Origin of the sequence: Sporolactobacillus sp. THM19-2, assembly GCF_004153195.1 — a bacterium.
Taxonomy (GTDB): Bacteria; Bacillota; Bacilli; order Bacillales; family Sporolactobacillaceae; genus Sporolactobacillus.
Genome location: NZ_SEMC01000003.1, coordinates 115344 through 230686, shown reverse-complemented (window position 1 = coordinate 230686; position 115343 = coordinate 115344). Strand labels below are relative to the sequence as shown.

The window sequence follows — 115343 nt, the reverse complement described above, 5'->3', positions numbered from 1 at the left end:
AGCCTTTAGAATAGATTGATGCTTTTTATCGTACTTTAATCTGAACGAAGTGGGATATAAATCTTATCGATTAAAAACTGGTTCTTGTGCTCCGGGTCTCTTTAATCTGAACGAAGTGGGATATAAATTTAAAAAAGAGCCTGCATAAAAGGCGTGATGCTATCCTTTAATCTGAACGAAGTGGGATATAAATAGACGTGGGACGCCTTGCCTCGTGTTATTGCTTACCTTTAATCTGAACGAAGTGGGATATAAATGTATATAAACTCCTCAACCTGCCCTCGCAAATCCATTCTTTAATCTGAACGAAGTGGGATATAAATTAGTATAGTACACTATGGCACACTCTGGATACGTTCTTTAATCTGAACGAAGTGGGATATAAATTTCGTACAGCGTCGATTTATGGATCCCGCAGGCGGCCTTTAATCTGAACGAAGTGGGATATAAATGGCAAAGTAGGGACCCGATACTCGTATACTATCAGCTTTAATCTGAACGAAGTGGGATATAAATATCATATCGAAACATGGTCAAGGTTCGGGCTAACACTTTAATCTGAACGAAGTGGGATATAAATTCAATAATCTTTTTTATAAACAGTTCGGCGCTTTCACGCTTTAATCTGAACGAAGTGGGATATAAATCGTGTTACGACCATTTTATTTGATGAATTTTTAACAAACTTTAATCTGAACGAAGTGGGATATAAATATGTCGAGATGGAACTTGCGGCCGGAAACAATGGTTTCTTTAATCTGAACGAAGTGGGATATAAATACATAATTCTGAAGTTCTCCGGCCGTCTGGTCGCCGCTTTAATCTGAACGAAGTGGGATATAAATTGTGAATCACGTAAAGGTACTTCTTGCAAGTTAGGCCTTTAATCTGAACGAAGTGGGATATAAATTTTGTCAATATAAAGAAATAAAGTAAAATGAAAGAGACTTTAATCTGAACGAAGTGGGATATAAATTAAAAAGAGCGATTAATCAATTCGTTGATCACATCCTTTAATCTGAACGAAGTGGGATATAAATGGTAAAGCAAAAATTAGAAATGATGTGCAATAACTCTTTAATCTGAACGAAGTGGGATATAAATAATTGAAGATCTGCAAAGGGACTGTCTGGCAAAATCTTTAATCTGAACGAAGTGGGATATAAATTAGAAAATACGAAGAAGCCCACCGGGATGATCTGCCTTTAATCTGAACGAAGTGGGATATAAATGTAATAAATAATGGTCGTGTATTTTCCGCTGATATGCCTTTAATCTGAACGAAGTGGGATATAAATCTGCAATTTGTTTTCCAGTCCCTGTTGCCTGTGGATGCCTTTAATCTGAACGAAGTGGGATATAAATGTGCATGGCGGGTTCTCGATACTCGCCCGTCTGCTCCTTTAATCTGAACGAAGTGGGATATAAATTTTACTTTGCTGTTGATTTCAATGCAAGCGGAGGTACCCTTTAATCTGAACGAAGTGGGATATAAATGTAGTCGCCCCGTCCCATCTTTTACCGATAAAACGCCCCTTTAATCTGAACGAAGTGGGATATAAATGAGATAGAGAAAAGATTGGACGACTGCCACTTCATACTTTAATCTGAACGAAGCGGGATATAAATAGTGCAAAGTTAGCGAGCAGGTCGCGCCCTGTCTCCTTTAATCTGAACGAAGTGGGATATAAATATGATGATGTATTGGCCCATCTTCTGGAATGCTCTTCTTTAATCTGAACGAAGTGGGATATAAATAAATGATTCAAATGCTGAATGCAATGAGCAAACGCTCTTTAATCTGAACGAAGTGGGATATAAATGCGACTACCGCAGCCGGTACAGCCGCTTCATTCACCCCATTAATCTGAACGAAGTGGGATATAAAGATGGATAATGTGAATGCGATGTTGTCTTTTGCTTACTTTAATCTGAACGAAGTGGGATATAAAGTTGCGTGCTTGACCCGGTAGTTGATGAGGATATAATCTTTAAATCGAATTCTCGATAAAGTAATAAGCCGGAATCGGAAGAAAGCGCGCCGCCTGAGAAACTGGCCTTAATCTTTTTATTGAAGTGGAACGTTGATTCCTTTACACTGGACATATGAGGAGCCCCCTGTATGTTTGGTTTCGCTTAACTTAAGCATACAAGGAATGAGCTCCTTTTTCATTTCCTTTTTTCACTTTTCAGGTGAAAAGTGAAAATCGCTGTAAACCTTGGTGGCTCAACGACAAGTAAAGTTCATACCGCGGGCCATGAATATTCTAGGGTCTATAATAAAAGGGAAAGTTTTTACACCAAAGGAATGATGGCTTCCATGAAAAAATGGGAGAAGCGCTTACGGATGTCTCGTCTGTTTTTGAATATATATCGCAGCAACCGCAGGCAGGAGTCGGTTGTTCATGCTCTGCAGGAGACCTGCCGCAATTGCAGAATTCTCTGGGCGGACTGGCATAACAGAAATTGAAGCGTTCGATTACGCGGACATTTGAAACACCGCCGGGTTCGATCAGGAAACGGATCCGGCGGTATTTTTTTATGAGAATCAATTTTTGCGGAAAAAGATTCAGAAAAACGAAACCTCTGATGTCGACTGTGACTTGTCGGTCGACCCTTTTTTCATTAAATTTTACAAATATGATATAAATACTGTGAATTGGATTGACGTCTGGAAAAGTGCGGCTTATCATAAAATTAATAACAATGAAGAATACATAGAAAATTTGAAGCTGAGGGGGAAGAAAGATGGCAGACGATAACAGTCAGGGATTTCTGACACGCTGCGTGCATGTGGGAAACGGAATTGATAAAGAGACGGGGGCGATCCGGCGTCCGATTACGATGGCAAACAGTTACAGACTGCCGGATGATGCCTCAACGATCAACTGGAGTGATCCGAATAATCTGATATATACACGGACGACATCGGCGAATCAAATTTATCTGCAGGAGCGTCTGGCTTCGATCGAAGGCGGGGAAGATTGCGTCGTCCTGGCCAGCGGTGTAGCGGCACTGGCCGGTGTGTTCTTCACTTTTCTTGATAAAAACTCGCATGTCATCTGCACAGATGTTTCCTATATTGCTGTATACCGGCTTTTAAATGAATACTACCCGGATAAGTATGGGGTGGAGGTGTCGCTTGTCGATACGTCCGATCTGGATCAGATCCGTGCTGCGGTCCGGCCAAATACGAAACTGATCCATCTGGAGACCCCGGGTAATCCGACGACGCGGATCAGTGACATTGCAGCGATTGCGAAAATCGCGAAAAAAGCGGGCGCCCTTCTTTCCGTGGACAGTACGTTTGCTTCGCCGTATCTGCAGCATCCGCTTGATCTGGGTGCTGATCTGGTCATTCACAGTCTGACGAAATACATTAACGGGCACGGTGACGCGATGGGCGGCGCCGTGATCGGGCGGAAAGAACTGATCGACCAGATTAAGGCCCAGGCAATGGTCAATCTCGGTGGGGCGATCAGCCCGTTCAACGCCTGGCTGATTATGCGTGGTGTGGTCACGCTTCCGCTTCGGATGAAGCAGCACAGTGAGACGGCGCAAAAGGTGGCTGAATTTCTCGAATCGTATCCGGCGGTGACTTTTGTCCGTTATCCCGGGTTGAAGAGCCATCCGCAGCATGAACTGGCGAAGCGGCAGATGAGCCTGTACTCCGGTATGATGTCGTTCGGACTAGATGCAGATGTTGAGACCAATAATAAATTTGTCAATTCACTGAAACTGATCATTTCTGCCGTGTCACTCGGTCATGATGAGAGCCTGATTGTTTACATCGGACCGGATGATGAACGGAAAGATTATTACCCTGAGATTTTCAGAGAACATGGATTTCTCAGATTCAGTGTCGGCCTGGAAAATGCAGAGGATTTGATCGCCGATCTGAAACAGGCGTTTAAACAGGCCGGATTGTGATACGACGCCCTGAGGAGGCTGGCCGATGGCGGAGAAAATAGCCGGAAAAAGTCTGGCGCAGTGGCTGAGGGAACTCCCGGATCTTCAGCCCGTAATAGATAAAAAGGAGATCTTATGGCTCAATCCGCGGTATGGCGAAACCGGAAGAGGTGTTGTGACGGCGTCCGATGTAACGGAAGCGGAAGCACGGCTGCGCCGGTTCGCGCCGTATCTGGAAACCGCTTTTCCGGAGACGCGGGCCGCGCACGGACTGATTGAATCGCCTGTTTACCCTGTGCCGAAGATGCGAGACTGGCTGGAGGCGTCATCAGGTACCCCAATACCCGGGCGCCTGATGATGAAGGCGGACAGTGAACTGCCGGTGTCGGGATCGATTAAGGCGCGTGGCGGGATTTATGAAGTCTTAAAGACGGCTGAACAGCTGGCGGTCCACGCCGGTCTTTTGTCCGAGACAGATGATTATGCGAAGCTGGCACATCCGGATTTTCGCCGCTTTTTTTCGAAGTATGCGCTTGCTGTCGGCTCAACAGGCAATCTGGGCCTCAGCATCGGTATCGTCGGGTCAAAGCTCGGATTTCGGACCACGGTTCATATGTCACATGACGCCCGGCAGTGGAAGAAGGATCTGCTGCGGGAGAAGGGCGCGATGGTCCGGGAATATCCGGACGATTACAGTGTTGCAATCCGCGAAGGCAGGAAAAAGGCGCTGTCTGATCCGTACGGCCATTTTATCGATGACGAGAACTCAAAGGATCTCTTTGCCGGTTATGCGACGGCCGGCATGCGCCTGAAAAAGCAGTTTGATGCCGCCGGGATAAAGGTGGATGCGCATCACCCGCTTTTTGTTTATCTGCCCTGCGGTGTCGGCGGCGGACCGGGAGGCGTCACCTTCGGACTAAAGCAGGCGTTCGGCACGTATGTCCACGCCTTCTTCGTCGAGCCGACGCACGCGCCGTGCTTTTTACTTGGGCTGATGACGGGGCTTGATGATCAGGTGAATGTAAAAGATTTCGGTCTGGATAACCAGACCGCGGCGGACGGACTGGCGGTACCGAAACCGTCGGCACTCGTCGGTAAAGCGGCCGGACACCTGATATCCGGGTGCATGACTATTGACGACCGGCGTCTGTTTCAATACCTGAAGAGCCTTTGGGATACAGAAGGGCACCGGATTGAGCCTTCAGCTGCGGCCGGTCTGATCGGTCCGGAGCTGCTGTTTGGAACGAAAGCCGGACAAAAGTATCTGTCGGATCATCGCCTGACGGGGAAAACAGATCAGGCCATGCATTTATTCTGGGCGACCGGAGGCGGCATGGTGCCGCCGGAAGAATGGAAGACTTATTATCAACAGGTTTAACGCTTGCGGGGACCCTTTCAGTCTGAGAGGGTCCCCTTTCCTTTAGCCTTACAACCGCTGCTCCGTGTTCCTGGTCCGGTCTGAACCTGCAGGATCGGGGAAAAAAGTTTCAGAGAAAGTTCACGAAGACGTACCGATGAAAAAAAACTACAAATCTCTCTTCTTTTTGCGCTATAATTGAGAAATAAAGTGAGACTTCAATCAGTGGGGGTTCTCTTCATCCCCCACTGATTGTTCGTTGACCCCATCGGGCAGCCCCGCCTGGGTATGTTCGTTTCCCCTCATAACTTTGAGGTGGAGATCTTACCGCCCGTTCATGCGGGATAAATCCATTTGCAGGGCCGGACTCTTTCAGGGCACTGCAGACCTTCAGAGGAGGGTGTCATTGATGTTAAAAAACAGAAGAGCTTTCCTGTTCTGGTTGATTCTCTCCGCTCTAATCATCGCAAGTATTTACAGAGGCTCGTCTATGCCTTACTCAGAACAGAATTTACAGCCTTTTTTAAAGGCACATTTTGAATGGACGGCGGAGACCTTCCCGCATATTGACTTTATGTATGACGGGGTGCTGGTCACGACAAATAATCCCTATGCCTTTTTTGAATTCGCCGTACGTAAGGCGAGCCATGTCGCAGAATATGCCCTGCTTACATTTATGCTGATTAATATGCTGATGACGACGGTTATGCCGCGTCTGCTCTCTTACCTGTGCGGCCCGGCCGTAGCCCTGTGCTATGCCATGTTTGATGAATGGCACCAGACCTTTATCCCGGGAAGAACCGGCCATTTCGTTGATGCGTTTACTTTTGATCTGGCGGGGATGGTGCTGGCTATGATTGCCGTTTTTTTGCTGGATATCTATTTCAGACTGCTGTATACCGGGAGCGGATATCAGAGGAATCCGCATCTCGGAAACCATTAGCCTGATTAAAATAAAGATTTTCAAAAAAGATGCCGATAACGAGATTGAGAGGGTTGATGAGTCGGCCTGAATGGGAAAGGGTGATCGGAAATATGTCTTCTGAAAAGCCGAATCATGCAGTGAACACCCGGTCAGAGAAAAAGCATGTCAGGCAGGTGATCCTCCTGATCCTGCTTCTGGCTGCGTTTACGGGGCTTGCCCTGATATTTTTTTTGCTTGGGAGGTATGACAAAGTACCTGAGGCTGCTGTACTGCTTGTTCTGACGCTGGTTGCAAGCGTTCTGGTGCTCCGTCTGGTTTTCCGCTTTTATAATCAAAGGATTCATCAGCTGAAACAGACAGTGGAAGCTGCGGAAGCAGGCGATCTGCGCGTCCGTGCTTCGCTGAAGGGCAGCGATGAACTGGAGGAGCTGGGCGATCTCGTCAACAGGATGCTCACCGGTCATCAGAAGATGCTTGCCCATATTCACCAGGTCGCGGAAAAAGTCGGTGATGCTTCGCAGACGCTCGTCTCGAACAGCGAAGAGCATACGGCATCGGCCGGTGAAATCGGATCTGCGATGTCTGAAATTGCATCCGGCGCGTCCAACCAGGCGGAACTGATGAGCAAAACAGGCCAGGCAGCTGAAGAACTGGAACGTTATACCGGGGACATCGGGCAGCATACCGATCAATTGAAAAAGGGCGCTGCAGTCCTGCTTGAAGCATCGGATCATAACAAAAAGTCTGTTGCGGCGCTGCGCAAGCATTCCGAGCGAACCATCGGCGCAACAGCAGATATAATTTCAGCGATCCGTTCGCTTGAAGGGCGTTCGAAAAATGTCGGTTCGATCATCGAGACGATCTCAGATATCGCCGGACAGACGAATCTCCTGGCACTGAATGCCGCAATTGAAGCCGCACGTGCCGGCGAGCAGGGGAAGGGTTTCGCTGTCGTTGCCGATGAAGTGCGCAAGCTTTCTGAGCAGACTGACCGTGCCCTTAAAGAGGTGTCGGAATTAATGACCGGGATTCAGAAAGATACGGCGGATACGGTCGCTTTTGCCGGAAATACCAGTAAAGTGCTTGAAGAACAGTTTGGTGTAGTTGCCGATTTTGAAAAAGAGGCCGGGCAGACGGCAAAAGCCGTATCGGAAAACAATGCGCGGATTGAAGAAATCGTTGGCGCCATCCATGAAATGATTCAGCGGATCCGGCAAATGAAACAGAACATAGACGGCGTCTCAGAGATCAGTGAGCAGACGGCTTCCGGCACCGAGGAAGTGACGGCTTCAATCGAAGAACAGACGGCCGGAATGGAACAGCTGTCGACGCTGGCTACGGATCTGGAAAAGAACGCTGAAGATTTGCGCCAGGCTGTATCCCGTTATACTTACTCATGAGGGATCCGGAACAACCGGCAGAAGAATACATATGAAACAGGTGAAACAGAGTATGGGAAAGGACAGAAAAGATGCCGCCCGGGAAGGGGACAGTAAGCCGGCGGCCGGAGCACATCCATCTTCTGATAAGCGCTCAGGTCGTTTTGCCATGATCAAAAACAGAATGACACGGGGTCTGAAGAAAAGGTTGCCGCTGCGCAGCCTTCAGTCCCGGTCCATACGGGGTCAGCTGCTGGTCCCGATGATCACGCTGGTTGTGATCATCGGCCTTGCCGGCGGCATCGTCAGTTATTTTATCGGGGCGAGAATGACCACTCAGGCACTGATCCGTTCCACGGCGGCTCAGCTGCAGTCGACAAATACCAATTTTGAGACGTATTTCGCGGATGCACAATCCGTTGTCCGTCAGTTCGCGATTAACAAGATGCTGAACGATGTGTCACAAAATGAGGAACAGATTCATGATGCATTCCAGAATGTCCTGAGTTCGAATGATAAATATCAGGCACTGACTTTCGGATCGGCAAATAAAGAAGTGATTCGCTCACCACTCTATTTTTTCCCCGAAGGCTATGACCCGACAAAGGAAGCATGGTATCAGTCGGGCATCCGCGGTGAGGGTAAATCGGTCTGGACTAATCCTTATGAAGATACCGTGACGAAGCAGAATGTGGTCAGTGTCAGCCAGGCGGTGATGAACCATGGAGAAGTCAGAGGTGTGGTGAAACTGGATCTGTTCATCCTCTCAATTGTCAATCAGGTGAAGCATGCCCGTTTTGGACAGACGGGTTATGCTGTGCTTCTCGACCGTTCGGGGAAGTACATTGCATCACCCGGTAAAGAGCGGACAGGGTCCGGCAGGCTGGATCAGTCCGCGTTTGATCAAATGAAAAAAATGGGAACAAGCGGCCAGTTTTACACAAAAATCGGTGGACAGCAGAAACTGCTCTGCTTTCAGACAAACAAAACAACCGGATGGACATTAGTGGGTGTCATCGATAAAAGTGAGATCTCCAATCAGGCGAATGTCATCGCTCTGCCGTCAGCGATAACGGTCATTCTGATTATCCTGGCCGTCGTCCTGATATCCAGTGTACTGGTCAGACGGGTCACCGGTCGCCTGGGTCATCTGCAGGAGGCGGCAAAACAGATCGAGGAAGGGGATCTGACCGTCTCGCTCCCTGTAAAGGGATCGGATGAGATTGAGAAATTGACCGGGAGCATTAATAAGATGGCTGCCGTTAACAGGGGAGCGTTCAGAAAGCTCTCTGATGTGGCCCGGGACGTGGCCGGGGCGGCGCAGACGCTTGTGGCGAGCGTGGAAGAAAATACGGCTTCCTCGAATGAAATCAGTGCGACCGTCAACCAGATTGCGACCGGGGCCACGAGTCAGGCATCGGCGCTTGATCACAGTCAGTCTTCACTGGATTCGCTGGTTAAGCAGGTCAAACGCATGGATCAGGAGAGCCGGGATGTGCTCCACGGGGCAAATGAGATGGATGCCACGTCAAAAGGCGGAAGCAGGCAGATGAAGCACCTGTCCAGGCAGTCTGAAGCGTCCACCAGGACGACCGGGCAGATTATTGCGGCGGTTACGGATTTGCAGAAACATGCAAAAGAAATCAGTAAGATTATCGATGTGCTGGACAGTATTGCCAGACGGACTAATCTGCTGTCTCTGAATGCGAGTATTGAGGCGGCACATGCCGGTGAACATGGCAGAGGTTTTGCTGTTGTGGCCAGTGAAATCCGCAAGCTTGCCGGACAGACCGGTCAGTCGCTGAAGGAAGTGACGGCAACCGTCCGGATGATGACGGAAGGCATGGCGCAGGCCGTCAGTCTGTGTGAAGAGACAAGCGGGCTGATTCGGGATCAGGGGACTGCTGTAAGCGATACGAGCCATGCCTTTGACCAGATTGAAGCCACAGTGGCGAAGAATGTTTCCGGCATCAGGCGGATAGCGGATGCCATCCGCAAGACGCAGGACAATATTGAAGAGATCAGTCAGGGAACGCAGACGATTGCATCGACCAGTGAGGAGACGGCGGCGAGTACGGAAGAAGTCAGCGCCTCAGTTGAGCAGCAGACGGCTTCGATGGAAGAGCTGAGCAAACTCGCTACCGATCTTGGTCAGCAGGCACAGCGGATGGAAGACGCGATCAGACACTTTAAAATATAATCCCAAAGAGGAGAAAACGCCGGGGAGAACGTATCCCCGGCGTTTTTAACTCTATGCATGCTTCGTGTGGATTGGAGCGAAAAAGACGAGACTCCCGCGGCTTAAATCGCCCAGTTCCCTTTTCGAAACAGAGGCACCCGTTTTCCGTTCTGCGCTTCTCCGTCAATATCCAGTTTGGCTGATCCCACCATAAAATCAACATGAGTCAGGCTGAAGTTGGCGCCTTTTGCCGCAAGCTCTTCCTCACTCATCTCCTGCCCGCCACGGTAATTGAAGGGCAGACAGGTGCCGATGGCCAGATGGCAGGAAGCATTTTCATCAAACAGGGTGTTGTAGAAAATCAGATTCGTCTCCGAGATCGGCGAACGGTGCGGGACAAGCGACACTTCGCCCAGGTAGTGTGACCCTTCGTCGGTATCGATGATTTTTTTCAGTGTCTCGTAGCCCTGTTCTGCCTGAAAGTCGATAATCCGCCCCTCTTTAAATGTGATTGAAAACCGGTCAATCAGATGACCGCCGAAATTCAGTGGTTTGGTGCTGGAGACTGTTCCGTTGACCCCTGTTTTCAGTGGCATGGTGTAGATCTCTTCGGTCGGCATGTTTGGCTGGAAACGGATCCCTTTCGTGGTCGTCATGCCGCCGCCGACCCAGAGGTGCCCTTCCGGCAGTTCAATTTCCAGATCGGTGCCCGGGGCTTTATAATACAGTTTTTTAAACCGTTTCTCGTTAAAATAATCCAGCTTTTCCGTCAGTGCATGGATGTGGTCCTGCCAGGCGGCTACAGGATCTTCCCGGTCCGCGCGTGTGATGGTGAAGATCTGTTTCCACAGGGCTTCAATCCGTTCCGCTTCTCCGAGTTCCGGAAAGATTTTTGCCGACCAGCCGGCGGTCGGAACAGAAACGATGGTCCAGCTGACCCGGGCGTTGAGCCGGTCATCGGAAAACTTTTTATTGGCTGTGACCGATGCTTTCTGAGATCGGGTGATTCTGCCGGGATCAATCCCCTTCAGCAGTTCAGGATTCGGTGCATAGACATAGAGGAATGCCGCATCGCGGTCTGCCAGTTCCTTAAAGGAACGGGCACGCCAGGATGGGAAAGTGTCGAACGTCCGATCAGGCGCTTCTTCAAAACGGATCCGCGTGATCTGATCATCTGTCCAGTCGACGTACACATTTTCTGCTCCCGCCTCATAAGCCTTCCGGACGGTCTTGCGGACAAAGCCGGGCGATTCAATCGGAGCGAAAATAACGACGTCCTGACCTTTCTGAACGTTCAGGCCGATACGGACGGTAATATCTGCATACCGATCAAGCAGATTATCAAAATTTTTCATGAAAAAGCCTCCTGTTCACTCTATTGATTTCCATTTTATCACGCCGGTTTGCGAAGCGCGTTTCTGCCGGGCAATTTCTTTGAAAATAAGGACCGAATCAGGCGCCCTGCATAGAATGATACGGAATACATGACGGAGGTGACGGCGGACATGGGTGCTGTTGAAGGATATGGTAAAAATTCGGGGTTCGCACTGCTGGTGGTCCTCTTTATTCTATTGATCATCATCGGAGCCACCTGGGTTTACTGATCAGGCTGGAAAAGCATGTGAATCATGATGAAAAGAGAGGGACGCCATAGCCGCGTTCCTCTCTTTCCTTTCAATGATGGTTTTGTTTTCTCATCGTCTTGCTTAGCTTCTTCCAGCGTGCCTTTTCCTGAAGCATTGCCTGTCTGTCCGTCTTCCGTCTCACGTGGGCAAGCTCCCGCTGCAGCTTGAGGTAACTGGTGTATCGCGCCTGATCCAGCCGTCCATCGTCAAGGGCACGACGAACAGCGCAGCCCGGCTCATGGGTGTGGGTGCAGTCGCGGAACCGGCAGCGGGAGGCGAGTTCTTCAATATCCGCAAAGCTGTGACCGACCGATTCGTCCGAGGCGTTCCAGAGCTGCAGTTCACGCATCCCGGGTGTATCGATCACCACCCCTCCGGAAGGCAGGAGGATCAGTTCACGGCTGGTCGTCGTGTGACGCCCGCGGTCGTCATCCGCACGTACCTCCTGAACGCTTTGCCTTACTTCTCCGCAGAGCCAGTTGACCAGGGTCGATTTTCCGGCACCTGACGAGCCGAGAAAAACAACGGTCTGTCCCTTGCCCAGATACGGATCAAGCTGCTCTCTTCCCTGGTTTTGCAGGGCACTGACCGAAAAGATCGGTACCCCGATGGCGACCTCTTCCACTTCGGAAATTTTCTGCGCGACGTCCGGACAGAGATCGGCTTTGCTTAAGAGGATTACCGGGTTTGCCCCGCTTTCCCAGGCCATCGTCAGATAGCGCTCCAGCCGGCGGAGATTAAAGTCGTGGTTGAGCGCCATGACGAGGAAAACCGTATTCATGTTTGCGGCGACGATCTGCTCTTCGGTCGTCTCTCCGGCGATATTTCTGGAAAATTTACTCATGCGGGGCAGGATGCGGTGAATCGTTGCCCGGTCGTCTGATGGGCGCACATCTGCTGTGATCCAGTCGCCGACGGCAGGAAAGTCGCCGCGCCCCGCAGCCAGATGGCGCATTCGGCCGGTAATTTCCGCCGGGAAAAATCCGTTTTCTGTGACAATCCTGTATTGTCCTTTATATTCAGAAACCACACGTGCGGCAGATAATCCAGATGCAAGATCTCCTGCCGCCCGGGTCCTGAGCGTCTGATTCCATCCATAATCAGCTAATGTCATGTGTTCGTCCTCCATCGTTTTTGATTTTCGGGCATAAAAAAAGGCTGTTACACACAGCCTGATTCGTCACTTTATCCGACAGCAGCCCTGTATACTTATCCGGCCGCCCCCGTCAGTCAAAAACAACATGAAGACATGACATGACAGAAGGGGACAGGCCGGTCAACGCAATAAGCCTGTCTGAGGTCTTTCTTCTGATAACGGCCATAATACATGTCCCCTTTCTCCTGCTGATTCTTTCAAAATAAGTATAGCGGACAGCGTTTGCCGTGTAAAGAGAGAATCATGAGTGGGACGCTGCACGCATAAGATGAAAAGGTCAGCAGGACAGGCCGGGAGGAGACAGAGGATGAAAAGGGTGACAGGCACGCTGCAGATCGCCGCAACTTATATAGGAACGATTGTCGGGGCGGGTTTTGCCTCCGGACGGGAAATCATTCAGTTTTTTTCTCAGTATGGCCCGGCCGGGACGGCGGGAGTGATCGTCAGCGGGATTCTGATGACTTGGATCGGAACGAAGATGATGCTTTATGCAAGGAGGATTGAAGCCTGGTCGTTCAATGAGCTGATCACGCATCTTTTGGGCATGCGGTTTGGTACATTGATTGAGACGCTGCTTTTTTTCATCATATTTGGAATGACCGGAGTGATGCTCGCGGGAGCGGGGGCTGTTTTTCAGGAACAGCTGGGCTGGAGCCGCCACGTCGGGGTTGCACTCACGATTCTGACGGGTCTTTTCTTCTTACTGAAAGGGGTACGCGGCCTGCTCTGGATGAATACGCTCGTTGTTCCGGTGATGGCCGGCTTTATGTTGCTTGTCTTTTTCATCGGCAGTCCGGGTGCCGGCAGCGGGCAGCTGACCCCGCAGGCCGACTGGGTGCTTTCCGGTGTCGGTTATGCCGCTTTTAATATGCTGACGGCGCTGGTTGTGCTGGTCCCGCTGGCTCAGGAAATCCGGGATGAGAAGGTGCTCGGCGCCGGCTGTCTGCTCGGCGGGGCGGGACTGACGGGTCTGATTTTACTTGAACACTTTCTGATTCTCGGGAACACGGGCGTTACCCTGTTTGACATGCCGGTAGCTGAGCTGATCCGCCCATTTGGTCCGGCGCTGCATCTTGTTTTTGTTGCCGTCATTTTTGGCGAAATTCTGACGACATTCACGGGTAATCTTTTTGGTCTTGCCCGCCAGCTAGAGAGCCTCTTTCCGGCCGTATTCACTCCGGGGAGGGCCCTCCTGAGTCTGACTGCGGGTGCACTTCTGATCGGGCAGGCCGGCTACAGTTCGCTGATCGCAACCCTTTATCCTCTTTATGCCGCCCTCTGCGCCGCTGTTTTTCTTTACTTCGGCCTCATTCGTCTGCCGGAGAAAACTCCCTGATTTTCTGATCGTCCAAAAAGATACAGGAAAAAATGACACATAAATTTATCATGAAAAATCTTTTCTTTGTCTTGCATTTTGAAGCTAAATGTCGTATGTTGAATTTAGGACATGAGTTTCCTTTGGGAAACAAATATTCGCTAAGTGAATAGGGGGATGGTTAAATGTCCGATCGACAGGATGATCGAACATCCCGGCAGATAGCTGCAGGAGATGTTTTTGCCGCCGGGGCGGTTCCCCAAAAGGGTCGCAGAAGAAAAAGTGAGGCGCCTGCTCAGTCCTTCAAAGGGGCTGTCGGGAGCAAGAAAGGCTGGCGGCAGCTGCTGCCGTTTATCGGGCCGGCATTCATTGCCGCGGTTGCCTATATCGACCCGGGGAATTATGCGACCAATATTCAGGCCGGGTCGCAGTTCGGTTATATGTTACTGTGGGTTGTCGTTATTTCCAATCTGATGGCGATTCTGATTCAGATGCTGTCAGCCAAGCTGGGTATAGCGACTTCACACAACCTGCCGGAAACGATACGGAATGAGTGGCCGAAAGGGGTCTCCATTTTTTACTGGATACAGGGCGAAATCATGGTCATGGCGACTGACCTTGCAGAATTTATCGGCGCCGCACTCGGGTTTCATCTTGTATTTGGTCTGCCGATGATTCCGGCGGCCATTCTGACGGCAATTTGTGCTCTTGCTATTCTCGCTTTTCAGGTCAAAGGGTACCGGCCGCTGGAAATGGTGATTGCCTCGATGGTCTTTATTGTCGTGATCGCGTTCAGCTGTGAAATCATATTCTCATTGCCGGCATTTGAGCCGCTGATGCATGGTTTTATCCCGCAGTTTCAGGGAACGGACAGTGTTTTGCTTGCTGCCGGAATCCTGGGGGCGACGGTTATGCCCCACGCCATTTATATGCACTCAGGTCTGACATGCAGACGGGTTATTGGCCGGACACCGGGAGAAAGGAAAAAGATTTTCCGTTTTGAACTTGTTGATATTCTCATTGCGATGATTATTGCGGGAATCATTAATGCGATTATGCTGACCGTATCCGCATCGACATTTTTTGGAAAAGAAGTCATCTCTGATCTGACCGTTGCTTTCCATGGTTTTGATCAATATATCGGCCCCACAGCAGCGTTTCTGTTCGGCATCGGGCTGCTTTCAGCAGGGCTCTCCAGCTCTTCAGTCGGAACGCTGGCCGGGGACATCATGATGCAGGGCTTTATTCGAAAACGGATTCCCGTGTTTATCAGACGAATTTTTTCGATGCTGCCGCCGCTGATCCTGATTATTTCAGGTGCCAATGCGACACAGGCCCTGGTAATGAGTCAGGTCGTTTTATCTTTCGGTATCGCGCTGGCCATTATCCCTCTGGTCCTTTTTACAAGTAAAAAAAGAATTATGGGTTCGCTTGTCAATCGACGGCTGACGACGATTACCGCCTGGGGAATTACTGCAGTGGTTGTTTGTCTGAACATGTTTTTACTGTTCCGGACGGTTACCGGACAATAATCAGGGGAAAAATGGTGAAAACGGCAGAACAAAACCCTCCATTCCGAATCAGGGAAGGAGGGCTTTGCACGTATGATCGTTATCGCTGAGGGGTCAGGTTTCCTGCGATCTGCTGAGCTGTTTTTCCCATTTGCTGCATCGGCTTGTTGACCATATCGGGTAAACTGTTCTGCCGGCTTCTCAGCCACATAAATGCAGCAGCGCCTGCACCACATGCGGCGAGAACAGGAATAATGTTGCCGTTCATCTGTGCCATATTTTTCACCTCCTCTGAAAAATTCTTCTATATTTTCAGCTTCTGTGAGGCAATCTATGTGATGAAAAAACAGGAAAGCCGGTAATTGTTCACAGGATTATTGAATTTGTCAAATTGACTTTATGAAGGATAATGACGTAAAATGAAAATTGTGAGAGAACGCGGCCGGCGTTACAGTCATACCGGCTGATTGAATAAGATGGGAATTTTTGCGCCCAAATTTTAGCTGTGGAGGAATTAAATAATGGTTAAACTGCAAAAAGGTAAGTTCCAGTTCCTTGAAAAGCTGTCCAACAACGATGGCATTATTGCTGCCCTCGCTATTGATCAGCGTGGTTCTCTGAAAAGAATGATCGGCGCTGCTCAGGGCAAAGACGCAACAGATCAGGAACTTTCAGATTTTAAATCACTGGTATCAGAAGAACTGACAAAATATACCAGCGCGATTCTGCTTGATCCGGAATATGGTCTTCCTGCCGGCAAGAAGCGCGACGCAAATTGCGGCCTCTTGACTTCTTATGAAAAGACCGGATATGACGCTACGGAACCCGGACGTATCCCTGACCTGCTTCCGAACTGGTCGGTTAAACGGATCAAGGAAAACGGCGGAGACGCGGTTAAGCTGCTTGTATACTACGATCCGGATGAACCGGATACCATTAACGATGTGAAGAAGGCATTCGTAGAACGTGTCGGCTCTGAATGCAAGGCGGAAGACATTCCGCTGTTCTTCGAAATCGTCACATATGATGAAAAAATTTCGGACAAGGCTGAATATGCCAAGGTTAAACCTCATAAGGTGCTTGAATCGATCAAGACCTTTACTCAGCCCCGTTACGGCATTGACGTTCTGAAGCTCGAAGTTCCTGTTGATATGAGCCGCGTTGAAGGTGTCGGCGACAACGAACCGGTTTATTCTAAGGATGAAGCCGGGAAGTATTTCCGTGAAGTGGATAAGGAAACAACGCTTCCTTACATCTGGCTGAGTGCCGGTGTTTCTACGGAACTGTTCCAGAAGACTCTGGTATTCGCTCATGATGCCGGATCGAAATATAATGGTGTACTCTGCGGCCGTGCAACATGGCGTGAAGGTGTTGCAGCTTATGGCAAAAACGGAGAAAAGGGTGCCAATGACTGGCTGAAGACTCAAGGCAAAAAGAACGTTGAAGAACTCAACGCCATTCTCGCTAAGAGTGCAACGCCATGGTATGAAAAATACGGCGGCAAAGACAAGATCGAAGTTGTCGACTGATTATCATTCCGTTGAGGGAAAAGTGATCCGAGGGGGGAACTCTGTCGGGTCATTTTTTTTGCTCTGATTACCCCCTGTTTTGTCAAATGCCGGCGAATATTATTTTTCAGTCAACAGGGACAGTTTATCCCGAATGATTTTGTTACCCGATCCGTTCGTGCTGTAACAGCACGATTAAATAACCATACTGAAGAAAAGGGTAGAACATATGAAAAAGAAAATATTTCTGACGATTGGATGTATTATCGTCGTCCTGTTTGCGGCAGGTGCGGGTTACGTCTGGCATGTGCTGAACTCGGTTAAGAGCGCGGCAGGCGACATGTATGAAACAGAAGGCGGTAATGGAAATCATGCCGCGGTAACCGATAAAAAACCGATCAATCTGCTGCTTCTCGGAGTGGACGAGCGTAAGGGAGATCGCGGCCGTTCCGATACCATTATCGGGATGACACTGAATCCAAATACGAAGACGATGCAGATGATTTCGATCCCGCGTGATACGCGGACTGAGATGGTCGGCAGAGGGACAATGGATAAAATCAACGCCGCCTATGCTTATGGTGGCGTCAAAATGGCCCAGGATTCGGTCCAGAATTTCACAGGAGATATTCCCTTTGATTTTTATATTAAAATCAACATGGAAGGCATGAGTGATCTGGTCGATGCTGTTGGCGGCGTCACGGTCAACAACAAACTGGACTGGCATGACGAAGGCTATTATCAAAAAGGGTATCATTATGCGCGGGGTAATATCACGCTGGATACCGGTGCCAAGGCAATGGGCTATGTCAGGATGCGCCACCTGGATCCGCAGGGTGACTTCGGGCGTAATCAGCGTCAGCGTGATGTGATTATGGCGATTGTCAATAAAATGGCCAGCGTGTCCTCCATTTCCCGGTTTACAAATATTCTTGACGCACTGGGAAGTAATGTCAAAACCAATCTGACCTATGATGATATGAAAAATATTGCCCTGAATTACAGAGATGCCAGAGAGCACACGATTGATTATGAAGTTAAAGGGCAGAGTCAGAAGATTAACGGGATCTATTACCTGGTAGTCGGCAGCGCTGAGAAGCAGCGTGTACATGATATGATCAGTGAACAGCTGGGAAACTGAAATATTAAAAAAACGTGAGTGAGCGGATGATCCGCATCATTCACGTTTTAATTTTATTTTAATGAACATTTTCGGCCGAAATCTCGTGCCCTCAGGCAGGGGATGAAGGCCCTCCATTTAGCCCGAGAAGGCTTTTTCATGTATTGCTCGACCACCTCACCAGCCGCACGAATCAGATGAATGACAGGGGCATTATTTTCTGCTTAATAAGCGGAAAATTTCCGCTTAAATGCAGAATCGAACGGGTTTCAGAGTATCATAAGCGGAGAATTTCCGATTAGCCAATGAAAAATCCCCCATTTTCATTTTTGGGGGGCAATAAGCGGAATTCCTCCGTCTATTGAGGCTTGCCTTCATCCTTTTTACTAAGTTAGGCGGAATTCCTCCGTCTATTGAAGCCCGCCTTTATTCTTTTCACTAAATGAAGCGGAACTTCTTTTAAAAAGCCACCGGGCAGCGATAAGGTTCAGAAAAACGAGGTCTCCGGCGTGCCGGCGACTTACCAGACGGTAGTTTTTTCTTTATTTTACCGCGGTGACTGCCTGGCAGTCCGCGCTTCGGGGAAGCAGCTTCTCATGTTCGTGATGAACTCCGCGAGATCCCTGCTCCGCAGAATGGATCCCCGGGGCAGGTCCGCCTTAACCGTCCTTTTTCCGTGAATGAAAAGGATCAGGTTCGGGTAATCCCGTCGGAGGCGGTTCAGGATCCGCTTCAGCATGTATTCCTGAGTTTGTTCAGTCAGGCCCAGGGCAAGGTATCGGGCCTTCTTGCGTTCAATGAGATCAAAAATGATGGATGCATCGGCGTTCCCGGCCAGAAGATACGTTTTCCATCCGTTGATCGCCAGCAGGTTATCAACCATTTTCATCTGTCCCCATATCTCACTGGATCCAAGATTTGCGACAATCACTTTTCCCATATGTGTTTTTAAGTCTCCGGCGATTTTCCGCATGTTCCAGTCAAGCAGAGTCTGCGTTGTCGCGGATGCAACAAGGGCGTCTGACGGCCGGAGGCGTTTCCTGGCTACACCGGAGCGAATTTCCTTTTCACCGCGTTCCAGCAATCTGGTAAATATATCTTCAATCCGCATGCCGTCCGACAGAGACTCGAAACATTCTGCGGCTTTAAGCGGATCGCCCTCGATAAGATTCTTTAAATAGTTCTCCCAGTTCTGTCTGAGCAGGGAGTCGGTGACACTGCTGTCCCAGCCAATCACTTTTTTCACGGTTATGGAGAGATCTCTTGGAAGCTGAATCACTTTCTGGTTCCGATCCAGTTTAATTTTCGGCAGAATATCGGAGCCGTTCGGGTTGGGCAGCACGGTGCCTGCTTCTCCGTTCGTCAGCCGAACCTGAGTTGCCGGAGGGAAGATATGGAGAAAATTAATCAAACGGTAACAATCCTGGAGATCGAACAGCCGGCGGTTGACACTGTCTGACAGAATGATCTGAAGCGCCATGATGGCACTCATCGGTTTCCGGTAAGAACGTTTCATGGTCAGAGCCGAGTAGACATCGGTCATCGCAATGAGATTCAAATCTTTATCCCGTGCTGTCAGGTCCAGATGATCCGGATAGCCTGATCCGGTCAGCCGTTCGTGATGTGAACGGACAATTCTCAGCGTCTCCCGCGGAAATCCAAGCCGCTTCAGAAGCTGATATCCTTTGACGGTGTGTTCTTTGACCTTTGCATATTCGCGCTCCGTCAGCTTCCCCTTTTTCAGAAGAATCGATTTCGGCGTATAAAGCTTGCCTATATCATGCAAAAGGCTGCCCAGAATGAAGTCCTTCGATGGTAGGCCGGAACAGTGCCTGCTGTACAGACTGCAAAGCACGAATACATCGATGGAGTGAATGTATGTGGCGGGATCCCATTGTTTGAGGCTGTCCATCAGAAGACGAACGGCAGGCTCGGCAAATTCATGGACATACATCGTCAGAAGCCACTGGTAGGAGGATTCTGAATGGAGGATACGTCCATAACGTAATTCATTGGCGATCTGTGCCATGTCATTCTGAAACCGGTCCGTCAGCGCCCGTTTCTGATGAGCTGACAGCTGCTGATGGCTGCGTCCTCCGTAAACAGGGACCGGCTGATCCATGACTGATATTTCATGAATCTGTTTGCGCTCAAGGTCCGCGGCTACTTCTGATGTGATGCAGGTCCCGGCACGGTAAAGGACAACTGAATTTATGTATATATCTTTTGCAAGCAGGCATTCTCCGGTCAGTTGGTCAAGTGTGACTGCTTTCGGCAAGGTTTGTTCACTCCCGGCTGAATTTCAGCAATTAAAATCATTCCGGCCCTGCCGGAGGTAAGGAGTTGGTTCCTGTCTTTGTTTTGACTTTAACACAGGATTTAACTTTTGCGGGAAATGGGCTCAGAAAAACGAAGCCTCCGGCGGCGCCTGCGACTTGCCACCCGGCAGGCGTTCCTTCCGCTCTCACAACATATTATGCCAAATGAGAACAAATTACACGGTTCATTTTATCAGGAGACCGGATAAAAGGGAAGTATATAAAAATAATATTCTGTCCCTTTATCGCGCGGGAGCATGAAAAAGGGGATCAGGAACGGTGAGAAAGGAAGCCTTTTGCTTAAAAACAGGAAAAAAGACCTGCTTCGATCGGAAAAGACAGGCCAAAAGGTCCATATCAGGGCCTTCCTTCAACTTTTGTCGAGACCGGTCGATAATAAAGGTACAGGGTTAAAACGGAAGGATGAAGATTATGGCTGCTGCAACGGTAATTGGCCTGCTTACAGGAATACTGTCGTTACTGCTTGGATTCATGCTGGAAGGCGGCACACTGGGGGCGCTTTTCCAGGTCACCGCGCTTCTGATTGTTTTTGGCGGGACGATTGGTGCGGTGATTGTCAGTTTTCCCGGAGCAACACTTGCCAAATTACCTTTTATTCTCAAGTATGCCTTTGCCCGGCCGAAAGAAAAACCGGGTGAAGTGATTGCCCGGCTGATGGAGCTGGCGAATATATCCCGGCGGGAAGGGCTGCTTGCTCTGGAAAGTGAGCAGGAGAAATATAGGGATGACCCCTTTATGTCCGGTGGCATCCAGATGGTTGTAGACGGGGTGGATTCGGATGTTATTGACGATATCCTGAACCGTGATATTGAACTGTACGAGCAGAAGATTCTGTCAATCGGGAGAATCTTTGAAGAAGCAGGAGGATTTTCACCGACCATGGGGATTATCGGGACAGTCATGGGCCTGGTTCATGTACTGGGCAACCTGACCAGCCCGACAGATCTTGGACCCTCTATCGCGGTTGCCTTTATTGCGACACTTTACGGCGTTGCCGGAGCCAATGTGATTTTCCTGCCGATTTTCAATAAAATCAAGGCAAATCTCGCCCAGGATGTTCTGATCCGTCAGATTAAAGCTGAGGGAATTTTATCCATTCAGTATGGTGAGAATACGATGATTCTTCGTCAGAAACTGTTTGCCTTTCTAAGTATCGATGAGCGTGCCGCGGCCGAAGAAGTGATCAGCGGGTCGGAAGCAGCCGGTCAGGCAAACTATCAAGGGGCAGGAAGTCATGAGTAATAAACGGAAACGCCGCCGAATAAAAAAAGTTGATACACCTGATAAATCGGGCAGATGGCTGATTACTTATTCGGATCTCATTACGCTGCTGCTTGTCTTTTTTATTGTCATGTTTTCCATGAGTACGATCGAAAATCAGCGATTCAATGCACTTGTGAGTTCGCTGAGATCGTCGTTTCAGGGGGATTCCATTCTTGAGGGCATGGGCTATCCAGGTACCGACAAAAGTCAGAAGACGCCGGATATCCCGATCGTAAAAGAGAAGAAGCCGCCTACCGAAGATGAAAAAAAGCAGGATGCCAGGCAGCTGGATGCACTGTATGTACAACTGAGTAAATATATCAATGAAAGTCATCTTAATTCTGATGTCTCCCTGGTGGAGACGCCGCGCGGTGTGCAAATGACCTTCCGCGAACAGATTCTTTTTGATCTGAGCAGTGCCGATCTTAAGCCCAATGCTGCGCCTGTACTGAAAAAAATCGGTGGCATTCTCAGTGAGGTACCCAATGAAATCAGTATTGAGGGGCATACAGATAACACACCTTACAGAGGCAGCCGGTCATACATCCATTCCAACTGGGAACTTTCAGGTGTCCGTGCTCAGCGCGTGATGAATTTCTTGATCAAAAATGACAAACTGAATCCGGCCAGGTTTCATTTTGTCGGCTACGGGGAGTATCGGCCTGTCGTTAAGAATGACACACCGGAACATAAAGCAATGAACCGGCGCGTAAATATCGTTGTAATCAGGGAAGAAAAGACAAATTGAAACAAAATTTGCTAATAAAAATGGCGGAATTTGCCGTAAACATATTGCTTTTTTCAGTCACTGTCGATAAGCTGATTATAAGATGATTTCTTTAATTTTGGACTGAACTACTGATGAGGGTGTGACATGTGAAGAAAATCTGGGTGATCCTTGTTCTTATTTTATGCATTATTACCATACTGGCCGGCAGAGCATACTGGAATCATCAAATCGACCAGGTTTCCGGCCCGGGAAGTGCTCATGCTGCGGCGGCTGAACCGGAAAATGATGCTGATCCGGCCAATGCATCGGGAAAAGATCTGAAAGCGAAAATAAAAGCCCTGCCCGGAGCGCTTGAAAAAGCAGCAAACCGGGCACAGAAAGAAGAGAGTCAGGTCCGCATTGCTATGGTTGGGGCGGACAGTACCCGGGCACTTGCTCCGCTTCTTCAGCAGCGTCTGGACCAGACTTTTGGCGAGCTGTTTTTTAAGGTGACGCCTGTTGATCTGGGCACGTCAACCTCTCTTGCACTCAATGAGAAGAAACTTAACAACCTGTTTAAAGGCCTGAACGGTAAACCGGATGCGGTTATTTTTACACCGTTACTTTATAATGACGATCATCAGGTCAGTACAAGTGATACGGAAACAGTCACCGGACTGTTTGAAGAAAAAGTCCGTATCAGTTACCCTGACGTCGCCTTCTATGTCTCTCTGCCTAATTATTCAGCGAATGCTGATTACATGAATGATCGAATCGATGGACTGAAATCGTATATCGAAGATCAGAAAATCCCTGAGCTGGATTACCTGTCAAAATGGGCGAAGGGGGACGACCGGGAGAAACTGGTCGCCTCAGATGGCCATACGATGAACAGTCAGGGGCGGCAGATCTGGCTGGATTACATAAGTGATGCATGGGGTTTAGAAAAAAATAAAGATCAGAAATAAAGTGAAACTTCAGCCCGTGGGGGTATACTTCATCCCCCCACGAGCTGTTCGTTGAACCCATCGGGCGGCTGCGGGCAGTGATCCCCACCCGGACATGTTCGTTTCCCCTCATGACTTTAAGGTGGGGATCTTACTGCCCGTTAATGCGGGATAAAGTGAAACTTCAATCAGTGGGGTCTTTATCCCACTGATTGTTAGTTGAACCCATCGGGCTTTTATGGGCAGTGATCCCCACCCGTACAAGTTCATTTCCCCTCATGACTTTAAGGTGGGGATCTTACTGCCCGTTAATGCGGGATAAAAACAGCCGGGGTCATCCTTTATCAGGAGGACGGCCTCAGCTGTTTTTTATTGGAAAACAGATTCAGTATGACTCAGCTTCCGGAGTCGTCTCGATGCTGCCGGTCGTTTAGTTTTTCTTCATCCCGCCCGCAAGCTGAATGAGTCTGGCGATATTCTCACTCGTGCGTTCGAGGTTTGCCCCGGCTTCTGCCAGTGCCTGTTTCAGGGGCACAGCTCCTGGAACAATAGAAAAGAGGGCATCGATACCGGCTGCGTATACGGCTTCGTATCCCGCGGACAGGGCTCCTGCCACACCAATCACCGGGATATGGTGTCTTTTTGCCGCACGGGCAACGCCAACCGGTGTTTTACCATAAATGGTCTGCCCGTCAATTTTTCCTTCCCCCGTAAGGACCAGATCGGCATCCTTCAGCTTCTTCTCAAGGCCTGTCTCACGTATGACAAGGTCAATCCCGGGACGGATCTGTCCTTTGAGAAAAGCGAGGCAGCCGGCGCCAAGGCCCCCGGCTGCACCAGCACCTGGCACCTGATCTACGGCTATGTTCAGGTCATGTGCGACCACTTCCGCAAAACGAGCCAGTGCCTGGTCAAGCCGGGTAACAGCTGATGCATCGGCGCCTTTCTGAGGACCGAAGACGGCTGATGCCCCGTTCCTGCCCGTGAGCGGGTTGGTGACATCGGTGGCGATCTCAAAGCGGGTACTGTGGACCCTGGGATCCACCGATGACAGATCAATCCTGCTCAGGCGTGAGAGTGCGGCGCCGCCCGGCGGGATCTGCCTGCCTGCCGCATCCAGCAGCCGGGCACCGAGTGCCTGGGCCATGCCGCATCCTCCGTCATTTGTTGCGCTGCCGCCAAGCCCCATAATAATATGCCGCGCGCCATGATCCATGGCAGCCCGAATCAGCTCACCAACTCCATAGGTGGTCGCACGTAGCGGATCACGCGATGATGGAGGGAGAAATTCGAGCCCTCCGGCCGCAGCCATCTCGATTACGGCAGTCTGTCCGTCCCCCAGAAGGCCAAAAAATCCAGGGACAGGCGCGCCAAGCGGCCCGGTGACTGTGAGGTTCAGTCGCTTTCCTCCCGTCGCGTCGACCAGCGACTGGACCGTTCCTTCACCCCCGTCTGCCATGGGAACGAGGACGTAATCTGCATCGGGAAATATACGTTTCATACCGCGCTGAATGGAACGGGCGGCATCAAGTGCAGTCAGGGATTCTTTAAATGAATCAGGTGCAATAACCATTTTCATAACAGATATGCTCTCGCCCTTCTTATAGTCTATATCTATTCTATCAGGTTCTATGATTACCCGGGAAATAATCTGTCGACTTGTCCCGGATTTGAGAAAGTCGTGCAGGAAAAAGCCTGACCCGCTTAAATGACAGCGGGTCAGGCTTTGCCCATTTGTCTGTTAATCAGTCAGGATCCCTTCAATTTTTTTCAGAACGTCCGGTTCAAGTGTGAGATCAGCTGCTGCAGCGTTGTCTTCGATTTGTTCCGGACGGCTGGCACCGACCACTACGCTTGCGACATTATCCTGTCTGAGAATCCAGGCGAGAGCAAGCTGGGCCATGGTGATCCCCAGTTCTGCGGCAATTTTCTTCAGTTCCGCTACTTTTTTCAGATTCGCCTCTGTCAGGAATCTGTTTATGTTGCCTTTATGTGCACTGGCCCGGCTGCCGGCTGGAATATGGTTCACAGATGTGTATTTACCTGTCAGAACGCCCTGGGCAAGAGGGGACCAGCAGACCTGACTGACGCCGTGGGCTTTGCTGGCAGGAATCACTTCCTTTTCAATATCCCGGTGCAACATGCTGTACTGAGACTGATTGACTACAAAGTGGTTCAGCAGTTTATCATCGGCAAGATGCGCTGCTTCGGCAATCTGTTCCGCTGTCCATTCACTGACCCCGATATAATTCACCTTGCCTTGATGAATCAGATCATCGAAAGCGCGCAGTGTTTCTTCAATAGGCGTTTCCGGATCAAATCGGTGACAGTAGTAAAGATCAATGTAATCTACATCGAGGCGTTTCAGGCTGGCATGCGCCTGTTCCATGATGTGTTTACGTGACAGGCCGCGGTCGTTCGGGCCATCGCCCATCGGGAAGAACACCTTGGTGGACAGGACAATCGATTCACGCGGGAACGATTTAATCACCTTTCCGACCACTTTCTCCGCTTCACCGCGCATATAAACGTTGGCTGTGTCAAAAAAGTTGATGCCGAGATCATAAGCTCTGTGCATCGTATCCACGGCTGCCCGGTTTTCCACATAACCACCGTAAGTCAGCCAGCTTCCGAGACTTACCGCACTCACTTTGAGGCCGCTGCGGCCCAGATGACGATAGTTCATTAAAAAAACCTCCCCTGATCAATTTTTCGGCTTTCGTACGCCTGTCACTCAGAAGGCGGTGATCCGCCTTTTTGAGTCTGTTACTTCATGTTTGTGTTGTGCTCAGCCATATAAGTTTCAATTTCATCAGTCGTTCGCGGAAGACCTTCCGTAAGGACTTCGTAACCGTCTTCGGTGCAGAGAATATCGTCTTCAATCCGGATGCCGATACTTTCTTCAGGGATATAGAGCCCCGGCTCATTGGTGATGACTTCGCCCGGAGCGAGTTTTGTTTCCCGATAGTTGCCGACATCATGCGTATCGAGGCCAAGGGAGTGGCTGACGCCGTGAAAATAATATTTACGCACATCTTCCGGTTTTTTAATCAGACCAATTTTCAGCAGTTCTTCAGTGAAAAAGCGTATCGTAAACTGATTCAGTTCTTTGAACGGCAGCCCGGGCCTGACCTTTTTCGTAATTGCCCGGTTGCAGCGCAGAACGATGTCGTATATCTGTTTCTGGCGGGGGGTGAACCTGCCGTTGACCGGGAAGGTGTAACTGATATCGCCATTGTAATAATTGTACTGCGCCCCGAGATCAAGCAGCACCAGACTGCCATCTGTCGCCGTGCCCGTATTCGCCGAGTAGTGAAGGATGGTGCCATTATAACCGCTCGCCAGGATGGTCGGGAAGGCAAACTCCGTCACACCGCGGCTTTTCAGGATAAAATTGAAGTAAGCTTCCAGCTCAAATTCCCGCATGCCCGGACGGGCGTTGGCCAGTACGTGCCGGATGCCGTCTGCGGTAATCTGACCTGCTTTTCGAATCTGTTCAATTTCCTCCGGAGACTTGATGACCCGGAAGTTACTGAGTACCGGGTAGAGGTTGTGGATCGTCAGGTACGGGTAGTGGACCGCCGCTTCAGCTGCGAATTTATTCGACGGTTTTGACGGGAATTCCCATGATTTGGCTTCAAGATCCGCATAGAGGTGCCTGTAAACGCGGCCATCGAATTCACCCCGGATAAAGCTGTCGAGCTTGTCCAGCAGTTCGATATTTTCGATGCCGGAAGCTTCCCGTGCTTCGTCAGCCGTGATTGTTTCACCGTACCAGCGGGCCATCCAGGGATCAGCCCGCTGGATAAACAGCGTTTCATGAACCTGCCCGCCATATTTTGTCGCGACGAAGACAATTTTCGGTTCTGTAATGCCTGTCAGATAGTAAAAATTTCGGTTCGGATAAAAGGGATAGCTTTCATCAGCCGACTGGTGCGCCGCTTCCCCGGCGAAGAGGATGGTGAGGGACTGATCTTCAAGCGTTTCATACAGCTTCTTCCGATTACGGGTAAAAAATTGTTTATCCATCGTTCAGCCTTCCTTCGTGTTGTGTTACGTCCTCTTTTATTTTATCATGTCACAAGCCGATTGATCATGACGATCTGTTTCATCCGGTAAACCGCTTTTTTCAAATAAAGAACAGGTTACCTGCCACTCAATCAGAGTCAGGCATCGCGACCTGCTTTTAATTTAAGCCGGATTACGTGGAAAAAAAACTGCGCATGGCCAATCACATTACGCCGCCACATCCTCCTCGGCTCGAGGCACATCCGGTACAGCCATTCAAGATTGAGCTTTCGCATCCATTTCGGTGCGCGTGGCTTTATCCCCGAGGCAAAATCGATGAAACCGCCGGCAGCGATGCGGGTTAACGGCCTGAGTGATGCGTGATTACGGGCAATAAATTTTTCCTGCAGAGGCATGCCCATCCCCACGAGCAGAATATCTGCTCCGGACTGATTAATAGCCGGGACTACTTCGTCATCTGACTGGAAATAGCCATGATGGCAGCCGGCAATTTTCAGTCCGCCGATCGATTGACTCAGGTGTTCAGCAGCAAGGCGTACATTTTGCTCTGTAGACCCCAGCAGGTACACGGACAGATTTTCCGCTGCTGCATGTGTTAATAAGAGCGGGATCAGATCAGTCCCATTCAGATTTTCCTGAAGCTGAATCCCCCAGATTCTGGCTCCAATCTTGATACCGATCCCGTCGTTCAGAAGAAGGCCGGCCTGATTCAGAATCTTACGATATGCCCCGTCCTGTTGCGCGATATTAAATCCATAGTCGTTAAGGAAAAACAGATCAAGCTTTGATTTCCGCGCTATGAAGGACAGACAGGCCGCGAGCGCTTCTTTCTTTGATGAAAAAACGTTCATATATATATTGCCAATTTTCTTTTTTTTATCCAAGTAAAATCACTTCTTTCGCAGGCTGTATCAGTCATCTGAAAAGAAAGTCAAAAAATTGCCGAATTCTGTCTCTTAAGCTAAAAACATTGTACACTAATATTAATGAGTTGTGTACAGAGTAAATCAGCTGTAAATTGATCATGGTGCAGCCTTTACAATGTGATATAATGTCTTGGAGAAATGAGCCATCTGGTTAATTTGAGTCATAGTTTGTCCGTTTAATAGATAAGGAGGGGCGGTCAATGGTTTACATTATGTTCTTTATATGTTTCCTTATTGCACTGGGGCTGACCCCTCTCGTGAAAAAACTGGCACTTCGGGTCGGCGCAACCGATGTTCCAAATGCCAGAAAGGTTCACAAGAAAATCATGCCGCGCATGGGCGGACTGGCCATTTATCTTGCTTTTATCACCGGTATGCTGGTGATCTGGCCGGACAGCAGTTATACTGTCCCGCTATTGATCGGAAGCGTCATTATTATTCTGACGGGCGTTCTCGATGATCTGTTTTCACTGTCACCGAAAATTAAAATTGTCGCCCATTTCTGTGCAGCACTGGTTATCGTTCAGGGTGGCATTACAGTCACCTTTATCAATCTGCCGTTTAATGGTGTACTGCACCTTTACTGGTTCAGCGTGCCGCTCACGCTGCTGTGGATCATGGGGATCACGAATGCGATTAATCTGATCGACGGGCTGGACGGGCTTGCGGCGGGGGTTTCCTCAATTGTTCTGTTGACGATCGCCGGGCTCTCCCTGACCGAGGGCAATATGTTTGTCTTTGCGGTCAGCACCCTGCTTCTCGGCAGTACACTCGGCTTTCTGCCCTATAATTTCCATCCGGCGAAGATCTTTATGGGGGACACGGGAAGTTATTTCCTCGGCTATGTCATTTCTGTACTGGCCTTACTGGGATTCAAAAATGTCACCCTGTTTTCGCTGGTTGTTCCGATCGTTATTCTGGCGGTCCCGATTTCCGATACGCTGTTTGCGATTATCCGCCGGCTGGTCCACAAAAAACCGATAACAGCGCCGGACAAATCTCATCTTCATCACTGCCTGCTCCGTTTCGGATTTACTCAGGGGCAGACCGTATTATTGATTTATGGGATGAGTGCACTTTTTGCACTGGCCGCAATCCTGCTGTCTACATCGACGCTGCTGGGGTCACTGATCATTATTGTCGGCGTCATGCTCGTGATTGAACTCGTTGTCGAAGGCGTGGGACTGGTCAGCGCGAATTATAAGCCGCTGCTGACAGTGTACAAGCGTCTCGTCAGCTTTGGCAAAGTAAAATAAGTATGCTGATTGAGTGTTTTATAGATAGACAGATTGAAAGGCATGACCGGGAAACTTCCCGGTCATGTTTTTTTCACGCATTAAGAAAGATGACCCTTTGCTCCCGTCACGTTCTGCCGCTATTCTATCGGATAGAACAACCGGCAACCCGATATCGTTTCCCGGTTTTTCGCTTTAGCCTGATCCCATAAAAAAAATTTAATTGTAATCGCTTCACAGGGGAAAATCGGTTGCAATGATCCGGTGACGGGTGTATGTTGTTACTGGAAACAAGAGTTGCCCTAAGGAAACAAACATTCTATGGGCGAAGAGGAGGATGATAGAGTGTCTTATCGAGAGGATGAACGATCGATCCTGCAGGCCGTGGACGGTGCCCAGGCTCAGGCGGTGCCACGAACCCGGGGGAGAAAAGATCATTCCAAAACGTTTCAGTCAGTGATTGCGTCGAGACAGGGCTGGAAGCAGGTGTTACCCTTTCTCGGACCGGCATTCATTGCCGCAGTTGCTTATATCGATCCTGGGAACTATGCGACGAACATTCAATCCGGTTCTCAATATGGATATATGCTGCTGTGGGTCTGTGTGGCCTCGAATCTGATGGCGATCCTGATTCAGACGATGTCAGCGAAACTGGGCATAGCTACAGGTAAAAATCTTCCTGAAGTATCGCGGGAACATTATCCGGCCTGGGCTTCTGTTCTGTTCTGGATCCAGGGGGAAGTCATGGTTATGGCGACTGACCTGGCAGAATTTATCGGGGCCACATTAGGGTTTAATCTGGTTTTCGGTATTCCAATGATCCCCGCGGCCATTCTGACAGCGATCTGTGCCCTTGCTATTCTGCTCTTTCAGGTGAAAGGGTATCGCCCGCTGGAGGCGGTCATTGCGATGATGGTTTTCGTGGTTGTCGGGGCATTTACCTGTGAGATGCTGATGGCGTTTCCGCCCCTTGCCCCTGTTTTCAAAGGGATGGTTGTCCCGCAGTTTCAGGGCACCGACAGTATCATGCTTGCTGCCGGGATTCTGGGAGCAACGGTTATGCCGCATGCGATCTATCTGCACTCCGGCCTGACCAATCGAAGAGTCATTGGTCAGTCACCTGAAGAGAAGAAAAGGATCTTTCATTTTGAACTGGTTGATATTCTGATTGCCATGATCCTGGCCGGCTTTATTAACGCGACCATGCTGATTGTCTCTGCTTCGACCTTCCATACACGGGGAATTGTTATTGATGATCTGACGGTTGCGTTCAATAAGTTTGGCGATCTGCTTGGCCCCTCTGCCGCGCTGCTCTTTGGCATTGGTCTCCTGTCAGCCGGTCTGTCCAGCTCATCGGTTGGCACACTGGCCGGCGATATTATTATGCAGGGATACATCCGAAAAAAAATCCCAATTTTTATCAGACGGATCTGCTCTATGGTTCCGCCGCTGGCGATTGTGATTTCCGGTGCCAATGCGACGTATGCACTTGTGATGAGCCAGGTTGTGCTGTCCTTTGGCATCGCGCTTGCTCTGATTCCATTGATTATTTTCACTGCCAGAAAGGACATCATGGGCAACCTGGTCAACCGCAAGCTGACTTCATCGGTCGCCTGGGTTATTGCCGGAATCATCATTTGCCTGAATATCTTCCTGCTTTACCAGACATTTTTCGGCTGAGATCCGGGACATGCCCGGCGCCGCAGGTGGGATGGGGAGCTTATCCTCTGATGAAACGAACAATTTTACTGATTAAAGAGAGAACCTGAAGGATCAGGTTCTCTCTTTAATATGCCCCGGACAGGTTCACGTTGCCCTTCAGAGTTCAGCCGGAGATGCAAGACTCCCGCGGGATCATGAGTTCTCGCAGCGAGAGTACCGGGCGAAGAGGCTCACGGACCACCCTTGGAAACCCGCAGCGAAAAACAACAGACCCTGTGTCTTAGAAGGGGTAACTGGCTGCCCGCAGCGGGGAGCAGTCGGTGATTCACTCATGATACCTGTGCTGCTGTTTTTCTCCGCTTTAATGCCCTGATCACCAGGCCATGTGATGGGGAGACGAGCAGGGTAATCAGGAAGAAAACACCGGCAACGACGATCATGGCTCCGGCAATTGATGCATCGAACAGATAAGCGGAGTAGTAGCCCGTTACGGCACTGAGGATGCTGAGGATCATGCTGATGCCGATCATGATACTCAGTTTTTCAGCCAGCAGCCAGGCGGTGGCAGCGGGAATGATCAGCATGCCGACAACTAAAATGGCACCCACACTTTCAAAGGAAGCAACGGTTGTAAGAGAAACCAGACTCATTAATAAATAGTGAAAAAGGAGAGCCGGTATGCCGACGGCTGCCGCCATGGCCGGATCGAAGGCGCATAGCTTGAATTGTTTATAAAACAGGCCAATAACAGTCAGACTGATCAGGAAAACAGAACCCACCGCCCAGACGGCTTTCGGGCCGATGTCGATACCGAAGGCGGTGAGGGTATTCCAGGGCGCATAGGCGATTTCACCGTACAGGACGCAATCCAAATCCAGATCGACCTGGCCGGCACTGACGCTGATCAGGACAATACCAAGCGCGAACAGTGCAGTAAAGACAACACCGATAGAGGCGTCGGACTGTACGCCACTGTGGTGAAACATTTGGATCAGTAAGACAGTCAGCAAACCTATGGCAGCGGCCCCCATCATCATCACCAGGGAATCCCGTGACCCACTCATCAGAAAAGCAATCACGATTCCGGGCAGGACGGAGTGGCTGATGGCATCTCCGATCATGGACATTTTACGCAGGACGAGAAAACAGCCGACCAGACTGCAGGAGCAGGCGACCAGTGCTCCGATCAAAATAATCCAGAAATCACTCACAGTGAAGCTCCTTCCCCGGTTTCTTTAACCCGTATTTTATTCTTCACCGATGCCCGGAGAAGCGCCCGGGCAACTAATCCGCGTTTTGGCGCGAAGAGCATGGATGTGATAAAAAGAATGGTTGCGGACAGGACAATCAGCGGACCGGTCGGCATATTTTTAACGACGGTGCTGAGCAGGGTTCCCATGACACCGCTCAATACCCCGAACATGCCGGAAATCATGATCATGACGTGCAGTTTTTCCGTCCAGTACCTGGCCGCGACGGCAGGCGTAATCAGGAGAGCAGCCATCAGGACGACGCCGACGGCCTGCAGCCCGACAACGACTGCGATGACAATCAGTAACATGATCAATTGATCAAGAATCACGACAGGCAGGCCGATCCCTTTTGCAAATCCAGGGTCGAAGGAAAGCAGCTTGAATTCCTTGAAGAATAAGGCGCAGACACTGACCAGAATGGCCGAGATGACAATCATCGTGATCACATCATCCTGGATCATAGATGCAGCCTGACCAAACAGGAATTTATCCAGTCCGCTCTGATTGCCTGCATCACTGTGCTGAATCTGCGTCAGAAGCACGATGCCGATACCAAAGAAAAAGGACAGGGTGATCCCCAGCGCTGCATCCTGACTGATACGGGTGTGCCTCGTTATATAGCCGATCAGAAGGGTTGCCAGAATGCCGGCAATCAGTGCTCCAGTCAAGAAGAGAAGAATGGACTTGGATCCGGTGATGATAAAGACAAAACAAACGCCTGGTAAAGCCGCATGAGAAAGGGCATCTCCTATGAGCGACTGTTTGCGCAAATAGGCAAAACAGCCAATGACACCACTGCTTAGTCCGAGTAGTGTGGTGGCCAGTAATATCCACCGCGTATTCGGATCCTGAAGAAAGTTCAGCCAGGACACCGTACCACCTCCAATTTTTAGTTGATCAGGAATGAGGACTTCTTATCGGAATCAAACATGACTAATTTTCCACCATAGGTGTGCTGCAGATTTTCCCGTGTAAAGAGGTCTTCTGTTTTGCCGATACCCATCAGACTGACATTGAGTAAGATCAGCCAGTCAAAATATTGCCTGACCGTATTCAGATCATGATGCACGACGAGTACGGTTTTCCCCTGCTGCCTGAGCTCATGAAGCAGGGTGATGATGGCTTTTTCGGTTCGGGCATCCACACCGGCAAACGGTTCATCCATAAAATACAGCCGGGCATCCTGAGCCAGTGCCCTGGCGAGAAAGATGCGCTGCTGCTGTCCGCCGGAGAGCTGACTGATCTGCCGGTCGGTGAAGTTTTCCATGCCCACATGGCGCAGACAGTTCATCGCCAGCTCCTTTTCTTTTCTTCCGGGGCGGCGGAACCAGCCAAGGTGTCCGTAGCGCCCCATCGTCACAACGTCCAGTGCGTTTGTCGGGAAATCCCAGTCGACGGATTCACGCTGCGGGACATAGCCGATCAGTTTGCGCTGTTCTTTATACGGTTTTCCATAAATAGCCACTTCGCCGCCGACTTTCGGCGTTAATCCAAGGATTCCTTTGATCAGGGTGGATTTTCCGGCTCCGTTCGGCCCGACAATCCCGATCAGTTTTCCTTCAGGTATGTCAAAACTCACGTTGCGCAGAACCGGCTGTTTCTGGTAGGCGACAGTCAGATTTTTTACGGTTAAGGGTGCGGTCATCTTAAATTCCTCCTTTGGTCTTGCTTTTCAACTGTTTTTCCGGCAGAGCGGCCTTTGCCTATTTTAGCGCGCGGACAATGGTGTCGACGTTATGGCGAACCATACCCATATAGGTCCCCGCTTCCGTTCCGGGTTCCCCCATCGCATCAGAGAATAATTCTCCGCCGATTTCCATATGGTGGCCTTTTTCTTTTGCCCCGCGGACCACCGCTTCAATGGACCGTTTGGGCACGCTGGACTCGACAAAGACGGCTTTGATCCCTTTATCGACAAGGTAATCCCGAAGTTCACTGATATCCCTTGATCCATATTCAGAAGCGGTGCTCAATCCCTGAAGCCCCCGGACTTCGATCGCATAGGCGTCTCCGAAATAGCCGAACGCATCATGGGCGGTAACCAGTACCCGGCGTTCTTTGGGGATGGTTGCGATCTGCTCACGGGCATACTGATCCAGTTCTTCCAGTTTCGCGATATAGGCTTTCGCGTTTCTCTCATAATCTTCTTTATGATCCGGATCTTCTTCGATTAAGGTCTCGCGGATGGTTTCAGTCGCCGTGATCCAGTGCTGAACATCGAACCAGACGTGCGGGTCATGGGCACCTTCTTCGGTTGTGCGCAAGTCTTTTTCCGGGATATCCCGTGTCACGGCAACAACGGGTTTCCGCTGATCCATTTTTTCAAAGATCTCGGTCATCTTTCCTTCCAGATGCAGCCCGCCGTAAAAAATGATGTCCGCATTTTCCAGCTTCTGAATATCACCCTGAGAGGCTTTGTACAGATGGGGATCGATGCCGGGTCCCATCAGGCCGGTTGCCTTGACATGATCCCCGCCGACCTGCTCAACGATGTCGCGAATCATGCCGACGGTGGTTGTGATCTGCAGTTTTCCGCTTGCAGGAGAACCGGGGCTGGTACAACCGGTAACCACAGATAAAGCAAGCAGGATTATGAACAACCCGGTAAAAAATCGTCTGGTTCCTGAAAAATCCACGTGTGTCCTCACTCCTTTTTTGGTCGAGAAACAAAGTTAGTTCAAGGAAACAATTTGGCTAAAAAAAATCAGCGGGTCGGTTCATAAAAATCTGTGATCCGGCCGTTCTCTGAATTTGCAGAAGGGAACAGCAAGGCCGGCCAGGCCACTGACGTGAGAAGTAAGACGCCGCACTTGTTTTCCTGTGGCTAACTCTATTTCCCTCAGGAATCTTGCACCTTTATCATACACATGATCCGTTTCATCGGTCAATGAAATTAAAATGACAGACTTCGACACCCGCGCGGGGCAGTCAGGTAGAGGGGATACAAAAAAGGGGGGATCACCCTCATGGATGTCCCCCCATAAAACTAAGTTGCAGGCGCCTGGCCGGCCGGTTTTTCTTCATGCGCCCTTTTATTCATTCAGTGTGTTGCTTTCGGACTGGCCGCCCTGGACTGACCTGTGGTATCGTCTGATGGGTCTGCGTCACTGCCGGCTCCGTCGGTTGCGGTAGGCGTGACGCCCAGCTGATTCTGCAGTTCACTGCTGACTTCCTGCAGATACGACTGGTCAAGTGTGTAATAATAGACCCCGGTACTTGAATCGTCCGTCCCCTTCAGCTGCATCGAATCGATGCTGGAAAGGGAACCGGCATATTTGCGCAGGCTGAGCAGCTGGCCAAAAGTCAGATTGGTCTGGAAATGGCCGTTCAGTGAATCAATCATGTTGCCGTATTTGGTCACGGAGGAGAGCTGTGTACTTTTTTTGACAATGGCTTCAATCATTTCCATTTGCCGCAGCCCGCGTCCAAAGTCGCCGCCGGATCCCGGCGATTTACGATTTCGGACGACAGACAGGGCCTGTTCTCCGTTCAGCGTCTGCATGCCGGGTTCAAGCACGATGGCATCATTGCCCGTTTTATCTTTACTGTTCTGAGTCACAAGGCGTACCGGTACATCCATTTTTACACCGCCAAGGGCATTAATAATCTTAACAAAAGCCTTAAAATCAACCTGAACGTAATAATCGACCGGAATATCGAATAATTTTTCCACCGTGGCCACCGTATAGTCAACGCCCTGATTATCATTGGCATCACCATACGCATGAGCGTGGGTGATTTTAGAAATGCCATAGTCGCGGGTGCCCGTCGGATCAACAATCTGAACCTTGGAGTCACGCGGAATACTGACCATCTTGACCTTATTCGAGCCGTGATTAAAAGTCGCCAGCACCATGGCGTCGGAACGGGCAGGTTCATTTTCCCGCTTATCAATCCCAAGAAAGAGAATTGAGAAATTGTCCTTTACCGGGTCCACCTGTTCTGTTCGCAAATCAGATTTATCGCCACGTGTGAGTTGATTTTGCGCATGATCTGTGACATTTTGCAGCTTTTTTGTCAGATAAACGCCATATGTTGCCGCGCACCCTGCGAGAACAACAAAAACCGCTAAAATAATCAATAGCGTTTTTCTGCGCCTGCGTCGTTTGTTGTTTTGCCGATTGATGTGTCTGCTTACTGTCATTTGGATTCAGTTCTCCTTCAGACCTGTAGATGATGCCGCTGTGTTCAAGCAACATAATAAATTATTCGAAGCATTTCCCCGGCAAATGACTTGAAAATAATTACCAGGCGTTGTATATATTAAGAACATTCTACAGAAGTTGTCCCCATTGGGCAAATGAAATATGACAAAATTCATCATCTTTTTCAGGGTTCTTCTCCCGGCTCAGGTGCCCTCCGGCTGAGATAAAGTTCCTCTTCCTGCTCGATCTCCGCCTGTGCAGCTGTCAGATCCCGTATCCACTCGCGAAATTGTTTACCGTCTTTCTGTTCTGCATAGACGTGGCAGGTCACCCGGTCCGTGTAATCCACATTTTTTATTTGCCAGGGAGAGTCTCTGAGCCGGTTGTCCAGCATCCCGCTCAGATGGTAGTCGACCGTGACTTTCCAGAGGGTGGAGGGGATCTGATCGATCACTTCAGCGTCATGGAGCCCGGCTGCGGCACTATGCGCATAAGCACGGATCAGCCCGCCGGCACCCAGTTTGATTCCGCCGAAATAACGTGTGACGATAACGAGCGTATCGGTCACTCCGCGCCGTTTCAGGACGTCAAGGATCGGTACACCGGCTGTCCCGCTCGGTTCACCGTCGTCACTCGCTTTTTGAATCTCCTTCTTTTTCCCTATTATATAGGCGTAACAGTGATGATTTGCCTTCCAGTCTTCTTTTCGTCTGGATTGAATGAAAGCTTCAGCTTCTTCCTCTGTCTGAACAGGGGCGGCGAATGTGAGAAAGCGTGAGCGGCGGATATCAGTTTCTGCACGCCCCTGATGCCTGACTGTCCGGTAAGGGATAAGTACCATCCATGGTTTCCCCCCTTAGTTTACTGGTCTTCTATGGTGAAAATTGTAGCAGAAAAAGCATGCAGGTGCCATGACCGGCCGGATAATTTGCTATAATAATAAGAATGGTAAAAAATACACTTGCTATCCCGTCCTGCTTCGGCAAAAATGATAAGTGAAGACCTCAGGCGGGAATTAGTGCTTATGTCCTATGCAGAGATAGGCATTATGTGTCTAGCGTGACCTGATTTGATTCGTTACAGTGAATGTTGGAGGGAAATAATGTCAGCCGGCATGAACAAAAATAAACCGCTTGATATCAGGCGGCTCGACAAGATTATTGATAACATGGTCGAGAACGTCAGCAGCAGCAAAAAGCAGATCTTCGAAATTGGTGAAGAGTCAAGAAAAGAATTCGACACCGTTACGAAAGAACTCCGTTTTGTGAGAAAAGAACTGGAAGAAGTCATCAAACGAAGTGACCGGCTGGAAATTGAAGCCAGAAAGTCACGTGGCAGGCTGGCGGATATCAGTAAGGACTTCAAACGGTACGGGGAAGAAGATATCCGGAAAGCGTATGAACAGGCCAATCATATTCAGAACGGTCTCTCTGTTGTCCGCGAGATGGAAAAACAGCTTAAACTGAGACGAAACGGCCTCGAGCGGCGGATGGTTCAGCTGGAAGCAACTATTAAAAAAGCGGATAAACTGACCGGCCAGGTCACCGTCGTGCTTAACTATCTGACGAGCGATCTGAAGCAGGTCGGCGATGTGGTGGCCAGTGCACGCGAACAGCGGGCTCTGGGCATGAAGATTATTGAAGCGCTCGAGGAAGAACGTAAGCGGCTTTCCCGTGAAATTCATGATGGACCGGCACAGACCCTTGCACAGGTTCTGCTGGGTCTGGAGATCGTTGAGCGCGTCAGCAAGCGGGAAGGCGAAGAGGCCGCCCGTGAGGAACTGAACAAGTATCGGAGTATGGTGCAGGGCGCGCTTGCTGAAGTTCGCCGGATCATTTATGACCTGCGCCCGATGAGCCTGGATGATCTTGGCCTCGTTCCGACCCTGAAGAAATACTTACACAGGCTGAATGGCGATTTTCCTTCTGTCGCTGTCAGTTTTAAGAGTATCGGCGATGAACTCCGTCTTCAGTCACGGATTGAGTCTGCTTTATTCCGACTGACTCAGGAAGCCGTTCAGAATGCCTGCATCCACGCCAAACCGAATCATGTGAAGATCCGGCTGGAATACAGAAAAGACCAGGTCATCATTCTGGTAAAGGACGACGGCATTGGTTTTGATCAGACGAAGAAAAAAGAAGGCAGCTATGGGCTGATCGGCATGCGTGAACGAACGGAACTGCTGAACGGTGAACTGACCATCCATTCAGAACCCAATCACGGTACATCCGTGCTGGTTCATATTCCGATTCAACCGGAAGATAAACTGGGAAAATGACATCATGACAGGAAAAATAAGATCGGATACGCGTTCGTCCCGTACGTCAACAGGCAATTTCCGATTATAAAAGAGAGGTGAACAATCTGCTGCATCAGGGACACATGGAGAGGAAGGGGAGATGAACCGGCGTCGATGATCTTTTTCACATCGCCATGTTCGTGCAGCAGAGTGAGCGTGACTAATATACGTCCGATGACAACGACCATTGCTTTGATCGATGATCACCGCCTTTTTCGGGAAGGTGTGAAACGCATTTTAGATATGGAGCCGGACTTTCAGGTGGTTGCAGAAGGCGACGACGGAAGTGTCGCTGAAAAACTGATTGAAGAAACCGAACCTGATGTGGTCCTGATGGACATCAACATGCCGAAGCTGAACGGTGTTGAAGCGACCCGCCAGCTGATTAAAAATCATCCCGATCTGAAAGTCATCATTCTCTCAATCCATGATGATGAGAGTTATGTGACACATGTGCTGAAATCCGGGGCACTCGGTTATCTGCTTAAAGAAATGGACGCCGATTCGATGATTGAAGCCGTACGCATCGTGGCACAGGGCGGAGCTTACATACATCCTAAAGTGACCCACAATCTGGTCAATGAATTTCGCCGGCTGGCAACCAATGGCTATTACAGCGAACCCTCGGGTTTCCGTGATATGGAATACCGTCCTCCGCTGCATATTCTGACCCACCGCGAATGCGAAGTGCTGCAGTTGATGGCTGACGGAAAGAGTAACCGGGCAATCGGTGAGCACTTATACATCAGTGAAAAAACGGTGAAAAACCATGTCAGCAATATTCTGCAGAAGTTAAGTGTGGAAGATCGCACGCAGGCCGTTGTGGAAGCGATTAAGCATGGCTGGGTAAAAATCTATTAATCTTTTAAAAGAGAGGATCCCTTTTTGTTACAGGAAGGAGGATCCTTTCTTTTTTTGTCGAATAAATAATCAATCACAATCTGTCGCTTCTGCCATCATACCTTTGGTGCCCCAACCCCCCTTTATATCCCGCATGAACGGGCAGTAAGATCCCCACTGATTGAAGTTTCACTTTATCCTTGATGTGAAAGAGGGTTTACTCATGATGCACACATCAGATCATTCGTCCTTTCATCCCGGCCTGCAGCAGTTTCTGTATGGCAGGGAATGCCTCCCGGAAGAACTTCCTTTTCCTGATGAGGTAATCCGTAAGCAGATACAAGAGGGATGGATCACCCTTCGCCCGGGTATTGAAACAGCTGACGCGCTGCCGTTTCCTTTTTCATTTGTCAAAAAGAAAATCTGCCGGCGTTGCGGGAACACGGATCCGGATGCCTTTGGAACGCACCTCTGCGGTCGCTGCGGCCATCTCTGCGTCTATTGCCGCCGCTGCCTGAATATGGGCGTGATTCGTTCGTGTACCCGCCTTTTGACGTGGAACGGACCGGCGCCTGCAGCACAAGTGCCTCATGTGAACAACTCAGGCAGACTGTGCGTCTGGAAGGGAACCCTGTCACCCCGGCAGGCCGCCGCTTCCGGCCAGCTCAGGCGTTCACTTGCTGAAGGCCGGTCATTTCTGATCTGGGCGGTCACCGGATCAGGGAAAACGGAACTGATCTTTCTGGCGGTGGAAGACCGGCTTTTACAGGGGAAACGGATAGCAATTGCCTCACCGAGGACAGACGTCGTAAGGGAGCTTGCACCGCGAATCCGTGCTGCTTTTCCGGAGGTGCCGGTCGGCGTGTTTTACGGTGGAAGCCATGAAAAGTGGTTTCATGCCCCGCTTTTGATCACGACCACCCACCAGCTGCTGCGCTTTTACCGCTGTTTTGACTGCGTCTTTATCGATGAAGTAGATGCTTTCCCCTTTCATGCTGATCCGGTCCTTACCTTTGCTGTTCATAAAGCAGCGAAAGAACAGGCCCCGTTTGCCTTCCTGACGGCCACGCCGCCTGCCGGCCTGAAGCGCGCCTTTCTGTCAGGAAAACTGCGCGGGGTCAAAATCGCCGGAAGATATCATGGGCATCCGCTGCCGGTTCCCCGATTTCAGTGGATCGGCAACTGGAAAAAGTCGATGGCCCAAAAGCAGATTCCTGAGCCTTTTTATCGCTGGCTGCGCCAAAAAGCGGCGCCCGAAACCCGTCTCTTTGTCTTTGTTTCGTCCGTTAAGCTGGCCCGGCAGCTTGCCGGACTGTTGCAGAAAAAGGGGATGGAGCGCGTCGCCGGCGTCCATGCGGATGATCCTGAGCGCCATGAAAAAGTGGCTTTTTTCCGGGAAGGAAAACTGCGCATTCTGGTCACAACGACGATTCTTGAACGCGGTGTAACCGTTCCGGGTGTTGAAGTGGCGGTCTTTGGTGCGGATGATCCGGTTTTTGATGAGCGGGCGCTCGTCCAGATTTCTGGACGCGCAGGCAGATCACCGGAGCATCCGGGCGGTGATGTCCTGTTTTTTCATGACGGAAAGACCATCGAGATGATCCGCGCGCGGCGGCATATCGAGCAGATGAATAAGGAGGCGGGATTTTGAACGGCCTGATTTGTCTGTTATGCGGGTCAGAGCGACGGGAACCTCTGACTTTCCGTACACTTCTGTCACCCGAAAATCCACCCGGATTCTGCCGGTCGTGCCGGGACAGGCTGCTGCCGATTCCTGGCGGACACAGCTGCCGGTTCTGCGGAAGAGATCTGCGTCTGGTCCCCGAAGGCATGCCTTCAAAGGATCAGGTCTGCGCCGACTGTCTGCTCTGGCAATCCAGTGAAGAAAGCAGGGCGTTCGGTAAGAATACGGCCCTGTTCAGCTACAATAACCAGATGAAGGACATCATGAAGCGTTTCAAGTTTCGCGGAGATGCCGTACTTGTCGAGGGATTCAGGCAGGAGTTCCGCGCGGCCTATCACCGGATCAGCGGGCGCCGGCGTTTTTTCTCGCTGAAGCGCGCTCCGGATCCGCCGGTTATTGTTCCGATGCCGCTCAGCCCGGAACGATTAAAAGAACGCGGGTATAACCAGGCTGAACTGCTGGCGCGTCTCCTTCCGGGGACCCCGGTTCCGGCACTCAGACGCCCGGGCGGACAGCAGAAGCAGAGCAAGCTGCATCGCCATGATCGGCTGAACCGGGAGAACCCGTTCAAACTGGATCAGAGCCTTGCCGCGAAGCTGACCGGCAGAAGCGTTCTGCTGATTGACGATATTTACACGACAGGCGCCACGCTGCATTTTGCTGCAGAAGCGCTCCGTGAGGCCGGTCCGGTGCAGATTCATGGGCTGACGCTGATTCACGGGTGATCTCTCTTTTTCACTTAACTATTTTTTCAGTGTGCCGATAATGTAATCGGAGTCATTGTCGGCTATAATAAAAACAAGTAGTGAAGGAGGGACAGCAGTGGCTGAACTTGCGAACTGTATCAAGTGCGGGAAACTGTTTGTCCGCACGTCCTCCCCATATTGCCCGGATTGTCGGAAAGAACAGGAAGATAAATTTGACAAAGTCTACGCTTTTATCCGCGAACAGGAGAATCGGATGGCCACTGTCCCGCAGGTTCACGAGGCAACCGGTGTGGAAACGGAACTGATTTATCAGTGGGTGCGTGAAGGACGCCTGGTCTCTTCCATGTTTCCCAATCTCGGCTATCCCTGTAAAAGCTGTGGGAAAATCATCACGGAAGGGGCGCTTTGTCCGGACTGCCGCCAAGAGCTGGAAGAGGCAATCCGGCGTGATGAGAAAGAAAAAGCATTCAGGGAGCAGTCGCGGGTTTCGAGGACCTACCACACGAAGCGCAATAGTTAAACAATGGAACCCATTCATCCGATATACAGATTGAAACGATCAGGCAGAAACTTACGGACTGTTTCTCCGGCAGGCGGCGGAAGCAGAGTGACCGTGATCAGCCGCTGCATGTAAAATCTGAAACAGAGGTGAACAGGATGAAGATTGATGGTTACCAGCCGGTCCAGCCTTATGGGAAATACCCGCTGCCCCATCAGGGAAAACAGCCGGGCACCGCTCCGGCTCAGTCCGATAAAGTTGAAATTTCTTCAGAAGCGAAGCGGATGCAGGGCGCTCATCGACTGGAACAGGAGCGCCTGGATAAGGTACAGAACATTAAGGCTCAGATTGACGCCGGTACCTATCATGTCTCTTCGGAAGATATTGCACGAAAAATGTACGCGTGGTGGAACCGGAAATAAGACCGGGTCCGGACGCGGTTAAGAAAGAAGGCTGAAGTGATGCCGGCTGAAATGATGAAGCAAACGATTCTGCAGATCATAAGTGTACAGGAGCACCTGCGTGAAACCGGTCTTGCCAAGCTAGAAGCGATAAAAAAGGGCGACGCCGATGCAGTCGACCGTCTGACCAGGCAGGAAGAGCCTCTTGCCGAAAAACTGCGCGCTCTGGAACAGAAAAGGACGCAGCTTGTCCGGAAAGATACAGGAAAAGCGAATGCGGCATTCAGTGAATGGGAGAAGGTCGCGCTTTCAGAAAAAGAACAGCCGGAGTGGCATGCCCTGTATCTGAAGCTTAGCCGTTCGGTTCTGACGCTGAAACAGCTCAATCAGCTGAATCAGGATCTTTTGCGCCAGTCGCTGCAGTGGGTCAGACTGAATCTGAATCTGCTGATGCCGGGTACCGGGCCTTCAGGTTACGGCCATCCGGGGAATGCTCAGAGCGGATCAGCCGGCAGGTTCAGCGGACGGATTGATTCACGTGCCTGACAGAGACGGAGGTTTAAGCAGATGATTCCTATTTTTTCAAGTCTGAATATGATGCAGCGCGCGCTGCAGGTGACGCAGGAAGCGATCCAGACAACGGGACATAATGTGTCCAATGCCGGAACGGATGGCTACTCGCGTCAGCGCGTCAATCTGAAAAGCTGGCTGCCGTATCCCGCAGCAGGGATCAATGCACCACATGGAGCAGGTCAGGCCGGCACCGGGGTCATTGATGATTCCATTGTCAGGATCCGGGATCAGTTTGTGGATCTGCAGGTTCGGGAAAATGCAAACCAGAACGGGTACTGGTCCGCCCTGAGTGATGCGTATAGCCAGATGGAAGACATTGTCAATGAACCCTCAGAAACCGGAATTTCTTCTGTCCTGGATGGTTTCTGGCAGTCGATTCAGGACCTGGCCAGTCACTCGGGTACAGGAGGAACGGGCACAGTCGTTCTGCAAAGAGGCAAAGAAGTGGCGGATACCTTTAATTATATCGCTCAGTCGCTTGGGAAGGTGCAAAACAACCTGCAGCAGCAGATCACGGAAAATACGCATCTGATTAACAATTATGCAGATCAGATCAATGCACTGAATAAAGAAATCGGTCTGCAGGAAGCAAACGGTTTTCTGGCTAATGACCTTTATGATGAACGTGATCTACTGACGGATAAGCTTGCCGGACTGGTTCATATTAAAGTGACCCCGGTTCCGAGCGGAGGTCATGCTTCGGCAACTGCCGAGGGCAAATACACGATTGAAATGGTTGATCAGAACGGGGGTTCATTTGACCCGCCCGCACGGCTCGTCGACGGGGAGCAGCTGACTGCCGCAAATCTTGCTTCAGCGATCGACTCTGCCGAGCCATCGGTGACCGTGGCCATGGACGGTCAGGAACTGTCGGGCTTTTCCGGCAAACTTCAGGGACTGATTGAGGCCTATACGAATGATTATCCGGCTGTGCTGCAGAGTCTGGATCGTATGGCAGCGCAGCTGGCCACCTCCTTTAACGATGCTTTTCAGCAGACCGGTGGATCACAGGAATCCGGTATAGACTGGTTTTTTCAGGGGCAGGACGGGACGGTGACTGCTGAAAATCTCCATGTGAACGAAGCCCTTAAGGGATCAGATATCACATCCAATCTGGCAGGCGCCCCTTCCGGTGATCATGCCGGAGCACTGGCCCTGGCCGATGTGATTGCGGCTGACCGGTTTGATTTTGACGGCAACGGGTCAGAGACTACGTTAAAAAATTACCTCCAGGGCCTGATCGGGCAGATTGGTGTCAACGCCCAGTCCGCTCAGCAGTTTAACGGTAACTCAGCGACGATGCGTCAGGCGGCGGAGAACCGCCGGTCATCGATCAGCGGGGTGAACATGGATGAAGAAATGACGAATCTGATTCAGTTTCAGCACACTTATGGTGCGGCAGCCCGGGTGGTCACCACGATTGACACCCTGCTCGATACACTGATCAACAGAATGGGGGGATAATCAATGCGTGTGACGCAGGGGATGATGACGAATCAAATCCTTCAGAATATAACACAGGGCTACGGTAAAGTGGCCGACTCACAGAATCAGCTGGCGTCGGGTAAAAAAATCACGCGGCCCTCGCAGGATCCGATTGTGGCGACCATGGGGATTTCCTATCGGACGGATGTCGGTCACGTAGAACAGTACCGAAAAAATGTAACCACAGCCTATAAGTGGCTCGACAGTTCAGACGACGCCCTGCAGCAGACCGATGACGTACTGAACCGGATTCGTGAGCTGACCGTAGAAGCGAGTAACGGAACCCATACCGCTGAACAGCGTCAGGCGATTGGGACAGAAGTTGCCGAGCTGAAGCAGCAGCTCGTGACCATCGGAAATACACAGGTCGGAGGTCAATACATATTCAGTGGCAGTGACACCGCCAATCCGCCCCTTATAACAGGCAGTGACGGGACCGTCACCCTTCGCCCGGATGCGCTCAGTCATCCGGATCTGGCTGTCGATGTCAATGACGGGATCAGTGTGTCGGTGAACATCGCCCCGGACAGTGTTTTTTCTGAGAACCTTTTCAGTGACCTGGATCGCCTGATCGGTGACCTGAACAATGGAACCGCCGATGAAGCAGCAATCGGAGCGCATCTTGGTGAACTGGATACCCATCTGGATGAAGTCGCCCGTGCGCAGGCTGAACTTGGCGCAAAAACGAACCGGGTCGATATGATCAGTAACCGGTTGAACCAGCAGAAGACGATTGCGACAAAAATTATGTCCAATAATGAGGATGTGGATTATGCGGAGACGATCATCCAGCTGAATCAGCAGCAGAATATCTATAACGCCTCTCTTGCTGTTGGTGCGCGGATTATCCAGACCTCACTCCTCGACTTTCTGAAATAAGGGCAGGAGGGAAATCATGATGATGGGTATTTTACCTCATCTGGAGATGCATCAGACTTTCGGAAAAATTTCCATCCGGACGCAGAACGCCCGGCAGGAGATCCGGCAGCCGCAGGCCGATGTCCTGATCCGGCAGTCCCCTGCAGAAATGCATGTGGATCGCAGGTCCGCCAAACTGCGGATGGATCAGTCGACCGCCTGGCACAATCTTGATCTGAAGTCGGCTGCTGTCCGGATACAGGAGGCGGCTGAAGCCGGCACGCAGGCCGTGCTGGACGGCATTTCCCGTCACGCACATGAGGCGGAAGAACTCCTGCATATTGAAAAAAATAAGGGCCGAAACATCATTGCGGATCAGGCAGCGGCACATGCAAAGATGGCAGTCATCGGCACGCACTATAACACAGGGAACACGCCGGCGTCAGAAGCGGTTCACATTCAGGCGGTCCCGGACCAGCTTCGGATCAGCTGGCAGACCCGTCCGCCGGAGATCAGCGCCCGGATCCGCGCGCCGGAAGTCACCTATCATCCCGGCGAGGTTCGCCTGGCGATGCAGCAGGACCCGTCGCTTGACATCCGGGCCGTCGGCTTATACATAGATCAGAAAGGATAACAGCCGCTTATGAACATTCAAACCAAATACTATGGCATGCAGCAGATCGATGAACAGCAGATCATATTCTTTTCTTCGGGGCTGCCCGGGTTTGCTGATGATAAGCGGTTCATTATCCAGCCATTCGGGGAAGCGTTCTCCATCCTGCAGTCCGTCGATCATCCGGATGTCGCATTTATTATCACGTCACCCTTCCTTTTTTTCAACGCTTACAGTATCCATCTTCCGGATGCGTTCGTCAGGCAGCTGGATGTGCGTTCCCGGCAGGAAGTCAGTGTCTGGGTGATTGTCAGTGTTCAGGATCCGTTTACCGAATCAACGGTGAACCTGAAGGCACCGGTGATCATTAACACACGAAAGAAAACAGGCAAACAGTACATCCCGGATCATTCCCCTTATTCCCTGCGTCAGCGTCTGACGGATGACGTGGCCGCGAAAAGGGTGTGAGGTCATGCTGATTCTGACACGTAAACCGGGAGAATCAATCCGGATCGGTGAACAGATAAAAGTGAAGGTTGTTGCTGTTGACGGCGATCAGGTAAAGATCGGAATCGAAGCCCCGCGTGAAGTGGATATCAATCGCAGCGAAGTCTATGAGGCCATACAGAAACTGAACAGTCAGGCGGCCGTGAACCGGCCATCTGAAGATATTCTGAACGCTTTGAAGAAAATCAGAAAGAAGTAACAGGTTCTGATTTTTTTTCTTTTTATGAAGAAAAACAGGTCAAAAGTCATTGACATAAAGACCTGTATGTGTCAGCATGTGAATGCTAAATTAAATAATTTTCCGACGAAAAGAGCACACCTGCTGAAAGGCAGGGTCGCAAAGCCGCGGGTCTAAAGCGAAAGCCAGGATCGCCGGGCTACCGAAATCCAGGAAGAGCCGCAGCGGCCGCCGAGTTTTTCGGTGCGCCGTTTTTTTGGTCTTTTGGGAGGAAATGAAAGACCGGATCACTTTTGCAGTCAGGAGTCAGACTGGCAAGTTTTTCTTCATATTCAGGGAGGAGCGTTTTTGTGTTGTGGGTTAATTTCATTACAAAAGGGAAATTTTTTCACCATTTTCAACCCATTTTTAATCTGGAGAACCGGACGATTGAAGGTTTTGAAGCCTTGTTCAGGTCGCCTCTTTTTTCGACTGTTGAGGAGGCTTATCAATTGGCCAAAAAGAAACGAAGACTTTATGAACTGGATGTTCATTCCGTACAAAAAGCCGTCCGTACATTCGCCGAGTCCGGGCAGAAGGATAAGGGGAAAAAGTTATTCCTGAATATTTATCCTTCGACCTTGCTGCACGCCGGTCTGGTTTCCGTGATCAAGGATCTGATCGGGACTTATCCGTTTCTTGCCGGACAGCTGGTTTTCGAGATGGTTGAGAACGAGCGTATTGATGACCTGTCCGGGTTGCAGGACGTTCTGAAGCTGATCAGGCAGGCCGGCATACGGATCGCCGTGGATGATTTTGGTAAAGGGTCAGATAACATGAATCGGACGATCGATATTGATGCCGATTATATTAAACTGGACCGTTATTTTTCGATTAACCTGAGAACGTCGGAGAAGAAACAGGCGTATGTCGCTTTTCTTATCCGATTTTGTGAAAAATTTCATACAAAACTGATTTTTGAGGGCCTTGAAACCGCAAAGGATATTCACTACATCAGAGAAATGGGCATTCATTATGCGCAGGGCTATGCGCTCGGTCGTCCGCATCTGCTGGGTAAGGCGGTGCGTGGGCATGCTTAGTCTGCAGGCATGGATCTGGCTTTTATCAGGTCTGGATCTCGTCCTGTTCTGTATGGTCACCCTGTGCTACATCCACATCAGACGTGCAGTCAGGAAAAAGGAATTTTCCGGCAGAACACTGGAACAACAGATTTTTGAAGCCAAATCAAAAAAGGTCCCGGACAGGCGAAGGGACTACCGGCTGGCAGTGGATGAACCGTGCCAGGTGCGGATCCTTGATTTCGGAGATCGCAGTCTCCGTAAACTCAATAATAAAAATGTAGATGCAAAGATAAAAGACATCAGCCTTGGCGGCATCAGGCTCTCCTGTCCGCTTAATTTTCCGATAAAGGAGGAAGTGCTTATCTATGTCTCATTCCCGATGGATGAGGGGACACGGATACATATGCAGGGAACAGTTGCCTGGAAAAAGGTGAAACATGGGAGGACAGCGGTCGAATATGGTGTTGCTTTTCAGCGACTTTCTGCAGCGGAAGAAACTAGAATTCAGAATTATATGAACCACAAGGAACTGGAGAAAATATCAGTCCGCCGACATTCAGGTGATGAACCGAAAGCTCTTTCCATTGACAGAATGGCCTGATTCATAGTAAGGTAATATAAATTTAATAATTCTTATCAAGAGTGGCGGAGGGACTGGCCCGATGAAACCCGACAACCAGCATCGAAAAAGGTGTATGGTGTCAATTCCAGCAGATGTCTAATCTGAGAGATAAGGAAAATAAACGTAAAAACCCGACGATTATTTTTCTTGGATAAAAGAAAGATAATCGTTTTTTTTCAGCAGGTAGCCTGGGTAACGCTACTCCGTCAGGGATGTTCAACCACCACGCCCTGAAGGACGCGGCTTGTGAGCCGTGAAATTTTGTGCAGATAGAGACAACTTGCCTGACCAACAGCCGGTTCATGGGCGTTGCGCAGAAAACAGGCCCGGCATCGCTTGCCAGGAGGCTTTGTAAACGAGTAGACGAAAAAATCTGCTTAACTTAGTAAAAAGAATATAAAGCAGGTTCAACAGACGGAGGTATTCCGCCTATTGGTTCAAAAAAATGAAAGGGGGGGATCTTTCATTGCCTAATCGGAAAAATTCCGCTTATGATACGCTGAAGCCCGTTCTATTCTGCATTTAAGCGGAAAATCTCCGCTTATTAAGCAAATGAACAAGATTTTTATTAAAGGGGGAAATCCGCATGATCAGGGACGCAGAATACGCGCAGATTGACAACTATCTTGATTTATACCTTTACGCCGGTGAATTACAGGATAAAGAATGGCAGGCACAGATTCGGGTCAAGCTGACTGAGTTACTGAAGGCTTTCAAGAGTTCGACAGAGAGGTATGAACACGCCCTTCGCCGCCAGTATGTGGAAGTCAGCCGCGCGCTGCTCACGCTCTGTCAGAAAATCCGTACCCATATGATTAAACCAACAGATGCGATCGCCGCGCAGCTTTTTGCCCTGAAACAGAAGCGCCTGGAACTGGGAAAAGAAATTGATGCCATCAGCAGTGGCGGTCAGCGGATAGGCTAAGGCTGCGTAAAGATAACAAGGACGTGGGTATACAGCCTGCGTCCTTTTTCCATGCGGGCGGATCATGAGCCCTGCTGTTTATAGTAGAACACGGCCAGCTGGGTGCGATCACGCAGCCCCAGTTTAACGAGTATTGAACTGATATAATTGCGGACGGTGCCTTCGCTGAGATAGAGGGCCTGGGCAATTTCACGGTTAGATTTCCCGCTTGCGACCTGCTCGATCATCGCAATTTCACGTTTATTCAGATGAAACGATTCGAAATCCGGCCGGCTCTTCTGTCTGATCAGTCCGGGGATTTTTCTGACAACCGTATCGCCGAAGACCCGCTGGCCGCTTGCCACCGCTTTTAATGCCGGAATAATGCTTTCAAAGTTCTGCTTCAGAATATAGCCCTTAGCTCCGATTTTTAACGCTTCGATAATATACTCGTCATCTGAGAACGTGGTCAGGAAGAGCACATTTGCCTGCGGGTCCTCTTTGAGGATCACCGCTGCGGCGTCTATCCCGGTCATGGCGTCCATCCGGATATCCATCAACAGAATATCCGGTTTCAGCCGGCGATAGAGGGAGATGGCCTGACTTCCGGACGCGCCGCATGCAAGTACCTGAATCACCGGATCCGATTCAAGTATCGTCTGAAGCGATGCGGACACCAGCTGGTCGTCATCCACAATAAGGACCTTCATGATGGCTCTGCCTCCTTTAATTGCTCTGCCTTTTTAGGTACGGAAATAAAGATTTTAAATCCCTGCCCCGTCTCGAAATTGATCACACCCCGTAACGCTTCAACCCGGTCCTGCATGTTCTTCAGGCCGATGCCTTCACCGGTATCGACCGGACGCGCCTGCCCGTTATCGGAAATCATTAACTGGTAGAAAGCCGGATGTTCCCGAAGGATGATCCGGGCAGCTGTCGCATTGGAATGACGGGCCATGTTGGACAAAGCCTCCCGGACAATCGAAATCAGTGCGACATTGACTTTGCTTCCCGGCAGCTTATGAACCGAATAATCAAGCGTGACCGGGCAAAAGGTGAACTTATCCTTCAGATCGTTCAGCTGCTTTTCAAGATCGATCGACTCGTCATACAGATCATGTACACTGGAGCGGATGCTGGTCATCGCCTCGGACAGCGTCTCTTTTAGGCGCGAAAGCTCCTCTTTCGTTTTTTTATCACGGTTGATGATCAGCAGGGCACCGGTCTGCAGCAGGGCACGGGAGAGCAGATGACCGACATTATCGTGAATCTCCCTTGCGATTCGGTTGCGTTCGCCAAGCGTTGCCATGCGGACTTCCGTGTCCTGGTTTATCAACAGATCCTGATTCTGTTTTTTCAGTCGAAAAGCCATCTCCTTCGTCGTATCACGCAGATCGTAGAATTGATTTTTTAATTTGAAAAGGGACGCCGTCCGGTATCTCAGACAGGCGGAGAGCAGCAAGAGCGCCAGGACGAGCATCTGAATCCTAATATCAGATGGCCGGGAGACGGCAAGTGACAGCACGCCCGGGAGCAGGATCCACTGCCCTTTTGAAAAAAAGGAATCATAACAGATCAGCGGCAGAAAAACATAAAACCAGGGCAGGAAAAAGGAAAGTAAGAGGTACACGGCCGTCAGGAAGATCCGGATGCGCGACTGGTCATAGTAGCTGAGCAGACAGGCACACGTAAAGGAAAGAAGGACGGGGGCTACATTGTCGGTGAATGTGGCCCCGGTCAGGTATACGGCCAGACAGCCGGTCATTAAAATGAGTTTATCGATGAGTGCATCCATAGCGATCTTCCATCCCTGATTCATTCTGTTACATTTATTTAAGCATTTTTCCGGTGCAGGTACAATGCCGGTGATTCATGACAATTGTCATTTCAATTGATGATTGCCGGCACTACCAGAGAAGCGCGGCGCCGGATACACTGGAGATATAAGGGAAGGGAGCTGATCGAGCCATGATTCATGTTCACAATCTGGTTAAAAGGTATGGTGATCTGGTTGCCCTGGATCACCTGTCCCTTGACGTTCATGAAGGGGAGATCTTTGGCCTGCTCGGACCTAATGGATCAGGCAAAAGCACAGCGATAAACTGTATGTTATCGCTGCTCACGTTTGATAAAGGGGAAGTGACGATCTTCGGGAAAAAGATGTCTCCGGACGCTTATGAGATTAAAAGACATATCGGGATTGTAATGCAGAACGTTGCCGTCTTTGATGAACTGACCGTTTATGAGAATATTGACTATTTCTGCGGGCTGTATATCAGTGACAGAGAGGAACGGAAGCGTCTTGTCGAAGAGGCGATTCACTTCGTTGAACTCGATGCCTGGCGCAAGTTTCGACCGAAGAAATTAAGCGGCGGCCTGCTGCGCCGACTTAATATCGCCTGCGGCATTGCTCATAAACCGAAACTGATATTTCTTGATGAACCGACCGTCGCGGTGGATCCGCAGAGCCGGAACAAGATTCTTGAAGGGATCGAACGCCTTCAGGCAGAGGGGGCGACCATCGTTTATACCTCTCATTATATGGAGGAAGTGGAACAGATCTGTACACGGATCGTCATCCTTGATAAAGGACGGGTGATTGCATCAGGCACGAAAGAGGAACTGAAGGCGATGATCACCCTTGGTGAAAAAATCACAATCGAGGCTTTTTCCATTGATGAAGGGCAGCTGCAGGAACTGCGCCATATGCCCGGCATCGTTTCCGTTGAACATCCGGATAAGCGACTGATTATCAAGTCCGGCAAGGGAACGAATAACCTCGAGGCTGTGCTTGGATTTTTAAAGAAAAATCAGATCGGTTTTGGAAGAATTTACTCTGAATTGCCGAGCCTCAACGACGTGTTCCTGGAAATCACCGGGAAACAGTTGCGGGACTGAAAAGGAGGTGGGGTCATGTTCCGGCATGTATTTATTTACCGATTGAAATGTCTGATCCGCGACCGGGAGCTGGTCTTCTGGACCTTTCTGTTCCCGATTATCCTTGGCACCTTTTTCTATATGGCGTTTATGAACATCGGCAATAATGAAGCTTTTCATCCGATTGACGCGGCGCTCGTCCCAGGCGGAGAAGAGTCGTTCGACGCCCCGTTTCAGGCCGTGATGAAAGAGGTGTCGACAGGTAAGGACCGGCTTTTTAACCTGAAGCAGGCAACCGGCCGTGCTGAAGCTGATCAGTGGCTGAGGCAGGGAAAGATTGCCGGTTATTACACAAGTGGCCGGACGATCGAACTGACGGTCAAAGAGACAGGCATGAATCAGAGCATCATGAAAAGCTTCGCCGATCAGTACCGATCCGCCAGTGCGGCGGTGACGCGCATTGCTTCAGAAAATCCGGTTGCCATGAAGGACGGCCTGCTGAGCGATATTGGCGATCAGCATCACTTTGTCAAGGAAACGGCAGGAGGCAGCGCGGAACCGGATAACCTGCTCAATTACTTTTATTCGCTGATTGCCATGGCCTGTCTGTACGGCAGTTTCTGGGGCATGAAAGAAGTGACTGATATTCAGGCGGACATTTCCGACCGGGCGGCAAGAGTCAATATGGCGCCCGTTCATAAACTGAAGGCGTTTCTGGCCGGCAGTTTCGCCGGGTTACTGATCCTCTATGCGGAAATCCTGCTACTGCTGGCCTATCTCCATTATGGACTGGGGATTGATTTCGGGCACCGGACCGGTTACGTTCTTCTGACTGCGTTTGTCGGCAGTATTCTCGGTCAGTCATTCGGTGCCTTTATCGGTGCGATCGTGAAAACCGGAGAAGGGCTGAAAATCGCTCTCCTCATCGTTGTGACGATGGTCGGATCCTTCCTGGCCGGGATGATGTATTTGAATATGAAATACCTGATTGCCGAACACGTCCCGCTGCTGGCCTGGATCAATCCGGTCAATCTATTAACCGACGCATTCTATGCCCTTTACTATTATGATTCGCTTCACCGGTTTACGCTCAACCTGCTCGTGATGTGCGGATTTATCATCCTGTTCTGCGCGGGCACCTATCTGATGGTCAGGAGGCGAAAATATGCCAGTCTTTAAGCTGTGTATGAAACTATTCCTGAGAAACTGGCTTTCTGTTTCTCTTTATATCGTGATCTTTCTGGCTATTTCCATCGCCATCTCAGCGACCAGCACATATGAAGGGCGGACCGGTTTCAGGCAGGAAAAGGCAAAAATCGCGTTCATTGATGAAGAAAAAACGCCGCTGACTGAAGGCTTTCGCCAGGAGCTGGGAAAGAGTGCCGAGTTTATCTCCATCCCGGATCAGACGGAAAAGCTGCAGGATGCCCTGTTTTTTCGCAATGTGACATATATTATGCGCATCCCCCGGGGATACAGTGAAAATATGCTGGATGGCGGCTCGATGCAGATTGAAAAAACGGTTGTCCCCAACTCGGCAGAAAACGCCTATATCGACCTCCATGTCCGGCAGTACTGGAATCTCGTGCGTCTGTATGCGAAACATGACCCTGATCTGACGCAGCAGCAGCTGGCCGAACGACTGAAACAGAACCTGGCCGGTGACACGCGCGTTACGGTACAGAAACAGAAACAGGCGAAAACCTCGGAGAGCTTTTCCATGTACTATTTCAACTTCCTCTCCTATACGCTTTCAGCCGTTCTGATTCTGGGCATTTCCGCCGTTCTGATGGTGTTCAATAAGCTTGATGTCCGCCGGCGCATCTTTTGCTCACCGATCCGTCATCTGCAGTTTAACCTGCAAATGTTCTCTGCCATTCTGCTGTTCGCCGTGGTGTCTCTGGTGGTGCTGGTCGGTTTCTGTTTTCTGCTTGATGGCAAAAGCATCGGCACACCAAACATGGTCTATTTTATTCTGAATGCGACGGTCTTTACGGCATGCATCTCCGGCCTCAGTTTTCTGATCGGCAGCCTGATTAAAAATTTCAGTGCCATATCGGCTGTAGCTAATGTCCTGACACTGGGCCCCAGTTTTATCAGCGGCGTCTTTGTCCCGCAGGAGTTTTTGAATGACACGGTACTGAAAATAGCCAGCTTTACACCGACCTACTGGTATGTCCAGGCGAACGCAAACATCGCCAGGCTGACTGATTTCAGCTGGGAAAGTCTTCAGCCTGCGCTTTCAGCCATGGTCATTGTTCTGATATTCACAGCAGCCTTTATTGCACTGGCACTTGTAATTGGAAAAAGAAAACAGCTGATGAGCTGACGGCAGGGAAAAGACCGCCTTTCACTTTTCGAACAGGCGGTCTATTCTGTTCTCCCTTGCTTTTCAGGGTGAAAACCGCGTCCCGTTCGCCCGGCCCCCCAATGCAGGCTGGAGGGCAAATGAACGGTGACATGTTTCTCAATCAAATCTTTTGACCATGATGGACCTGTCCGGTTACGATGAATAAAGAAAGAGAAAGGCTGGTGCATATTGGTGGAAAAAGCAGTGATTGGAAAAAGCGGAATCCACGTGAATCCGCTCGGACTTGGCACAAATAAAGTCGGAGGCTATAATCTGTTTCCAAATCTGGATGATGAAACAGGCAGGAAAGTCGTTCAGACAGCCATCGATCATAAGGTGGAAATGATTGATACGGCCTTCATGTACGGGCTCGGCCATTCGGAGGAACTGATTGGTGAGGTTCTGCAGCACAATGACCGCCACAAGGTGATTCTGGCCTCTAAAGCGGCGCATCAGGTGGCGTCTGACGGGTCAGTGACACTGAACAATTCGCCGGAGTTTCTGAGGCAGGCGGTGGAGGACAGCCTGAAACGTCTGCAGACGGATTATCTGGATATTTTCTATATCCACTTCCCGGACGAAGATACGCCGAAAGCTGAAGCCGTCGGTGCCCTGCAGAAACTGCGGGAAGAAGGGAAGATCCGCGCCATCGGGGTTTCCAATTTCTCACTGGAACAGGTGAAGGAAGCAAACCGTGACGGATATGTCGACCTGGTTGAAAATCAGTACAATCTGTTTCAGAGAGGAGCAGAAAAGCAGCTGCTGCCCTATCTGAAAGAAAACCGGATCTCTTTCGTTCCATATGAGCCCTTTGCGGCGGCGCTCCTCACCGGCCGTTATTCTGCAGATCATATGCCGACCTTTACGAAAGAGGACCACCGTCACGAGATTGATCTGTACGCTGCGGATCAGCTGGAGGCGAATATTCGAAAAGTGGACCGGCTCAGACCGATCGCCGAGGCAAGCCATGCGACTGTTGCTCAGCTCGTACTGGCGTGGTATCTGAAAAATCCGCTGATCGGGCCCGTCATTCCCGGAGCCAGAACGCCGGAACAGCTGCTGAGTAATCTCGGAGCGTACGACGTCTCGCTCAGTGATGCAGATTATCAGGCCATTGATAAACAATTTGCCTGAACGTGATATATAGAAAAAAGTCCGGATCACCTGATCCGGACTTTTTTAGTGCGCACTAACGGGCAGCCCCCGGGTGGAGCAGCCCGATGCGTTCAACTTTTGGGATTCACATCATCCTCCGGGTTCCCCGCAGCGTGGCCTGTTTCACGCTAATTTATGCTGAGAGAGAAGATAGGCCTCTGACTTTTTCTGATCAAACACACCTTCTGATTTGGACATGACTACTGAGGCGAGTGCATTGCCGACGACATTGACTACAGTCCGCAGCATATCCAGAATACGGTCAATGCCGGCAATGAATGCGACGCCTTCCAGCGGCAGTCCCATCGACCCCAGTGTCGTCAAAAGGACAACGAACGATGCTCCGGTCACGCCGGCCATTCCTTTCGATGTCAGCATCAGGATAACAAGAAGAGTCAGCTGATGGCCGAGGGAAAGGTGAATACCGTAAATCTGTGCAATGAACAGGGCGGCAATCGACTGATAGATTGCCGATCCATCCAGATTGAACGTATATCCGGTCGGGACCACAAATGACGTGATGGATTTCGGACAGCCAAACCGGACCATTTTATCCATCAGCCTGGGCAGGACCGCTTCCGAACTGGCAGTTGTGAAGGCAAGAAGCAGTTCGTCTTTTAGAATGCGGAACAATGTGAAAATACGTGTTCCGGCAGCTCGTGCGATCAGCCCGAGAACGAGGAGAACAAACAAGATCATCGTCCCGTAAATGACAAGCACCAGTTTGCCGAGCGGGATCAGTGAAGAAAGACCGAACCGGGCCACATTGACGCCAATCAGCCCGAACACACCGAATGCCGCAAACTTCATGACCAGATTAGTGACCCAGTACATCGCTTCCAGCGTGCCTTCAAAAAAGTTCAGTACTGGTTGTCCGCGTCTGCCGATCGATGCCACGCCGATTCCGAAAATCACTGAGAAAAAGATAACCGGCAGCAGATCGCCCTGCGCCAGTGACTGAAACACATTACTCGGGATGATGTCGACAAAATGGCTGACCACCCCTGTCTGCTCACTCGATCTGGCTGTCTGTTCATAAGTGGAAATGTCCCCCTTCGAAAGACTTGATAGATTAATGCCCGACCCCGGATGGAATACGTTGGCGGAAATCAGACCGATCCCGAGTGCCAGCGTTGTGATGATTTCAAAATAGATGATCGTCTTCCCGCCGAGTTTCCCAAGTTTTTTCACATCACCGACACTGGCGATAGAGACAATCAGTGCCGACACAATAATCGGAATAACGATCATCTTGATCAAATGAATAAAAATGTCACCGAATGGCTGGAGGATAGCTATCGCTGTTTCATTACCATAAAAAACAGCGCCAACCACAATCCCCAGGATCAGTCCGGCGAAAATCTGCGTTGCCAAACCAAATTTCTTCAATTTATTTAACCACCTTTACCGTCTGCTGTTCTCTGTCTCTGTCCTTAACGATGAACGATCCAGGTAACCGGGCGTGCGGCCCTTATGATTGTGAGAGCAGTCACAATATAATCAGGCAAACATCATGCAGAAGCATAACCCCGGAAATTTTATTATACAACAGGATCGCCAATGCACAAATTGCACAGTACATTTGATCGGTCGGGGACTTGCATGACGGGTTTGAGCAGTTAACAGTGTGGTTAATAGTCTTTTTAGTAAACCGGATAATTTTTGAGAATGTCGTCCTGATTTTTCCTGACGGATGCGGCCGGAATCTGTCGATCGGGTCACATTTGCGCGTGACACAGGCTTTTTTTCATATTCACAAATTAGACAAATAAATGTACACTTAAATGTAATGGGAACGCAGCCATACTTCTGATCGGACGGCAGGCAAGAGCATAGGATTTTCCTGTGACAGATAAATAAAGGCGACGAAAAATGGGTAAAAAAAGATGACGTAATTTGTACGGTAAAGTGTGGCCATCCACATTCAGACATAAATCACCGAATTGAAAGCAATCTTCCAGACCAACTTCTGATGGCATATCATGGTAAATTTCCCATCTCATCCTCCATGGCAAGCAGCATAGCTGATAACCCCCGGAGATTTGTCGACTCGTTGCAGAAGATACCCAGTATTTTACAGACGGGTTGGAGGATATGCCGCATGTCGCTGCTATCAATCAAGATTCCGCTCGGACGACGTCCAAGTTCCTGAATCAGTTCAAGGAACGATAGACGGATGAAGCGAGCGTAAGCCTCTTTATCGATTTCTTTCTCAGGAGGGACTAATGCGAATTTCATTATCTGTCCGTTTTGATGATCCACCATTAAATAGATTTTTGGATAGTAGGGACATGGATCGTTTTCAGACTTAACCGGGACAGGGGCATAGCGGACGCCAACCTCCGCCCAGACGTTCAACACAGGGCTGCTCTTTTTCAATTGTTTCAGGCTGAATCCCAGGTCACCCAGTGGGACATCGGTGGAATATTTCCGTATTTCCGTTTCACGGTCCGGCGTGAACAGGGTGTCCAGCTTCGTCTCAGATGTATCGTGGAACGACCGTAGAAACCACTGTTCATCCTGATAGTGTGGAATAGATCGGGGCGACTTTTTTGCTTGAATAGCTACATCTGTAATCTGCTCAAGAATGGCCGACATTTGCCGAATCTCATTTTGTTTCAGGAAACATGGCGCCATCCCAGGCGTAAAGCTGCGAAACATCGGCCATTCTCCCTCGTCCGGGTAAAGGCCCAGCTCTTCAAACAATAACCATTCTTCCGGTGACATGTCTTCCTGGCCGGTAAATGAAAGATTCAGTCCACGATTACGACGGTAAATCTCCGGCATTTCTTCTTCATTGATCGTTTCATACGTCTCATTCACACGTGCCAGTCCTGTTTTCCCCAGATAAACGGCCAGGCCAAATAACATATTGTCGGCGCCGAGGATGAAGCAATAGGCCCGGTCTGTATAACCTGGCAGATCCAGAGCAATTACCTGATCGGAATCCAGCCACTTCCAGGGCGCCAGTTCCCTGTAACGGCTGGCGAAGTCGATCAATATCCGCCAGTCATCGGCATTCTCTGTCAGATCAAATAATTCTTCGTTATATAGTTCAAAAAGATCATTCATTTCATCAACAACTTCGGAAGGGTCTGCAAATAACACTGCTTCCCGGTCATCCTTCCTGATTTTTTCGTTCAGATAGTTGAAAAATCCCTGACTGATTTTTACACATTTCGGGAAATTGCCCTGGTCTGAATGGATACGCTTTTCAAGAAGAATCTCATAGACATCACTGCCGAATTGATAGGTTCCCTTATCACCAGAGTTGCACAGAAAATTTTCAAGTATAAAATCTTCTTCTTCTAATAGCTCTTTATCGGTCGCAGTATCCCATGAATCAATAGAAGAAACAATCTGTACGGTGATCGGGAGAAATCGTTGGATCTCACCAGCGAGACCTCTCCGATTATCCGGGTTTTCAGGCATCTCAAAAATATGCGGTTGATCCTCTTCGTAATCGAATACATCCTGTAAATAATCATTGAGATCTTCAAAAGTGCTGTCGCTTGTTACTTGCAGACGCGCCCAGATTGGAGGATGCACCTGCTTCATCGTTATTTTTAACTGGTAAATCATGGATGGATCCCTTCTTTCTCATGGACTAAGGAAAGGCTGTTCAGAGGCCTGCGGGGTTCGCCACTTCATCTGGTTATTTTGCCCGCTTTGATCCGAATCCAGACCGGAGGATGATATGTTCCGCGAAAAATCAGTTTAAGCTGCTCGATTAACCTGTGTAATAAGACCAGCTATTCAACTGCTATTTTACGACGTGAGGTCAAAGTTGGCCGGGTGATCAGCTCATCCAACAGGCAGAGGATGTGGACCCACATTAATTCAGTTTGACCGGGGGCAGATTCAGGGAAGTCATGTGGCGATGAAATTCAGACTGACTATCGCATAAACCATATTTTACACTTAAAATGGAAGTAATGGCTCATAAACTGGCAATTATTGCTGATGTGCATGATGAAGGGAGGATTCATTTGATGAATCATAGCGAACAACTGATCAGGAGTCTGACGATGATACTGCTGTATCTGACTTCCTGGGAAGAAAACGATTTCGAGCGACGTGATCTGCGCGCCTGGAAAGGCTACGACTTTGACGTTCTCAATGAGCTGGAAGATAAAGGCCTGATCAGCGGCAGCCACAAGGCAAAATCTGTTTATCTTTCAGAAAAAGGGATTGCTGTTGCTAAAAAGTTGCTGAAGGATTACGGGTTGAGCAGGTAATCCGTTTCTTCTATTTTACGGATGATTACTTTGCCTGAGGGATCATTAATCTGTTTTTATTATAAAAGGATGATAAATTAAAAAGCTAATGCATGATTTTCGGGTTAAAGCGTTTAATTTGTCGCAATCGCGCTCTATTCAGTATATCTTGCAGGCCAGGATACATTTTTTAACTTTTTCCGGCTGAAATGGGATAGGAGATATCACAGATCACTATTGCAAGGAAAGGATTTGCCATTATATTCTGGTTAAGGTGCTATGGGTGAACGATGGGGAAGAAAGCATTTAAGTTTTTCATCAGGATTCTGGAGATATTCCCCAGATCAGGTCTATAAAATGCTGATCAACTCAGAATTCAGATCTCAGAATATTTCCTCTGACCCCGAATGAGCAGAAATTCAAACATTCCTGATACGCTCATTAGAAAATCGACAGGAAATCTAGTTGATCATCCTGGGAGTTACTTTAAAGAAATTTTCCTGAAAGACTGATTCACCGTTTTAACCCATGCTTTCGGATTCGTCTCAATGACGTCTGCAGACTGAACGTCGGGATGGTCACGGGTCCATTCGCCCTGTTCCGTCATGAAATCAACATAGCCGCGACTTACCTTGATGCAGCGTGGATAGGAAATATTTTTCTCCGCACGGTGCTTTTCCTCAAGTCGCACATTTACTTCCCAGTCCTCTTCAAAGTCATAGGTATAGACTGCCTTGTCGCCCGGATTTTTCAGAAAATTTTTCAGCTTGCATTTCTCTTCATCCAGAATTTCATCAAAAGCATCATCAAAATCGTCCGCTGGTCCAATATGTTTGGTCGGTAACATATACTTTACAGCGAACTCAACCAGATGATTCAAATCCAGACCGCCGACTTGCTTATCCGTATTCTGAGGGTTCGGAACTTCAAAATCATGCAGCATGATATCTCCCCAGTCAAATGCGGCCTGAATCAGTTCATGAAGTCCTCTAAAGGTCATATTCTGATCCACTTCGATTCGAATCCAGACCGGAGGATGATGTGTTCCACGAAAAGTCAGTTTAAACTGATCGATCATATTCAAGACCACCTCTGTATAAGTTTGAGTATTTAACGGCTATTTTACAACGAGACGCCGGATCGGACAACTCATCCAACGTGCAGTCGGCTGCTATCCGGCCATACCTTCTGACTCCTCAGGACCAGGACTGCTTAGATGACAGATTTCAGTCCATTCAGTGATGATAGCTGTCAAAAGGGCTTCTCCTCCGGCCTCCAGATCCTGTTGATTCAGCTTTTGTGGGGACATCATCGTCTTGCTGTACTGATTCCCCGGAAAGTGGATCGATATATACCGGTTCTTCATGCCAAATCTATCTGGTAAAATAGTCCTGATTTTTTTAGCTGATTCTGTCGCATTCAATCGAATGAGCAACATGAGAGTTTTGTATTTAGGTATTTTACCGCATTCACAAATCAGACATATATCTTTAAAATAAAATTAATTGTTGAAAATGAAAGCGCAGTCATCTTTCTGAAAATTAGTATTGCTCCTTTTCTGTGGACTCTAGATCTCTAGATCTTTAAATGGCAGCCCGAATCGAACCGACAGCATATCTTCGCATAAAATATAGACAGGATTCCGGGGTCACCGGTGAATGATTCAGCGGGCTGGACGGGCTGATCAGCCGGAACTCATTTGTGGGCTTCGGTTTTTCCAATTGCAGGGTGTTAAATGTAAAAGCATTAATGTTAATTAGAACCTTGATCGTAAAAGAGGTGCCGGGACGGTGAGTACTTCGGGAACGATGAATTGGGTTTTTCAAAACCTGTCCAATCAGTTAACTGAAGTCAACGATAAAATTGTGCGACTCAAGCAGGCAAAATAGAAGTTTCAGGACAGTCAACAGGTCTGGGTGATTTACGCACCCTGACTACTGGATGAGGTCACACGCGGCAACGGATTTCTGAGGAAAATCCATCAATGAAAGGACGGGCGTTTGTATGGACAGGATCGAACTGAACCATGATCACGTAAGCGGACGAGTTGAAACTGCCGGGATAGCTCTGAATCAGTTGTCACTCCATGCACCATCCGGACAGGGCGTCGGTCATCTGGCGATTACGAATGACCCAGGAGCGGGAAAAGATGGTTCATCAGCTTATATCGCCATACATAGAAGATGTGCGCAAGAACCTCGCAGACATAAGGACAACGTGGATCTACTCAAACGTCAGGACGAGGTGATTAAATGAGGATTAAACTCGAATCAACCGGAGGCGGCGGAGGGTTTTCGGATACACAAACCTTTGAGGCTCAGTCGCTGATCGATGCCGCCAAAGCGCGTGCAAAAGCGTACGAAATCCTGAGAGATCAGTTTGAAAATCTGAAAACAGCGTTCCAACAGATCACATCTCTTGGCAGCGACTTTCAAGGCCAAGGCGCAGAAGCAATCAAGCGTTTTTACGCAGCTCAGATTGATGTTGTAAACGCCTGGCTGCGCCTGATCGACAAGCAGATCGCTTTTTTCGGCGGCATCCCCGGCCGGATTGACGACAAGAATCTTGGCGGGGATACCCTTGTCCGGATTCCGTTTCTCGAACAAGATCTTTCCTATTCTAACATGCGTTCGAGCCAAATTGTGGATCGCGAACGTGCGGACATCAAGGCGATTCTCGACAGCATCTCCGACCTGGTCCAGCTGAACGTCTTTTCAACACGTACCATCGAACATACCTTGGATGAAGCGGAAAGCAAGCGCCGAAAGATGATCAGCGACGTCCGTTCATTGGATCAGGAACTCGTCAATGAATACAGGCAAATGGACGGTGACATTCAGTACATCGCAAGCCTGTACAACGAACTGATCAACGCCACCACACAAGGTGCCGATGTCCAGCCGATGCATTTTAACGCTGATGACTATCGCCAAAGTGAGATCTATCAGCTGCAGGATGAGATGGTACTCCTCTCTCAGAATTATCTAGAGACAAAAGCGAAGCAGGAAGAAGCCCGGCAGATGCGTTTGGCGGAAGAGGCAAGAGAAAACCTGTCTTTTGACAAAAAAATGGACTTAATAAATAGCAAGGGCATCAATCGAGATTTGGGAAAGAGTCAGCCAGATAAAATAGATGAATTAGATCCTGAATCTAGATTGTTTTTAAATAAAGCTGAAACAGATTATAAAAATGGAAAGATTGATAAAGCAACTTATGACTCGATAAAATCTGGGATCCTTAACACAGGAGCCGCTTTTATAAAGAATGCTATAGAAAACAAAGTGACACAAGAAACATCAGAAAGAATAGCAAACGAAATTAATATATGGATACGGGAAAATACTGCTCACTTTATGGATAGAGGATTATTAGGAGCTACGGTAGGTGGTGGTGTTGCGATCATTCCTGAGCCCCCATCCCTATTAAGTAAAGTTATCCGGTCTGGAGCAGTAAATGCTGTTCCGATAATAGGTGCTGTCCTGGACTTTAGTGTTCAAGTGTCCCGTGGAGAAGTTGTGACCGATGCTGCGGTCAAGACCGTTGGACATATTGGGGCTGGTGCAGCAGGTGCAACTATAGGAACTGCTATTGGCGGGCCTATTGGTACTGTGGTTGGGTTTATCGTCGGTGTTGCCGGATCCATGTTGTTTGACGCAGTTTATGATAATAAAGAAAAAATAGCCAGCCAGATTAGCAACATCGTTGATAGTGCAGAGGATACAGGTAAGAGTGCGATTAAGTTGGTCACCGATAAAGGGAAAGAGGTTGGCGATGCTGTGTCTGGTTTCTTTGGAAATTTAAGCACTGCTTTCTGTTAAAAGCAGGAACTGAAAAAGTGTATAAACAATTAATCCCTTTTATAGAAAAAGTAGTAAGGACCAATAAGGATCAATGATTTTTTTAAATAAAATCCGGTAAGCTATATAAAACTAATCATTGTATAAATAGGAGTGAGACAGTGTTTAATACACGAGTTCCTTTTTATAGAGAAAAAGAAAATTATACATTATTTTATGATGTTGATAAAAATCAATTATATCGATTACCTCATACAAAGAGAAGCAGCGGTCTATACATTATTGCTTTTTTATTGGTTCTGTATGGTTCGTATACGTTGAATGATATTTATCAAAATTATCAAGGATTTATGATCAATCTCGCTCTATCTCTAATCACATTGCCTTTAAGCTTTGTTATCGCGAAAATATTTTATAAAGGTTATTACATACAGGATCAAATGAGCAATATATATATCGATCAAGCAAATCTATTGAACTATGCTGTACAAGGAAATGAGCAATTACACCGAGAGGTATTCGGAATTCTATTTGCGCTTGTCATTACTATCATCTGCTTTATTATATTTTTTGTGATGGGTCTTCTCCAGTCATTAGTTATCGGAGTGATGGGATTTGTTGCCGTTTGGGTGTTTGTGTTTATGAAGCCGTATTCCCGAATAAGACTATATAAAAAGGTACAAAGGGGAGAAATAAAGTTATGAAACTATTGCCCATCGGAAGCGTTGTTCGGTTAAAAAGTGGAGATGTGAAATTGATGGTTTTAAACCGGGCACCCCTTTATAACAATAATGGTGTAATTGGTTATTTTGACTATTCTGCATGTATATACCCAACAGGCAAAGTTGAAGACCAGGTATACTTTTTCAATGATGAAAATATAGCCGAGATTTATTTCGAAGGTTATCAAGATGAGCAGGAGGAATTGTTTCAGAAACAGTATCGCTTAAAAATGAAAGATACGCCCTTTATTAGGTTCTCGGTAGAAAATTAAATTCGTTTATTTGTTAGCAGAAAGCGGATGAGTTGAAGCTGCCGGGATAGTCCTGAATCAGCTGTCACTCCGTGCGCCATCCAGACAAAGCGTCAGCCATCTGGCGATTACGAATGACCCAGGGGCGGGAAAAGTGGTTCATCAGCTGATTTCGCTCTACATAGAAGGCATGCATAAGAACCTTGCAGACACACAGGCCAACATGGATATGCTCAAACGCCAGGACGAGGTGATTAAATGAGGATTAAACTCGAATCAACCGGAGGCGGCGGAGGGTATTCGGATACACAAATCTTTGTTTGAAAACTTGACAATTCGGGGAAATGATGCTTTTGTTTCAGATTTTTACTGTGGAAGATATTTAATTAGCCTATATTCCGGGAAAATACTTGCAAATGATATTGTTAAATAATAATGATCAAATCCATATTTTTTGGCAAAATTGTCTGTGATGATTTCCCTGGATCGCTTTTTGACCACTGCACGGTCCCAGTCGGTCAGAAGGGATTCATAATAAAGATTGCAGCCGGATAAGAGTTGGGGTACGTGCAATCATTTTCAGGCGGACGTCATCCAATTATTTGCGGATAAATTTCAGTGAAGTTCAGGCTCTCTGAAGTAGTATCTTAATTTCTGCTTCAAAATAATCTTCATCCCCATTTCCCCTCAGCTGACCATCTGATCACCTGTGGATTTATTATATCTGAGTGGGGGGGCTTTCAGTGAGTTCTGATGGGGTAAGAAAATTTTACAAGATCGCGAGAAGAAGCAGGAAAGGAAGTGGGAACAATTGTCCTGCAGCCTCGTTGTAAATGTGCCTGTAACTTTTATATTAGGGAAAATAAAAACAAGGACGGCCAAATGTGTAGCCCGTTGTCAAGGCACGTTTTTTTGGAGCTTTTTTCGATGTAGCTATTTGAGACATCAATCGTTAAAAAAAGCGATGTAACCGACATCAAAAAGAGCGATTGGGTATTGATTCTGATCTGCTTTCCAGTAATCGGTTTTTCCTGATTAAAAAAGTGCAGACTTCCCCCTCTCAGATTGTTTCCTCTTCTTAATTGAAGGATAGGTCGCTGCTTCTTGGGAAACGAGGCAGCATACTTTTCCCAGTTGATTCTCCCTGACGTGACCGACGGCCATTTCCAACCGTACGCAGCGTGCCAAGTTGCATCAGATCCCCATCTTCTTTTCCCCTCGGATCGAATGCTACTCACAACCCAATTGGTTATCAATCCGACTGTTGACCCGTTCAATGGCGCTCCGATTGTTATACAGCCGTGTCCATTTGTAACTGTCCCGAGCGATTGTGGTAAACCGCCTTCAGTAGGTCTGCAGTTTCATCCGGGAAAATGGCTACACAATCATCTTTTCTCATTGAATGGTCATATCTCTGGAAAACATGAATCCCAGGGTTAGAATAAATGTTTAACATTTCTAAATGGCGACCGATAATTAAAATGTAATGGGTCGCATTACCTATTGAATTGCATTCAGGTTTTGTTCTGAAAGACAGGTGACGGGATGCAGACTTCAGGTTTAAAAGATTGGACAAAATATATTCAGAAGCTGAAGGATGATTTAAATACTGTTCCTGAAATGCAAGAAATGGGACAGGAATTGGCGGATTGGCAAAATGGGCAAACAGAACGGCCGCTTAATGTGATGATTATGGGTGAGGCGAAGTCAGGAAAATCCACATTTGTGAATTCGATTTTTGGGGAACAGGTCGTCGCAAGTGATATATTGCCGAAAACGTCCATTGTTACAATGTTTAAGTATGGCGTTCAAAAGAAGATGGTTATTTATTTGTTGGATGGACGCATCATAACGTATGAAAATAATCAATTCGCTGATTTAAGTAACGAGTCAATTGATAAAGAAATCGACTGGGTGGAAATGTATTGGCCATTGGATTTTCTTAAAGAGGTGACGATTATTGACTCTCCTGGCTTAAATTCTCAGTACGCTTACCATACCAGGAATACGGAACGCTTCTTCAATCGTGTGGATGTAGTCTTATGGGTTACTGATTGTCGTACGATACAGACGCAAGTGACGCATCAATACTTAGAAAAATTGATGCATAATCATCTTCCAACAATTATGGTCATCAATCAAATTGATAATTACGATGATGAAGAAGAAGAACAAGAATTAGAAGAGTGGCTTACTGAAGAGCGTGATTCGTTTATCGATCAATATCATTTAATTGATGTGATTGGTATTTCTGCGGTGTACATACTCAAAGGAAAGATTGAAAGGGATCCGACGTGGCTGGAGATTGGACGATCACAAAGTGTGTCCGATGTATTCAATAAGTTAAAGAATGGGGCTATGGATCTTAAGAAGAAAAACGCATGGCGCTTTTTAATCTATTTACAATGCTGTATTTTGGCACGAGTAAAGATGTTGACAAAGGATCTACATATTGAAGAAATGTATTTATCTTTTGATGCATTGTCGCAGTCATGGAATACGATTCTTGATAAAAAAGATGAAATAAATCATTTTATTGAGTATCATCAGGTGAAAATTCAAGAATTAGCATCGTATATTGCAACAAATAAATCTTTTTTATCACTTGTATCGGATGAAAAGCATGCACAGCTTTGGCTGGATACCATGGGTACTGGACAGTCTCCAATGGTATCAATAAAAATAAAAGAATTAAAAAGACAGCTTTCAAATAAGATACAACACATAAATACTGAAAAAGAGAAGCTAGTTCAGAGGTATAAACAACTTCAAACCGATATAAATATCTTTACAGAGTCTGGAGCCTATCGAACATACCCTCTTTTTAACCATGCCCAGCTTGATCAATTTGAATATGAAATAAGAATGTTTAACGTACAGGTAGAAGAGTATCGAAAATGCCTTGAAAAAGAAAACGTCAAGCAGGACGATTTTATTGAACAGCTTTCAACCACAATCCAGTTCATTAATTTCAACAACAGACAAGTACTTCACAATAAAATAGAGGACTTGAACCAATTGGTAAAAGTGAACAAACAGTATTATCTTCAAAAAATCGGTCTTTCATTTTTTCAAACCATCAACCTTCTTTCTAAAATCAGCAGCACGATTATATCTATAAATAATAGTGTATTGACTAAAGAAGGGATGGGAGAGATCGAAAGAAAGAACCTGGAAGAGCTGATACATAGCTTTGAACCTTTTCAGATGGATTTGAAATTGGCGACGCAGCAGAAAATATTTGAAGCACTGATAGATGAACCGTTACTGTCAGATCGTTATATTTCAATTGACTATTCAATTTCAGAATTTTCTATGATTGATACTTGGGAGCATTCTCCCCTTAACACCATTCAGACATTACCTTTGTCGTCATTGAATCAAATAAGAGTCAATGTAATAAAAATGCGTATTTTGCTTCTTTGTTGTATTGGAATCATCATCTTTTTTTATCTATTTAAATGACAGGGGAGATGTGATCTATGGCCTTTTCATTAGAACACTATGCTGAAAGGAAGAGACAATTCTTTGCTAAAGCGGAAAAAGTGATTAAAATCCTTATTACAAAAAAGGATGAAGAAACCATTCAACAGATCAATGACTTGTTAGGCGACATTGAGAATGGAAAGTTCGTTCTTACAGTTATTGGGGAGTTTTCAAAGGGGAAGTCTACCTTTTTAAACAGTTTGTTTGGCAAACGCCTGCTGCCATCAAAAGTGACCCCGACAACAGCATTGTTAAATAAAATCATCTATAAAGAACAACAAAGTATTATTGTTTCGGTCAATGGTCAAGACCATAGCATTTCAGAAGAGACGTTCAAAAAGCTGATTGCGCCAAAAGAACCGAATAGTGATGATCGTGAGGCGTTTGATGCCTATCAAAAACAAATTGACTCACTCAATCAAATCGATCAAGTCACAATTGGTTATCCACTTCCTTTTTTAAGTAACGGTATCTGTATTTATGATACGCCCGGCTTTAATGATCTTGATGAAAATAGGAGCCAATTGACTAATACAATCATTCCTCAATCAGACGCAGTAATCTTTATGCTGAATGCACGCAGGCAGCTTTCACAGTCAGAACGCAGTTTTCTCGAAAATCGAGTACTCACTCAAGATCTTGGTAAACTATTTTTCGTGATTAACTTTAAAGACCAGTTGGACTCAGCAGCTGATGTGGAAAGAGTTCGCCAGGAAGTATTAAGTCATCTGCCATCTAAAATTGAACAACCTAAACTGTTTTTTATCTCTGCCAAATATGCGTTGAATTTCCGCAGGGAGCAAAATGGAGAAGTCATAAAAAGTGCTCAATGGAAAATGAGAAACTCCACTATTGTAAGAAACCTCGAGGAAACGGGAATACCGGCACTTGAACGAGCACTTGGCCAATTTTTGGAGGAGGAAAGAGGATACGTCAAAATATTTCGAGCAGATCTTCAATTGAATCATTGGATTGACCGCATGATTAATCAAGATATTCCATTAGAAATGCTAAGTTTTCACCAACGTGTAGCTGATGCAGATCAAAAGCAGAAAGAGCTTAAGCTTAAATTGGATCATGCTCGTGCCGAAAGAGAACGATTGATGAAATCGATAAAATCCAATAGCAAGAAGGAATTGGTGGAAATAAAAAAAGCCTATCAACAACGGCTTGAAGGAATATCACACACTGCTTTAAAGGAATTAGAGAAACAAGCAGGCAGCTACAAAGAGATGGCCCAAGCAATCGAAGATAAGGTGTCTCCATTAGAAGGGATACTTTCTGAGGATCTATTGAAATGGAAAGGATCGTGGGCGAACGATGTGATTCAGAAATGTGCCGCACATATGAGTAACGAGCTTTCGCAAAACTATCGCTCACTAGCAAGTTCATTCAATGTTCAGGTCGATTCAAATCATGATCTTAAACTAACAGATACGTTTGATTCATTGGCGGATACGGTCTATAAAAACATTATGGATCTTGCACCCTATTCTGCGCTGGCAAACGCTGGAAAAGCAGTTGTTAAATTTATTGGATTTATTGTAAGAAAGATAAAAGGCGCTGATGATCGGGAACGGTTGAGAGAACGTATAAATGATCAATTTGAAAAATCAATTCCAAAAAAAGTGGAGTACTTAGAGAAAAGTTTTAAGAACATGCAAAAACAATTATTAGATAAGATTACGCTGAATATGGAAAAAGAGCTCAAAAAAATGCAAGAGCTATTTTTGAAAATGCTTAGGAATGCTGAAATAAGCCATGACCGGGCAATTCGAGAAATAAACCAATTGAAAGAGCAACAGGAAGAATTAAGAGCATGTATGGAAATAAACCCATTATCGGAACAGCTGGAGGGAGCACAAAATGATTACGCAGGAACAGTCTCTGACAACTATCATTAATGAATTAAAACAACAAACAATAACATGCAAATTGAGTGGAACGATTCGTGAAAAGCTGGCGACACTCAGTTCGGATATGAAGACGAGCCAATACAATATCGTCGTGGTTGGGGAATTTAAACATGGTAAATCAACATTTATTAACAGTCTGCTCGGTCAAGATTTACTCCCAACAGATATTTTACCAACAACAGCAGTCATTCATCGAATTTTTAAAGGGGACAAGGATGAACTCATTGTCCATAACCAAAAGGGTGAGATAGAGAATTTTGGCCTTGATAAAGATGTGATACAGCGTTTTACAGCAGAACATGCTCAGTCACCCGATCAAGTGAAGTATATTGACCTGTCGCTATCTAAAGTCCCGTTTGATCAGAATATTGTCATTGTCGATACACCCGGAGTGAACGATCTCAATCAGCAAAGAGCAGAAGTTGCCTATGATTTTATTCCTCGCTCAGACGTTGTTTTATTTGTTCTTGATTCCGGTGCTTTTCTAAAAAGGACGGAAGAGGAGTTTATCAGGGAAAAGCTTTTGAACCAGGATTTAAATAAGATTGTTTTTATCGCTAATTTTATCGATCGTTTGGATGAGGAGGAAACAGACCTTGATGAGCTGGCTGAAGAATTCAAACGGCGAATTACACATTCTCTTGGTTTACCTCAGCCATCACTGTATCTATTATCATCGCTAAGTGCCTTGCAGGGACGAATGGAACAAAATGATGAACTCGTCTCTTTTTCCGGAATTCTCCCGATTGAGAAAAAAATCACAGAATTGACTGAGAGCGGAACACGTGCGCAGGAGAAACAGTCTGCTTATGTCTATCGAACGATTCATATTCTAAGACAAATGAATCATGAAATAAGTACACGACTTGTGACAGGAAGACAGTCAACGAAGGAATTAACTGCTGTACTGGAAAACTTAAATTCATGGGAACAAAAGAAGAATGAAACTCTTCAGTCGGTTCATGACTACGTTCAGTTAAGAGAAATGGAAATACATCACCTAATTGAAAAATCAATTAACAACTTGAAAGAACGCCTTTCAGATGAAGGTTTTCAGACAATCAATAATTTTGACAGCCCAGATGTTAAGCAGCTAACGGAAAAAATTCTACCACAGCTCTCAGAACGCTTTATTAAAGGCTGGCTTGAAGAATACTCCCCATACATTCTTGAACTATTGAACAAACTCAACCTTTCCATCGAAAAAGGATTAAATGACTATTTTAACAGCACCATTGAACTTGGACCAGCCGGTGGACGAAAACTATCATCCAATGAAAAAGTGAACGTGAATGTTGATTCAGGAATGGATACAACGATCACATCTGGATTGATTGCAGGCGGTATTGCCACCGGACTAGCTGCCATTTCATTGCCACTGTTTATTCCATTACTCGCAATGGGCGGTTTTCCGATTTTAAGAGATATTATGAAAAAGAACAAACTCGGGAAATTAAAGCCGGAGATCAAGAAAGAGTGGGCGCGTATTGTCCCCGAGTCCATTGATAGATTCTATGAATCTATTTGTGACCAAGTGGACCAACTCATCCAAAATACCGTTACCAATACACAAGAAATCTTTGATCAGAAAGCGGCGATTCGTCGGCAAATTATTGAAAACACGCAGCAGGAGAATGCACGAGAAGCAGAGGAATTGGCAACACAGGAACAGGTTTTGCTGGCAGCACAAAGAGATCTGGAGCAACTTGATGCCCAACTGCAAATGCTGATTTTTAAAAGTGAACCAAAAGGAGAGAAAAATGAATGAGTTTATTTGATGGAAATATGTCAGATTCAAATGAAACACAGCAACCAAACGGGAGTGAAGCAATCCATTCCCCAGTACATTCTTTTGGAAACGATTTTGTAAACCATGGCTTTGATCCAACCCCTGATTTTACAGCAGGAAACGAACACACGCATAGCTACCAAGATATCATGCAGCAAAATGACCCACTAAAACTGGTACATACGATGCATATGGAACCATTAGAGTTAGGAAAAACATTTGTCCATCCACATGATGTCAATCATTATACACGCCAGGACGGAACACCAGTTCATGGATACTGGCGCGATGGAGATGGAGATACATCATTTGACAGAAACGTATCACAAGGCGGCGGGTATTTGAGGGATTTACCGGAATGAATCTATAAATGTCCTAACATCAAGATTGTGGATGAGAAAGCTGGAAAATCCTTTTTATGAATGCGATTTTTGGTAAGGAACTTGTGTGGAGTGATTTTAATTAGCTGTCGTGACACGATCTAAATTTGTAGTAAAGTATTAAAGCCAAATTTATGAAGGCCAGTTTAAAATCAAATTAGCCAGTTAGGTTGGAACAGTAAAACACCATCATAAAATCCTGGGGGATAACCACTCAGATCGGCGCCAATCATCGATGCTTTCAGGCTTACTTTCCGGAGACCGGGCAGGCCATCTATGAACGCAATCGCCGTCATTGTGGACGCCGATTCAAACTGGCGGCTGCTTCGGATTTCATCGCCCATGCCGAGAAAAAGATCCTGTCCTCAGAAAAAGGGTCTCCGGACGCGGTTTGTGGCGCAGCCGGAAGGGATCCGAAGTGGAAAAACAAGGTCAGGGTCTGCACGCGAACGTTATACGATTATATTGATCGCGGATCCCTGAAAGTCAGGAACCTGGATCTACCCAACAAGCTCCGTTATCGTTCCAAAAAATCTGGACATCGGCCCAATATCAAGCACCTTGGGGACAGTATCGACAGCCGGCCTGCGAGGGTCCAGAAGCGCAAGCAGTTCGGGCACTGGGAGATCGATACCGTGCTCGGTACAAAATCCGGTGAGGACGATGTGCTCCTGACCCTGGTGGAAGCAAGACCCGTGACACGATCTCCCAAAAGATTGACGGCAAAGATCCGGATTCAGTAGACTATGCCATTAAACAGTTGATTCGTCAATTTGGCCCACTGTTCGGCCACGTCTTCCGGACGATTACAGCCGACAATGGCAGCGAATTTGCAGGCTTGACGAACAGCTTGAAGGATCAAGCGACACACGTCTACTACACGCATCCATACGCCGCCTGGGAACGGCCAACGAATGAGCGTCACAATGAGATGATCCGTCGGTTCATTCCAAAAGGCCGGCCGATTGAAAATAACTCCCGGACGTTCATCCGCCAAACTCTACTAACATTTGAAAACCACCTGTCGTTTTTAATTAGATGGTTTCCAGTATTTCCAGGTTCATTCATTTTAATCAGCGAAGAAGCCCAAATATTGATATAAAATATTCCGTGGGAAAATCATGATATATTTAAGGAAACGCATCCATTGGGGATGTGAGACAAGGGATATCAAAATAGAAAAGACTGGACAGCAGCAGGTATTCAAAATCCATATATTTTTCGACAAAAGTGAGGAAGCTGCGAAGGAACTTTTGAAGAAGTACGGGTGAGGGCAAGGATTGTTAAAGGTCGGATTAAGCTTAAGAAAGCCTTAGTGCAGCAAGAAACTGGTCTCCTTTAGGCTTTTTGTTCAGCTGTATTTTTCGAAAATGATACAATTTAGCCCTCCCGTATTTTTTCTCGTAGGAAGAGGCATCCATGGAATAAAAATCATCGAGAAAAGTATTATCAGCGTCATATTCCACAGAGACGGTACGTATATACGTTCTGGAGTTGATATCCTTTGCAAGTGAGAGAAAAATGGTTAAAAGCTCGTCCCCAGGAACGATGCCTTTATAACGGTCTGCTCGTCCAAACTGGCAGAGTAACAGAGTTGGAAAAGTTTCATGACCGTCTTTGAATCCGGTAACATACTTGTGCGATGAGTTTGAAACATCATTTATTATGCTGAAACTGCTAATGTTAAACGAAAAAAAGCCGATGATATCACGAGGTTCATACTGATTAACGACTAAATATGTTTTTGCAAATTGTCGGACATCATTCGATATTGCTCGCTGGTTCAGAAAGTTTTGCACATCAGGGTTTTTCACGCAAGAAAAAGAGGAGAGTAATTGATTTACCTCCTCTTTTGTACTTGTTTGGATTAAGTCGGATAGTTCAAAGATACCCATTTTGATCTTGTCAGTCACTTTTTTTTGACTCCATAAATTTTTCTGCATTTGATAGCTGTTCTTTTTTTGATATTGAAAGAAAATGAACCATTAACTGTGAGGGCTTGACTTCTACAGGTCTACTGTTCATCAAATGGTTAAAGTCTTTTTGATTTACAAAAAACGTTCTGCTGTATTCATTGTTTTTGATGGTTTCTGTAGCCATGTCGTCTTTCACCTCCAGTTGTTTTTTCTTACCACTATTCATAATATCACCCCAGTGATTGATTTTCTACAGCTTCAACCTTTTTTGGTCGTTATAAACAAATATTTTTCTGATAACCCAATTATGATTGAGCAATAATTATTAAACATCCTTCCTCCTCTGACGATATATAAAGTGTAAGCAGTTGGGAAGGCGCCTTCCCAATTGCCAAACTACTAATCCACATGGACGTGGGAATTTACAATTCAGGGAGGAAAAAAGTTATGATTATCAATCACAACATTGCTGCGTTGAACACACTGAACAACCTGAGCAAGAACACCAATGCAACACAGAAATCTCTCGAAAAACTGTCTTCAGGCCTTCGCATTAATCGTGCAGGTGATGACGCTGCTGGTCTTGCCATTTCCGAAAAAATGCGTGGTCAGATTCGTGGCTTGGATATGGCAACAAAGAATTCTCAAGATGGAATTTCTTTGATTCAAACCGCTGAAGGTTCATTAAATGAAACTCATGATATCTTGCAACGTATGCGTGAATTGGCTGTTCAGTCGGCAAATGACACAAACACAGATGCCGATCGTACTGAACTTCAGAAGGAAGTTGACCAGCTGGCCCAGGAAGTTTCCCGCATTGGCAGAGATACAGAGTTCAATACACAAAAATTGCTTAACGGCAGTTTTGCAGGTACATTCCAGATAGGTGCAAACCAGGATCAGAATCTGAGTCTTTCAATTAACGATCTTCGGTCATCTGCTCTTGGGATCACTGGAAATGCTACGATTTCGCAAACTGTAGATTACGATGAAGGCACCAACACTACACAGGATATTGCAGACGGAACATATTCTATTTCCCGTAATATTACTGATGGATTTGATCTGAAGGATGCCAATGGTATCACTGTCGCTACTTCAACTGACGGTAAAGCATATACAGCATCAACTGGTGATGATAAAATTACTTTCACTCAGGAAGTGGATTCCGGATCTATAACAATTGCTAATGGAGAAGCTACAGGTGTTGCAAAATTTGGTTCTAAACTGGAAGCTGGGGAATATACGGCCAATGGTACCCAATTGACAGACGCTAATGGTAAAGTTATTGCCACATCATCCGATGGTATAACCTTTACAAGCACGACCGATGGAACGACCAATGTTCTAACCCTTGATGCCGCATTAACGGGTGATACGAAAATTTCTGTTGGTGGTGTTGACATTTCCAATCAGTCAGCGGCGAATGCAGCTATTACTACTTTTGAGTCTGCAATTGAATCAGTATCCAGTGAGCGCTCTAAACTCGGTGCTTATCAGAATCGTCTGGAACACACAATCAATAACCTGAGCACTTCTTCGGAAAACCTGAGCGCTGCTGAATCACGTATCCGTGACGTGGACATGGCGAAAGAAATGTCCAATTTCACGAAGAACAACATCTTGAACCAGGCTGCTCAGGCAATGCTCGCACAGGCGAACCAGCTTCCGCAGGGCGTTCTGCAGTTACTGCGGTAATTCATTTAGAAATTACATTTTATCAGAAACGGATCTCCATCAATGGAGGTCCGTTTTTCCTTGAACGAAGCGGCTCACGTCTTAACTTTTTTTGATAGACGCCGATATTATCAATAGGAAAACAAGTGGACAGGTTGAGGAGGGCTGGTCATGGGTATTGATGTGGCGGGGAGTGCATCGGTGACTCATCATCAGAAGGTGCAGATTGCAATGCCGGACATGGTGGACTCACGGGCCATTGCGGAAGATAAAAATTCAGTCAGTAAACCTGATGAGGAAAGAATTTACACATCTTTCACAAAAAAACAACTGGACGATCTGGTTAAGGATGCAAATAAATTACTCAGTTCAAATATAACAGAAATGCGATATGTACTTCATGATAAACTGAATACATACTATATCCGTCTTGAGGACGCGGTGACGCATGAAGTGATCCGGGAAATTCCTCCAAAAAAGTTCATGGATATGTATGCGGCAATTGCGGAGAAACTTGGGTTAATTGTAAATAAACGGGTGTAAGTTTTTTATTGAGAGGTGGTCAGAATGGCTGATTCAACGAGCGGTGTATCCATTAATTCGATTAACAGTATGATCGGTTCGACAAACAGCAACCGGGTCAGCGGGCTTGCCAGCGGGATCGACGTGGACAGTATCATGACGCAGATCATGACGGCAGAGAGCCAGCCGATGATTCAGATGCAGCAGCAACTGCAGCAGACGGAGTGGCAGCGCGATGATTATCGCTCGATAAATACACTGCTCAGTAACCTTGAGGATACGATTTTTCCGATGAAGCTGCAGAGTAGCTATCTGACGAAATCAGCAACATCGAGTAATGATTCGATTGTCTCAGCGACAGCCACTCCAAATGCCGGGAATACAACGTATAAATTATCAAACGTTGAAATGGCAGCTTCAGCAAGTGCTGTAGGTGGAGAGATTACTACTAATCCTGATTTTGATCCGGATAAAAGTCTGGCAAGTCAGAGTGAATTTTTAGGTAGTTTACCAGAGAGCATCACTTTTTCAATTACGACTTATGATGAGAATGGAAAACCGATTACCCCGGATCCACCATTTTCCTTTGATCCCGGTACAACGTCGTTAAATGACATGCTGAAAACTATTTCTGATTCCAACTTAGGTGTCAATGCGTTTTATGATCCTTTTACTCATAAAATAGCTATGACACGAAAGGAAACTGGAAAATTAAATCCAAATGGATCGGATATTGAATTCAGTGGTGATTTTATTACCAATACCCTCAAAATGACTAGTACTGATGCTAAATTTACTGATGGATCGGACGCGAAATTCACTATAAATGGACTGGACACGCACCGCCACTCAAACACGTTCACTGTCGGCGGCGTCACCTACACCCTTCAGGGAAATACCGCACCGGGTGAAACGGCAACGGTTCGTGTTGACAACGACACGGAAGCCGTATTTAAAAAGATCACGGATTTTGTCGATCAGTATAATGACACGATCGCAAAGATCAATGACAAGATTTCAGAGAAACGCTATCGCGACTATCCGCCTCTGACCGATCTTCAGAAATCGGAGATGAAAGATTCGGACATCGAGAACTGGACGAACCGGGCGAAATCCGGCATGCTGGCGAGCGACAGTATCCTGACCGGCGCGCTGGCGCAGATGCGTCAGGATATCTATTCATCAGTCAGTGGAACGGGTAATGATGAGATGGATCAGCTCGCTGAGATCGGGATCACGACGAGTACCGATTATCTGGAACACGGCAAGCTTGTTGTCGATGAGGCAAAGCTGCGTGAGGCGATCAGTACCGATCCGCAGGCGGTGATGAACCTGTTTACGAAACAGGGGACGACGGAAGCAGATCAGGGGATCATGCAGCGCCTCGACGGGACGCTGAAGAAAACGGTCGATCAGATTGAAGAGAAGGCCGGGAAGACAAGCTGGGTTGAAGATCAGTATTCAATGGGGCGCAGCATTAATGACATGAATGAACGGATTGCAGCTTTTAAGCTACGATTAATTGATGTCGAAAATCGCTATTATGCCCAGTTTGACGCCATGGAAGCAGCCATCCAGCAGGCGAACAGCCAGGCTGGTTATCTGCAACAGTTCATGGGACAATAAACAAGAGGGGGACAAAACCATGCCTGCAAGTGCATATAAAGCCTATCAACAGAATTCGGTCCTGACGGCGACACCGGGTGAACTGACCCTGATGCTTTATGATGGCTGCATCAAATTCATCAGGCAGGCGAAACTCGCAATGAATAAAAATGATATTGAAAAGAAGAATGTCAATCTGCAGAAAGCGCAGGCAATCATCCACGAGCTGATGGTGACCCTTGACCAGAAGCAGCCGGTCGCAAAAAGTATGATGCAGCTCTACGACTACATCTACCGCCGGATGATTGAAGCAAACCTGAAAAATGATCTGGAGATTCTGGATGAGGTCGAGGGACTGGTTACCGATTTCCGCGATACCTGGAAGCAGGTCATTGCGATCACGCAGAAAAATCAACCGAAACGGAACCGCGCGTAAGATGATGATGCAGGAGATTTACAATAAGACAGTGCAGATTGAGGACTTGCTTGGAAAACAGGAGCAGGTGCCGCGTGAGACGTTCATCAAACAGCTGCAGCATCTGCTTGATGAGCGCGGCCGGCTGCTCAGCCGGCTCTCCGGCACGTGCAGTGCCGATGAGCGGGCGATCGGCCAGCACATCATGGAGATCAATCAGTACATCAATCAGCAGCTGCGGTCCATCCGCCAAGACATCGTTCAGGAGATGCAGCAGTTTAAGCATCGGAAACGTACCGTCAGCCGCTACCGCAATCCGTACACCGGACCGACAAAAGATGGCATGTATCTGGATAAAAGAGAGTGACCGCTGACCGTGGATCAGTGGTTTTTTCCCCCGTATGAACAGGCAGTAAGCCCCCCCACCTCAGGGTAAAAGAGCATGCCCAGATGGCGGACGCAGCAATCTGATGGGTTCAACGAACAATCAGTGGGAGATGATGCAGGCTAAAAACGAGGGCCTCCTGTCGCAACGCCTGCACAAGCACGTCCTGTGTGCCCGAAACTCCCACTGATTGAAGTTTCATTTTAAAAAAATAAAACAGCCCATTCGATGGCATCTGTTGTCATCGAATGGGCCTTTCCGTGTTCATGTCGGTTTGTCTATTAGTCAGCAGCAACGGCTTCGCCTTCATTGTCTGCAGTTTCATCCGCATTCAGGCTGGCCAGGAACTGCAGATAGTTGTAGGTCGATTCTTTTTCATCATCATTCAGCTTTTCGAACAGTTCAATGATTTCTTCTTTTTGTACAGACATGTCATGTCTCCCCTTTTTGGTATAGGTTCACCGGCCGACAGCATCATCGTGAAAATCATCACAAAGTGTTCATCAGACAAAACCTTTATTCTACCACTGAGCAACAGGTTATCCTGTGAAACCCGTCACTTTCTGAGGGGGTTATCCCTCATTGCGTTTTTATTATATGTGTTAATCAGGGGAAGGTCAATAGAAAAAAGCGCTTTCATTGGCTTAGATTCTATTGATTTATTGCATGAAATCAGTACTTGTTTTGCATCGATGGCAATTTTGTGAACAAACGAAAAACTTTGTCAGATCCTTGTCGGTGAAAACGGGTGTTGTAATTTAATTTTACAGTTTGAGAAGGAATCAGGATGGGAATGTCGAAAGTATATAATATCGAAGGGAGGCTTTCTCATGGATATCAATATTCGGGGAGAAAATATCGCTGTTACACCGTCTCTGCAGAAATACGCGGAGAAAAGGATTGGCAAGCTGGAGAAATATTTCAGTGAGCCTCTGGCAACGAGTGCCCGCATCAACATGCGGGTGCACAACACAGAACAGGTGGTTGAAGTCACCATCCCGATACAGGGGCTTCTCCTGAGAGCTGAAGTGGGCGAAGAGGATATGTACACATCGATTGATCAGGCGGTTTCCAAACTGGAGCGTCAGATTAAGAAATATAAGACGAAGCTGTACCGCAAGAGCCGTCAGAACGACCGGCAGGTACGCGAAGCAGCCGGTGCAACCCTGACCAGGACGGCGGAACCGGAAACAGGGGAGGACGCGCCTGAAATCGTGCGCAGAAAGAGTTTTGTTCTGAAGCCGATGACGGTGGAAGAAGCGATCCTGCAAATGGACATGCTGGGACACTCATTCTTTGTTTTTAAAAATGCAGAAAGTAACACTATTAATGTCGTCTATCGCCGGAAAGACGGGCGGTATGGGCTGATCGATCAGGAATAGCATCAGGTGAAGAAGCAGGTCGAACGGGGAATCGGAAAGGAGACATCCTTTCCGGTTCTTTTTAGCGTGATAATGAGCGTTTGAATTCAGGCTGTCGTATCAGATAAATTAAGCCTGCAATGTGCCGCTCGGTCGTTTTCTTCATGCCCGGGTTTCAGAAAGAGAGCTGCCCGGTTGTTTTCAAGTATTTCAACTTGGCGTATAATGAAAGTTGTGTGTATTTCAGGGCTGTTTACGACATCAGGGTGACTTTCCCCCTGATCGGCGGAGTGCCCTGCGAAAAGATATACTGAACAGTGAATTTTCACCATTCTTTCATATATTGTCACTGTTCGGGAAGATTGTTACAATAGAAGGCATATGATTAGATCACGCCGGGAGAGTTGCCGGACGTGATTGAAGGTGAGTATTAGGGACAGGACTGATAAAAACCAAAACCATCCCGGCGTGCCGGCCCGGCATGACGCGGAAGTCAAAATTGAGGTGTATGCAGGCATGATAGGAATGCTTAAAAAAGTTCTGGGCGATACAAGCATCCGCAAGCTTGGCAAAATGCAAAAGCTGGCCCATGTCGTTGACGGCATGGCCGACGAAATGAAGGCGCTGAGCGATGAAGAACTTCAGGCAAAAACCCCGGAGTTCAGGCAGCGCCTGGAAAATGGTGAAACACTTGATGATATACTGCCTGAAGCGTTTGCCGTTGTCCGTGAGGCATCGACACGTATCCTCGGACTGACGCCTTTTTACGTGCAGCTGGTCGGCGCGATTGCGCTGCACCAGGGGAATATCGCCGAGATGAAAACCGGTGAAGGGAAAACACTCGTTGCGACGATGCCGCTGTATCTGAACGCACTCGAGGGCAAGGGCGCTCATCTGATCACCGTTAACGATTATCTGGCGAAACGCGATGCGACTCAGCTGAGTCTTCTGTATAATTTTCTCGGCCTGTCGGTCGGCCTGAATGTAGCCGGCATGTCGCCTGCAGAGAAACGTGAGGCGTATAACGCAGACATTACCTACGGGACGAACAGCGAGTTCGGTTTCGATTATCTGCGTGACAACATGGTGCTTTATAAGGACGAAATGGTTCAGCGCCCGCTGAACTATGCGATTGTCGATGAAGTGGACTCGATCCTGATCGATGAAGCGCGGACGCCGCTGATCATTTCCGGAAATGCGGAAAAGTCGACGGATCTTTATATCCGCGCTAATCAGTTTGCACGGCTTCTGACAGAAAAGCAGGATTACACAGTGGATCTCAAGACGAAGACGGTACAGTTGACCGAAGAGGGCATGACCCGGGCAGAAAAATTCTTTCATATTAAAAATCTGTATGATTATTCCAATGTCGCTCTGAACCACCATGTGACCGAAGCCCTGAAGGCGCATGCGATCATGCACCGCGATACGGATTATGTCGTTCAGAACGGCCAGATCATCATCGTTGATCCGTTTACCGGCCGGCTGATGCAGGGAAGACGGTACAGCGAAGGCCTCCATCAGGCCATTGAGGCCAAGGAAGGTCTGGAGATCCAGAGTGAAAGCAAGACGCTGGCCACGATCACGCTGCAGAACTTCTTCCGGATGTATAACAAGCTGGCCGGTATGACCGGTACGGCGAAGACCGAAGAGGAAGAATTCCAGAGCATCTACAATATGGATGTCATTGTGATTCCGACGAACCGGCCGATGATCCGTGAAGACCATCCGGATCTGATTTACAAAACGAAAAAAGGTAAATTCAAAGCCGTCGTGGAAGAGATTGCGACACTGTATCACCGCGGTCAGCCGGTGCTGGTCGGTACGGTTGCCGTTGAAACGTCGGAAATGCTTTCGAAAATGCTGAAACGGCGCGGGATTCCGCACAATGTGCTGAACGCAAAGAACCACGAACGTGAAGCGGAAATCATCGAAAATGCCGGCCAGGTCGGAGCCGTCACAATCGCAACCAACATGGCTGGCCGTGGGACAGATATCAAGCTCGGTGAGGGCGTGGCTGATCTTGGCGGCCTGTTCATCCTCGGTACAGAACGTCACGAATCGCGGCGTATTGATAACCAGCTGCGTGGTCGTTCCGGCCGGCAGGGGGACCCCGGTGAATCGCGGTTCTATCTGTCCCTTGAAGACGATCTGATGCGCCGCTTCGGATCGGACAAGATGAAGGGCATGATGGAACGGCTTGGCATGGATGATGAGACGCCGATCGAAAGTAAAATGGTCAGCCGGTCTGTTGAATCAGCCCAGAAGCGCGTTGAGGGCAACAACTTCGATGCCCGTAAGCAGCTGCTGAAATTCGATGATGTCATGCGCCAGCAGCGGGAGATTATTTATAAGCAGCGCATGGAAGTAATGGAATCGAAGAACGTTCGCCCGGATATCGAGGATATGATCAAAACGGTGATTGAAAATGAAGTGAAGGCTCATACGCCGGAGCATGAAGTGCCGGAAGAGTGGGATCTTCAGTCGGTCATCGATTTCCTGAACGCACGTATTTTTGATGACGGCGTTCTGACGCTTAAGGATCTTGAGGGCAAGGATCCGGAAGAGATGATTGACGACCTGTATGACAGGGCAATTGCCAAATACGACAAGAAGGAAGAACAGTTCACGCCGGAGCGGATGCGCGAATTCGAGCGGGTGATCATGCTGCGGACGGTCGACACGAAGTGGATGGATCACATCGATGCGATGGAACAGCTCCGCGAAGGGATCTACCTCCGGGCTTACGGCCAGGTTGACCCTTACCGCGCCTATCAGGTCGAAGGCTACAAGATGTTCGAAGAAATGATTGCGAGCATCGAAGAGGAAGTAGTAAACTTCCTGATGCGTGCTGAAATTCGTGAGCCGGAAGAGCCGATTAAACGCGAGCGCGTCACTCACGGTCTGCACGTCATTTCAGGCGGTCAGGATGATAAGCCGAAGAAGAAAAAACCGTTTGTCCGTAAGATGCATGTCGGGCGTAACGACCCATGCCCATGCGGCAGCGGTAAAAAATATAAGAACTGCCACGGTAAATAAGTCCAGGCAGTAAGAAAGCAGGATGAACAATGGAATTATCAGAAATGAAACATGAAATCGACGAGATGGCAGGCCGTCTCAAAGAATTTAGGGGGTCTCTTTGACTTAGACAGCAAAAAGGAGCGTATCGCCGAGCTTGAGGAACAGATGACCCTGCCCGGTTTCTGGGATGATAATGAAAAAGCCCAGAAAGTGATCGATGAATCCAATGAATTGAAGGGCAAGGTCGACTCCCTCAGCGAGCTGATCACTAAGCTTGAAGATCTTCAGGTGGCCTATGAACTCGTAAAAGAGGAAAATGACGCTGACCTGAAAAACGAACTGGAGACCTCACTTGCCGAAGCCGGTAAGGCATTCGATCATTATGAAACGCAGCTGCTGCTCAGCGGCAAACATGACCGGAACAATGCGATTCTGGAACTGCATCCCGGCGCCGGTGGGACAGAGGCCCAGGACTGGGCGTCCATGCTGCTGCGGATGTACACACGCTGGGCAGAACGCCACGGCTACTCTGTCGAGACGCTCGACTATCTGCCGGGGGATGAAGCCGGTGTGAAGAGTGTTACCCTGCTGATCAAAGGCCTGGATGCCTACGGCTATCTGAAAACGGAAAAGGGCATTCACCGTCTGGTCCGTATTTCTCCGTTTGACGCAGCAGGAAGGCGTCATACGTCCTTTGTTTCCTGCGAGGTAACTCCGGAACTCGATGACAGTATCGACATTGATATCCGTCCGGAAGACGTGAAAATGGAAGTGTTCCGTTCCAGCGGCGCCGGCGGGCAGCATATCAATAAAACATCGTCGGCGGTCCGGCTGATTCATATTCCGACCGGGATTGTAGTCAGCTGCCAGTCTGAACGTTCTCAGTTTCAGAACCGGGACCAGGCGATGAAGATGCTGAAATCGCGCCTCTACCAGATGGAGGAAGAAAAACGCGAAGCAGAAAAAGCCGCTCTGCACGGCGAACAGAAGGAAATCGGCTGGGGCAGTCAGATCCGCTCCTATGTTTTCCATCCGTATTCGATGGTGAAAGATCACCGGACGAATGTGGAAATCGGCGATGTGAACCGGGTGATGGACGGAGACATCGATCCATTCATCGATGCCTGTCTCAGACTGAATCTGTCATGATCAGGACTGAAAAAGGAGCCTCGACGGCTCCTTTTTTTACTTTGAGAAGAAAAACCTCACTGATTGAATTTTCACTTTATTCATCTTGTTGCCGGGATGTGTCCCGGCTCCTCATCAAAAACAGGAACAAAGGAGCACGAGTCATGTCTTTCCTGGTGAAAAGGGACAAGCATGCTGCCGCACCACGCGGATGGAAAGCGGCGGTACTGGATTATTTTTATGTGATTGCCGGTTCGACGATTCTCGGTATTTCTTTTAATCTTTTTCAGCTGCCCAATCAAATTGCAGCGGGGGGTGTCAGCGGGATCGGCATTATTCTGCACTGGACACTCGGCTGGGAGCCGGCCTATGTCCTCTGGGGACTGAATATCCCGCTTTTTATCATCGGCATTCTGATGCTCGGGAAGAGCTTCGGTTATTTTGATTATGCGCTTAAGACGCTGATTGGTACGCTGATGCTGCCGCTCTCCGTTTTTCTGACGGCAGACTGGCCGGCTGCGACCCACAATGCGCTGCTCGGCGCACTTTTTGGCGGGATTGGGGTCGGACTGGGGCTGGGCATCGTCTTTCGCGGACGCGGTTCGACCGGTGGCACCGCGCTTGCCGGTCAGGTCTTCCAGAAGTTTACCGGGCTCTCACTTGGTTTCTGCGTGTCGGCCATTGACGGTGCGATTGTCCTTGCTTCTGCCTTTACGCTCTCCCTGGAATCAGCACTTTATGCGCTGATCAGCATTTATCTTCAGGCAAAAATGATCGACGTCGTCCAGCTCGGGTTCAATACAGAGAAAATGGCACTCGTGATTTCAAACAGGGAAGACAAGATGCGGCGCGCCATTCTCGAGGAGATCGACCGGGGGGTGACGCGGATCAGCAGCCGCGGCGGCTATACGGGGGATGACCGGCCGATGCTGATGACTGTCGTTTCGCAGAGCGAGCTGACTCATCTCAAACAGTTGATCCGCTCCATTGATCCCGAAGCCTTTTTTATCGTCACGAATGCGACGGAAGTATTCGGTAACGGATTTTACCGGGGAGTCTGATTTGTTTTCATTTCTGTCGCATCCTGTCAGATTTTGAAATTTAAATGTAATATTTTTCTTACGTAGTCGGTCGGGTTTGAATGGTATAATAAAAATTGATTAAGGTCGCTCCTGGTGAGTTCTGATACATAAGAAAGACGGCAGGGCAGGCAGAGAAATCCGTAAAATTTGTCGACCTGTGTCATTTTGCATCAGCCGGGATACCCGCTTATTTTACCGGCTGTTCGAATAATTTTAAAAACAGGCTCTACCAGGCAGACAGAGAGGACTTTGATCAAATTTTTCAAAGGGAGCATGGGGGAACACAACATATGGAAGACATGATTCAGATGCAGAATGTCTGGAAAGCTTACCCTAATGGTGTCATGGCACTAAATGGTATTGATCTCTCGGTTAAGAAGGGCGAATTTGTCTATATCGTCGGACCCAGTGGCGCCGGCAAGTCAACGTTTATCAAGATGATTTTCAGAGAACTGAAACCAACGAGAGGCAAAATTCTTGTCGCTCATAAAGATATAGCTAAGCTAAAAGAAAGACAGGTTCCTTATCTGAGACGGAGGATTGGCATTGTTTTCCAAGATTTTCGTCTGCTTCCGAAACTGACTGTTTATGAAAATGTCGCTTTCGCGCTTGAAGTGATCGAGGAGCCGCCGCGCGTGATCAAACGCCGCGTGATGGAGGTCCTGGATCTTGTCGGACTGAAGCATAAAATACGTTCCTTCCCCAATCAGCTCTCCGGCGGCGAGCAGCAGCGCGTATCGATTGCCCGTTCTATCTGTAACCGGCCGCCAGTCCTGATCGCCGATGAACCAACGGGGAACCTCGACCCGGAAACTTCCTGGCAGATCATGGATGTGTTTAAGAGGATCAACGAACAGGGGACAACGATTGTCATGGCGACACACAACCGTGATATCGTGGACCGGATCAAGCACAGAGTCATTGCCCTTGAGGGCGGCATGATCGTCCGCGATGAAGAAGAAGGGGGTTACGGTTATGAAGCTTAGGACACTGCACAGACACGTTAATGAGAGCTTCAAAAGCCTGGGCCGAAACGGATGGATGACCTTTGCCTCCGTAAGTGCGGTAACCGTCTCTCTCGTCCTGGTCGGGCTGTTTCTGATGGTACTCTTCAATTTGAATAAAATTGTCGGAGATATTGAGAATGATGTGGAAGTTCGCGTCTATGTCGATCAGTCGGCGACGCAGGCGGATACAAACCGACTGGAGAATGTGCTGAAAGGCATCAATAATGTACAGTCCGTCGCCTATCAGCCTAAAGAAGAAGGGCTGAATAATCTGATGGACAGTCTTGGCAGTGACAAGAAGACGTTTAAGGATCTGACGAAACAGAATCCGCTCCCGAATGCCTTCATCCTGAAAACTGATCAGCCGGAACAGACGATCGGTGTGGCTTCTGAAGTGAAAAGTCTGTCGCATGTGTCCGACGTCCGCTACGGAAAAGGAACTGTTGAGAAACTGTTCAAGTTCATCAACATCGCGCGCAATGTCGGTATCGTGCTGATTATCGGCCTGCTGTTTACATCGATCTTCCTGATCGCCAACACGATCAAACTGACGATTGTTGCCCGGCGCCGGGAAATCGAAATTATGAAATATGTTGGTGCGACAAATGCCTTTGTCCGCTGGCCTTATTTCCTTGAAGGGCTGATGATGGGCGTTCTGGGAGCAGTGATTCCGATCGTTCTGGTTATTATTGTTTATCATTTTGCCTATTATAATCTTGGGGGCAGTTTATCCCAGATGTTCATCAGGTTGATTCCTTATCATACGATGACGCTTAATCTCAGCCTGCTTCTGGTCGGCATTGGCGCAGCAATCGGCGTCTGGGGCAGTCTGAGTTCAGTACGGAAATTTCTCAAGGTCTAAAAGGCAAATACCGGCCACGGACGATGATCATTTCTGGAGCTGTTGACTGCTGCCCGGGGCGTGTTTTACAGATACTGAAGGAGGCAGCAGGATGAAAAAATTCAGCGGCAAAATAGTCGCTTTACTGATGGTGCTGTCGCTCGTGATTGGTGGAGCGGCGGGCTCTTTTGTGGCATACAGCCTGACCAGGAGCAATGAACAGACGACGGCGCCGGCCGTGGAGACCGGTTCAGCCGCGGCAGACCAGGAGACCGCAAAAATAAAAGCCATTCACGATTTAATTGAAAAAGACTATTTTCAGAAAGTCGACAGCAGCAAGCTGTATGACGGCGCGATAAAAGGGATGATCAGCGCGCTGGGTGATCCCTTCTCAAGCTACATGAATGCCAAAAATGCCACAGCATTCACCGAATCCCTTTCTTCATCCTTCCAGGGGATCGGAGCCGAAGTTCAGATGGTCGGAAACAGAGTGAGTGTTGTTTCACCGATCAAGGGATCACCGGCTGAGAAAGCCGGCATCAGGCCAAATGATCAGATCGTTTCTATCGATGGGAAGACGACGGAGGGCCTCGACATCAACGAAGCCGTCAGCCGGATCCGCGGGAAAAAAGGAACGGTCGTCAAACTGGGTATCCGGCGTCCGGGCACGGATAATGAACTTAGCTTTTCTATTAAGCGTGATGACATTCCGCTGCGCACGGTTGACAGCCGGATGATCCGGCAGTCAGGCAGTCAGATCGGATATATCGCCATTACACAGTTTAACGAAAAAACCGACCAGGAGTTTGCAGACGCCCTGACATCTCTTGAAAAACAGAAACTGCAGGGCCTGATTGTGGATGTGCGCGGGAACCCGGGCGGCTATCTGCAGGCTGTCGAAAAAATAGCCAACCTGATTGTGCCAAATCAGAAACCGATTGTTCAGATCGAAGACCGGCAGGGTAAGCGTCAGCCGTTTTACTCGACATCGAATAAGAAGAAGAACTATCCGATTGTCGGTCTGATCGATGGCGGCAGTGCATCAGCGTCGGAAATTCTGGCCGGCGCCCTGAAACAGGCCGGAGGTTACCGCCTGGTCGGTGAAAAATCATTCGGTAAAGGGACGGTTCAGCAGGGCATTCAGCTTTCTGATAAAAGTGAACTGAAACTGACCACCAATAAGTGGCTGACGCCAGACGGAGACTGGATCCACAAGAAAGGGGTTCAGCCGACAATTCAAGTGAAGCAGCCGGATTATTTCTATGCCGCACCGCTGGTTCTGAAGAAGGACCAGGTTCTGAAGCCGGATCAGACGAGCTCGCATATTGCTGACGCTCAGAAGATGCTGAAAGCGGCCGGATTTGATCCGAAGCGTGCTGACGGGTACTTCAGCAGAGAGACAACCCGTGCGGTCAGCGCTTTTCAGAAGGACGTCAGTCTGCCTGTGACAGGAAACATTGATCAGAAAACAGCTGAAGCGCTTCAGGCAGCTACGCTGAAAGCCATTGCCAGTCCGAAGAACGACCGCCAGCTCAGTGCAGCGGTTCAGGAAGTTCTGAAAGAAATCAAATAAATGACATAGCATGAAAACCGGGGAAACCCGGTTTTTTCTTCTTTCTGGCAATCCTGTCGCCACGCGCGGTCAGCCTGAATATATGAATGCTGAATCGATTGCTTTTTCAGTTCAGGACTCAAGTTATTTTCAGGACAGAAATTTATCGGCCAAAGTTCAGGTCTTATCGGCGAAAAGCCAAAATTTACTTGAATCTCGCTTGATCAATTGCCTTTTTAAGTCTTTCATCTTGATTCGTACCTATAACCAATTTTTCTCCTGTTGTTAATCCAATTTCAACTCCCTTGTTGCCTCCCAAATTATATATTTTTTCACCACGAGAGTTAAATCGAATTCCTATTCCTCCAAATCGAGAGATCGTACTATAATTTACCGGATAATAATAGGCGATACTTTTAAAAGGAATCTTTTTGTAGCGAATGTGAAACGGAAAAAATCGAAAATATACACCGCCTGTCCTGACCTCAATAGTAAACGTAACAAGAAAGAATAATAGCGGGAACAAAATTCCAAGTAATAACAAATAGCCAAATAAATCACGTGGAGTGTCAATATTATTAAATAAGATGATATTAAAAAAATATTTTAAAATAAATGTTATCCATGCGGAGGCAGAAATTAAAATCACCGGCCAAAAAAGAATAGGAGAATTCCAAAACCCCTGGACCTCACGTAAAGTAGCGTCAGTTTTTTTTCCCATGTTATCATTCCTTTGTTGTTTTTTCGCGGTACCTGACCGTAGAAAATAATAAAGCGCTTAAATTTTTTACTGCCCCGGAGATTTTTCGAACTGAATATGATGTTTCCCACCAGAGACCTTCCCTGTTCAAAATAACAAATAGAATCTATTTTATTGGGAATGATTACCCCGTTTCATCGTTTTTTTCAGCAAATTGTTCACAGTGGGAGTGTTTTTGCTGTATTCTTAAACTAATAGATTCTTCATTTTGCTGATGATTGTGGAGGAAATTCGAATGGCGGATATTGTGCGATCGATCTTATCAGGCCTTGCCTCTTTTTTCTTAAATCCGGTTTTTTACCTGCTGGTTGCCGGACTGTTTCTGTTCAGTGCGCAGCGTGTCCGGCGGGAGCGACGCTCATTTCATGTTAAGGCATATGGCATGTTCAATACGATTTTCAGGAGTATTGTGCCCTCTTTACTCATGGGGCTCAGCGGATCAGTACTCCTGCTTGTTTCCGGTACGGCGCTGACGCAGGGGGTAATCGTGCTGTTCTCCTGTGCTTATCTGGTCATCATGCTGACGACGCAGCTTCGTTTTCTTTCACCGGCGATTGCCGGTGGTCTGGCCCTGCCTGCTGCATGGTTCATGCCTGATTTTCAGACGCCTTTTTCGCTGATCAACCGCTGGATCAGTGAGATCCGCGAGGTGAACTTCTTTTCTCTCGGCGTCTTCGTCGTCGTCTGTATGCTGATGGAGTGCCTGCTCGTTTATCTCTGGGGTGCGTCTCAGTCCTCTCCGCGGCTGATTAACAGTCGTCGCGGCGGACTCGCAGGGGCTCATGAAGCAAGTGAGTTATGGATTGTCCCGCTCCTGCTCTTACTTCCTTCTCCCTCGGGACCCATAGGGTCGGCGGGCCCCTGGCCGTTTATTCCCGATACAGGTAGTTCGTACGGTCTGATCATGTTTCCACTTGGCGTCGGTATTGCTCAGCTGATCACGCACACACTTCCCGGGCGTGCTGTACGTGAGACGGGTCACTGGCTGTTAATCTGTACAGGATTTACGGCACTTTTTGTGGGGCTGGCCTGGCCGGATCTGCACCTGCCCTTCATGGCGGTGATCGGTGGTCTTCTGGCCCTGGTCGGGCGCCTGGGTCTGGTCTGGTATCATCATTACCTGCGCGAGTCGCGCCCCTTTTATTACACCATGCCGAATCAGGGCATTCGCGTCATCGGCGTCATTCCGCATACTCCTGGCGCACGGATGGGAATTCTCTCCGGTGAACAGATTCTGCAGGTGAATGATGTTACGGTGACAAGTGAATATGATTTTTATCAGGCTCTGCAGAAAAATCCGGCCTATTGTAAACTGGAAGTACTCGACCGGTTTGGGGAACCACGCTTTGTTAAGGGCACAATACATGAGGGTGACAGTCACAGAATTGGACTGCTTTTTCTTGAGCCGGAAATGGGTTAAAAAGACAAAGCGGACCTGCCTCATGCGAAGGTTATGTATGGAACATAATCCGGTAAAATAACCGAGCGGCTCTTTTTCCAGATTTTCATAGTTTGGAAATGGAGCTTTGAGAGGTGCGCTGCCCGTGACGTCTGAAAGCGGGAGCCGTATCGGAGCATTTCCCGGATGTTCCATAAATCTGAAATAAAACGCTGACGGACAAAGAAATTCCATGGGCGTTAAATGTTAATGTTATCCAGTATTGTGCTATGATTTACTTAGGGATCGTATAAATCCAGGAAAGGAGAAAAAATGAAGCATGAAATCCACCGGTATTGTACGTAAAGTAGACGAGCTGGGCCGCGTCGTGATTCCCATAGAACTGAGAAGAACGTTGAATATTAAAGAAGGCGATCCACTGGAAATCTTTACTGAAGAGGATCGAATTATTTTCCAGAAATATGTTCCAAGCATGGCCTGCCAGATTACGAATGAAGTCTCGCCGGACAACCTGGTTCTGGCAAACGGAAAACTGATTCTGAGCCGGAAAGCAGCGAAAGAAGTAGTCAGCGAAATAGAAAAGTATATGGGTGAAGATGCACATTCAAAAAATATATGATACGTTACAATACAAACGCTTCCAGCCGTCACAGGGTGAGGGAGCGTTTTTGTTGTGTGTTCAGATAGTGAAAAGCGCACCTTCCTTCCGGGAATATTTGTTCGCTTTTTCCGTCCTTTCACCCTTTGGATATGATATAATTTGAACTAACGATTTCGAGAAACGGGAGGTCGGATGCATGGACTTCAAACTTGTATCCAGTTACAGGCCGCAGGGGGACCAGCCTGAGGCCATCCGTGAACTTGTTCAGGGCATTGAAAGTGGAAAGAAGCACCAGACACTTTTGGGCGCAACAGGAACAGGAAAGACATTCACGATGTCGAATGTGATTGCGCAGGTAAAGAAACCGACGCTGGTCATCGCCCACAATAAGACACTGGCCGGCCAGCTGTACAATGAATTTAAGGAATTCTTCCCGAACAATGCTGTTGAATATTTTGTCAGTTATTATGATTACTATCAGCCTGAGGCCTATATCCCCCAGACCGATACGTATATTGAAAAAGATTCGAGTATTAATGATGAGATTGATAAATTACGGCACTCGGCAACAAGCGCACTTTTTGAGCGCCGCGATGTGATCATTGTCGCCAGCGTGTCCTGCATCTATGGCCTCGGTTCTCCGGAAGAGTACAAGTCACTTGTTGTCTCACTCCGGCCGGGGATGGAAATAGACAGAGACGCGATGCTGCGCCGGCTGGTAGATATCCAGTACACACGTAATGATGTGAATTTTACACGCGGAACGTTTCGCGTGCACGGCGATGTGGTTGAAATCTTCCCGGCATCGCGTGACGATCACTGCATCCGTGTTGAATTTTTCGGTGACGAAATTGACCGGCTGACCGAAATGGATCCGATGACCGGAGAAATTGTTGGTGAGCGGGATCATGTGGCCATCTATCCGGCTTCGCACTTCGTTACCGGCCAGGAGAAAATGACACGGGCCATTAAAAATATTCAGGCGGAGCTTGATGAACGGCTGAAGGTGCTGCGCGATAACGGCAAACTGCTGGAAGCGCAGCGTCTGGAACAGCGGACCCGTTATGATCTGGAAATGATGGAGGAAGTAGGGTTCTGTTCAGGGATTGAGAACTATTCCCGGCATCTTACTTTTCGCAAGGCGGGAGATCCGCCGTATACGCTTCTGGACTATTTCCCCGATGATTTTCTGATTATGGTGGATGAATCGCACGTGACGCTTCCCCAGGTACGGGCGATGTATAACGGGGATCAGGCAAGGAAGAATGTCCTTGTCGATCACGGGTTTCGCCTGCCATCGGCGAAAGATAACCGTCCGCTGACGTTTGATGAGTTCGAGAATAAAGTCAATCAGATTGTCTATGTCTCTGCAACGCCCGGTGACTATGAAATGGAACACTCGGGTCAGCCGGTGCAGCAGATCATCCGCCCGACCGGACTGCTTGATCCGAAAATTCTTGTCCGTCCGATCAGGGGGCAGATTGACGATCTTTATAATGAAATCAATATCCGGGCGAAACGCAATGAGCGTGTCCTTGTGACGACGCTGACTAAAAAAATGGCGGAGAACCTGACGGATTACCTGAAGGGTATGGGGGTTAAAGTCCGCTACCTGCATTCAGAAATTAAAACACTTGAGCGGATTGAGATTATCCGTGATCTGCGGCGCGGTGAGTTTGATGTGCTGGTCGGCATCAATCTGCTCCGTGAAGGGCTGGACATTCCGGAAGTTTCGCTCGTTGCGATCCTTGATGCCGATAAGGAAGGCTTCCTGCGTTCCGAACGGTCGCTGATCCAGACGATTGGCCGGGCGGCGCGTAATGCGGAAGGACAGGTCATTATGTACGCCGACCGGATCACGGATTCGATGCGCGCAGCGATTGATGAAACGAATCGCCGGCGGACGATCCAGAACGCCTTTAATGAAAAACATCATATCACGCCGAAGACGATCAGCAAAGCTATTCCGGAACTGATTCAGGCTACGTATGAAGCGAAGGATCAGAAGAAATCCGGCAAGAAGAAGAAACGCAAATTGACAAAGACAGAACGGAAGAAAACTATTATCAGCATGGAAACTGAAATGAAGAAGGCGGCCAAATCACTCGACTTTGAGCGGGCCGCTGAGCTCAGAGATATTATTCATGAACTGAAGGCGGAGGGATAACAGACTCATGGTACTTGAAAATATCGTCGTAAAAGGTGCCCGTGAACATAATCTGAAAAATGTCAACGTGACCATTCCGCGTGACAAAATGGTTGTGGTCACCGGACTGTCCGGATCAGGGAAATCATCACTGGCCTTCGACACCATCTATGCGGAAGGCCGGCGGCGCTACGTTGAATCGCTCTCCGCCTATGCCCGCCAGTTTCTGGGTCAGACGAAAAAGCCTGATGTGGACGCTATTGAAGGGCTTTCTCCGGCGATCTCTATCGATCAGAAGACGACAAGTCATAACCCGCGTTCTACCGTCGGCACGGTGACAGAAATCTATGATTATCTGCGCCTTCTTTTTGCCCGGATTGGCCATCCTTTCTGCCCGAAGCACCATATTGAGATTTCGTCGCAGACTGTTGAACAGATGGTTGACCGGATCATGGTCTTCCCTGAGCGGACCCGGCTGCAGATTCTCGCACCGCTGATCTCAGGAAGGAAGGGGACGCAGGCGAAGGTCCTTGAAGACATTAAAAAGAAAGGCTATGTCCGTGTCCGGGTGGATGGCGAGATCCATGAAGTCAGCGAAGACATTAAACTTGAAAAAAATAAAAAGCACACGATTGATGTCATCATCGACCGGATCATTGTGAAACCCGGTGTTGAAGCGCGCCTTGCAGATTCACTGGAGTCAGCCTGCAAGCTGACAGACGGCCGTGTCATTGTCGATATCATCGGCGGGAAAGAATTGCTTTTCTCCGAGCAGCATTCCTGCCCGTACTGCGGTTTTTCAATTGGTGAACTGGAACCGAGACTGTTTTCTTTCAACAGTCCGTTTGGTGCCTGCCCGGACTGTGACGGGCTTGGTGCACGGATGGAAGTTGATCCTGATCTGGTTATTCCTGATAAAAGCAAATCCCTTGCCGACGGGGCGATTGTTGCCTGGGAACCGACCAGCTCGCAGTATTATCCGCAGCTTCTGAAAGCCGTCTGTGCGCATTTCGGCATTGATATGAACATCCCGGTTAAAAAACTGCCGGCGGAACAGATGAAAATTATTCTGTACGGGTCAGGCACGCAGCGGATCCATTTCCATTATGAAAATGAATTTGGCGATGTACGTGATAAAGACATGTACTTTGAAGGTGTGATCCCGAATATTGGACGCCGCTACAGGGAAACCAGTTCCGATTTTGTCCGCGATCAGATGTCGACGTATATGACCCGGAAAATCTGCCCGACCTGTCACGGATACCGGCTCAGGACTGAAGCGCTTGCTGTGAAGATTGGCGGAAAACAGATCAGTGAAGTGACGGAGCTGTCAATCCGTGACATGCAGACGTTCTTCAATTCTCTGGAACTGACACCAAAGGAGAAGACGATCGCCAGACTGATTCTGCGTGAAATCAGGCAGAGGACTCAGTTCCTGATCGATGTCGGCCTTGATTATCTGACACTCAGCCGTCCGGCGGGAACGCTCTCCGGCGGCGAAGCACAGCGGATCAGACTGGCCACTCAGATCGGTTCGCAGCTGATGGGGGTGCTCTACATCCTTGACGAGCCGTCGATCGGCCTGCATCAGCGGGACAACGACCGTCTGATTCATACCCTGCTCGGCATGCGTGATCTGGGTAACACGCTGATTATCGTGGAACATGATGAGGATACCATGCTCGCCGCGGACTACATCATTGATGTCGGTCCCGGTGCAGGTGAACATGGCGGACAGATTACTGCCCAGGGTACCCCGGCGGAAATCATGAAGAATACCCATTCGCTGACCGGCCAGTACCTGTCGGGGAAAAAGTTCATTCCCATTCCGGCAAAGCGCAGGAAGGTTACCAGACGGGCGATTAAAATTACCGGAGCAAAAGCCAACAATCTGAAAGACATCAGCGTCAGTTTCCCGCTTGGCGTCATGACGGTCGTCACCGGTGTATCTGGATCCGGGAAGAGTACGCTCGTCAATGACGTGCTGTTCAAAGCGCTGGCCCAGAAACTGCACGGGCGCAGGGAGCTGCCGGGCGCCTTTAAACAGATTAAGGGCATCAAAGAACTCGACCGGGTGATTCAGATCGACCAGTCACCGATCGGACGGACTCCCCGTTCCAATCCGGCCACCTATACCGGTGTTTTTGATATGATCCGTGAAGTCTTTGCGGCAACCAGTGCGGCAAAGGTCCGCGGGTATAAAAAAGGCCGCTTCAGTTTTAACGTCAAAGGCGGGCGCTGTGAAGCATGCAGCGGTGACGGGATTATTAAAATTGAAATGCACTTTCTTCCGGACGTTTATGTGCCCTGTGAAGTGTGTCACGGGAAACGTTATAACCGGGAAACGCTTGACGTCACGTATAAAGGGAAAAACATTGCCGATGTCCTGGATATGACCGTGGAGGAAGCACTGGAGTTCTTTAAAAATGTACCGCGGATCAAGCGTCGCCTTGAACCACTGGATCAGGTCGGGCTCGGTTACATCCGGCTCGGGCAGCCGGCAACCACACTGTCCGGTGGTGAGGCGCAGCGTGTCAAGCTCGCTTCACAGCTCTACAGAAGGACAAAGGGGCGCGCCCTGTATATTCTGGACGAACCGACGACCGGGCTGCATACCGATGACATCGCAAGACTGCTGCGCGTCCTCCAGGCCCTGGTCGACAGTGGCGACAGCGTTCTGATTATCGAACACAATCTGGACGTCATTAAATGCGCGGATTACCTGATTGACCTTGGACCGGAAGGCGGTGCAGGCGGAGGGACAGTTGTGGCCAGTGGTACACCGGAACAGATTGCGGAAACAGCCGGATCTTATACCGGTATATATCTGAAACCGATCCTTGAACGGGACCGAAAGCGGATGGCTGACCGGATGAAGAACCAGAAAATGGCGGCCGGAAAAGCAAGATAAAGTGAAACTCAATCAGTGGGGGCTTCATTCCCACTGATTGTTCGTTGAACCCATCGGGCGGCTGCGGGCAGTGATCCCTCACCCGGGCATGTGTGTTTATCCTCATTACTTTGAGGTGGGGGTTCTTACTGCCCGTTCATGCGGGATAAAGTGAAACTTCAATCAGTGGGGGGCTTTATCCCCACTGATTGTTAGTTGAACCCATCGGGCTTTTACGGGCAGTGATCCCTCACCCGGGCATGTGTGTTTATCCTGATTACTTTGAGGTGGGGGTTCTTACTGCCCGTTAATGCGGGATAAATAGATAAATCGTCAGGAGCTTAAAAGAGCCATTCGCACAGACCGGCCGGAGCAAAGTTGACTACATTCTGCTTGTTAATCTGCAGGGCATAAGGGTATAGTTGAATAAGTGAGAAAAAAATATTTTCCGGGAGGAAACTAAAGATGCAGAAAAAGCTGTATCGGTCAAGAGAAAATAAAATTCTTGGTGGCGTATTGGGCGGCATTGGTGAATACCTTAATATAGATCCGACGCTGATTCGTCTGATTTTTATTGTATTATTAATCGTTACGGCCTTTTTCCCCTGTGTGATCGGCTATTTTCTGGCATATCTTGTGATCCCCGAACAGAGAGAGTGATTTTTTGATGAAGAGATGGTTTGCCAACGTTATGATAAATATCATCATCAATATGATTATTTTAATGACGCTGGCAGGATACTTACACACCATGGTCTATCTGTCCGGAGTCGGGGCGGCATTCGTCGCGAGCGTAATTCTGTCCCTGCTCAATTTTTTCATCCGGCCGATCCTGATTCTGTTCTCCCTGCCGGTGACCTTACTGACCCTTGGATTCTTTATCTTTGTGATTAATGCCCTGATGCTGCTTCTGACCTCGGCGATTATGGGTCCTGCCTTTCAGCTGGACGGATTCGGCAGTGCCCTGATTGTTGCCATTATCATGGCAATCTTTCAGCTGATCATTCAGACATTTATCATTAAACCCATTCGCCGGCGCTGATCCGAAATGCGAAAATATATGGTAAAATAAAGGCAAAAGGTGCCTCATCATGGCAGCCGGGCGGGCAGTGCCGGCCGGTTTCATATCAACAGCAATAAGGAGCGGTCAGGCTCATGAACAAAGTGCGTGTCAGTGAACTGATTAATCATTTCAATTTGAAACTTGTCAGCGGGAAAGAAGGAATTGACCGTGAAATCATCGTCAGCGATATTTCACGGCCGGGGCTGGAGATCGCCGGTTATTTTACCTATTATCCCAGACGCCGTCTGCAACTTCTCGGACGGACCGAGCTTTCCTTTTTTAATGAACTGAGCATGGATGAACGCTACAAGCGTACCTCTCAGCTCTGTACAGCTCAGACGCCGTGTATCGTCATTTCCAGGGGCATTGACGTGCCGGAAGAATTCATTATTTCGTCTAACAAACGCCATGTACCGATTCTTCAGTCAAAAATGAAAACAACACGTCTGAGCAGCATGATTACTAATTATCTGGAATCGCGTCTTGCACCGATGACTGCTGTACATGGCGTACTCGTGGACGTGTACGGAGTCGGTGTACTGATTACCGGCGAGAGCGGGGTCGGCAAGAGTGAGACGGCACTGGAACTGGTGAAACGCGGACACCGACTGGTCGCGGATGATTCAGTGGAGATTCGCCAGGAGGGTGAATCCGAACTGATCGGCAATGCACCTGAGCTGATCCAGCATTTACTGGAAATACGCGGGCTGGGGATCATTAATGTCATGACCCTCTTCGGTGCCGGCGCAGTGAGAAATTATAAACGCGTGTCCCTTGTGATCCATCTGGAACTCTGGGATCAGAACAAAGTGTATGACAGACTGGGTCTGGATGAAGAAAAGACGAAACTGATCGATACAGAGGTTCCCCGTCTTGTTCTTCCGGTACGCCCCGGTCGAAATCTGGCCGTCATTATTGAGGTGGCTGCAATGAACTATCGTTTGAAAAATATGGGCTTTCATGCGGCACAGCAATTCTCCGACCGCCTGAATGATACACTCCATGAAAGATAACTGTTGAATACTTGACAGACTGAGGTGAACAACTAAAGATGGATCAGAACATTGAGCCTTTGGATCGTGTCGCCATTCAGCTGGGGCCGATTCACATATACTGGTACGGGATCATTATTGCCGCTGCGGCATTGATCGGACTGCTGCTCGCCATACGGGAAGGCAGGAAACGCGGTCTGCCCCAGGATACATACGTTGATCTGATCCTGTTTGCTGCACCGATTTCGATCATCTTTGCACGACTTTATTATGTGATCTTTGAATGGTCCTATTATTCAAAACATCCGATGGAAATTTTCGCCATCTGGAACGGCGGGATTGCGATTTATGGCTCCCTGATCGGTGCGGTGGGAACGGCTATTGTTTTCTGTGCCGTCCGCCGGCTGCCGTTCTGGAAGGTCGCGGATATCGCAGCACCAAGCGTTATTCTAGGTCAGGCCATCGGACGCTGGGGAAACTTCATCAATCAGGAGGCACATGGGGCTGAAACAACACGTGAAGCACTGGAAAATCTCCATCTCCCCGACTTTATTATTAATCAGATGCTGATTAACGGTTCTTACTATGTTCCGACTTTTTTATATGAATCCGTGTGGGATTTTCTGGTCTTTATTGTGCTTCTTATCCTGAGACGTGTGAATTTGAAACGCGGCGAAGTGTTTGTTTCATACATGATGCTGTATGCAGCCGGCCGCGCCTGGATTGAAGGACTGCGTACAGACAGTCTGATGTTTGGCACGCTCAGGGTATCCCAGTGGCTCTCGGTCGTGCTGATCATTATCGGTATCGGACTGATTCTGTATTGGCGGATATTTGATAAAAAGCGTCCGCGTTATCTGGACTAGCTGGATAGATTCAGGAAGTGCCGCTCGAAAAATACAGGCGGCACTTCAGTATGTCCGGGGGCAACACAACACATGCAGAGGGAGGGTCTGAATGTGATTCAGACTGTGCTGTTCGATCTTGATGGAACACTAATCAATACAAACCGGCTGATTCTTGCGTCCTTTCAATATACACTGGATCGCTATTTTCCAGGTCAATACACCAAGGAGGATCTGATCCCGTTTATCGGCGAGCCGCTGCATGCCAGTTTCAGCCGGGTGGATGCCCGCCTGGCCGGCGAGATGGTTGCTGTATACCGGGAATATAACAGTCGGCATCATGACCAGCTGGTAACGGAATTCCCGGGCGTACATGAGACGCTTCAGAATCTCCGGAAGGCCGGGTGCCATCTGGGTGTGGTCAGTACGAAAAGGCGGGATATGGTGGAACGCGGATTAACGTTAACCCATATGAACGATTATTTTTCGACGATTGTTGCCGGAGATGAAGTTGGACATTTTAAGCCGGATCCTGAACCGGTTGAAACGGCCATAGCCCGCCTTCATGCAACAGCAGAACAAACGATGATGGTGGGTGACAGCCCGGCGGACATTCTTGCCGGCTCATCGGCGCATGTTCGGACAGCGGCTGTCAGCTGGTCACTCAAAGAGCGTTCCGTTCTGGAAGGACTTCACCCGGATTATTTCCTTGATTCCATGATTGACCTGCTGGACATCGTCCGTCGGGAAGATTCAGCAGCCATGTAAAGCGGGAAGCGTGCTGCAGAAATGAAACGTAATAAACGTGTCACCGGTATGTTTCCTAATCGTATGTTATACTGAAATGAACGTGATGAATCATGCTTTACGGAGGCAGAAAGAAGTTATGAAAGAAGCAAACCGGCCCAAAAAGGCCCAGGTGATTTCTTTTTATCCCAATGGCGAATTTTTCTACCAGAGGGGTATGACCTGTTTTGAAAAAGGAGATCTTAATCGCGCAAGCAAATATATGGAACGCGCATTGAAAATAAGGCCGAATGACGTCGAATATCTGTGTCAGCAGGCCGCCATCATGTCCGAACTGGAGCAGTATGATTCTTCAATCGGTCTGCTCAAAAAAGTGGTCTGCGAGCTGGATACACATATGACCGAATGCTACTTTTTTATGGCAAATAACTATGCCTATATGGGGGCATTCGATGAAGCGCTGGATGCGGCAAAGCTTTATATGACGCTGGAGCCCCACGGTGCTTTTTCAGATGAAGCAAGGCAGCTGTGCGACATGCTGTCTTCCGATGATGAACTGCCCGATGATGAGCCGGCTTATGTAGAAGAACATGAAAAGGGCCGGATGGCGCTTGAGCACGGCCGCTTTACCGAAGCCGCAGCGCTGTTTCAGCGGGTTCTCAAATTGAATCCGGATTTTCTTGCGGCTCAGAACAACCTGTCCATTGCCTATTTTTCAACAGGAAACATCAATCAGGCCCTTGCCGAAACAGACCTGGTTCTGAGTAAGGATCCGGGCAACGTTCATGCCCTCTGCAATATGGCGACCTTTTTTTATCAGGAGGGGGACACGCCGCATCTGAAACAGATTTTGAACCGGCTGGACAGCCTGTATCCGATGGTACCGGAGCACTGCGGAAAACTCGGATCGACCTATCTTTATCTCGGTGAATACAGTAAGGCCTACAGGTGGCTCAGGATAGCGGAAAAAAGAGGGGTTCACTGTGATCAGGTCTTTCGCTTCTGGCTGGCGCTGGCCGCCTTTCACTCAGGCGACAGGAAGCAGGCGGAGAAAAACTGGAAGCGTGTGGACTATTTCAGTAATAAACCCTTCCATCCATTCAAATACAATAAAATTCAGGATATGATGTTTGAAGAATCAACGGCAGATAACTTTATGGTGAAGGATCTGCTGCGAAAGGAAATCTGGGAGAACAACCTGTCCTATCAGCTGTTTTCACTTTTCTATCTTTCTCATCATGGAGATGCGCAGCTGCTCGCGGATACAGCTCGAAAAGGTCCGACGCCCCAGATCAGGGACATTGCCGGTCGCTTACTTGAAGAAAATCAGACAGGGATGAAGAATAGCCGCCTTGAAATCATGCGGATCGTTGAAAAGCTGACAGGCGGCGAGAAAGAAGCGATGAAGCAGCCGGAAATCTACAGCTTCTGGTCCGTGGTCGATTCTGTGATCGGACCGGACAAAGAAGCAGACAGTCTGGGCTGGGCGGCAGCTCTGTATTACTTATGGGAGAAAGAATTCGGTGTCAAAACTTCTCAGAAAAAGGTTGCCGATCTGGCCGGGACGACGGTTTACAGGATTCGAAAACATATTGGAGTGCTTTCTCAGGTGCTGAATCGTAAATGGGAAGAGGAACTGGTGCATGATTAAGCGGCTGTCTGAGCAACTTTCTGGACATTGGTTTTTCGATTCATTAGCATAAAATAAGTGATGAGCAGATAATAATGATTACAATTTGATCATGGAAAAACAGGAAGGGACTGAGATATACATTGGCCGAAGACGAGAAAATTTATGATGTCCTGATTGCCGGAGCAGGTCCGGCAGGGATGACTGCAGCGGTCTATGCTGCCAGAGCAAACATGACAACGATTATGGTAGAACGGGGCATTCCGGGAGGACAGATGGCCAACACAGAAGCTGTTGAAAATTATCCCGGGTTTGAATCGATCCTGGGCCCTGACCTTTCCAATAAGATGTTTGAGCATGCCAAGAAGTTTGGTACCAAATATGCTTATGGGGACATTAAAGAGATTCGCGATGGAAAGGAATATAAAACCGTGGACTGCGGCAGCAAGGTTTATAAAGCCCGTACCGTGATTGTGACAACCGGAGCCGAGTACCGGAAACTTGGTGTTCCCGGTGAAAAGGAATTTGCCGGACGTGGCGTTTCCTACTGTGCGGTCTGTGACGGTGCTTTCTTTAAGGGGAAGAAGCTGGCGGTTATCGGAGGCGGCGATTCGGCGGTTGAAGAAGGGACTTATCTCACGCGCTTTGCTTCGAGTGTCACGATTATTCACCGCCGCGACGCATTGCGTGCGCAGAAAATCCTGCAGAACCGGGCTTTCAATAATGAAAAAGTTGATTTTATCTGGAATACCATCTGCACAGAGATTAAAGGTAAGGATGGAAAAGTATCGAGCCTTGTTCTGCACAATAAGAAGTCAGGTGAGGATTCTGAATTCCCGGTAGACGGCGTATTCATCTATGTCGGGATGAATCCTCTCTCTAAAGCCGTCGAGAATCTGAACATCACCGATGAGCACGGATACATTGTGACGAATGAACAGATGGAGACGCGCGTACCTGGTATTTTCGCTGCAGGCGACGTGCGCCAGAAAGACCTTCGCCAGATTGTAACAGCAACCGGCGATGGAAGTATTGCAGCTGATAATGCTCAGAAGTATGTTGAGAAACTCAAGGATGCTTCGGCGGTTAGCTGATGTGAGGTGCGCCTGGACAATGTGCCTTTGGTCGCAGTCGTAAAGCGCCCTTTCAGCTCCAGTATTATCCATCTTTAATCTTGATGTAACGGTTCTGAAATGAAAATGGGGTATCATAAAATTGAATTGACCCCCCTTGTTATTAATAAATCATTTACGGCGCGAAAGTCATTCCGTGCTGTTTTTTTTGCAGCCATTTTCCAAAGCCTTCCTGATTCACGGGTTTTCGAGTATACTGAAAGAAGAAGTGACAGGAGTCCTGATGACTCAGCATTTCCGAAATTCAGAGGCGATGGGAAGGATCATGGATGAAAGACATTCAAGTGGTGATTATAACAGGAATGTCCGGTGCCGGAAAGACTGTTGCGACACGGATTTTCGAGGATCTGGGTTATTTCTGTATTGATAATCTGCCTCCAACCCTGATGCCGAAATTTATTGATTTGATTCAGGATTCGGACTCGGATAAATTAAACAAAGTGGCTCTGGTTATGGATCTGCGCGGGCGGGAATTTTTCGATTCATTGTTTTCATCACTGGACGCGTTAAGCAGGTTAGATAAAATCAGACCTAAAATTTTATTTCTGGATGCGAAAGATCAGACACTCGTCAGAAGGTATAAAGAGACACGCCGATCCCATCCGATGTCGCCGCAGAGTCGGCCGATAGACGGTATCCGGCGTGAACGGGAGAAACTTGAAGAGGTTAAAGGGCTGGCACAGTACTATATTGATACAACCGATTTGTCTGCACGGCAGCTTCGCGACCGGATCATCAGTGAATTTGGTTCGGAAAGTGCATCTTTTCGCGTGAACCTGCTTTCGTTTGGATTTAAATATGGTCTTCCGATCGATGCGGATCTTGTGTTTGACGTCCGCTTTCTGCCCAATCCGTATTATGTCAGACATATGCGTGACCGGACGGGTCTGGATGCGGATATCTCGGAGTATGTGCTTAAGTGGACAGAGACCCGGCAGTTTCTAAAGAAATTAACTGATTTGCTGCACTTTATGCTGCCTCAGTATAAACGGGAAGGGAAGGGGCAGCTGGTGATCGCCATAGGCTGTACGGGCGGGAAACATCGCTCGGTAGCTCTGACGGAATGGCTTGGCAAGACTCTTTCAGCTGACTATCCGACGAGTGTGTCGCACCGGGACATTAAGAGAGGATAGTTGAGACCATGACGGTACGAAAAAAAGTTGTCGCGATCGGCGGGGGTACAGGACTGCCTGCTGTGCTCCGTGGCCTGAAGCATTATCCCGTAGATATTACGGCGATTGTAACTGTTGCAGATGACGGCGGAAGCAGTGGTATGCTCCGGAACGAACTGCGCATTCCGCCTCCTGGCGACATCCGCAATGTGCTCGTTTCGTTGTCTGACGTAGAACCGATATTTGAAAAGCTGCTTCAGCACCGCTTTAAGACAGAGAGCGGGCTGAACGGCCATTCTCTGGGGAATCTCCTGATCGCCGCACTGACTTCGATCACCGGCGACTTCGTTAAGGGAGTCAGGGAAATGAGCCACATTCTGAATGTACATGGAGAAGTCCTCCCGGCGGCCGATCAGAGCATCATTCTCGGAGCAGTGATGCATGACGGAACGATCGTTGAAGGTGAGTCCAGCATTCCAAAGGTTAAAAAAAAGATCAAAAAGGTCTTTTTAAAACCGGATCATATACGGCCGCTGCCGGAAAGCGTCAAAGCGATCAGGGAAGCTGATCTGATTACGCTCGGACCAGGGAGTCTTTATACAAGTGTGTTACCTAACCTGCTCGTACCTGGACTGGCCGGAGAGATTGCCCGGTCAAAAGCGCAAAAAGTATATGTGTGTAATGTGATGACCCAGATGGGGGAGACGGATGGATTTTCTGCATCGGATCATGTGGCCGTGATGAATCAGCATGTGGGCGCCCCTTTTCTTGATACGATTATCGTAAACAATCAACCGATTGCGCCGGATATCCTGAAGCGTTATGCTGCTGAAAAGGCAGAACCGGTTTCCGTTGACCGTGATAAGCTGGAAGCAGAGGGCCTGAGAGTGATCAGTGCGCCTGTGATCCGGACGACAGGTGGGGTCATACGACATAACGAAGCGGCGATTGCGCAGCTTCTGATGACTTTGTTTTCCGGGGAATAAGTTAAAGTTGCGGGAGGACTGCCGATGTCATTCGCTGCAGATACAAAAAAAGAGCTGACCATGCTTGAAGTTAAGGATTGCTGCGCCAGAGCAGAACTTGCCGCTCTGACGCGAATGAATGGATTTATCACCATTCGCAGCAAACGCGTTGAACTGGACATTGCAACGGAAAATGCAGCGATATCCCGACGCATCTACCGTCTGATCAAGCAGGTCTATCATTACCAGATTGAGATCCTTGTCCGTAGAAAAATGCGACTGAAAAAGAATAATGTTTATATTGTCAGACTGAAAGAGTCGGCCCGTCCGTTTCTGCGGGATCTGGAGATTATCGACGACCAGGGACAGTTTACCAGAGAAATTGCTCCGGATCTGGTTAAGCAGAAATGCTGCCGCAGATCGTATCTGCGCGGTGCTTTTCTGGCAGGAGGCTCGCTGAATCATCCGGAATCTTCCTATCATCTGGAAATTTTCTCAAATTATGAAGATCATATCCGTTCTTTGGCTAAACTGATGAATACATTCGAACTGAATGTCAAAGTACTCCCAAGAAAAAACGGGTATATTATTTATATGAAAGAAGGCGAGAAGATTACCGATTTTCTGAGCATCATCGGAGCGAACCGGGCACTCTTCTACTTTGAAGACATCCGGATCGTGAAAGATATGCGTAACTCCGTCAATCGTCTGGTTAACTGTGAAACAGCAAATCTGAATAAAACGGTTGGGGCAGCCATACGTCAGACGGAGAATATCCGTCTGATTGAAAAGAGCATCGGTCTGGATGAGCTTCCGCATAAACTGCGTGAAATCGCTGAGCTCCGTCTCAAGCATCCGGATATTACACTGAAAGAACTGGGTGAATTGCTCGGCGAACCGATCAGCAAATCAGGAATCAACCACCGTTTCAGGAAACTGGATACCATTGCAAACAGAATCAGACAAGGGCAGAAATAAATGAAAGGGGGGAAAGCATATGGTGAACAAAAGGGTCACCGTTCAGTTGCGGGAAGGTCTTCAGGCCCGCCCGGCAGCGCTTTTTGTCCAGGAAGCCGGACGTTTTCATTCGCACGTGACACTTGAGAAAGACGGGAAGGTCGCCAATGTAAAAAGCATTATGGGCGTCATGAGCGTCGCTCCGGCTTTCGGTGAAGAGATCGTCCTCGCGGCGGATGGGCCGGATGAACAGGAAGCGCTGGACACCCTGTCATCTTTTATTGAAAATCAGAGGGGATAATATTTTATTGCGGCTTGTTTTGTAAGCGTTATCCTTCAGGAACGGGCTGTACCCCTCAGGGAGGGTACATAAACATGCCCGGCTGGGCGATCACTGCCCGCAGGAGCCCCAGCTGATTGATGTTATCAGAGACAGGCGAGATAAGCGAGACGGCCTGAGTATAAGTAAAAAACCCGGAATGCAGCCTGTAAGCTGTATTCCGGGTTTCCTTTTTTTGCCTTCTTTATCGGGACGTCGTCAGAATCTCATCGATCAGACCATATTTTTTAGCATCTTCAGCTGACATGAAGTTGTCGCGGTCCGTATCCCGCGCAATGACTTCATAAGGCTGTCCGGTCCGTTCGGAATAGATATGATTCAGCTTCTCACGGATTTTCAGAATCCGTTTGGCATGAATTTCCATGTCCGATGCCTGTCCCTGCATGCCGCCGAGCGGCTGGTGAATCATGATTTCACTGTTCGGAAGGGCGAAACGTTTCCCTTTCTCTCCTGCTGTCAGCAGGAAACTGCCCATGGATGCCGCCATCCCGATGCAGATTGTGGAAACATTGGGTTTGACGTACTGCATCGTATCATAGATCGCCATCCCTGCGGTAATTGATCCACCAGGGCTGTTAATGTAAAGCGAAATATCTTTTTCGGAATCTTCAGCAGCAAGAAACAGCAACTGAGCGACTACAGCATTTGCCACATTATCATCAATAGCTGTTCCCAGCATGATGATTCGGTCCTTCAGCAGCCGGGAATAAATGTCGTAAGCACGCTCACCACGGTTTGTCTGTTCAATAACTGTCGGTATTAAAGGCATGATACTGACCTCCATTCAATCAAGTGTGTGACTTTCTTTAACCAGAATCAATCATACCGTAATGGTCAATATAGGTCAAATATTTTGGGCTTTTGACGATGTTCATTTTTTTTCGCGCCAATCTAAGGGGTGCAACTTTACCAGATTGCCAAAGGTTTGCCCTCCTGGCCGGGCAAATCTTCTTCAGCGGTTTGTGATCCTTTTCGAGGCTGCCGCAGACTATCTTCCATCTTGCAGGGGTTTTCATCTCACTTAACTTGTCATCAGATGTTTTGTCCTGAGAGCAAAAAGGAAAATAAGCGGATATTTTCCGGTTAGGGGCAGAACGGAAATCTTTCCGAGTGTATATAATCGGAAATTTTCCGATTATGCCAGGAAAAAAGCTCCATTTTCCATTTCTCCAGTCAATAAGCGGAATCTCTCCGTCTATTTTAACTGTTTTTAGATCGAATTTCTTAAGTAAGCGGAATTTTTCCGCCTATTCATCTGATCATGCACGAACCTGATCCCCAACCGACAAGAGTGGATCCCGGGTACTCTCCTTCCTTATTTTTGACCCTGCGACTTTAGATTTGCCCCTGTTTTGGCAGAAGATCACTTCAAAACTCCTGATCATCCCCTCTGACACAAGGGGTTCCCCACATCCTAAAAGGCTCTTTTACACGAAAACGGCGATCAGGCAAGCTGATCCTGCCAAAGAGGGAGTTTCGCGGGAAGCAGGGGTATACTGAAGAAAATTTGCCGGGAGGCGAGTTGCCGGAGTTCAGTCTGATCCTGTAACCTGACAAAATTTGTACTTTCCTTATAGTATAAATAAAAAGATCAGCCATATACCCGATGGCTGATCTCCTGAAATAAAATGCGCTCGAAGGGATTCGAACCCCCGACACATGGTACCGGAAACCATTGCTCTGTCCAGCTGAGCTACGAGCGCATAACCGAATTTCTACTGCTGACAATTGTCTATTTTAAGCGATACCGACTTTTTTTGCAAGTATAAAAAAAGGTTATTTCTTCTCAGGAGCAGAAAAAAAGGGGGGAAGGCAGCTGCCCGTCAGAATCGAATGCCTATTTTTATCAGATCACGGAAAACTGGGTATTCATACCAGGCAAGGCAAATCCCCGGTTCATAGGCTATAAGTGTATTCAAATCGATGAGGAGGAAAAATCATGGAGGTCTCGCCTTATTCGAATCAACACCCGATGCCGGTCAATCCTTATGCACATCACGAGAATAAATACCCTGTTATGAAACCGGAAATGAAACCAGTGAACAAACCTGCCGCTTCACCTGCGTCAAAGGGAAAATGCGGGAACATGCCGGTGATGAGTCCAGCTGGAAAATCCCCGGTTGGAGGGATGGGCATGCATCCGGGAGCGATGTCTCCGGCTACGGGTCCTGTGACTCACGGGAAACCACTACACTGCCCGCCGACACAGGGTGGATCATTTTTTGATCCACAGTCCGTCAATGTGACAGACGTTTATAAACCGGTTGTTGTCCGGCATATCCATCCTATGCACACACAGATCAGAACGCATTTTGTTTATGAGCACCAGCATTTTTACCCACAGTCGGTTTCCCATACATGCGATGAACGCCATTTTGATGTGCAGTGCGGCAAACCCTGCTTCCCAAGGCCGCATTGCTAAAGAAAAGACAGACACAGAATCTGATTGCTGCCCGAAAGCAGCGGTCAGATCTTTTTTTTGACAGGGTAGATTTTCAAAAGATTGACACATCACTTTATTTGTTTTATTTGCTTCGCACATGTATTATTAAGAATGTCTGCTGAAACGTTTTCGACAGCCAAAAATAACCCCGAAAGGTGCAGGGAGATGATCATTGAATGAGTTCCGACAGTTCGCCCAGGCCGAACCCCGGCCCAGGATGGCAGAGGGAAGCTTTCATACCAGCTGAATACCGGCATTCGTTAATTGATCCATTATCCCTGCCGGTCGGGTAACTGAAAGCTTCCTCAAAAATGAGGAGGTGGCATCATGATTGATATTTATTTAACAGATGAACAGGATAATCTGGTACAGAAAGATGAACTGGCCAAAGGGTGCTGGATCAACCTCACCCGGCCCTCGGAATTTGAAGTAGGTAAGGTTGTTAAGGGAACCGGCATTCCATCGGACTTCATCCGTGACTCACTGGATGATGATGAACGGTCCCGAATTGAAAAGGAAGACGATACGGTGCTGATTATCGTTGATTTTCCTGTGCTGGTGCAGGATGAGTCAGATTCGGCTCCTTATGATACGATCCCGCTTGGTATCATTGTCACACCGCTTTACTTTGTCACCGTCTGCCTGCAGAGCAACCCGGTTGTCGAGGATTTTATCAATAATAAAATCAAAAATTTTTTCACTTATAAAAAAACACGTTTTACTCTGCAGATCCTCTACGCGATCGCAAGATATTATCTGAGATATCTGCGCACAATTGACCGGAGGACGGCCGCTATTGAACGGGAACTGCATGAATCGATGCGAAATAAGGAATTATTCGATCTGCTGAGTCTGGAAAAAACGCTCGTCTATTTTACAACTTCATTGAAATCAAATAGTATCGTGATGGAAAAAATGACGAAGCAGCGTTTCCTGAGGATGTATGAGGACGATCAGGATTTACTGGAAGATGTGATCATCGAAATCAAACAGGCTATTGAAATGTCGGAAGTGCACAGTAATATCCTGAGCGGGATGATGGATGCGTATGCTTCCGTCATTTCGAACAATGTCAACGTGGTCATGAAGTTTCTGACCACCATTACGATTGTGCTTTCCATCCCGACGATGGTGTTCAGTCTGTACGGCATGAATGTTGATATCCCGTGGGCGAGCATTCGCCATGCGTATGTGATACCGCTGGTCATGGCTGTTTCCATCTCAGGCATTGCGGCACTGTTTTTCTGGAAAAAGAAATATTTCTGAAGGACCTGGCTTCAGCCGAAATCCGGCTGAAGTTTTTTAGTTACAGGGTCACGGACAAAGGTTCAGCCGATGCCGGGAGTGGAGCTTCTTTACCCGCTTTTTTCGTTCGATTTCGATCAGAAACGACAAAAATCATTCATGAAAGCGTAGTCATTTCATCGCTTCCCTGATATAATAAAGATCAGGGAGGTGAGCGTGATGGGCCTGGCTCTTGTACAAAATCAGTCGCTGAAGCAGAAACTGACGCCGGCACTCTTCCAGTCTGTGACCCTGCTTCAGTTTAACCATGAACAGTTGTCCGACTATATTAAAGAAAAGGCAACGGGTAATCCGCTTCTGCATGTCGGGGAAACAGACTTCGGCTATACCCCTGCGCATTCGGTTGCAGGGGAAGAAGCCCGGAGTACAACGGATGTCATTGAGGAAACGGTACAGAGCCCCGGCAGTTTTCGTGATCAGCTTCATATGGACCTTCATCAGCTCTCACTCAGCAAGAACGGCATCGCTGCAGCAGATCTTCTCATCGACTGTCTTGATCAGAACGGTTATCTGACGGAAAATCCGGCAGAGATTCTGGATCGTTTCGGGATGGATTCGGATCTGGCTGAACAGGCACTTCAGGTTGTGCAGACCCTGGAGCCGGCAGGAGTGGGTGCGCGTACCCTGCAGGAGTGTCTCAGACTTCAGCTGGAGAGAATGGAGCCGCGCAGTCCTCTGGCCGAAAAGATTATTTCTGACTTCAGCGATTATTTTCTTTCCGGAAGCTGGCAGGAGCTGGCGGGCAAACTCGGAATCAGTGAAAAGCAGGTCAAGGAAGCGGTGGCGCTGATTCGTACCCTTGATCCCGCACCTGTTCATGATCATACGGGTCAGCAGACACCGTATGTTTTTCCGGATGTTGTCGTGCGCCGGACGGAGAACGGACTCGTTTGTGAACTGGAAGACCGGCTGCTGCCAAAAATTACTCTGGAAACCGGTGTCTACAGGGCGTATATGACGCAGGCTGACCGGGAAACAAAGCGCTATCTGAAGCAAAAGAAGGCAGAAGCCCAGTGGCTGCTTAATGGTCTGTCAAGAAGAAAAAAGACGGTCTTGCAGCTTTCTACCCTGCTGGTTGATAAACAGGCCGACTTCTTTAGAACCGGAGACATGGGCACGCTCCGTCCATTTATGATGAAAGAAGCTGCACAGGCGATGTCAGTCAATGAATCCACAATCAGTCGTGCGGTTGCCAATAAATATCTGCAGACGCCGTATGGGCTGTTTCCAATAAAAACATTTTTTGTCCGGCCGATGAAGAAAAACAGACAGGAGATTTCCTCTCACCAGATTATCAGCCGGATTAAAGCCCTGATTGATGAAGAGGATCCGGGTAAACCGTATTCTGACCAGGAGCTCGCCCGCCGCATTAGCGAAAGCGGTTACCGGCTGAGCCGGAGGACGGTGGCCAAATATCGTGAGGCCAGTGGTATCGGGTCGACCATCCTGAGAAGAAAGAGGTAAGACAGGAGACGTCCATAAGCCATTTGATGGACATAATAAGTCCCTGTATCGCCTGAAAAGAAGGCGTCCGGGCGAAATTTTTTTATGTTTTTTTTTGACGAAAAAGGAAATACTTAATATGAATATCGTCAGATGAAGAAGGTCTGAAACGATGGAGGTGCAGATTTAATTCCGAATTTGCAGATAGTTGGAATAGTGCAATAAATCCATGACTGTCGGCTTTTCTGTCAGATGTGACAATTCTACGTCAATGCATGGATCACACAAAAGATTTACATTTTTTTGCTTGAAAACCATGTTGAAAGTTGATAACATGAAACGTGGAGCAGATGGGACATGAAATGACTATGTGGGACATTTTCAGGCCGTGTTGGCTGATCGAGGGGGACGCTGTGGAACATTTGCTTGATCTTCAGAAAAAGCTCATCCCTGATGTCTTAGACATAATGTCCAGCCGCTACCGTATTCTCCAGTCTTTATTCTTTCTTCAGCCCATCGGCAGACGCAGCCTGTCCTCCCATCTTGGGATGACAGAGCGCGTGCTGCGCGGAGAGGTGACGTTTCTCAGTCAGCAGGGCCTGATTCATATGGCGTCAAGCGGCATGCATCTGACAGATCATGGTGAGGCCCTTGTAAAACAACTGGGTAACGTCATGAAGAACGTTTCGGGACTGAAAGAGATGGAGAAAAACCTGGAGGACGCCTTAGGGGTCTCCCGGGCAGTAATTGTTTCGGGCGACAGTGATCAGTACGCGTTGGTCAAAAGTGAGATTGGGCTCGCCTGCGTCCGGGAGATTGAACATAGCCTGGACGGTGAGAACATCATTGCGGTTACCGGGGGCTCCACCCTTGCGGCAGCTGCAGAAATGATGCACCCGCTGAAAAAGACACATCAGGATATTCTGTTCGTGTCTGCCAGGGGCGGCCTTGGTGAAAAGGTGGAAAATCAGGCAAACACGATCTGTGCAAAAATGGCCGAGAAAGCTGAAGGACGCTATCATCTGCTCCATGTTCCCGACCAGCTCAGTGACGAATCTTATCACAGCCTGATGGAAGAGCCCAGTATTCACCGGGTGCTGCAGCTGATTCACCGGGCGACCATTATCGTACACGGGATCGGCGATGCCAGATCGATGGCCATCCGCCGTCATTCCGGTGCCGATATTCTCAGAAAGGTCAGTGCGGAACACGCTGTGGCTGAGGCTTTTGGGTATTTCTTTGATCAGACAGGCCGTGTGATCCACAAGGTTCAGACGATAGGCCTTCAATGGGAAGACCTATTCGGGGCGCGGTCGGTCATTGCCGTAGCCGGTGGCAGGTCTAAGGCTGAGGCAATTAAGGCTTATTTCAGAAGGGGTCCGGATTCCGTATTGATTACGGATGAGGGCGCCGCGCAAGAGATTTTAACAAAATTCTAAATTATTCTAGGAGGTCATTCTCGAATGACAGTAAAAGTTGGTATTAACGGATTCGGACGTATCGGTCGTCTCGCTTTCAGAAGAATTCAGGATGTTCCGGGGCTTGAAGTTGTTGCAGTTAACGACCTGACAGATCCGGCAATGCTCGCAAACCTTCTGAAATATGATACGACTCAGGGCCGTTTCAACGGCGAAGTTAAAGTTGAAGAAGGCTACTTCGTTGTTAACGGCAAGAAAGTAAAAGTTCTCGCAAATCCTGATCCGGCACAGTTGCCATGGGGCGAACTTGGCGTTGACATCGTTCTTGAATGCACAGGCTTCTTTACCTCCAAAGACAAAGCAGAAGCTCACCTCAAGGGCGGCGCTAAGAAAGTCGTTATCTCCGCTCCTGCAAAGGGCGATCTGAAGACGATCGTATACAACGTTAACCATGATACACTGGACGGTTCTGAAACAGTTATTTCCGGTGCATCCTGCACAACCAACTCTCTGGCTCCTGTAGCTAAAGTTCTGAATGATAAATTCGGTATTGAAAAAGGCCTGATGACTACGGTTCACGCTTATACCGGTGACCAGATGACACTTGACGGCCCGCACAGAAAAGGCGATCTGCGCCGTGCCCGTGCCGCTGCTGAAAACATCGTCCCGGCTTCATCCGGTGCAGCAAAGGCAGTTGCCCTTGTTATTCCTGAACTGAAGGGCAAATTCGACGGATCCGCTCAGCGTGTTCCTGTTAAATCCGGTTCTGTCACCTTGCTTTATGCAACTCTGGCTAAGAGAACTTCAGTTGAAGAAATCAACGAAGCGGTTAAAGCTGCTGCAAACGAAACACTTGGCTACAACGAAGATCCAATCGTATCTTCTGATGTTATCGGCATTACTTACGGCTCACTGTTCGATGCTACTCAGACGAAGATCCTCGATGTTGACGGCAAGCAGCTCGTTCAGGTTGTTGCATGGTACGACAATGAAATGTCCTATACTTCTCAGCTTGTAAGAACTCTGGAATACTTCGCTAAGCTGACTAAATAAGTTAGAAAAGCGATTCCTGAATAGAACCTGAATAGCGGAAACAGCATTGTTGTTTCCGCTATTTTATCATGATGAGTAACGGGACAGGATCCCTTCAGGATGCTGCTCCGTCCCCGTCAATTAAGTGGAAAGAGGGTTTTAACATGGCAAAAAAGACCATCCGCGACATTGATGTTAAAGGCAAAAAAGTTTTTTGCCGCGTTGACTTCAACGTTCCGCTGAGCGGTACAACTGTAACGGATGATACACGTATCCGTGCGGCACTGCCGACGATCAAGTACCTGATTGAAAACGGTGCAAAAGTGATTCTTGCTTCACACCTTGGTCGTCCTACTCCTGAAAACAAAGAATCCCTCCGGATGAATCCGGTAGCTGAACGGCTGAGTGAACTGCTTGGCAAACCGGTTGCCAAGACCGATGAGGTTGTCGGACCGGAAGTGGAAGCTGCAGTTGCCAAATTGAATGACGGTGACGTCCTTCTGCTTGAAAACGTGCGTTTTGAAAAGGGTGAAAAGAAAAACGATCCGGAACTGGCCAAGGCTTTTGCCGCACTCGCTGATGTTTACGTCAACGACGCGTTCGGTTCTGCACACCGTGCACATGCCTCAACTGAGGGTATCGCAAACTATCTGCCGGCCGTTGCAGGCTTCCTCATGGAGAAAGAACTCACGGTCATGGCTGCTTCTCTTGATCATCCGAAACATCCTTTCACAGCTATTATCGGCGGTGCCAAAGTTACTGATAAAATCGGTGTCATCGAAAATCTGCTGGACAAAGTCGATAATCTGATTGTCGGCGGCGGACTTTCCTATACCTTTGTAAAGGCTCAGGGCTATGGCATCGGTAAATCATTGCTTGATGCAGATAAACTGGATCTGGCAAAGAAATTCATGGAAGCTGCAAAAGAAAAGGGCGTCAATTTCCTG

General features: G+C 48.3%; 99 protein-coding genes, 1 tRNA gene, 3 pseudogenes, 1 CRISPR repeat array and 2 riboswitches (2 of these 106 cut by a window edge). Of the genes and pseudogenes, 77 read left to right on the top strand and 26 right to left on the bottom strand.

Annotated features, from left to right (window positions below):
- A CRISPR array of direct repeats spans window positions 1–1953; the repeat unit is 29 nt; unit sequence CTTTAATCTGAACGAAGTGGGATATAAAT (it extends 3033 nt beyond the left edge of the window).
- An 18-nt stretch (window positions 1954–1971) separates the two neighbouring features.
- Window positions 1972–2106 (bottom strand): annotated as a pseudogene (locus EWH91_RS15160) (IS1380 family transposase); the annotation flags it as partial.
- Between the two features lie 642 nt (window positions 2107–2748).
- On the opposite strand from EWH91_RS15160, the gene EWH91_RS04510 reads away from it, so the two are divergent.
- From EWH91_RS04510 to EWH91_RS04490, 5 genes are all read left to right on the top strand, one after another.
- The gene (locus EWH91_RS04510) at window positions 2749–3930 is read left to right on the top strand and encodes a trans-sulfuration enzyme family protein (protein ID WP_129928824.1); all 1182 of its coding nucleotides are present in this window, start codon (window positions 2749–2751) and stop codon (window positions 3928–3930) included.
- A 25-nt stretch (window positions 3931–3955) separates the two neighbouring features.
- Window positions 3956–5287 (top strand): D-serine ammonia-lyase, encoded by a 1332-nt coding sequence (locus EWH91_RS04505; protein ID WP_129928823.1) that lies wholly within the window; start codon window positions 3956–3958, stop codon window positions 5285–5287.
- A gap of 388 nt (window positions 5288–5675) precedes the next feature.
- Entirely contained in the window at window positions 5676–6209 is a 534-nt protein-coding gene (locus tag EWH91_RS04500) for a VanZ family protein (RefSeq protein WP_129928822.1), read from the top strand.
- A gap of 92 nt (window positions 6210–6301) precedes the next feature.
- Complete coding sequence (locus EWH91_RS04495) at window positions 6302–7591, top strand: methyl-accepting chemotaxis protein (RefSeq protein ID WP_165364237.1); 1290 nt, start codon at window positions 6302–6304, stop codon at window positions 7589–7591.
- Between the two features lie 31 nt (window positions 7592–7622).
- Complete coding sequence (locus EWH91_RS04490; RefSeq protein ID WP_129928820.1) at window positions 7623–9770, top strand: methyl-accepting chemotaxis protein; 2148 nt, start codon at window positions 7623–7625, stop codon at window positions 9768–9770.
- A gap of 101 nt (window positions 9771–9871) precedes the next feature.
- Here EWH91_RS04490 and EWH91_RS04485 read toward each other — a convergent pair whose 3' ends face one another.
- On the bottom strand, window positions 9872–11104 hold the full coding sequence (locus EWH91_RS04485) for an aminopeptidase (protein WP_129928819.1): 1233 nt from the start codon (window positions 11102–11104) through the stop codon (window positions 9872–9874).
- A gap of 150 nt (window positions 11105–11254) precedes the next feature.
- On the opposite strand from EWH91_RS04485, the gene EWH91_RS04480 reads away from it, so the two are divergent.
- Entirely contained in the window at window positions 11255–11353 is a 99-nt protein-coding gene (locus tag EWH91_RS04480) for a YjcZ family sporulation protein (RefSeq protein WP_129928852.1), read from the top strand.
- Between the two features lie 70 nt (window positions 11354–11423).
- Here EWH91_RS04480 and rsgA read toward each other — a convergent pair whose 3' ends face one another.
- A complete protein-coding gene (rsgA, locus tag EWH91_RS04475) occupies window positions 11424–12488 on the bottom strand; it encodes a ribosome small subunit-dependent GTPase A (RefSeq protein WP_129928818.1) in 1065 nt (354 codons plus the stop codon).
- Window positions 12489–12837: 349 nt separating this feature from the next.
- Here rsgA and EWH91_RS04470 point away from each other — a divergent pair, with 349 nt between their 5' ends.
- Together EWH91_RS04470 and EWH91_RS04465 are read left to right on the top strand one after the other, a co-directional pair.
- A complete protein-coding gene (locus EWH91_RS04470; RefSeq protein ID WP_129928817.1) occupies window positions 12838–13866 on the top strand; it encodes a YkvI family membrane protein in 1029 nt (342 codons plus the stop codon).
- Window positions 13867–14162: 296 nt separating this feature from the next.
- Window positions 14163–15377 (top strand): annotated as a pseudogene (locus EWH91_RS04465) (Nramp family divalent metal transporter); the annotation flags it as partial.
- A 79-nt stretch (window positions 15378–15456) separates the two neighbouring features.
- On the opposite strand, the gene EWH91_RS14445 reads toward EWH91_RS04465, so the two are convergent.
- Window positions 15457–15633, bottom strand: coding sequence for a hypothetical protein (locus EWH91_RS14445; RefSeq protein ID WP_165364236.1), 177 nt, complete (start codon window positions 15631–15633; stop codon window positions 15457–15459).
- 244 nt (window positions 15634–15877) lie between these two features.
- Here EWH91_RS14445 and lacD point away from each other — a divergent pair, with 244 nt between their 5' ends.
- Together lacD and EWH91_RS04455 are read left to right on the top strand one after the other, a co-directional pair.
- The gene (gene lacD / locus EWH91_RS04460) at window positions 15878–16885 is read left to right on the top strand and encodes a tagatose-bisphosphate aldolase (RefSeq protein ID WP_129928815.1); all 1008 of its coding nucleotides are present in this window, start codon (window positions 15878–15880) and stop codon (window positions 16883–16885) included.
- A gap of 208 nt (window positions 16886–17093) precedes the next feature.
- The gene (locus tag EWH91_RS04455; RefSeq protein WP_129928814.1) at window positions 17094–18005 is read left to right on the top strand and encodes an LCP family glycopolymer transferase; all 912 of its coding nucleotides are present in this window, start codon (window positions 17094–17096) and stop codon (window positions 18003–18005) included.
- 526 nt (window positions 18006–18531) lie between these two features.
- Here EWH91_RS04455 and EWH91_RS04450 read toward each other — a convergent pair.
- Window positions 18532–20262 carry an HD-GYP domain-containing protein gene (locus tag EWH91_RS04450; protein ID WP_129928813.1) on the bottom strand — a complete coding sequence of 577 codons (1731 nt, stop codon included), beginning with the start codon at window positions 20260–20262 and terminating at the stop codon, window positions 18532–18534.
- A 472-nt stretch (window positions 20263–20734) separates the two neighbouring features.
- On the opposite strand from EWH91_RS04450, the gene EWH91_RS04445 reads away from it, so the two are divergent.
- From EWH91_RS04445 to EWH91_RS04435, 3 genes are all read left to right on the top strand, one after another.
- Window positions 20735–21565 (top strand): flagellar motor protein, encoded by an 831-nt coding sequence (locus tag EWH91_RS04445; protein ID WP_129928812.1) that lies wholly within the window; start codon window positions 20735–20737, stop codon window positions 21563–21565.
- Complete coding sequence (locus EWH91_RS04440; protein ID WP_129928811.1) at window positions 21558–22334, top strand: flagellar motor protein MotB; 777 nt, start codon at window positions 21558–21560, stop codon at window positions 22332–22334. The genes EWH91_RS04445 and EWH91_RS04440 overlap by 8 nt, the downstream gene beginning before the upstream one ends.
- 128 nt (window positions 22335–22462) lie before the next feature.
- The gene (locus tag EWH91_RS04435; RefSeq protein WP_129928810.1) at window positions 22463–23263 is read left to right on the top strand and encodes an SGNH/GDSL hydrolase family protein; all 801 of its coding nucleotides are present in this window, start codon (window positions 22463–22465) and stop codon (window positions 23261–23263) included.
- A gap of 409 nt (window positions 23264–23672) precedes the next feature.
- Here the strand turns inward: EWH91_RS04435 and EWH91_RS04430 are convergent, their stop codons facing one another.
- From EWH91_RS04430 to EWH91_RS04415, 4 genes are all read right to left on the bottom strand, one after another.
- The gene (locus tag EWH91_RS04430; protein ID WP_129928809.1) at window positions 23673–24821 is read right to left on the bottom strand and encodes a glycerate kinase; all 1149 of its coding nucleotides are present in this window, start codon (window positions 24819–24821) and stop codon (window positions 23673–23675) included.
- 162 nt (window positions 24822–24983) lie between these two features.
- Window positions 24984–25928 (bottom strand): aldo/keto reductase family protein, encoded by a 945-nt coding sequence (locus EWH91_RS04425; protein WP_129928808.1) that lies wholly within the window; start codon window positions 25926–25928, stop codon window positions 24984–24986.
- Between the two features lie 80 nt (window positions 25929–26008).
- Window positions 26009–27271, bottom strand: coding sequence for an aminopeptidase P family protein (locus EWH91_RS04420; protein WP_129928807.1), 1263 nt, complete (start codon window positions 27269–27271; stop codon window positions 26009–26011).
- A gap of 137 nt (window positions 27272–27408) precedes the next feature.
- Window positions 27409–28155, bottom strand: coding sequence for a WecB/TagA/CpsF family glycosyltransferase (locus EWH91_RS04415; RefSeq protein ID WP_240697253.1), 747 nt, complete (start codon window positions 28153–28155; stop codon window positions 27409–27411).
- Between the two features lie 242 nt (window positions 28156–28397).
- Between EWH91_RS04415 and EWH91_RS04410 the strand changes: the two genes are divergently transcribed.
- Complete coding sequence (locus EWH91_RS04410) at window positions 28398–29453, top strand: glycosyltransferase family 4 protein (RefSeq protein WP_129928806.1); 1056 nt, start codon at window positions 28398–28400, stop codon at window positions 29451–29453.
- A gap of 354 nt (window positions 29454–29807) precedes the next feature.
- The gene (locus tag EWH91_RS04405; protein ID WP_256359830.1) at window positions 29808–31112 is read left to right on the top strand and encodes an Nramp family divalent metal transporter; all 1305 of its coding nucleotides are present in this window, start codon (window positions 29808–29810) and stop codon (window positions 31110–31112) included.
- Window positions 31113–31423: 311 nt separating this feature from the next.
- On the opposite strand, the gene EWH91_RS04400 is transcribed toward EWH91_RS04405, so the two are convergent.
- From EWH91_RS04400 to EWH91_RS04375, 6 genes are all read right to left on the bottom strand, one after another.
- The gene (locus EWH91_RS04400) at window positions 31424–32305 is read right to left on the bottom strand and encodes a metal ABC transporter permease (RefSeq protein ID WP_129928804.1); all 882 of its coding nucleotides are present in this window, start codon (window positions 32303–32305) and stop codon (window positions 31424–31426) included.
- On the bottom strand, window positions 32302–33219 hold the full coding sequence (locus EWH91_RS04395) for a metal ABC transporter permease (RefSeq protein ID WP_129928803.1): 918 nt from the start codon (window positions 33217–33219) through the stop codon (window positions 32302–32304). The genes EWH91_RS04400 and EWH91_RS04395 overlap by 4 nt, the downstream gene beginning before the upstream one ends.
- Window positions 33220–33236: 17 nt before the next feature.
- Window positions 33237–33992 carry a metal ABC transporter ATP-binding protein gene (locus EWH91_RS04390; RefSeq protein WP_129928802.1) on the bottom strand — a complete coding sequence of 252 codons (756 nt, stop codon included), beginning with the start codon at window positions 33990–33992 and terminating at the stop codon, window positions 33237–33239.
- Between the two features lie 58 nt (window positions 33993–34050).
- Window positions 34051–34983: a metal ABC transporter solute-binding protein, Zn/Mn family gene (locus EWH91_RS04385; protein ID WP_129928801.1), complete on the bottom strand. Its 933-nt coding sequence runs from the start codon at window positions 34981–34983 to the stop codon at window positions 34051–34053.
- Between the two features lie 404 nt (window positions 34984–35387).
- A complete protein-coding gene (locus tag EWH91_RS04380; protein ID WP_129928800.1) occupies window positions 35388–36491 on the bottom strand; it encodes an LCP family protein in 1104 nt (367 codons plus the stop codon).
- Between the two features lie 185 nt (window positions 36492–36676).
- The gene (locus EWH91_RS04375) at window positions 36677–37333 is read right to left on the bottom strand and encodes a YigZ family protein (protein ID WP_129928799.1); all 657 of its coding nucleotides are present in this window, start codon (window positions 37331–37333) and stop codon (window positions 36677–36679) included.
- A gap of 273 nt (window positions 37334–37606) precedes the next feature.
- Here EWH91_RS04375 and EWH91_RS04370 point away from each other — a divergent pair, with 273 nt between their 5' ends.
- From EWH91_RS04370 to EWH91_RS04300, 15 genes are all read left to right on the top strand, one after another.
- The gene (locus tag EWH91_RS04370) at window positions 37607–38770 is read left to right on the top strand and encodes a sensor histidine kinase (protein WP_206184281.1); all 1164 of its coding nucleotides are present in this window, start codon (window positions 37607–37609) and stop codon (window positions 38768–38770) included.
- 195 nt (window positions 38771–38965) lie between these two features.
- Window positions 38966–39652 carry a response regulator gene (locus tag EWH91_RS04365; protein ID WP_129928850.1) on the top strand — a complete coding sequence of 229 codons (687 nt, stop codon included), beginning with the start codon at window positions 38966–38968 and terminating at the stop codon, window positions 39650–39652.
- 202 nt (window positions 39653–39854) lie between these two features.
- Entirely contained in the window at window positions 39855–41282 is a 1428-nt protein-coding gene (locus tag EWH91_RS04360) for an ATP-dependent helicase ComFA (RefSeq protein ID WP_129928797.1), read from the top strand.
- Window positions 41279–42040 (top strand): ComF family protein, encoded by a 762-nt coding sequence (locus EWH91_RS04355; protein WP_240697252.1) that lies wholly within the window; start codon window positions 41279–41281, stop codon window positions 42038–42040. The genes EWH91_RS04360 and EWH91_RS04355 overlap by 4 nt, the downstream gene beginning before the upstream one ends.
- 97 nt (window positions 42041–42137) lie before the next feature.
- The gene (locus EWH91_RS04350; protein WP_129928796.1) at window positions 42138–42542 is read left to right on the top strand and encodes a TIGR03826 family flagellar region protein; all 405 of its coding nucleotides are present in this window, start codon (window positions 42138–42140) and stop codon (window positions 42540–42542) included.
- A 137-nt stretch (window positions 42543–42679) separates the two neighbouring features.
- Window positions 42680–42943, top strand: a complete 264-nt coding sequence (gene flgM / locus EWH91_RS04345; RefSeq protein WP_129928795.1) for a flagellar biosynthesis anti-sigma factor FlgM — start codon at window positions 42680–42682, stop codon at window positions 42941–42943.
- Window positions 42944–42982: 39 nt separating this feature from the next.
- Entirely contained in the window at window positions 42983–43468 is a 486-nt protein-coding gene (locus tag EWH91_RS04340) for a flagellar protein FlgN (RefSeq protein WP_129928794.1), read from the top strand.
- Between the two features lie 21 nt (window positions 43469–43489).
- Complete coding sequence (gene flgK, locus EWH91_RS04335; RefSeq protein WP_129928793.1) at window positions 43490–44959, top strand: flagellar hook-associated protein FlgK; 1470 nt, start codon at window positions 43490–43492, stop codon at window positions 44957–44959.
- A gap of 3 nt (window positions 44960–44962) precedes the next feature.
- The gene (gene flgL / locus EWH91_RS04330; protein WP_129928792.1) at window positions 44963–45859 is read left to right on the top strand and encodes a flagellar hook-associated protein FlgL; all 897 of its coding nucleotides are present in this window, start codon (window positions 44963–44965) and stop codon (window positions 45857–45859) included.
- 19 nt (window positions 45860–45878) lie between these two features.
- Window positions 45879–46472: a DUF6470 family protein gene (locus EWH91_RS04325; RefSeq protein ID WP_129928791.1), complete on the top strand. Its 594-nt coding sequence runs from the start codon at window positions 45879–45881 to the stop codon at window positions 46470–46472.
- Window positions 46473–46481: 9 nt separating this feature from the next.
- Window positions 46482–46919: a flagellar assembly protein FliW gene (fliW, locus tag EWH91_RS04320; protein ID WP_129928790.1), complete on the top strand. Its 438-nt coding sequence runs from the start codon at window positions 46482–46484 to the stop codon at window positions 46917–46919.
- Between the two features lie 4 nt (window positions 46920–46923).
- On the top strand, window positions 46924–47157 hold the full coding sequence (gene csrA, locus EWH91_RS04315) for a carbon storage regulator CsrA (RefSeq protein ID WP_129928789.1): 234 nt from the start codon (window positions 46924–46926) through the stop codon (window positions 47155–47157).
- Window positions 47158–47260: 103 nt separating this feature from the next.
- Window positions 47261–47343, top strand: a riboswitch (cyclic di-GMP riboswitch).
- Window positions 47344–47486: 143 nt separating this feature from the next.
- A complete protein-coding gene (locus EWH91_RS04310; RefSeq protein WP_165364235.1) occupies window positions 47487–48215 on the top strand; it encodes an EAL domain-containing protein in 729 nt (242 codons plus the stop codon).
- Window positions 48208–48798, top strand: coding sequence for a PilZ domain-containing protein (locus tag EWH91_RS04305; protein ID WP_165364234.1), 591 nt, complete (start codon window positions 48208–48210; stop codon window positions 48796–48798). Before EWH91_RS04310 ends, EWH91_RS04305 begins: the two co-directional genes overlap by 8 nt.
- 29 nt (window positions 48799–48827) lie before the next feature.
- A riboswitch (SAM riboswitch) is annotated at window positions 48828–48934 on the top strand.
- A gap of 471 nt (window positions 48935–49405) precedes the next feature.
- Entirely contained in the window at window positions 49406–49744 is a 339-nt protein-coding gene (locus tag EWH91_RS04300) for a hypothetical protein (protein WP_129928786.1), read from the top strand.
- A 62-nt stretch (window positions 49745–49806) separates the two neighbouring features.
- Here the strand turns inward: EWH91_RS04300 and EWH91_RS04295 are convergent, their stop codons facing one another.
- Both EWH91_RS04295 and EWH91_RS04290 read right to left on the bottom strand, forming a co-directional pair.
- Entirely contained in the window at window positions 49807–50433 is a 627-nt protein-coding gene (locus EWH91_RS04295; RefSeq protein WP_129928785.1) for a response regulator transcription factor, read from the bottom strand.
- A complete protein-coding gene (locus EWH91_RS04290; RefSeq protein WP_165364233.1) occupies window positions 50430–51518 on the bottom strand; it encodes a sensor histidine kinase in 1089 nt (362 codons plus the stop codon). The genes EWH91_RS04295 and EWH91_RS04290 overlap by 4 nt, the downstream gene beginning before the upstream one ends.
- Window positions 51519–51691: 173 nt before the next feature.
- On the opposite strand from EWH91_RS04290, the gene EWH91_RS04285 reads away from it, so the two are divergent.
- From EWH91_RS04285 to EWH91_RS04270, 4 genes are all read left to right on the top strand, one after another.
- Entirely contained in the window at window positions 51692–52621 is a 930-nt protein-coding gene (locus EWH91_RS04285) for an ABC transporter ATP-binding protein (protein ID WP_129928783.1), read from the top strand.
- Window positions 52622–52636: 15 nt separating this feature from the next.
- Window positions 52637–53779, top strand: a complete 1143-nt coding sequence (locus EWH91_RS04280; RefSeq protein WP_129928782.1) for an ABC transporter permease — start codon at window positions 52637–52639, stop codon at window positions 53777–53779.
- Window positions 53766–54929, top strand: coding sequence for an ABC transporter permease (locus EWH91_RS04275; RefSeq protein WP_129928781.1), 1164 nt, complete (start codon window positions 53766–53768; stop codon window positions 54927–54929). The genes EWH91_RS04280 and EWH91_RS04275 overlap by 14 nt, the downstream gene beginning before the upstream one ends.
- 210 nt (window positions 54930–55139) lie before the next feature.
- Complete coding sequence (locus tag EWH91_RS04270; protein ID WP_326407520.1) at window positions 55140–56084, top strand: aldo/keto reductase; 945 nt, start codon at window positions 55140–55142, stop codon at window positions 56082–56084.
- Between the two features lie 144 nt (window positions 56085–56228).
- Here EWH91_RS04270 and EWH91_RS04265 read toward each other — a convergent pair whose 3' ends face one another.
- Both EWH91_RS04265 and EWH91_RS04260 read right to left on the bottom strand, forming a co-directional pair.
- Window positions 56229–57494, bottom strand: coding sequence for a cation:dicarboxylate symporter family transporter (locus EWH91_RS04265; protein WP_129928780.1), 1266 nt, complete (start codon window positions 57492–57494; stop codon window positions 56229–56231).
- A 591-nt stretch (window positions 57495–58085) separates the two neighbouring features.
- A complete protein-coding gene (locus tag EWH91_RS04260; RefSeq protein ID WP_129928779.1) occupies window positions 58086–59687 on the bottom strand; it encodes a DUF7309 domain-containing protein in 1602 nt (533 codons plus the stop codon).
- 410 nt (window positions 59688–60097) lie between these two features.
- Between EWH91_RS04260 and EWH91_RS04255 the strand changes: the two genes are divergently transcribed.
- A complete protein-coding gene (locus tag EWH91_RS04255) occupies window positions 60098–60343 on the top strand; it encodes a DUF6429 family protein (RefSeq protein WP_129928778.1) in 246 nt (81 codons plus the stop codon).
- A gap of 460 nt (window positions 60344–60803) precedes the next feature.
- Here the strand turns inward: EWH91_RS04255 and EWH91_RS04250 are convergent, their stop codons facing one another.
- Window positions 60804–61400, bottom strand: a complete 597-nt coding sequence (locus EWH91_RS04250; RefSeq protein WP_129928777.1) for a plasmid pRiA4b ORF-3 family protein — start codon at window positions 61398–61400, stop codon at window positions 60804–60806.
- Between the two features lie 926 nt (window positions 61401–62326).
- On the opposite strand from EWH91_RS04250, the gene EWH91_RS04245 reads away from it, so the two are divergent.
- The 9 genes and pseudogenes from EWH91_RS04245 to EWH91_RS15155 form a co-directional block, all read left to right on the top strand.
- Complete coding sequence (locus EWH91_RS04245) at window positions 62327–62578, top strand: hypothetical protein (protein WP_129928776.1); 252 nt, start codon at window positions 62327–62329, stop codon at window positions 62576–62578.
- Window positions 62575–64140 (top strand): ribonuclease YeeF family protein, encoded by a 1566-nt coding sequence (locus EWH91_RS04240; protein WP_129928775.1) that lies wholly within the window; start codon window positions 62575–62577, stop codon window positions 64138–64140. Before EWH91_RS04245 ends, EWH91_RS04240 begins: the two co-directional genes overlap by 4 nt.
- Before the next feature lie 140 nt (window positions 64141–64280).
- Window positions 64281–64823, top strand: a complete 543-nt coding sequence (locus EWH91_RS04235) for a hypothetical protein (protein ID WP_129928774.1) — start codon at window positions 64281–64283, stop codon at window positions 64821–64823.
- Complete coding sequence (locus EWH91_RS04230) at window positions 64820–65113, top strand: DUF4176 domain-containing protein (RefSeq protein WP_129928773.1); 294 nt, start codon at window positions 64820–64822, stop codon at window positions 65111–65113. The genes EWH91_RS04235 and EWH91_RS04230 overlap by 4 nt, the downstream gene beginning before the upstream one ends.
- Window positions 65114–66637: 1524 nt before the next feature.
- Window positions 66638–68557 carry a dynamin family protein gene (locus EWH91_RS04225; protein ID WP_129928772.1) on the top strand — a complete coding sequence of 640 codons (1920 nt, stop codon included), beginning with the start codon at window positions 66638–66640 and terminating at the stop codon, window positions 68555–68557.
- A gap of 17 nt (window positions 68558–68574) precedes the next feature.
- Window positions 68575–70482, top strand: coding sequence for a dynamin family protein (locus EWH91_RS04220; RefSeq protein ID WP_129928771.1), 1908 nt, complete (start codon window positions 68575–68577; stop codon window positions 70480–70482).
- Window positions 70445–72262, top strand: coding sequence for a dynamin family protein (locus EWH91_RS04215; protein ID WP_129928770.1), 1818 nt, complete (start codon window positions 70445–70447; stop codon window positions 72260–72262). Before EWH91_RS04220 ends, EWH91_RS04215 begins: the two co-directional genes overlap by 38 nt.
- Complete coding sequence (locus EWH91_RS04210) at window positions 72259–72645, top strand: hypothetical protein (RefSeq protein WP_129928769.1); 387 nt, start codon at window positions 72259–72261, stop codon at window positions 72643–72645. The genes EWH91_RS04215 and EWH91_RS04210 overlap by 4 nt, the downstream gene beginning before the upstream one ends.
- Before the next feature lie 221 nt (window positions 72646–72866).
- Window positions 72867–73681: pseudogene (locus tag EWH91_RS15155) on the top strand (IS30 family transposase); the annotation flags it as partial.
- A 283-nt stretch (window positions 73682–73964) separates the two neighbouring features.
- On the opposite strand, the gene EWH91_RS04195 reads toward EWH91_RS15155, so the two are convergent.
- Together EWH91_RS04195 and EWH91_RS04190 are read right to left on the bottom strand one after the other, a co-directional pair.
- On the bottom strand, window positions 73965–74576 hold the full coding sequence (locus EWH91_RS04195) for a hypothetical protein (protein WP_129928767.1): 612 nt from the start codon (window positions 74574–74576) through the stop codon (window positions 73965–73967).
- The gene (locus EWH91_RS04190; protein ID WP_129928766.1) at window positions 74569–74763 is read right to left on the bottom strand and encodes a hypothetical protein; all 195 of its coding nucleotides are present in this window, start codon (window positions 74761–74763) and stop codon (window positions 74569–74571) included. Before EWH91_RS04190 ends, EWH91_RS04195 begins: the two co-directional genes overlap by 8 nt.
- A gap of 263 nt (window positions 74764–75026) precedes the next feature.
- Here EWH91_RS04190 and EWH91_RS04185 point away from each other — a divergent pair, with 263 nt between their 5' ends.
- From EWH91_RS04185 to fliT, 5 genes are all read left to right on the top strand, one after another.
- Window positions 75027–76277: a flagellin N-terminal helical domain-containing protein gene (locus EWH91_RS04185; protein WP_129928765.1), complete on the top strand. Its 1251-nt coding sequence runs from the start codon at window positions 75027–75029 to the stop codon at window positions 76275–76277.
- A gap of 150 nt (window positions 76278–76427) precedes the next feature.
- Entirely contained in the window at window positions 76428–76799 is a 372-nt protein-coding gene (locus EWH91_RS04180) for a flagellar protein FlaG (RefSeq protein WP_240697250.1), read from the top strand.
- Window positions 76800–76823: 24 nt separating this feature from the next.
- Window positions 76824–78404, top strand: a complete 1581-nt coding sequence (locus EWH91_RS04175; protein ID WP_129928764.1) for a flagellar hook-associated protein 2 — start codon at window positions 76824–76826, stop codon at window positions 78402–78404.
- Window positions 78405–78423: 19 nt separating this feature from the next.
- A complete protein-coding gene (gene fliS, locus EWH91_RS04170; RefSeq protein ID WP_129928763.1) occupies window positions 78424–78819 on the top strand; it encodes a flagellar export chaperone FliS in 396 nt (131 codons plus the stop codon).
- Window positions 78776–79165: a flagellar protein FliT gene (fliT, locus tag EWH91_RS04165; protein WP_129928762.1), complete on the top strand. Its 390-nt coding sequence runs from the start codon at window positions 78776–78778 to the stop codon at window positions 79163–79165. The genes fliS and fliT overlap by 44 nt, the downstream gene beginning before the upstream one ends.
- 299 nt (window positions 79166–79464) lie before the next feature.
- Here the strand turns inward: fliT and EWH91_RS14440 are convergent, their stop codons facing one another.
- Window positions 79465–79614: a hypothetical protein gene (locus EWH91_RS14440; protein WP_165364232.1), complete on the bottom strand. Its 150-nt coding sequence runs from the start codon at window positions 79612–79614 to the stop codon at window positions 79465–79467.
- A 399-nt stretch (window positions 79615–80013) separates the two neighbouring features.
- Between EWH91_RS14440 and hpf the strand changes: the two genes are divergently transcribed.
- From hpf to EWH91_RS04130, 7 genes are all read left to right on the top strand, one after another.
- The gene (gene hpf / locus EWH91_RS04160; RefSeq protein WP_129928761.1) at window positions 80014–80565 is read left to right on the top strand and encodes a ribosome hibernation-promoting factor, HPF/YfiA family; all 552 of its coding nucleotides are present in this window, start codon (window positions 80014–80016) and stop codon (window positions 80563–80565) included.
- Window positions 80566–81060: 495 nt separating this feature from the next.
- Window positions 81061–83583: a preprotein translocase subunit SecA gene (secA, locus tag EWH91_RS04155; protein WP_129928760.1), complete on the top strand. Its 2523-nt coding sequence runs from the start codon at window positions 81061–81063 to the stop codon at window positions 83581–83583.
- 29 nt (window positions 83584–83612) lie between these two features.
- A protein-coding gene (prfB, locus tag EWH91_RS04150) for a peptide chain release factor 2 (protein ID WP_129928759.1) occupies window positions 83613–84714 on the top strand; the annotation gives its coding sequence in 2 pieces (ribosomal slippage) (window positions 83613–83684 and window positions 83686–84714; 1101 coding nt in all).
- 143 nt (window positions 84715–84857) lie between these two features.
- A complete protein-coding gene (locus EWH91_RS04145; RefSeq protein ID WP_129928758.1) occupies window positions 84858–85754 on the top strand; it encodes a YitT family protein in 897 nt (298 codons plus the stop codon).
- A 320-nt stretch (window positions 85755–86074) separates the two neighbouring features.
- Entirely contained in the window at window positions 86075–86761 is a 687-nt protein-coding gene (gene ftsE, locus EWH91_RS04140) for a cell division ATP-binding protein FtsE (protein WP_129928845.1), read from the top strand.
- On the top strand, window positions 86751–87644 hold the full coding sequence (gene ftsX / locus EWH91_RS04135; protein ID WP_129928757.1) for a permease-like cell division protein FtsX: 894 nt from the start codon (window positions 86751–86753) through the stop codon (window positions 87642–87644). The genes ftsE and ftsX overlap by 11 nt, the downstream gene beginning before the upstream one ends.
- 91 nt (window positions 87645–87735) lie before the next feature.
- Window positions 87736–89196: a S41 family peptidase gene (locus tag EWH91_RS04130; RefSeq protein ID WP_129928756.1), complete on the top strand. Its 1461-nt coding sequence runs from the start codon at window positions 87736–87738 to the stop codon at window positions 89194–89196.
- A 184-nt stretch (window positions 89197–89380) separates the two neighbouring features.
- Here the strand turns inward: EWH91_RS04130 and EWH91_RS04125 are convergent, their stop codons facing one another.
- Window positions 89381–89896, bottom strand: coding sequence for a DUF6141 family protein (locus EWH91_RS04125; protein WP_129928755.1), 516 nt, complete (start codon window positions 89894–89896; stop codon window positions 89381–89383).
- A gap of 274 nt (window positions 89897–90170) precedes the next feature.
- Here EWH91_RS04125 and EWH91_RS04120 point away from each other — a divergent pair, with 274 nt between their 5' ends.
- The 15 genes from EWH91_RS04120 to EWH91_RS04050 all read left to right on the top strand — a co-directional run bounded on the left by EWH91_RS04120 (window position 90171) and on the right by EWH91_RS04050 (window position 106716).
- Window positions 90171–91355: a PDZ domain-containing protein gene (locus tag EWH91_RS04120; protein ID WP_129928754.1), complete on the top strand. Its 1185-nt coding sequence runs from the start codon at window positions 90171–90173 to the stop codon at window positions 91353–91355.
- Between the two features lie 298 nt (window positions 91356–91653).
- Window positions 91654–91953, top strand: a complete 300-nt coding sequence (locus tag EWH91_RS04115) for an AbrB/MazE/SpoVT family DNA-binding domain-containing protein (RefSeq protein WP_129928753.1) — start codon at window positions 91654–91656, stop codon at window positions 91951–91953.
- Window positions 91954–92131: 178 nt separating this feature from the next.
- Entirely contained in the window at window positions 92132–94102 is a 1971-nt protein-coding gene (gene uvrB / locus EWH91_RS04110) for an excinuclease ABC subunit UvrB (protein WP_129928752.1), read from the top strand.
- A gap of 7 nt (window positions 94103–94109) precedes the next feature.
- Entirely contained in the window at window positions 94110–96992 is a 2883-nt protein-coding gene (gene uvrA, locus EWH91_RS04105) for an excinuclease ABC subunit UvrA (protein WP_129928751.1), read from the top strand.
- A gap of 444 nt (window positions 96993–97436) precedes the next feature.
- Window positions 97437–97631, top strand: a complete 195-nt coding sequence (locus EWH91_RS04100) for a PspC domain-containing protein (protein ID WP_129928750.1) — start codon at window positions 97437–97439, stop codon at window positions 97629–97631.
- A 7-nt stretch (window positions 97632–97638) separates the two neighbouring features.
- The gene (locus EWH91_RS04095; RefSeq protein ID WP_206184277.1) at window positions 97639–98013 is read left to right on the top strand and encodes a phage holin family protein; all 375 of its coding nucleotides are present in this window, start codon (window positions 97639–97641) and stop codon (window positions 98011–98013) included.
- A gap of 113 nt (window positions 98014–98126) precedes the next feature.
- Entirely contained in the window at window positions 98127–99047 is a 921-nt protein-coding gene (gene hprK, locus EWH91_RS04090) for an HPr(Ser) kinase/phosphatase (RefSeq protein ID WP_129928748.1), read from the top strand.
- A 38-nt stretch (window positions 99048–99085) separates the two neighbouring features.
- Window positions 99086–99892 carry a prolipoprotein diacylglyceryl transferase gene (gene lgt / locus EWH91_RS04085; RefSeq protein WP_129928747.1) on the top strand — a complete coding sequence of 269 codons (807 nt, stop codon included), beginning with the start codon at window positions 99086–99088 and terminating at the stop codon, window positions 99890–99892.
- 93 nt (window positions 99893–99985) lie between these two features.
- Complete coding sequence (ppaX, locus tag EWH91_RS04080; RefSeq protein WP_129928746.1) at window positions 99986–100639, top strand: pyrophosphatase PpaX; 654 nt, start codon at window positions 99986–99988, stop codon at window positions 100637–100639.
- A gap of 118 nt (window positions 100640–100757) precedes the next feature.
- Window positions 100758–102269, top strand: coding sequence for a tetratricopeptide repeat protein (locus tag EWH91_RS04075; protein WP_129928745.1), 1512 nt, complete (start codon window positions 100758–100760; stop codon window positions 102267–102269).
- Between the two features lie 122 nt (window positions 102270–102391).
- Window positions 102392–103342 (top strand): thioredoxin-disulfide reductase, encoded by a 951-nt coding sequence (trxB, locus tag EWH91_RS04070; RefSeq protein ID WP_129928744.1) that lies wholly within the window; start codon window positions 102392–102394, stop codon window positions 103340–103342.
- A gap of 308 nt (window positions 103343–103650) precedes the next feature.
- The gene (gene rapZ / locus EWH91_RS04065; RefSeq protein WP_129928743.1) at window positions 103651–104514 is read left to right on the top strand and encodes an RNase adapter RapZ; all 864 of its coding nucleotides are present in this window, start codon (window positions 103651–103653) and stop codon (window positions 104512–104514) included.
- An 8-nt stretch (window positions 104515–104522) separates the two neighbouring features.
- Window positions 104523–105479 carry a gluconeogenesis factor YvcK family protein gene (locus tag EWH91_RS04060; RefSeq protein ID WP_129928742.1) on the top strand — a complete coding sequence of 319 codons (957 nt, stop codon included), beginning with the start codon at window positions 104523–104525 and terminating at the stop codon, window positions 105477–105479.
- A gap of 24 nt (window positions 105480–105503) precedes the next feature.
- Entirely contained in the window at window positions 105504–106436 is a 933-nt protein-coding gene (gene whiA / locus EWH91_RS04055; RefSeq protein WP_129928741.1) for a DNA-binding protein WhiA, read from the top strand.
- A gap of 19 nt (window positions 106437–106455) precedes the next feature.
- Complete coding sequence (locus tag EWH91_RS04050) at window positions 106456–106716, top strand: HPr family phosphocarrier protein (protein WP_129928740.1); 261 nt, start codon at window positions 106456–106458, stop codon at window positions 106714–106716.
- Between the two features lie 223 nt (window positions 106717–106939).
- On the opposite strand, the gene clpP is transcribed toward EWH91_RS04050, so the two are convergent.
- Window positions 106940–107524 carry an ATP-dependent Clp endopeptidase proteolytic subunit ClpP gene (gene clpP / locus EWH91_RS04045; RefSeq protein ID WP_129928739.1) on the bottom strand — a complete coding sequence of 195 codons (585 nt, stop codon included), beginning with the start codon at window positions 107522–107524 and terminating at the stop codon, window positions 106940–106942.
- Between the two features lie 860 nt (window positions 107525–108384).
- Window positions 108385–108458, bottom strand: a tRNA-Arg gene (locus tag EWH91_RS04040).
- A 236-nt stretch (window positions 108459–108694) separates the two neighbouring features.
- On the opposite strand from EWH91_RS04040, the gene EWH91_RS04035 reads away from it, so the two are divergent.
- The 6 genes from EWH91_RS04035 to EWH91_RS04010 form a co-directional block, all read left to right on the top strand.
- On the top strand, window positions 108695–109177 hold the full coding sequence (locus EWH91_RS04035; protein WP_129928738.1) for a CotD family spore coat protein: 483 nt from the start codon (window positions 108695–108697) through the stop codon (window positions 109175–109177).
- Window positions 109178–109525: 348 nt separating this feature from the next.
- Window positions 109526–110464: a magnesium transporter CorA family protein gene (locus EWH91_RS04030; RefSeq protein WP_129928737.1), complete on the top strand. Its 939-nt coding sequence runs from the start codon at window positions 109526–109528 to the stop codon at window positions 110462–110464.
- A 198-nt stretch (window positions 110465–110662) separates the two neighbouring features.
- Window positions 110663–111967 (top strand): RNA polymerase factor sigma-54, encoded by a 1305-nt coding sequence (gene rpoN, locus EWH91_RS04025; RefSeq protein ID WP_129928736.1) that lies wholly within the window; start codon window positions 110663–110665, stop codon window positions 111965–111967.
- A gap of 392 nt (window positions 111968–112359) precedes the next feature.
- Window positions 112360–113385, top strand: coding sequence for a sugar-binding transcriptional regulator (locus EWH91_RS04020; RefSeq protein WP_129928735.1), 1026 nt, complete (start codon window positions 112360–112362; stop codon window positions 113383–113385).
- 24 nt (window positions 113386–113409) lie between these two features.
- Window positions 113410–114417: a type I glyceraldehyde-3-phosphate dehydrogenase gene (gene gap / locus EWH91_RS04015; RefSeq protein ID WP_129928734.1), complete on the top strand. Its 1008-nt coding sequence runs from the start codon at window positions 113410–113412 to the stop codon at window positions 114415–114417.
- Between the two features lie 143 nt (window positions 114418–114560).
- Window positions 114561–115343: the 5' portion of a phosphoglycerate kinase gene (locus EWH91_RS04010; protein ID WP_129928733.1), read on the top strand. 405 nt of this gene lie beyond the right edge of the window; only the first 783 of its 1188 coding nucleotides appear in the window; its start codon is at window positions 114561–114563; the stop codon falls past the right edge of the window.

Coding starts and splice junctions, on each gene's coding strand:
- EWH91_RS04240 (WP_129928775.1), top strand. CDS start 62,575: ATGAGGATTAAACTCGAATCAACCGGAGGCGGCGGAGGGTTTTCGGAT.
- EWH91_RS04305 (WP_165364234.1), top strand. CDS start 48,208: ATGCTTAGTCTGCAGGCATGGATCTGGCTTTTATCAGGTCTGGATCTC.
- rsgA (WP_129928818.1), bottom strand. CDS start 12,488: ATGACATTAGCTGATTATGGATGGAATCAGACGCTCAGGACCCGGGCG.
- uvrA (WP_129928751.1), top strand. CDS start 94,110: ATGGTACTTGAAAATATCGTCGTAAAAGGTGCCCGTGAACATAATCTG.
- EWH91_RS04505 (WP_129928823.1), top strand. CDS start 3,956: ATGGCGGAGAAAATAGCCGGAAAAAGTCTGGCGCAGTGGCTGAGGGAA.
- flgL (WP_129928792.1), top strand. CDS start 44,963: ATGCGTGTGACGCAGGGGATGATGACGAATCAAATCCTTCAGAATATA.
- EWH91_RS04360 (WP_129928797.1), top strand. CDS start 39,855: ATGATGCACACATCAGATCATTCGTCCTTTCATCCCGGCCTGCAGCAG.
- EWH91_RS04325 (WP_129928791.1), top strand. CDS start 45,879: ATGATGGGTATTTTACCTCATCTGGAGATGCATCAGACTTTCGGAAAA.
- EWH91_RS04495 (WP_165364237.1), top strand. CDS start 6,302: ATGTCTTCTGAAAAGCCGAATCATGCAGTGAACACCCGGTCAGAGAAA.
- flgK (WP_129928793.1), top strand. CDS start 43,490: ATGATTCCTATTTTTTCAAGTCTGAATATGATGCAGCGCGCGCTGCAG.
- EWH91_RS04230 (WP_129928773.1), top strand. CDS start 64,820: ATGAAACTATTGCCCATCGGAAGCGTTGTTCGGTTAAAAAGTGGAGAT.
- EWH91_RS04050 (WP_129928740.1), top strand. CDS start 106,456: ATGGTGAACAAAAGGGTCACCGTTCAGTTGCGGGAAGGTCTTCAGGCC.
- ftsE (WP_129928845.1), top strand. CDS start 86,075: ATGATTCAGATGCAGAATGTCTGGAAAGCTTACCCTAATGGTGTCATG.
- EWH91_RS04245 (WP_129928776.1), top strand. CDS start 62,327: ATGGACAGGATCGAACTGAACCATGATCACGTAAGCGGACGAGTTGAA.
- EWH91_RS04075 (WP_129928745.1), top strand. CDS start 100,758: ATGAAAGAAGCAAACCGGCCCAAAAAGGCCCAGGTGATTTCTTTTTAT.
- EWH91_RS04255 (WP_129928778.1), top strand. CDS start 60,098: ATGAATCATAGCGAACAACTGATCAGGAGTCTGACGATGATACTGCTG.
- fliS (WP_129928763.1), top strand. CDS start 78,424: ATGCCTGCAAGTGCATATAAAGCCTATCAACAGAATTCGGTCCTGACG.
- flgM (WP_129928795.1), top strand. CDS start 42,680: ATGAAGATTGATGGTTACCAGCCGGTCCAGCCTTATGGGAAATACCCG.
- EWH91_RS04420 (WP_129928807.1), bottom strand. CDS start 27,271: ATGGATAAACAATTTTTTACCCGTAATCGGAAGAAGCTGTATGAAACG.
- fliW (WP_129928790.1), top strand. CDS start 46,482: ATGAACATTCAAACCAAATACTATGGCATGCAGCAGATCGATGAACAG.
- EWH91_RS04035 (WP_129928738.1), top strand. CDS start 108,695: ATGGAGGTCTCGCCTTATTCGAATCAACACCCGATGCCGGTCAATCCT.
- rapZ (WP_129928743.1), top strand. CDS start 103,651: ATGAAAGACATTCAAGTGGTGATTATAACAGGAATGTCCGGTGCCGGA.
- rpoN (WP_129928736.1), top strand. CDS start 110,663: ATGGGCCTGGCTCTTGTACAAAATCAGTCGCTGAAGCAGAAACTGACG.
- secA (WP_129928760.1), top strand. CDS start 81,061: ATGATAGGAATGCTTAAAAAAGTTCTGGGCGATACAAGCATCCGCAAG.
- EWH91_RS04380 (WP_129928800.1), bottom strand. CDS start 36,491: ATGACAGTAAGCAGACACATCAATCGGCAAAACAACAAACGACGCAGG.
- EWH91_RS04115 (WP_129928753.1), top strand. CDS start 91,654: ATGAAATCCACCGGTATTGTACGTAAAGTAGACGAGCTGGGCCGCGTC.
- EWH91_RS04290 (WP_165364233.1), bottom strand. CDS start 51,518: ATGGATGCACTCATCGATAAACTCATTTTAATGACCGGCTGTCTGGCC.
- EWH91_RS14440 (WP_165364232.1), bottom strand. CDS start 79,614: ATGTCTGTACAAAAAGAAGAAATCATTGAACTGTTCGAAAAGCTGAAT.
- EWH91_RS04500 (WP_129928822.1), top strand. CDS start 5,676: ATGTTAAAAAACAGAAGAGCTTTCCTGTTCTGGTTGATTCTCTCCGCT.
- EWH91_RS04275 (WP_129928781.1), top strand. CDS start 53,766: ATGCCAGTCTTTAAGCTGTGTATGAAACTATTCCTGAGAAACTGGCTT.
- EWH91_RS04225 (WP_129928772.1), top strand. CDS start 66,638: ATGCAGACTTCAGGTTTAAAAGATTGGACAAAATATATTCAGAAGCTG.
- csrA (WP_129928789.1), top strand. CDS start 46,924: ATGCTGATTCTGACACGTAAACCGGGAGAATCAATCCGGATCGGTGAA.
- EWH91_RS04125 (WP_129928755.1), bottom strand. CDS start 89,896: ATGGGAAAAAAAACTGACGCTACTTTACGTGAGGTCCAGGGGTTTTGG.
- EWH91_RS04410 (WP_129928806.1), top strand. CDS start 28,398: ATGGTTTACATTATGTTCTTTATATGTTTCCTTATTGCACTGGGGCTG.
- EWH91_RS04480 (WP_129928852.1), top strand. CDS start 11,255: ATGGGTGCTGTTGAAGGATATGGTAAAAATTCGGGGTTCGCACTGCTG.
- EWH91_RS04130 (WP_129928756.1), top strand. CDS start 87,736: ATGAAAAAATTCAGCGGCAAAATAGTCGCTTTACTGATGGTGCTGTCG.
- whiA (WP_129928741.1), top strand. CDS start 105,504: ATGTCATTCGCTGCAGATACAAAAAAAGAGCTGACCATGCTTGAAGTT.
- clpP (WP_129928739.1), bottom strand. CDS start 107,524: ATGCCTTTAATACCGACAGTTATTGAACAGACAAACCGTGGTGAGCGT.
- EWH91_RS04215 (WP_129928770.1), top strand. CDS start 70,445: ATGATTACGCAGGAACAGTCTCTGACAACTATCATTAATGAATTAAAA.
- EWH91_RS04250 (WP_129928777.1), bottom strand. CDS start 61,400: ATGATCGATCAGTTTAAACTGACTTTTCGTGGAACACATCATCCTCCG.
- gap (WP_129928734.1), top strand. CDS start 113,410: ATGACAGTAAAAGTTGGTATTAACGGATTCGGACGTATCGGTCGTCTC.
- EWH91_RS04220 (WP_129928771.1), top strand. CDS start 68,575: ATGGCCTTTTCATTAGAACACTATGCTGAAAGGAAGAGACAATTCTTT.
- EWH91_RS04185 (WP_129928765.1), top strand. CDS start 75,027: ATGATTATCAATCACAACATTGCTGCGTTGAACACACTGAACAACCTG.
- EWH91_RS04030 (WP_129928737.1), top strand. CDS start 109,526: ATGATTGATATTTATTTAACAGATGAACAGGATAATCTGGTACAGAAA.
- EWH91_RS04470 (WP_129928817.1), top strand. CDS start 12,838: ATGAAAAGGGTGACAGGCACGCTGCAGATCGCCGCAACTTATATAGGA.
- EWH91_RS04280 (WP_129928782.1), top strand. CDS start 52,637: ATGTTCCGGCATGTATTTATTTACCGATTGAAATGTCTGATCCGCGAC.
- EWH91_RS04370 (WP_206184281.1), top strand. CDS start 37,607: ATGAACAAAAATAAACCGCTTGATATCAGGCGGCTCGACAAGATTATT.
- EWH91_RS04095 (WP_206184277.1), top strand. CDS start 97,639: ATGAAGAGATGGTTTGCCAACGTTATGATAAATATCATCATCAATATG.
- EWH91_RS14445 (WP_165364236.1), bottom strand. CDS start 15,633: ATGGCACAGATGAACGGCAACATTATTCCTGTTCTCGCCGCATGTGGT.
- EWH91_RS04510 (WP_129928824.1), top strand. CDS start 2,749: ATGGCAGACGATAACAGTCAGGGATTTCTGACACGCTGCGTGCATGTG.
- lgt (WP_129928747.1), top strand. CDS start 99,086: ATGGATCAGAACATTGAGCCTTTGGATCGTGTCGCCATTCAGCTGGGG.
- EWH91_RS04210 (WP_129928769.1), top strand. CDS start 72,259: ATGAGTTTATTTGATGGAAATATGTCAGATTCAAATGAAACACAGCAA.
- EWH91_RS04300 (WP_129928786.1), top strand. CDS start 49,406: ATGATCAGGGACGCAGAATACGCGCAGATTGACAACTATCTTGATTTA.
- EWH91_RS04175 (WP_129928764.1), top strand. CDS start 76,824: ATGGCTGATTCAACGAGCGGTGTATCCATTAATTCGATTAACAGTATG.
- EWH91_RS04490 (WP_129928820.1), top strand. CDS start 7,623: ATGAAACAGGTGAAACAGAGTATGGGAAAGGACAGAAAAGATGCCGCC.
- uvrB (WP_129928752.1), top strand. CDS start 92,132: ATGGACTTCAAACTTGTATCCAGTTACAGGCCGCAGGGGGACCAGCCT.
- lacD (WP_129928815.1), top strand. CDS start 15,878: ATGGTTAAACTGCAAAAAGGTAAGTTCCAGTTCCTTGAAAAGCTGTCC.
- EWH91_RS04485 (WP_129928819.1), bottom strand. CDS start 11,104: ATGAAAAATTTTGATAATCTGCTTGATCGGTATGCAGATATTACCGTC.
- EWH91_RS04285 (WP_129928783.1), top strand. CDS start 51,692: ATGATTCATGTTCACAATCTGGTTAAAAGGTATGGTGATCTGGTTGCC.
- EWH91_RS04100 (WP_129928750.1), top strand. CDS start 97,437: ATGCAGAAAAAGCTGTATCGGTCAAGAGAAAATAAAATTCTTGGTGGC.
- EWH91_RS04295 (WP_129928785.1), bottom strand. CDS start 50,433: ATGAAGGTCCTTATTGTGGATGACGACCAGCTGGTGTCCGCATCGCTT.
- hpf (WP_129928761.1), top strand. CDS start 80,014: ATGGATATCAATATTCGGGGAGAAAATATCGCTGTTACACCGTCTCTG.
- EWH91_RS04375 (WP_129928799.1), bottom strand. CDS start 37,333: ATGGTACTTATCCCTTACCGGACAGTCAGGCATCAGGGGCGTGCAGAA.
- EWH91_RS04260 (WP_129928779.1), bottom strand. CDS start 59,687: ATGATTTACCAGTTAAAAATAACGATGAAGCAGGTGCATCCTCCAATC.
- EWH91_RS04425 (WP_129928808.1), bottom strand. CDS start 25,928: ATGAACTATCGTCATCTGGGCCGCAGCGGCCTCAAAGTGAGTGCGGTA.
- EWH91_RS04120 (WP_129928754.1), top strand. CDS start 90,171: ATGGCGGATATTGTGCGATCGATCTTATCAGGCCTTGCCTCTTTTTTC.
- EWH91_RS04455 (WP_129928814.1), top strand. CDS start 17,094: ATGAAAAAGAAAATATTTCTGACGATTGGATGTATTATCGTCGTCCTG.
- EWH91_RS04365 (WP_129928850.1), top strand. CDS start 38,966: ATGACAACGACCATTGCTTTGATCGATGATCACCGCCTTTTTCGGGAA.
- EWH91_RS04145 (WP_129928758.1), top strand. CDS start 84,858: ATGTCTTTCCTGGTGAAAAGGGACAAGCATGCTGCCGCACCACGCGGA.
- EWH91_RS04190 (WP_129928766.1), bottom strand. CDS start 74,763: ATGGCTACAGAAACCATCAAAAACAATGAATACAGCAGAACGTTTTTT.
- EWH91_RS04060 (WP_129928742.1), top strand. CDS start 104,523: ATGACGGTACGAAAAAAAGTTGTCGCGATCGGCGGGGGTACAGGACTG.
- EWH91_RS04445 (WP_129928812.1), top strand. CDS start 20,735: ATGGCTGCTGCAACGGTAATTGGCCTGCTTACAGGAATACTGTCGTTA.
- EWH91_RS04340 (WP_129928794.1), top strand. CDS start 42,983: ATGCCGGCTGAAATGATGAAGCAAACGATTCTGCAGATCATAAGTGTA.
- ftsX (WP_129928757.1), top strand. CDS start 86,751: ATGAAGCTTAGGACACTGCACAGACACGTTAATGAGAGCTTCAAAAGC.
- EWH91_RS04440 (WP_129928811.1), top strand. CDS start 21,558: ATGAGTAATAAACGGAAACGCCGCCGAATAAAAAAAGTTGATACACCT.
- EWH91_RS04180 (WP_240697250.1), top strand. CDS start 76,428: ATGGGTATTGATGTGGCGGGGAGTGCATCGGTGACTCATCATCAGAAG.
- hprK (WP_129928748.1), top strand. CDS start 98,127: ATGAACAAAGTGCGTGTCAGTGAACTGATTAATCATTTCAATTTGAAA.
- EWH91_RS04430 (WP_129928809.1), bottom strand. CDS start 24,821: ATGAAAATGGTTATTGCACCTGATTCATTTAAAGAATCCCTGACTGCA.
- EWH91_RS04390 (WP_129928802.1), bottom strand. CDS start 33,992: ATGACCGCACCCTTAACCGTAAAAAATCTGACTGTCGCCTACCAGAAA.